We start from the raw sequence: 114,651 nt of genomic DNA, 5'->3' as shown, positions 1-114,651 counted from the left end.
GCACGCTGGAGGAGCTGGCCGAGGGGATGACCCCGGTCGTGTACGGCCCTGCGGGCGTCAGCCCGGTCGTCGGGGGACTGGACGAGCTGGCCACCGCCCGCAGGCTCGCCGAGATCGCCATGCGCACGTGCTCGGGGTGCGGTCCGGAGATCGCCCGGCTCGACCGCCGGCTGCCGGCCGCCCTGGTGGTCTGCGAGCCCGAGCTGTCCGGCCGCCTGACCACCGAGGTCCTCGGGACGCTGCTCGCCCTCGACCCGGCCGATCGGGACGTGCTGCTGGCCACCCTCTCGGCGTGGCTGCGATGCGAGGGTTCGGCCGCGCGCGCCGCCGGGCAGCTTTACTGCCACCGCAACACGGTCTTCAACCGCATCCGGCGCGTCGAGCAGCTCACCGGGCGCTCCGTGTCCCGGCCCCGCGACATCGTCGAGCTGGCCCTCGCGCTCGAGGCCGTACGCCTGCTCACCACGGCACAGTGACCGACGCCGGAAGGTAAGCGCCGGGCTGACCTCGCGCTAAGCGTCCCCTGACCGGGCCGCCTCTACCGTGGTAGGAGCCGGCCCGCCCCATCCCAAGGTGTTCCGGTGAGAATCCACGGAAACCAGATCGGAACCTCGCCCGTGATCAGAAGAACCCTCGACGCGCTCGGCCTTCCCATCCTGCTCTTCCTGCTCGCGGGCGCCCTCGGCCTCGCCGCCAGGACAGGTGGCTGGACGAGCGCCGACCTCCGCCTGGACGAAGCGGTGCGGGGCGCGCGCACGGGCTGGCTCACGGCGGTCGCGCAGGTGCTGAACGTCGGCTTCGGGCCGCCCGCGGGGCTGGCGATCGTCGCGCTGCTCGCGGCCGGGCTCCTGCTGGCCGGGCGCACGCGCGCGGCGACGGTCACGACCCTGCTGATCGCCGTGGGCTGGACGGTCAGCTCGGTGTACAAGGTGCTCATCGCCCGTCCGAGGCCCCCGGCCGCGTACCAGCTCATCCCCGAACCCGGCCACGACAGCTTCCCCAGCGGCCACGTGGCGCTGACCATGTCGGTCGCGGTCGCCGTGGCCTTCCTCGCCTACGGCACCCGCTACTTCCGCCCGGCCGTCGTCGTGGGCGTCCTCGTCGTCGCCGCGCAGGCGCTGGCGCGCATGTACCTTGGGGTCCACTATCCCTCCGACGTGGTCGGCTCGATCCTCGCGAGCACGGCGGGGACGGGGGCGGTCCTGCGGCTCAGCGGCTTCTCGCCGGGGCGGCGTGAACCCCTCGGCGGCGTGGCCCGTGAAAAGGTGCGGAACACCCGGGCCGGCGTGTGGAATGGGACATAGGTTCGTTTGAGAAGGCACCACGCCTGGACCCGATCGAGGTGAGAGGAGTCCGCATGGACGAGGTGTGCCTGAAGATCGACGCACCCCCCAGAAAGGTATGGGACCTGGTCACCGACGTCACCCGCTACGGCGAGTGGAGCCCTGAGAGCGCAGGTGGGCACTGGCTCGCGGGCGTGGGCGGGCGGCTGGGCGCCTCCTTCCGCGGGCGCAACCGCCGCGGCCCGTTCCGCTGGGCAACGACGTGCACGGTGGTCGAGTGGGAGCGGCCCCGCCGGTTCACCTTCGAGGTGGAGCTGTCGCGGATGCGCTGGGGCTACCGCCTGACCCCCGACGGCGAGGGCACGCTTCTCTGCGAGTGGCGCGAGCACATCGGCTCACCGGTCGCGCCGGTGCGCGCGCTGCTCGCCCTCGGCTTCCTCGGCAGAGACCGCGAGGCCCTCATGGTGGAGGGGATGCGCACCACCCTGCGGAGGATCAAGGCGGTCGCCGAGAGGCCCTAGCGGTCCGCGCCCGGGTCGTCCATCCGGGCCACGGCGGCCAGCGACGCGGCCACGTCCGCGTCGATGGTGAAGGCCGCGTCCAGGTGGGTGAGCGTGAACAGGCGCCGCAGGAAGCCGTTCACCCCGGCGAGCCGCACCCACCCGCCGGCCCGCTCCGCCCGGCGGTGGACGTCCAGCAGGGTCCAGAGGCCGCCGGAGTCGCAGAACCCGAGCTCGGTGACGTCCACGATGATCCGGTGGCGCCCCTCGGCGAGGAGCCCGCCCAGCTGTTCCCTGGCGGTCGAGCCCGTGGTCGCGTCCAGGTCGCCGATGATCCCCACCAGCGTGCAATCAGGGTCACGATGACTGCTGATCGCCAGTTTCAGACCCATCCGGCCGCTCCCTCTGCCGAGCGTCGAAGACGGAGGCGTCAACTCGCGTGATCATTGCGGTCCAATGCTCGCACCGCGCCATCAGGCTAGGGCTATTTTCGCTTGCTATGTACTTCGATCGAGACCTCCCGCCGCCACTACTTCGTTGACGCGGGTCCGAAACGGCCCGCCGGGTCCGCGGGGGGCAGCAGGATGGGCACCATGCGACGTCGTTCCCGCAGCGGGCTGTCCAGCGTTCTCGCCGCCGTGGCCGCTTGTGCCCTGACCGCCGCGTGCGGCGGCACGGCGGCCGACGGCCCGTCCCAGGGCCCCTCCGACGGCCCGTCCTCTGGCGCGTCCGGCCGGGTGACGGCTAACGGGACGCCGCCGGGGCGGGCCACTTCCGAGCCGGCCCCGCGCGGGGCGGCCGATCCGGTGGTCGTCGCGGCAGGGGACATCTCGGCCCGCTGCAAGACGGACGGGTGCGGGGCGCGGGCCACGTCCGACCTGGTGCTCCGCCTTCACCCGACGGCCGTCCTGGCGCTCGGCGACCTGCAGTACCCTGCGGGGGCGCTCTCGGACTTCCGCTCCTACTACGACGCCACGTGGGGCCGGTTCAAGGACAGGACCAAGCCCGCGCCGGGCAACCACGAGTACATCACCCCGGGCGCAGAGGGGTACTTCCGTTACTTCGGCGCCGCAGCCCGGCCCGAGGGGAAGAGCTACTACAGCTTCGACCTCGGCGAGTGGCACCTCGTCTCGCTCGACTCCATGGCCGGCCACGGACCCGGCTCCGCGCAGGTCGCCTGGCTGACGGCCGACCTCGCGGCGAACCGCCGGCCGTGCGTGCTGGCCTTCTGGCACCACCCGAGATTCTCCTCCGGCAAGGCCCACGGGGGCGACCCGAGCGTGGCCCCGTTCTGGAAGGCCCTGTACAAGGCCAGGGCGGACGTCGTGCTCGCCGGGCACGAGCACAACTACGAGCGGTTCGCGCCGCTGAGGCCGGACGGCGAGCCCGCCGGGGACGGCATCCGGGCCTTCGTGGTCGGCAGCGGCGGGGCGAGCCACTACGCCTTCGGCCCGCCCGTCCCGGGGAGCGCGTTCCGCGACAACACCGACTTCGGCGTGCTGCGGCTGGTGCTCCACCGAGGCGGCTACGACTGGCGGTTCGTCGACACCAAGGGGGAGGCGCTCGACTCCGGCACCGCCCGGTGTCACTGAGCAGCTGACCGGCACATTTGTATGAAAAAATGGCGATATGGAGCCCTCGGAAGTTCTCTATCCTCAGGCCGCCGAATCGAGCGAACTGCTCGACCGCACCCCCGGACTCTGGGTCGATTCCAGTGACGACGACGACCCGGTCCTGCTGTACGCCGACGGGCGCGTGGTCGACACCTGGCGAGAGCACTACCCCTACAGCGAACGGATGTCACGCTCCGAGTACGAGCAGACCAAGCGGCTGCTCCAGATCGAGCTGCTCAAGCTGCAGTACTGGATCAAGGACACCGGGGGGCGCCTGGTGATCCTTTTCGAGGGCCGCGACGCCGCGGGCAAGGGCGGTACGATCAAGCGCTTCATGGAGCATCTCAACCCCCGTGGCGCGACCGTGGTCGCCCTGGAGAAGCCCAGCGAGCGCGAGCGCACCCAGTGGTACTTCCAGCGGTACGTCGCGTACCTTCCCGCCGCCGGGGAGATCGCCCTGTTCGACCGGTCCTGGTACAACCGCGCCGGGGTCGAGTGGGTCATGGGGTTCTGCACGCCGGAGGAGTACCAGGAGTTCATGATCCAGGCGCCGCTCTTCGAGAGGATGCTGGTGCGCGACGGCATCCATCTGATCAAGCTGTGGTTCTCGGTGTCCCACCGCGAGCAGCGCACCCGGTTCATCATCCGCCAGGTCGACCCGGTGCGTCAGTGGAAGCTGTCGCCGATGGACCTCGCCTCCTTGGACAAGTGGAACGAATACACCAGGGCGAAGGAGGACATGTTCCTCAACACCGACACCGAGGACGCCCCCTGGACCGTCATCAAGAGCAACGACAAGAAGCGCGGACGCATCGAGGCCATGCGCCACGTGCTCAGCCAGTTCGAGTACACCAACAAGGACCACGGCGTCGTGGGCTCCCCGGATCCGCAGATCGTGCGGTCGGCCGCGGACATCGTGGACGAGGACCACACGGCCCCGCCGTCGGACTCCGCCGCGTCCGGCGACGGCCGCCCGGACCGGGCCGGAGCCGGGGAGCCCTCCACGCAGGCCATATAGACCCACCCGGTAGGGACCAAGTTCCTACCTTTTGGCGACATCTCTAAAGATGACCCCGGCGTCCTTAACAGGGTGCGAGCAGATCACCAACCGGGGGGTCGCATGACTTCATCAGGGTACGGCAGGGCGGATTCGGACAGTGATCGCGTTCTGCACCTCGCCGGTGATCCCGACGCGGTGGCACGGGCCAGGCGGCTGGTGTCCTCCGCGCTCGGGACCGGGCATCCGCTCCACGACGACTGCGTCCTTCTGACGAGCGAGATCGCCACCAACGCGGTGGTGCACTCCGACTCGGGGGACGGCGGCACCTTCACGCTCAGCGTGTCCTACGCGGCCGACTGGGTGCGCATAGCGTGCCAGGACGCCGGCTCCCTCGACCCCCCTTTCGGATGGCGCCCCTCCTCCCCGCTGGACACCGGGGGGGCGGGGCCTGCTCCTGCTGGAGGCGCTCGCCCACCGCTGGGGCTTCATCCGCGAGGCCGGGACCAACAACGTGTGGTTCGAGATGCACGTCGACCTGCTGAACCCCTCACCCGTCACCCCCCAGGGAGCCCTGCGGGTCGCCCGCTGAGCCCCCGGGGGGATCACGGCAGGTCGAGGCGGCAGAGGCCCTCGGCAAGGACCTTGGTGGTCAGGCGCGTGCGGCTGTCGCAGCCGAGCTTGGCGAAGATGTGCTCCAGGTGGGTGGTCACCGTGCGGACGCTCAGCACCAGCACCGCCGCGATCTGCGGGTTGGAGTCGCCCAGGGCCACCCTGGTGAGCACCTCGATCTCCCTGGCCGTCAGGTCGTACGGCAGGGCGCAGGGCCGCTCGGCGATCACCGCGCCCTGGATGGCGCCGTGGAAGCCCACCCCGGCGCGATGGACGCGCACCTCGCGCCACTGGCCGGAGGAGTCGAGCCACAGCCCGCGCCGCGACAGCTCGCGCGAGTCGATGAAGTCCCTGGCCAGCTCGGCCATGATCGGCTCCCGCTCGATGGCCTCCGAGGTGGGCCATCCGGCCACCGCGCGGCGCCGCCCGCCGCGCTCGAAGGCCACCGCGTGGAAGCCGGGAGGCAGGCCGAGCGGGTCGATCACGCACCGGGTCAGGTCGGTGACGTGGGCCAGGGCGCTGGAGACCGCGCTGATCACCGTGGTGGTCTCGGGCGGGAGCGCCTCGCGGGAGTTGACGTGCAGCAGGCCGGTGTACCGTCCCTCGGTCACGAACAGCGGCGCGGTCAGCCCCGAGCGCCAGCCGTACGGCTCAAGGTGCCTGCGGTAGTAGAGCTCGGTGCCGGGGGAGCCCATGGGCAGCGGCACGCGGGTGGCCATGGCGCGCCGGTAGGGGTCGAGGCGGGCGTACTCCTCGGCGGCGTCGGCGTCGACCCTGGCGTATCCGGACGACACCAGGCTGCGGTGACACCCCGTCGCCGGGTCGAACGCGACGAACTCGTACGCCTCCACCGGGATGATCTTCCGCAGCGCCGTCATCGCGCCGTGGGCCCCGGAACCGCCTGCCACCTGGAATCCTACTTCCGTGAACGCGTGGAGGTGGCGTGCGCTCAGGGTGATCTGATCCATCGGTCCTCCACTCTCAGCTTGCCCGAGACAGATCTTTCCAGGGAATACGTAAATTTGCCGATGCAGACACTTGCCACGCTATTTAGCCTCTCCGGCATCACGCCGGTGCGACGGAGAGGCAGAGGAATAGTGACGGTCCTGAAGAAGGCGCGAGGTGCCGCCGTCCTCCTCGCGGCGGCGCTCACGTTGAGCGCCTGTGGGGGTTCCAGCGGGGAATCCAGCGGTGACCAGGGCAAACAGGGGGCCGGCCAGTTCTCCGTCGCGCTCAACGAGCCCGATCACCTGACGCCTGGCAACACCTCGAGCAGCTACTCGATCACGGTGCTGCAGGCGCTGTTCGACACGCTGGTCGTGATCGACTCCAAGGGCCAGACGCAGATGCGCGCCGCCGAGTCGGTGACGAGCGACGACCAGAAGACCTGGACCATCAAGATCAAGCCGGGTCAGAAGTTCCACAACGACGAGCCCGTCACCGCCGAGAGCTTCGCCGACGCGTGGAACGCCGCCGCCTATGGCCCGAACGCGTGGACCAACAACTACTACTTCGCCAACATCGAGGGCTACGACAAGCTCAACCCCGAGGCCGAGGGCGCCAAGCCCGACACGGACAAGCTGAGCGGGCTCAAGGTCGTCGACCCGAACACCCTTGAGGTGACCCTCACGGCGCCGTTCAGCCAGTTCCCGATCACGCTGGCCTACACGGGCTTCGCACCCATGCCGAAGGCGGCCTTCACCGACCTCAAGGCCTACGACCAGGCGCCGATCGGCAACGGCCCGTTCGCCCTCGACGGTGCCTGGGAGCACAACAAGCAGATCAAGCTGAAGAAGTTCGGCGGGTACGCGGGTGCGCGGCCGGCCAAGTCCGACTCCGTCCTCGTCAAGATCTACGCCAGCCGCGACACCGCGTACACCGACCTGCGGGCCAACAAGGTCGACCTGCTGCAGACCATCCCCCCGGCGAGCGCGACCGAGGCCAAGAAGCTGCTCGGCGACCGGTTCGTGCCGACGGCCAGCGGCACCATGGACTACCTCGGCTTCCCGGCGTTCGACAAGAGGTTCCAGAGCGCCGACCTGCGCAAGGCGATCTCGATGGCGATCGACAGGCAGGGCATCGTCGACGCGGTCTACAACGGCACCTTCAAGCCGATGGCCTCGCTGGTGGCGCCGCTCGTGCCGGGCTACCGCGAGAACGCCTGCGGCGAGTCGTGCGCGTACGACCCGGCGAAGGCCAAGGCGCTGTTCGACAAGGCCGGAGGGTTCTCGGGCACGCTGAACCTCTACTTCTCCAACGCCGACCCGAGCTACGAGCAGTGGATGCAGGCCGTCGCCAACCAGCTCAAGCAGAACCTCGGCATCGCGGACATCCAGTTCCGCAAGATCCCCGCCGCCGACTACCTCTCGACGCTGCGCGAGAAGAAGGAGGACGGTCCGTTCCGCAACAACTGGGTCATGGACTACCCGAGCCCCCAGAACTACCTCGAGTCGATGTGGGGCGCGGGCAACCGGATGGGCTGGGACAACAAGCAGTTCAACGACCTGATCGCCAAGGCCAACTCGGCGTCCACCATGGACGCGAGCATCCCGCTCTACCAGCAGGCCGAGGACGTGGCACTCGCCGAAATGCCGATGATCCCGCTGTGGAACTGGCAGGATCAGGCGGGCTACTCCAACAAGATCACCGGCGTTCAGATCGACCCGTACAGCCCGAACCTCGACACCATCACGGTCAAGTAAGGATGCACGCGATGGGGACTCCGCGCACGGCCCCCGGCCAGCCGGGGTCCCCCCGTGCCACCATCGGCCGCTCGGGGTCGCGGGGCCGCCGCGGCGGTGAGGCGGGCGCACGGCCGTGAGGTACGCAGTCCACCGCCTGCTCCAGGCCGTCCCGGTCTTCGTGGCGACCACCTTCCTGATCTACGCCATGGTGTTCTCCCTGCCCGGCGATCCGATTCTGGCGCTCGCCGGCGACAAACCGCTTCCGGAGGCCGTGCTCCAGACGCTGCGCGAGCACTACCACCTGAACGACCCGCTGATCGTGCAGTACGGCCTCTACATGGCGGGGGTCTTCCTGCGCGGCGACCTGGGGGAGACCTTCACCGGGCAGCCGGTCAGCGAGCTGCTCCAGGACCGCTGGGCGGTGACGGCGCAGCTCGCGCTCACCGCGTGGATCTTCGAGCTGGTCGTCGGCATCGGCCTCGGCGTGATCGCGGGGCTGCGCCGGGGAAAGCTCGCCGACACGGCGGTGCTGGCGGGTACGACGTTCGTGATCGCCGTCCCGGTCTTCGTCGTCGGGTACACCGCCCAGATCGTGCTCGGGCTCAACCTCGGCCTGTTCCCGACCGCGGGCACCGACGACGGGTGGCCGACGAGCTACCTCCTGCCGGGCATGGTCCTCGGCTCGTTCGGCCTGGCGTACGTCGCCCGGCTGACCCGCACGAGCGTGGTGGAGAACCTCCGGGCCGACTACGTCCGCACGGCCGCGGCGAAGGGCCTGCGGCGGTCCAGGATCATCGGCAGGCACACCCTTCGCAACTCGCTCATCCCCGTCGTCACCTACCTCGGGGTCGACTTCGGCAACCTCATGGCGGGCGCCGTGGTGACCGAGGGCATCTTCAACCTGCCCGGCATCGGCCAGCAGGTCTTCCAGTCGATCCAGCTCCAGGAGGGCCCGGTCGTCGTCGGCGTCACCACCCTGCTGGTGATGATCTTCATCGTGGCCAACCTGCTCGTCGACCTGCTGTACGGCGTGCTCGACCCGAGGATCCGCCGTGGTTGATCTGAAGGCCTCCGCCGAGGCGGCCGCGCCAGGCCGAAAGCCCGAGCGCGACATCAGGGGCTCGCTCTGGTACGACGCGTGGCTCGAACTGCGCGGACGGGTCGTCTTCTGGCTCTCGGTGGTCATCCTCGCCGTCGCCTGCGCGATGGCCGCCTTCCCCTCGCTGTTCGCCAGGCTCGGGCCGAACGAGCAGTGCAACCTGCGGATGTCCAAGAAGGGGCCGGGCGGCGGCGCGATCTTCGGGTACGACCTCCAGGGCTGCGACTACTGGTCACAGATCGTGCACGGCACCCGCGCCTCCGTGCTCATCGGCATCGCGGTGACGGTCTTCGCGCTGCTCATCGCCATCCTGCTCGGCCTGCTCGGCGGCTACTACGGCGGCGTGCTGGACGCGATCATCTCCCGGGTGACGGACGTGTTCTTCGGCATCCCGTTCGTCCTCGGGGCCACGGTCGTGCTGGTCGCCTTCCCCGGGCACGGCATCTGGGCCATGACGATCGTCCTGGTCCTGCTCGGATGGACGACCATGACGCGCCTGATGCGCGGCCAGGTGATCGCCATCAGGGACACCGACTACGTGCAGGCCGCCAGGGCGCTCGGCGCGAGCGACCGGCGGATCATGATCAAGCACATCCTGCCGAACGCCATCGCCCCGGTCTTCGTGGTCGCCATGCTGAACGTCGGCAACGTCATCTCGGGGGAGGCCACCCTCGACTACCTCGGCGTCGGCCTGCAGTACCCGGACGTGTCGTGGGGTCTCCAGCTCAACGTGGCCCAGGTGTTCTTCGCGGAGCACCCGCACCTGCTCGTCTTCCCCGCGATGTTCCTCACCGCCACGGTCCTGAGCTTCCTCCTCCTCGGCGACGTCGTCCGCGACGCACTCGACCCCAAACTCCGCTGACCCCAGGAGCCGCCAGGTCTACATTGGAGGGATGGGGAGCGAGAAAGTCCACCTGACCAGGGAGAAGGAGACCCTCCTCGCCACCCTGTACGGCAGGGCCGTGCACAGCCGTACCGAGAATCCCGTCCTTCGCGACCCGCTCGCCGAGCAGGCCGTCGAGCGCATCGACTACGACTTCCACCGGCTCAAGATGAGCTCCACCGACGCGCTCGGCGTGGCCATCCGCGTCAAGACCTTCGACACCCTCACCGCCGACCACCTCGCCCGCGCGCCGGACACGACGGTGATCCACCTGGCCTGCGGCCTCGACACCCGCGTCTACCGCCTCGACCCGCCCGAGACCGTCCGCTGGTTCGACGTCGACTACCCGGACATTATCGCGCTGCGTGAGCGCCTCTTCCCGCCCCGCCCCGGCTACACGATGATCGGGCTGCCCGCCACCGACCCCGGATGGCTGGAGCAGGTGCCGGCCGACCGCCCGGTGCTCGTCGTCGCCGAGGGCCTGATGATGTACCTCACCACCGAGGAGGTCCACACCCTCCTGCGCGGCATCACCGGGCGCTTCCCCGCCGGGGACATCCTGTTCGACGCGCTGAGCAGCCTGGCCGTCAAGCTCAGCCGCTTCCAGCCGCAGATCAGGGCCACCGGCGCCACCCTCCGCTGGGGCCTTGACGACCCAGCCGAGCCGACCGCCGGCAACCCCGCCCTGCACCTCGCCTCCGAGCTGTTCTTCTCCGATGTCCCCGAAGTGGCCCGCTTCCCCACCGGCTACCGCGCCGCCCTCGCCGTCATGAACCGCTTCTACTTCCTCAGAAAGATCGGCCGCATCCTCCACTACCGCTTCTGACGACCGCGACCTCCAAGGGGCCTCCGGTGTGTCACGGCCTGGGTCGGTCTACCAGGTGGCGCCGTCGCGGAGGAAGCGCCAGAGGCGGTCGGTGCTGTTCTGGTCGCGGTCGAGGTAGAGAGTGTCCCAGCTACCGGAGCCCTGGTAGGTCTGGAGCGTGATCGCCAGCGCCGGGCTCGCCTTGGGGCGGAGGCTGAACCAGGCGGTGACGCCGGTGTTGCCGTCGGTCTGCTCCCACCGGTAGGTCCAGTTCTGCGCGGCCGAGCCGTCGCACGTCCTGACCACCAGGCCGTCTCCGGCCTTCGGGGCGGCCGTGGCCGGCTGGAGGCACTTGCCGGCGGCGACGTTCCTGATGACCATGCTGCCGTCGGGGTTGTAGGTGTTGGTCCACTTCACCGTCTTGTACTGCCAGCTCGGCGCCCGCAGCGTGATCGCCTGGGCGCCCTCGCCCGTGCCGTCGGACAGCAGGGCGAGGCGGCTGCCGTCCATCCGGTTGATGAGCTGGCGTTCCTCGGGGGCGGCCGTGTCGGCGTACGAGCCCGGCGCGCACACCCCGAGGACGGCGGCGGCCGTCACGGCCGAGGTGAGCGTCAGCGCGGAACGTCGCGTCATGGAAGGCATGGGGATGAAACCCTTCTCTCTCGGTAGGCGGCGGCCTCCGCCCGCCGGAGCCCGCATCTCCTGCCTCATCCCCGGCCGTCACTCTGCGTAGTCACATGGACGGTCATGAATTGATCATGGAGCGGCCGGGAGCCTCAGATCCCGGCCGCCGCGAGGAGATACGCCTCGCGGAGCCCGTTGACCAGCATGCGGGAGTCGTAGCCCACAGCGGTGTCCGAAGCTCGTTCCGCCCACTTCGCGCGCACGTCCTCGTCCTCCAGGCACCGGATCAGCGCGACGAACTCCGCGACCGTCTCGCCGTGCAGGTAGGCGTCCTTCAGCCATTCCCGGTAGCAGGGAAGATCGGTGAGGACCAGGGGCAGCCCGGCGGTGGCGGCCTCCAGCGTGGCGAGCCCGAAGGTCTCGTGCTTGGACGGCAGGAAGAACACGTCCGCCGCCGCACAGTATTCGAATACCTTGTCGCGAGGGACCAGGCCGGTGAACGTCACGTTCGGGGGCGCGCTCGCGCGCAGGCGCGTCAGGTCGTGGCGCGCGTCGGACAGCATGCCGAACTGAATTCCGCCCACCCAGACGAATCTCAGATGGGGCAGGCTCCTGGCGCAGGAGACGAATTCCTCGACGCCTTTTCTCGGCTGCACCTGACCCACCCCGAGAACGACCGGCCGGTCGTCCCATTCGAACTCGCGGCGCAGCTCGTCGCGCCGGCCGGAAAGCGGCCTGATGCGCTGCTCGTCGATCGCGTTGCTCGTCGGGATGATCGTGCCGCGCACGCCGAGCTCCTTGAGCTCCAGCGTCGTCGCCTCGCTGACCGACAATATGAGGGTGGCGAGGTCGAAGACCTTCCTCATGTACCAGCGGACGAAGCCGATGGTCAGGTAGGTGCCCCGGATGCTGCCGACGAGCGTCTCGGGGGTGACGTGGGCGCTGATCAGCCTCGGGCCGCGGTGGGCCAGCATCCGCATGACCGCGAACGGGCCCATCGTGTGCACGTGGAGGACCACGCGTTTTCCGTACGCACGCATTCCGGTTACGCGCTCGAAATCGGGCATTTGCTTTATCGCCCGGACGCTCTCCTCGAATACGCTGTGCACGCCGTGACCTCGTACGGTGAAAGTCGATTCCGACATCACGCTCACCCGTACAGGAGGCCGCCCGGTCTTCATCTGGTGCGGGAGTTCTCGTTCATTCCGGCGCTTGCGAACGCCGCGGCGTCGCTCACGTATCGTGACCACGACGCCAATGCTAGGGCAAGAAAACCGAAAAGGCTATAGAGCGATAAACATATAGAAATAGGTAAATATCCATATTGCGGCAAAGAGAATGTGCGCCGGTATTAACCCGGGGCGGATAGGCCGGGTATGACCAGGGGCGTGAGCGATGAGGCGTACGCGTGGATGTGCCGGTTCCATCTGGGCGACGAGACGGTCAGCGGCATCGGGGTGCTGGAGGTCCTGCGCGGCCCGGGGCCGCTCGGCAGGCTGGCGTGCGCCGTGCTCGGGTTTCCCCGTACGTGCACGGCGGTTCCCGCCCGGGTCACCGTCCGCCGTTCTCCAGGCGAGGGGCAGGGCCGGGTCGTCGAGAGGTGGGAGCGCACGATCGGGGCGCGCAGGCTGGTCAGCGTCCAGAGCCGCGAGGGCGAGCGCGGATGGGAGCGGCACGGGCCGCTGGAGATCCGCACGCGCACGGTGGCCTCTCCGGGCGAGGTGGACGTCGTGCAGGTCGGCGCCGTGCTGCGCATGGGCGGGCGGGAGATCCCGCTGCCCGAGCCGCTCGCGCCCCGCGTCTTCGCGCACGCGTGGGTGGAGGCCGGCGACCGCGACCGCAGGCCGCCGCGCTTCCACGTCGCGGTCAGGGTCACCGTGCCGGTGGTCGGCGTGCTGATCTCCTACCGGGGCCACCTGCGGGAGGAACGGCCGGAGCGGCGGCACGCCGGAGGCCCGGGTGCCGCCGCCCGGGAGGTCAGGGAGCCCAGGGAGGGGCGATGACCCAGGTCGTGTCCTCGTCGTAGTGGGACGAGGCGTCGAAGGCGTGGGAACCGCCGGAGGAGGCCACGTAGACCTCCTCCGCGTAGTGCCGGACGTTCCCGGTGATGTTGGACGCGGCGAGGCCGACCCCGGAGGCGCCGAAACGGGGCGGCTGGGCGCAGAAGGTCGCGTCCTGGTCGAACAGCGTGGTGCCGTCCCTCGGGTCCTTGCGCACCCGGAAGTCCTGGTGCCGCAGGTAGTGGCCGGCGAAGTTGCGCGACTCGAAGGAGTAGCAGCTCCCGTCGGCGAGGCCCCGGCGCACGTAGAAGGTGGCGTCCTGCTTGAGGGTGTCAGGGCTGGCGGAGGTGACCACGTCGGTGCGGGCCAGCGACGCGCTGTGGCGCAGGTAGCGGTCGGTGAAGCCCGGGGTCGCCACGCGCAGCGACAGGGCCGAGCCGACGGTCAGGGAGGCGCCGCTGCGCCACCAGGGGGCGCTGACCTGCCAGGTCGCGTCGTCGGCGAAGGACGCGGATCCGTCCCAGGGGTTCGGGCCCCCGCTGCGCGCGATGTAGACGGCCTCGGCGTAGTGGCGCAGGAAGTAACCCGGCAGGTTGAGGGACTCGAACGTCGTGCCGTTGCCCGTGCGGCCGTCGCGCAGGCAGAAGGTGGCGTCCTGGTCGAACAGCGTGGTGCCGTCCCTCGGGTCCTTGCGCACCCGGAAGTCCTGGTGCCGCAGGTAGTGGCCGGCGAAGTTGCGCGACTCGAAGGAGTAGCAGCTCGCGTCGGCGAGGCCCCGGCGCACGTAGAAGGTGGCGTCCTGCTTGAGGGTGTCAGGGCTGGCGGAGGTGACCACGTCGGTGCGGGCCAGCGACGCGCTGTGGCGCAGGTAGCGGTCGGTGTAGCCGGGGGTGGTCACCCGCAGCGAGACCAGCCCGTCGAGGAGCAGCCCGCCGGCCGACTCGATCACCGAGCGGTTGACCGCGCGGACCCGGTCGGCGTCCATCTTGCGCACCTTGCGGTCGTAGGTCCAGATGCCGTTGACCTCGTTCTCCACGTCGGTGGGCTGGGTGTAGATGGAGGCCGACAGCCCTCCGCCGGTGATCAGTGGCTTGAGCTGCTCGTTGATCTGCACGTACCGGTTGGTGAGCGTGGTGGCGTCCGGCGTCATCTCGTACGCGAAGCCCGTGCCCGGCCACTCGTGGCCGGGGCTGCGCAGGCCGAGGCCGCCGAACTCGCCGAGGACGGCCACCCGGTCGGCGGTGGGCCGGTGCGGGGCGCCGGGTCCGACGTAGATGTGGTCGTCGATGACGTCCCCGTTGCCGCCGTCGAAGCCGCAGCAGTTGGAGCCGGAGTTGTTGGTGACCAGCCGGGTGGGGTCCCAGCTCTTGACCAGGTCGGCGATGCGGGCCGGGTCGTACTCGCCCCATCCCTCGTTGAACGGGATCCACTGCACGATCGAGGTGGTGCCGCGCAGGCTGTCGACCACGCGGCGCAGCTCGCTCTCGAAGTTCGCGCGGTCGCTCGTGGCGGGGGAGACCCCGGTGCGCATGGCGGGCATGTCCTGCCATACCAGCAGTCCCAGCCGGTCCGCCCAGTAGTACCAGCGGGCCGGCTCGACCTTCACGTGCTTGCGGACGAGGTTGAAGCCGAGCGCCTTCTGCTGTTCGAGGTCGAAGCGCAGTGCCTCGTCGGTGGGCGCGGTGGAGATGCCGTCCGGCCAGTAGCCCTGGTCGAGGGTGCCCATCTGGAACAGGAACCTGCCGTTGAGGGTCGGCCGCAGCACGCCGCCGACCATCGCCTTGCCGACCGACCGCATCCCGAAGTAGCCGGTCACGGCGTCCCCGCCGCCGGTTCCAGTGAGGGTCACCCGCAGGTCGTACAGGAACGGGTCGTCCGGCGACCACAGCCGGGCGTTCGGGACCGGGACCCGCAGGTGCGCGCCGACCGCGCCGGTGACGCTGCCGACCACCTGCCCGCCGGTGAGCGCCTCGGCCCGCACGCCCTGCCCCGAGATGCCCGCTCCCTGGACGACCAGGTCGAGTACCCCGGCAGCGACGTCCGGAGTGGTGTCCAGCCGGGTGACGGCGGCGGCGTTGACCGGCTCCAGCCAGACGGTCTGCCAGATGCCGGAGTGCGCGGTGTAGAAGATGCCTCCCGGCGAGCGCCGCTGCTTGCCGATGGGGATGCCGGCGGCGTCGACCGGCGACCACACCCCGATGATGACCTCGTTGGACCCGGCGCGCAGGGCCGAGGTGATGTCGGCGCCGAACGGGTCGTAGCCGCCGGTGTGGGTCGCGACGGCGGTGCCGTTGACCCAGACCCGCGCCTCCCAGTTCACCGCGCCGAAGTTGAGCCGTACGTGCCGCCCCGACCAGGTGGAGGGGACGGTGAACGTGCGGCGGTACCACATGCGGTCCTCGTGGCGCTGGACGCGCGAGAGCCCGGACTCGATGGGATAGGGGACCAGGACCTGCTCGGCGAGGTTCTGGCCGACGGGCGGGCTGTCGATCGACCCGGTGCCGGCGAACTGCCACAGGCCGTTGAGGTTCTGCCACTCGGAGCGGACCATCTGCGGCCTGGGGTACTCCGGCAGGGCGTTGCCCGGGCCCACCTGGGCGGTCCAGGGCGTGGTGAGCGGTGGTGCCGCCTGCGCGGCGGGGGGTGAGAGCTGAGCCTGCCCAGTCAGGGTGGCGGCGGAGAGCACGAGCACCGCGATCACCCGGCGGGCCCAGCCGGAGGGTCTGACCATCTCACTCCTTGGCGGAACGAAGGGATCCCCCGAGACCGAAGAAGACCGAACTTGATTAGTTTCGATCGTCAATCGACCATACATCGCCCAAGTGCGGGCGAAAATAGCTAATTTCCTGACTGGATGCGATCGGTGGGCCCGTGCGGGGTGGCATGCCTGGCCAGCCCGTCCGTACGTCCCGGCGCGACCGTCTGACTCGGCTGCCGGGCCGGTGCGGAGGAGGGTTGTCCAGTCACTATCGGTCGGATTCCGTCAGGGGCCGGACAGCGTCCGGCCGCCCGTGCCGGTGACCACGGCTCGCCCGAACCTTGGCCCACTCCTGACGGGGTGGCGGTTTCGTCCGAGGTGAACGGTTCACATGGTGGACGTTTTGTCGCATGCCATCCTGCGCATGGGTGGCGGCCGCAGGCGCTCGGCGATAATGGGAGGGTCGTCGTGTGCGGGGACGTGCGTGAACGCCCCTGGGCATGGCCGGCTTGAACGAGCGGGGGCCGCTGTGCACCGGCCTTCTCGCAAGGGCCGCTGTCGCGTGGGTTCGCGGTTGACCGAGGGTCCCGCGGACGGACGGGCCGGGCGGCGCCCGCCGCCCGTCACGGGCATGGAGGCCCGGGGACCCTTCCAGCGACCAGTCGGACAGCAAGGTGACCGCCCTTCAAAAGCACAAAAGGGGACAGGCACATGAACACTCGTCTTCTCGCCCTTCCGGTCGTGGCGGCCCTGTCGCTCACGGCCGCCTACGGCACCACGGCAGGCGCCACCACTCACGACAGCGGGAGGAGCGCCTTCACCGGGACGCCAAGGACCGCCAGCACGTCGACACCCACGGCCTCACCGTCAGGCTCCCCCTCGGGTTCACCCACGGCATCTCCGGTCGGCCGGGGCTGCAAGTCCCTGCCGAGCTCCGGGCCCGGCAGCCCGTCGGAGATGTCCAAAGAGCCGGTGGCGACCGCCGCCGAGCACATCCCCGAACTGTCGACCTTTGCCGACATCGTGAAGAAGGCGGGCCTGGTGGACACGCTGAACTCCGCCTCGGACATCACCGTCTTCGCACCGAACAACGACGCCTTCAAGAAGATCCCGAAGGCGGACCTCGACAGGCTGACGGGCAGCAAGAACGAGCTCACCAAGCTGCTCACCTACCACGTCGTCCAGGGACGCAAGACCCCCGCCGACCTGGAGAAGGGGCAGTTCACCACCCTGGAGGGCGGCAAGCTCACCACCAGCCGGTCCGGTGACACCTTCAAGGTGGGCAACGCCGAGGTGGTCTGCGGCAACCTGCAGACCAGCAACGCCACCGTCTACATCATCGACTCCGTCCTCAAGCCCGGGGGCTGAGCCCGCCCCGGCGGATCGCCCGCGCGCGACGGCCGGGGCGAGCGGTGTACGCGCCGCTCGCCCCGGCCGGCACGGCCCCCGCCTGTACGGCCGCCGCCGGCGCGGTGACCGCGCACAGCCGGAGGCGCACCCTGTCCCCGGCCTCAGGTCGCGCGGGACGTCAGCAGGCGGTCCAGGACGCGGACGCCGAACTCCAGGCCGGCGACCGGCACCCGCTCGTCCACGCCGTGGAACATCCCGAAGTAGTCCAGCCCCGGGTCGAGCATCAGCGGCGCGAAGCCGTACCCCCTGATGCCGAGCGTGGCGAACGACTTGGCGTCGGTGCCGCCGGTCATGACGTACGGCACGGGGCGCCCCGCGGGGTCCTCGGCCACCAGCGCCGAGCACAGATCGTCGAAGAGCCCCTCGGTGGGAGAGGCCACGCCGTCGCCGAAGCTGACGAACTCCCGGCTGATCTTCGGCCCGAGCAGCTTGTCGATCGTCTCCAGGAACTCCTCGCGGAACCCGGGCAGGAACCTGCCGTCCACGTGCGCCTCGGCCGTGCCCGGGATGACGTTGACCTTGTAGCCCGCGTCGAGCATGGTCGGGTTGGCGGAGTTGCGGATCACGCCCTTGAACAGCGTGCCGACCTTGCCCAGGCGCTCGACCTCCTCGTCGAGCCGGTCGAGGTCGATGGTCGTCCCGAGGGCCCTGCCGAGGCCGTCGATGAGGGTGGCCACGGCGGGCGTGAGCCGTACGGGCCACCGGTGGTCGGCCAGGCGCGCCAGGGCCCGGCAGAGCTCCGCCACCGGGTTGTCCACCGGCGGCTTGGACCCGTGCCCGGCCACGCCGTGCGCGGTGACCTTCATCCACGCCGTGCCGCGCTCGCCCACGGCCACCGGATAGACGCGCAGGTCATCGGTGGCGAGGCCGTCCCGAGGGCCGGTCACGCCGCGAGGGACGGTCACGCTGAACCCGCCCGACTCGCTGATGGCCTCGGTGCAGCCCTCGAACAGGTCGCGGTGCCGGGTGACGGCGTAGCCCGCACCGTACTCCCCGGTGGCCTCCTCGTCGGCGAGGAACGCCAGCACGATGTCGCGCTTGGGACGCAGGCCCTTGCGGGCCCACTCGCCGACGAGCGCCAGCGTCATGGACAGCGTGCCCTTCATGTCCACCGCGCCGCGCCCGTTCACGCACCCGTCGGCGATCTCGCCGGAGAAGGGGTGGAGCTTCCACTCCGCCGGGTCGGCGGGGACGACGTCCAGGTGGCCGTGGATCAGCAGGGCTTCGGGGCTGTCCCCCGGGATGCGGGCCACCACGCTCGTGCGGCGGGGCGCGGACTCGAACACCGTGGGCTCGATGCCCATGCCGGAGAGCAGCCCCGCGACGTACTCGGCGGCCAGACGCTCTCCCGAGCCGTCCGGTGTGCCGTCGTTGGTAGTGTCGATCTTGAGCAGGTCCGAGCAGATGCTTGCGACCTCTGTCACGTTCTTCCTTTCAGCGTCAGCGGCGGCACTTCGGGAGTGGGGAAGCCGAAGATGAGCCCGTAGAACGCGAGCTCGGCCTCTAGTGCCGCGACGATCGTTTCCTCTCTTCTCCAGCCATGCTGTTCCCCGGGAAAGGTGAGGTAGGCCCACCGGCCGCCGTGCTCGTCCAGCGCGGCGACGAAACGCTCGGCCTGGCCGGGGTCGACGATGGCGTCCTCCAGGCCGTGCATGAGCAGGGCGGGCCCGGACGCCCGCGCCGCGTGCAGGGTCGGGGAGCGGTCCAGGTAGCGCTGCCTGGTCTCGGGGAGCGGGCCGATGAGGCCGTCGAGGTACCTGGACTCGAAGTCGTGGGTCTCCCTGGCCCAGCCCTCCGGGTCGGTGATCGCGTAGTGGGCGACCGCGCCGCGGAAGACGTCGCTGTGCACGAGCGCCGCCACCGACGTCCAGCCGCCCGCGCTCCCGCCCCGGATGGCTATGCGCTCGGGGTCGGCGAGCCCGGCCGCCGCCAGCCCGCGCGCGACGGTCTCGCTGTCGCGCACGTCGACGACGCCCCAGTTGTGGCGGAGCCGCTCGCGGTAGGCCCTGCCGTATCCGGTCGAGCCCCCGTAGTTGACCTCGGCGACGCCGATGCCCCTGCTGGTGAAGTAGGCGATCTCCAGGTCGAAGACCATCGGGCTGGAGCCGGTCGGCCCCCCGTGCACGAACATCACGTACGGCGCGGGGGTGCCCGCCTCGGCGCCCTTGGGCGGGTACACGTGGGCGTGCACGCCGTCGAAGAGCATCGCCTCGGGCACCGGCAGCACCGCCGGGTCGGGGAGTTCCTTGGCCGGAGAGAGCACCTCCTGCGCGCCGGTCGCGAGGTCGACGCGCACGACCTCGAAGGGCTTGTGCGGCGAGCCGCCCACGCCGACCACGCTCGACCCGTCGGGCGAGGCGGAGACGGTGGGCGCCCAGTAGGTGTACGACCCGCCGACGTCGGTGATCTCACCGGTGGCGGGGTCGAGCACGCCCAGCCGCTTGCCGTCGGCGGTGCCGTACATCGTCACGAGGCGGTCGCCCGCGAGCGCGAACCACTGGTAGCCGAGCTTCCATGCGGCGTCGCCGAACTCCTGCGGCGAGGGGGTGAGGTTGCGCGGGGGGCCGCCGTCCAGCGGGACCAGGTGGATGTTCCACCAGCCGGTCGGGTCGGTCACGGCGTACAGCGCGCCGTCGTCGCGCCACTCGGCCTGGGCCACCGCCTCCTGCGGCCCGCCCGCCACGACGCGGTACGGCCCGGCGGTGCCGTCGTCCCGCAGCGGGGCCACGCAGAGCGAGGTGCCGTCCCAGGGCATGGCGGGGTGGTCGTAGCCGATCCAGGCGACGTGGCCGCCGCCGGGGGAGACCCGGGGGTTCATGATGAAGTGCTGAGCCTTGACGACCACGCGGAGGGGCCCACCGCCGAGCGGCACCGCGACCAGGTCGCGCTCGTCGTCGGTCTCGCGTACGCACCAGACCTCGTCGCCGTGGATCACCAGGTCGGCGTAGCGGGACGATCCCGGCGGGGTGAGCGGCACCGGGTCGCCTCCCGGCGCGCACCGGTACAGCCGCTGGTCCTCCCAGTTGGTGAACACCAGCCCGCCGTCCGGCAGCGGACGCCAGGAGCGGCCGCCGTACTCGATCACCCGGCTGCGGGCGTTCCACCCCGGGGGCAGGACGTCCCGCACGCTTCCGCCGGGCGCCCGCCGCACGACACAGCGCCGCCCGCCCTCGGCCGGGCGCGGCTCGTCCCACCACACCTCCTCGCCGGCGGGAGCGGGCACGATCTCCACCCAGAACGGGCGGTCATCCACGCGTGCGACGTCGACGGCAGTGATAGGAGAGTCGATCACCAGTTGCCCTCTGAAGGTGGGAGTGGGATGTCGTGCGGGTGGATGACATGGACGATTCCCCCGCTGCTGGTGGTGCGTAACCAGACGTTCTCGAATGCGGCCCTGGGATAGGTTCTTTTGACCGTCTCGTCGGACGGCGCCGCCGGATCGTTGGCGATGACGTCACCGCTCGCGGTGAACCCCGTGACGACCATGAGGTGGCCGCGCGTGGAGTAGCCCGAGCCGGGAAGCTCGTGCTCCTTGAACGACTGCGAGGTGATCACCGGGATGCCGGCGCGGATGAACCGTTCCACCTCGGCCAGCGAGCGCATGCGGGTGACGAATCCGTTCAGCCCGTACCGCCCGGCGTAGGCGACCCCGAACGGCCAGTTGCCCGTGCCCTGGTAGCTGTGGTCGTACATGTCGCGGGCCGCGTGGTCCACGGCGGGGCACGGGTCGGCGGGGTCGACGAAGGTGAGGTCGCCCGGCGCGGGACCGCGCCCCCAGTACTGCAGGACCATCGTCATCGAGGCAGGGCTGCACCAGGAGTCGCCGCCGCCGCCCCATTCGGGGTGGTGGCCCGCGTGGGTCTTCTGCGAGCGCGGCGGGACGGCCAGCTCGACCAGGGGACCGTCGTTCGCCGGGCTGACCGGCACGGTGGCGCGCGTGGGCACCGCCGAGGCCATCACCCCGACCGTGCGCACCACCGCCTCGGCGCCGTGGAGCGTGACCCGCAGCCGGTACGCCGAGACCGGCCGGGTGGCGACGAAGGTGTCGACCGCGACGTCGCCGTCCTCGTCGCCCTGGCCGGGCAGCGAGGTGCGGTGGATGTCGCCGCCGCCCTCCGCCCAGCGGCCCATGTCGTACCACTTGGTCCATCTGGTCGCGCCGCCCGTGACGGTGCGCGCCCGCAGCTCCACCCGGATCCAGGACCCCTTGGGGGCGCCGGCGGTCCAGGAGGGGACCAGCTCGGTGGCGGGGAAGCCGATCTCGCGCTCTTCTGAGGTCCAGCGGGTGTAGGGCCAGGCTGTGGTCTCGCCGCCGAAGGGATCGAGGTAGCCGGTCACGCCGCTCTCGGTGGGGACCACGGCGGTCCAGCGGTGGAGGACGACACGGCTCTGATCGGCGGGCGACGGATTGACCACCTGGCCGATTGTGGTTTTGGGCCTTGCGCGGCACATCGGATGGTTTACGTATCCGTAATCAGGCCGCGCCGCGCCGGGACCGCCGCCATGGGGCCGTCTCGGCATCGACCCAGGTCACGCTGGGTATCGTCAGTCTCATGCACGATCTCGCAGACGTGCGGACGTTCGTCTACCGGCGGTTCGCCGAGCGGGGCGATCCGCCGCGCCCGGAGGATGTGGCGGCCGAGTTCGGGATCGAGCCCTCCGGCGCGCTGGCGGCGCTCAGGGCGCTGCACGACGCCCACCTTCTCGTGCTCGACGACGACAGGCGCTTGATCCTCATGGCCCACCCGTGGTCGGCCGTGCCGCTCGGGTTCGTGGTCGCCAGCGACAAGGTGAAGTGGTGGGGCGGCTGCGCCTGGGACTCGTTCGCGATCCCCGCGCTGGTCGGCGAGGACTGCATGGTCGCGACCCACTGTCCCGGCTGCGGCAGGGCGCTGGCGCTCGACGTGTGCCCGGACGAGCCGCCGACGGCCGAGCTGGTGGCGCACTTCCTGGTGCCCATCCCGCGCATGTGGGACGACGTGATGTTCGCCTGCGGGCACCAGTCGCTGTTCTGCTCGGAGGAGCACGTGGGGCGATGGCTGCGCCAGACCCGCAACCCCCGGGGCGTGATCCTCGACATGCGGACGCTGTGGCTGCTCGCCACCCGGTGGTACGCCGGGCGGCTCACCAGGGAGTACCGAAGGCGCACCCCCGACGAGGCCCGCGCGCTCTTCCACGAGCTCGGCCTGGCCGGCCCGTTCTGGGGGAACGGTTGACCTCCCCCCGGCGGGCCGGAGGGAGGCACTGTGTCACGACCGCCCGGACAGAGGCCGGGGGAAGGCGCCCGGTGGCGACCGCCCGGTCAGAGGTACAGGCCGGTGGCCTCGGCGGGCGCGGCCGGGCCCGCGGGCGCCCGCCCGGAGCGCAGGGCGAACAGCTCCGCCAGCGTCGCCCCCGACGGGCCGGCGCCCTCGGAGGACCCCAGCCACGCGGCGGCCTCCTGGGCGGAGAGGCGGCCCGCCTCGATCTGCGACAGGCAGCGTCCCGGTCGCACGACGGCAGGGTGCAGCCGGGCGAGGTCCTCGTTGGTGGTCACGGCCACCAGGACGTCCCTGCCCTGGCCGAGCAGGCCGTCGGTCAGGTTGAGCAGGCGGGACAGCCCCTGGCCCGTGGCGTCCTTGGCCTCGGCGCGGATCAGCTCGTCGCAGTCCTCCAGCACCAGCAGCCGCCAGCGGTGTTTCTCGTCGTCGGAGTCGTACCCGACGGCGACCTCCATCAGGTAGCCCGGGTCGGAGAACAGCCGCTCGGGGTCGAGCACGCAGTCGACCTGGCACCATTCGGCCCACTCCCTGGCCAGGGCGCGCAGGGCCGTGGTCTTCCCGGTTCCCGGAGGACCGTGCAGCAGGATCAGCCGCCCGTTGACGTCGGAGGGGGTCACCGCCATGAGGCTCTGGAGCGCCTCGCCCGCGACCCGGGAGTAGTTCGCCCTGATCGCCGGCCAGCGCGGCGCGGTGATCGGCCGCTGGGTACGGCGGGGCCCGTGGGCGCCCGTCCACCAGAAACCCATGTCGACGTGGTCGGCCTCCTGGGGAGGCGGCTCGACCGCGTCCTTGACGGACTCCTCCAGCACCGAGCGCGCGAGCTCGTCGCTCACCGCCGTCACGGTGAGCACGGCCGAGCGGTTGCGGAACCGCACCACCCTGAGGGTCCAGCCGTCCCCGCACGCCAGGCGCGAGTCGCGGCCGTCGTCCTCCCTCGCGGCGCGGGTCAGCCGGGCACGCGCCGGCATCAGCGGGGCGTCGGGACGCACCCGCTCCAGGTTGGTGGAACGTGCCCAGGGCTGGTTCCCGGTGGCGAACGGGGACAGCGCGAGGGCGTCGATGACATCGATCGGCGAGTCGCCGTCGTCGAGCCACACCTTCATGGGCAGGGCTTCGGCGGCGGGGAAACGAACCTCCTCCACAACGGACATATATTCATGATTCAGGCCCATGGCGTGTGGAGTCCACGTATTTCCCGGGAAGCCCGTTAAATCAATGTGATGTGCTAAAGAGACATCGGCAAACCCGTCATGTGGTCATGTGTCCATGGTTAGGGTTGGTCGCGCGGATCGGTCCACTGCGAGCCGCAAAGGGCTGGTTTGGCCGCCCTGTGGGAGGACAGTGGTCCATCAGTCCTGAATGTCGTTCCCCCTGGGAGAAGTTCGTGGCCATCGACCTCGTGACGCGTAAAGACTGGGGGGCCCGCGCCCCGCGTGGCTCCTATACGACGCTGACCTCCACAAAGGGCGTCAAGGTCCACTACACCGGTGGCCGCGTCGAACCCTCGATCGTGGACGACCACGCCAAGTGCGTCGCCATGGTGAAATCCATCCAGAGCTTTCACATGGACGGGAACGGCTGGCTCGACATCGGCTACAGCATGGTCGCCTGCCCGCACCGCAAGGTCTTCGTCGGCCGGGGCCCCGGGCACCTGCCGGCCGCCAACGGGCCCGGCCTGAACACCGGCCACTACGCCGTCCTCGGCCTCGTCGGCAACTCCGGCCTCACGCAGCCGCCCGACGGCATGCTCCACGGCATCCTCGACGCCATCGACTACCTGCGCGAGAAGGGCGGCGCGGGCAAGGAGATCAAGGGCCACCGCGACGGCTACTCCACCGACTGCCCCGGCACGGCGCTGTACGCGTGGGTCAAGAAGGGCGCCCCGCGCCCCGGCGGCTCGACCGGCCCCACCGACCCGGGCCCCGCCGAGCACCCGAAGTTCCCCGGCAGGCTGCTGAAGTACCCGCCGGTCATGCGCGGTGAGGACGTGCGCACCTGGCAGGCCCAGATGGAGAAGCGCGGCTTCACCCTCGACGTGGACGGCGCGTACGGGCTGGCGTCCCGGGACCTGTGCCGCCGGTTCCAGCGGGAGCAGCACCTGGACGTCGACGGCGTGGTCGGCAAGGACACCTGGGACGCCGCCTGGGAGGCCCCGATCGCCTGAGATCCGCCAGAGGGGTCCCCGAAGTGTGGTCACGGATCGTCAGCGCCTACGATCCGTGACATGACGGTGCAGCCTGAGGAACTCCATCCGGCCGCAGGGTTCCCGCCGGGCACGCGGGAGGACTGGCGGCGACTCGCCCTGGGCGTGCTGCGCAGGTCCGGTGCCGAGGCCGGCTCCCCCGAGGAGGCGCTGGCGTTCACGACCTACGACGGCGTGACCCTCCAGCCTCTGTACGACGCGGCCGACCTGCCCGGCGACTCCGGAGTGCCGGGCTTCGCCCCCTACACGCGGGGCACCCGCCCGGCCGGCGGAGCGGTGTCCGGCTGGGACGTGCGCCAGCGCCACGCCCACCCCGACCCGGCGGTCGCCCGCGAGGCCGTGCTGACCGACCTGGAGAACGGCGTCACCTCGGTCTGGCTGGTGCTCGGCGACGGCGGGCTCGACCCGGCCGCGCTGCCCCGCGTCCTGGACGGCGTCTACCTCGACCTCGCCCCCGTCGTGCTCGACGCGGGAGCCCGCACGGGCGAGGCCGCCGAGATCTTCCTGCGGCTCGCGGCCGAGCGCGGCATCGCCCCCGCGGGCGGCAACCTCGGCGCCGACCCCCTCGGCCTGCGGGCCAGGACGGGCGCGCCCGCCGACATGGCCGTGGCCGTCGAGCTCGCCCGGCGCGCCCGCGAGGTGCCCTCCCTGCGGGCGATCACCGTCGACGCCACCCCGTACCACGACGCGGGCGGGTCCGACGCCGAGGAGCTCGGCTGCTCGATCGCCACCGGGGTCGCCTACCTGCGCGCGCTGACCGGCGCCGGCCTGCCGGTGGAGGAGGCGTTCGGGCAGATCGAGTTCCGGTACGCCGCCACGGCCGACCAGTTCCTCACGATCGCGAAGTTCCGGGCCGCGCGCACCCTCTGGTCGCGCGTCGCCGAGGCCTGTGGCGTCCCCGCGCACGGCGGCCAGGCGCAGCACGCGGTCACCTCCTCGGCGATGATGACCGGCCGCGACCCGTGGGTGAACATGCTCCGCACCACGCTCGCCTGCTTCGGCGCCGGCATCGGCGGCGCCGGCGCCGTCACCGTGCAGCCCTTCGACGTCCGCCTCGGCCTGCCCGACGCCTTCGCCCGCCGCATCGCGCGCAACACCCAGTCGCTGCTGGTCGAGGAGGCCAACGTCGCCAGGGTCGTCGACCCGGCCGGCGGCTCCTGGTACGCCGAGCGGCTCACCGCCGACCTCGCGGGCAGGGCCTGGGAGTGGTTCCAGGAGATCGAGCGCGCGGGCGGCGCGGAGGCGGCCCTCGACCGGCTGATCCCCGAGCGGCTCGCCGCCACCTGGGCGCGCCGCTCCGCGGGCATCGCCCGCCGCCGCGACCCGATCACCGGCGTCAGCGAGTTCCCGGACCTCGCCGAGCGGCGCCCCTCCCGGCAGCCCGCTCCGGAGCCCCCGGGCGGCGGCCTGCCCCGGGTGCACTACGCGCAGGGCTTCGAGGAGCTGCGCGACGCCGCCGACCGGGCCGAGGCCAGGCCCGAGGTCTTCCTGGCGACGATCGGCCCGGTGGCCGCGCACACCGCGCGGGCCTCGTTCGCGGCGAACCTCTTCCAGGCCGGCGGCATCGCCACCGTCCTGAGCGGCACGGGCACTGACCCCGCCGAGATCGCCGGGGCCTTCCGGCGCAGCGGCGCGACGGTCGCGTGCCTGTGCTCCAGCGACGCGCTGTACGCCGAGCACGCGGCGGCGGTCGCGGCCGAGCTGAGGCGGGCGGGCGCGAGAAGGATCTGGCTGGCGGGGAAGGGCGACCACGAGGGCGTGGACGCCGTACTCCACGCCGGCTGCGACGTGCTCGAAGTGCTCCGCACCACGTTCGACGATCTGGGAGTGACCCCATGATTCCCGACTTCTCAGGGATCCCCCTGAACCAGGGGACTCCAGACGGAGACCCCGGCCTCGACCGCTGGGCGCGGGCCGTGCAGGAGCAGGTCGGCAAGAGTCCGTCCGACCTGACGTGGGACACCCCCGAGGGCATCGGCGTCAAAACGCTCTACACCGCCGAGGACCTCGACGGGCTGGACTTCCTGTCGACCTATCCGGGCATCGCGCCGTTCCTGCGCGGCCCGTACCCGACGATGTACGTCAACCAGCCGTGGACGATCCGGCAGTACGCCGGGTTCTCCACCGCCGAGCAGTCGAACGCCTTCTACCGGCGCAACCTGGCCGCCGGGCAGAAGGGCCTTTCCGTCGCCTTCGACCTCGCCACCCACCGGGGCTACGACTCCGACCACCCGCGCGTGGCGGGCGACGTCGGCATGGCGGGCGTGGCGATCGACTCGATCTACGACATGCGGCAGCTCTTCGACGGCATCCCGCTCGACCGCATGAGCGTGTCGATGACCATGAACGGCGCGGTGCTCCCGGTGCTGGCGCTCTACATCGTGGCCGCCGAGGAGCAGGGGGTGGCGCCCGAGCAGCTCGCGGGGACCATCCAGAACGACATCCTCAAGGAGTTCATGGTCCGCAACACCTACATCTACCCGCCTGAGCCGTCCATGCGGATCATCTCGGACATCTTCTCGTACACCTCCGAGCGGATGCCGAAGTTCAACTCCATCTCGATCTCCGGCTACCACATCCAGGAGGCCGGGGCCACGTGCGACCTGGAGCTGGCCTACACGCTGGCCGACGGGGTCGAGTACCTCCGGGCGGGGGTCGGGGCCGGGCTCGGCGTCGACGCGTTCGCGCCACGCCTGTCGTTCTTCTGGTGCATCGGCATGAACTTCTTCATGGAGGTCGCCAAGCTCAGGGCCGCCCGGCTGCTGTGGGCCAAGCTCGTCAAGGGCTTCGGCGCGGAGAACCCCAAGTCGCTGTCGCTGCGCACCCACTGCCAGACCTCCGGATGGTCGCTGACCGCGCAGGACGTCTTCAACAACGTCGTGCGCACCTGCGTGGAGGCGATGGCGGCGACGCAGGGGCACACACAGTCCCTGCACACCAACGCCCTGGACGAGGCGCTGGCGCTGCCCACCGACTTCTCCGCCCGCATCGCCCGCAACACCCAGCTCCTGCTCCAGCAGGAGTCGGGCACCTGCCGGGTGATCGACCCGTGGGGCGGCAGCGCGTACGTCGAGCGGCTCACCTACGAGCTGGCGCGGCAGGCGTGGGGGCACATCCAGGAGGTCGAACAGGCGGGCGGCATGGCCAAGGCCATCGACGCGGGCCTGCCCAAGCTGCGCATCGAGGAGGCCGCCGCCCGCACCCAGGCGCGCATCGACTCCGGCAGGCAGCCGGTGATCGGCGTCAACAAGTACCGCGCCGGGTCCGACGAGGACATCGAGGTGCTCAAGGTCGACAACACCTCGGTGCGCGCCCAGCAGATCGAGAAGCTCCGCCGCCTCAGGGAGGAGCGCGACGACCAGGCCTGCCGGGACGCCCTCGCGGCCCTCACCCGCGGCGCGGCGGGCGACGGCAACCTCCTGGCCCTGGCCGTCGACGCCGCCCGTGCCAAGGCCACGGTCGGCGAGATCTCCGACGCGCTGGAGGAGGTCTTCGGGCGGCACGCCGGCCAGATCCGTACCATTTCCGGGGTGTACCGCGAGGAGGCGGGCGACGCCGCCGGCATCGAGAAGGTCAGGGGCACCTGCGCCGCGTTCGAGCGCGAGGAGGGCCGCAGGCCGCGCATCCTGGTCGCCAAGATCGGCCAGGACGGGCACGACCGTGGCCAGAAGGTCATCGCCACCGCCTTCGCCGACCTCGGCTTCGACGTGGACGTGGGCCCGCTGTTCCAGACCCCGGCCGAGGTGGCGCGCCAGGCCGTCGAGGCCGACGTGCACGTGGTCGGCGTCTCCTCGCTGGCGGCCGGCCACCTCGCGCTCGTGCCCGAGTTGCGCGACCGGCTCGCCGCGCTCGGCCGCGACGACATCATGATCGTCGTGGGCGGGGTGATCCCTCCGGGCGACTTCGACGCGCTGCGCGAGGCCGGCGCCGCCGCGATCTTCCCGCCCGGCACGGTCATCGCCGACGCCGCCCTCGACCTGCTGCGCGACCTGTCCGGCCGGTTGGGCCATGCCACGGCTTGAGGACTACGTCCAGGGCGTCAGGGAGGGCTCCGTCGGGTGGATCGCTCGGGCGATCACGCTGGTGGAGTCCTCGCGGGCCGACCACCGCGAGCTGGCCCAGCGGCTGCTCGTCGAGCTGACCCCCCTGTCGGGCAAGGCCAGGAGGGTCGGCGTCACCGGCGTGCCGGGGGTCGGCAAGTCGACGTTCATCGACGCGCTCGGCGTCCACCTGACCGGCGAGGGGCACCGGGTCGCCGTGCTGGCCGTCGACCCGTCCTCGACCCGCACCGGCGGCAGCATCCTCGGGGACAAGACCCGCATGGGAAGGCTCTCGGCCGACCCGAACGCCTACATCCGCCCCTCGCCCACCTCCGGCACCCTGGGCGGGGTCACCAAGGCCACCCGCGAGGCCATGGTGGTCGTCGAGGCGGCGGGGTTCGACACCGTCCTGGTCGAGACCGTGGGAGTCGGGCAGTCCGAGACCGCAGTGGCCGAGATGGTGGACACCTTCCTGCTCCTCACCCTGGCCAGGACCGGCGACCAGCTTCAGGGCATCAAGAAGGGCGTGCTGGAGTTGGCCGACGTGATCGCGGTCAACAAGGCCGACGGCTCCCACGAGATGGACGCGCGCAAGGCCGCGAGGGAGCTCGCGGGCGCGCTGCGGCTGCTGCGGGCGGGCGGCGGCACGTGGAACACCCCCGTGCTGACCTGCAGCGGGCAGGAGGGCACCGGCCTCTCCGAGCTGTGGCGGCACATCGTCCGCCACCAGGACCTTCTGGAGTCCTCCGGCGAGCTGGCCGCCAAGCGCCGCCGTCAGCAGGTCGGGTGGACCTGGACCCTCGTGCGCGACCGGTTGCTCGCCAGGCTCAAGGAGAACCCCGAGGTGGCGGCGATCACGGCCGAGGTCGAGCGCGAGGTGCTGGAGGGCACCCTCACCCCCGCCCTCGCCGCCGACCGCCTGCTCGCCGCCTTCGGCCGCGACGGCCGGTAGCCGCCCGCCCGCGCGCGCGGGCCGGGGTCAGTCCGGCCGGGTGATCTCGAACATGTAGCAGCCGTAGGAGACGTTGCGGCTGTGGATGCGCGCGACGCCGGGCTCGGCGAGCATCTCGGCGATCACCGCCTCCGGGTTCCGGCCGTCGTGGACCCGGGTCGCGTCGTGGATCCAGCCCCGGTCGTCGTAGGCCCGCAGCACCTGCGGGCGGCCGTACCAGTCCCCGGGGTAGCTCTCGGCGGTCGCCGGGCCCGCGCAGGCGCGCGCGTGCGCGAGCACCGCGCCGATCTCGCGGTACGGGCTGGGCGGGATCTCCGGCTCGTAGCCGAAGAGCACCAGCTCCTCGCCCGGCCGCGCGTCGCGCAGGCAGCAGCGCAGCGGCTCCCCGCCCTCGGCCGGGAGGCGCTCGGCCGGGCGGCCCGAAGCGTCGCCCGCCCCCGCCCGAACCTTCTCCAGCACTTCAGATGAGATGACGTGAATACGGAACCCGGTGGTCGTGGTGGTGGTCATGTGACCACCCTGCCCGTGCGCGCGCGAGGGCGCTGGCGGCTATCGGTCCTCGCGTTCCCCGCTCGGGCGCGCCGCGGGGCGCGCCGGGGGCTCGATGCGGCGGACAGTGCGGCGACGCCGAGGAGCCCTCGTCCCTGGAGACCCTGCCAGGTGCTTCATCCGGCTATGTACAGAGGCGATCCAGGGTGGGAAGAAACCTCACCCGGCTCCACGCCGCCACGCGCCGGACTCTCCCGCCGGTGTGACCATTGCCGCACAACGGGGCGATACGGGAGGACCACAATGACCGACGATCCGATGCTGCCCGACGTCGTGGCCAGGGCGCTGGGGGAGTACCGCGAGGCGCTGGCCGAGCACGGGATGAGCTGGGGCGAGCCCCCGATCGCGTACGTCAGGTCGATGAGCCCGTCGCGGTTCGTCGACGAGGAGACGTTCTTCCGCGCCGCCTCCGAGCGGGTACGCGCAGAGCATCCGGACGCCACCGCCGCCGAGCACGAGGAGCGGGTGCGCGAGCTGGACTTCGACATCGTGCTGAGGGACGCGCTCGCCGAGGGGCCCGCCGGGGATCCGCCCGAGGGCCTCGCGGTGCTGCGGCTCACGCCCGGCGGGCACCGGCTGGACGTCCGCCCGCGCACCGTACTCGAACCGGACGGCCGGACGTCCGCCTCCGGGCAAGACGCCCGGACGCCCGCCGGGCACGGCGGGCCGCCGGTGCCGGTGGCGCTGCTGATCGACAACGGCCGCGAGACGGAGGCGGAGGTCCGCGCGGGCGGGCGGGCGTACCGCGTCGCCCCCGGCGGGGCGCGGCTGGTCGAGCTGGACAGCGCGACCGAGGTGACCGCCGGAGGCGAGCGGGTCGGCCTGTGCGGGCGGATCCGCCTCGCCCCGAGGGCGCGGCTCCGGGTGCGCGCGGGGTTCCCGTGCCGGTGGAGCGTGTGGAGCGCCGACGGCCAGGGCTGGTACCCCGACGGCGCGCCCCCGAGACGCGACTACCACGGCCTGCCGTACTTCCACGGTGACGACCTCGTGCTCGACGTGCCCGCCGAGCCGCTCACCGTCCGGGTGGCGCGGGGGATGGAGTACGGCTTCGCCGAGACGGCCGTCACCCCCCGCGGCGAGACTCTGGTCGAGTCCGCCCCGGCGCGGCTGTACGACGCGGCGGCCAAGGGATGGTACGGCGGGGACCTGCACGTGCACCTGAACTTCGCCGGGGACGTCGTGGCCGCCCCGGCGACGGCGGCGGCCATGCAGTACGGCGAGGACCTGCACGTGCTCAACCTGCTCGCCGCCAACGTGTCAGGCCCGCGCGTCTTCGACCGGGAGGCGCTGGAACACTGGGCGGGCGAGGACCTGCCGTGGTCGGACGCCACCCACGTCGCCCGCATGGGCGTCGAGTACCGCAACGACCTGCTCGGGCACCTGCACGCCTTCGGGCTGACCGCCCCGCCCGGCCGCTACCACAGCGGGTTCGCCGGCACGCCCGACTGGCCGCCCACGAGCGCGGCGTGCGAGGAGCTCCGGGGCCTCGGCGCGATCGTCGGCTACGCCCACGCCTTCCACTCGCCCGTCGAGACCCCCGAAGACGTCATCGGCACCGGCCGGCCGGCGTGCACGGCGCGGACGGCGGTGGTCGACGCCGCGCTCGGCCTCGTCGACACCATGGAGGTGCTGCACTTCTCCTCGGCCGAGGGGTCGTCCGCGGTGTACCGGCGGCTGCTCGGCGCGGGCAACCGCCTGGCCGCCGTCGCGGGCACCGACTCGATGCTGTCGTTCACCCGCCAGCGGATGGAGATGGTCGCGAGCCCGCCCGGCTGGGAGCGCACGTACGCCAGGGTCGAGGGGCCGCTGACCGCCGCCTCCTACGCCGAGGCGGTGCGGCGCGGGCGCACGTTCGCGACCACGGGGCCGTTCGTCGAGCTCACCGTGGACGGCCACGGGCCGGGGGACACCATCGACCGCGCCCCCGGCGACCGGGTGCGGGTCATGGTGCGGGTCATCGGCCCTGAGGTGGAGCGGCTGTCGATCCGCACGGCGGACGGCGTGCTGGCCGAGGGGCCGCCCGGCGAGCTCACGGCGGAACTCGCCGTCGGCGCGCCGACCTACGTCGTCGCCCTCGCCGAGGGCGGCCCCCACCCGCGGTCGCTGTTCACCGGGGTGTTCGCGCACACCAGCCCGGTGTACGTGGACGTGCGCGGCCGGCGGGTCGCCCGCGCCGAGGACATCCACTGGTGCCTCGAATGGCTCGAACTGCTGGAACGGCTGATCAGGGACCGGGCGCGGCTCGACACCAAGGAACAGCTCGACGACCACCTGCGCCTGATCGACGAGGCCAGGCGCGTCCACCGGACCCGCCTGCCCACCTGACTCCGCCCCCCGCCCGTCACACTGAGGAGTCCCTCGCCGGCCATATCGCGATCGGCCGCCGAAAGCCCTGCGGCGCCGGGCCTGGGCGTCCCGGGGCCTGCGAGCTGACGACTTACTCCTCTGCGTACGGGCATGATCCGCGGTAGAAGAAATCTCTCCCTCCCGGAGGCTTACGGCCTCCGGGCAGGCCCATCGATGTCACCATGGCGACACACTCGGTTACGGGAGGTGGGCGTGAGCAGTGATCCGGTGCTTTCTGAGACCGTGGCCCGAGCGCTCGGGGAGCACTCCACGCCACCGGCCGAGCACGACCCGGTGCCGGGCGCGGGTTCGGGTTCGGGTTCGGGTTCGGGTTCGGGGGAGGCTCCGCTTCTGTACGCCAAGGTGATTGGGCTATGCCGCCTTGTGGGGGAGGAGAGGTTCTTCGGCGCCGCGTTCAGCCAGGTGCGGGCCGAGCGGGCGGGCGCCCCGGCACGACGGCCGCACGCCTACGGGGGGCTGGACGCGTGGGTGCTGGAGCTCGACGTCGACGAGGTGCTCCGCGACGCCCTCGGCGGTGACGCGCCCGGCCCCGGCGGGGGATAGCGTTCCGGTTGTGGACAGGACCTTCACGGTGGACGAGGCGCGGAGCCTCATGCCGCTCGTACGGGAAAAGGTCGGGGAGGTCGTCGCCATCCGCGCCGATCTGGCCGAGCTCAGCCACGACCTGCGAAGCTCCGGGCACTCCGCGCTCGGCGGCATCCCCGAGGCCAAGGGCTTCGAGGCGCGCGTCGCCGACCTCCTGAGCTGGTTCGAGGAGCAGGGCATCGAGATCAAGGGCATCGCGCCGGTGCTCGTGGACTTCCCCTCCTTCCTCGGCGGAGTGTCGGTCCGCCTGTGCTGGATCGAGGGCGAGACCGGGCTCGGCTGGTACCACCGGAGCGATCTCGGCTTCCCCGGCCGCCGCCCTCTCCCCTGACGCGCGGACGATCCGTACGTACGGCGGATGACGGGCCCGACCCCCGGCGACATGCGCGAACGTGCCCGGCCGATCTCTACGGGCGGTGACTGTCCGCGATTTCCCTGGGCACTAACGAAGGCATGCGGAACGCCACTGACGACATCATGAGGATCAAGAAGCGGCTCGGCGAGCTCGACCGGCGCCTGTTCAGGTCGGTGGCCGCCGCGCACCTGCCCGGGTTCGACCACGTGATACCCCGCCTGTCGCGGGCCGCCGACAACTCCCTGCTCTGGGCCGCCCTCGCGGGTGGCCTCGCGTTCACCGGCCGCAGGCAGATGCGCCGCGCCGCCACGCGCGGGCTCCTCGCGATCAGCCTGGCGAGCCCCGTGGTCAACCTGCTCGGCAAGCAGGCGTTCGCCCGGGCGCGGCCGTCCATCGTGGACTTCCCGCTGGCGCGCCTCGGCAGGATCCCGTCCTCCCATTCGTTCCCGTCGGGTCACTCCGCGTCCGCGGCGGCGTTCGCCACCGCCGTGGCGATGGAAGCTCCGGTCAGGGTGGCCGTGCCCGTCGCCGTGACCGCGGGGGCCGTCTGCTTCTCCCGCGTCTACACCGGCGTCCACTACCCCGGGGACGTGCTCGCAGGGATGGCGCTCGGTGTGACGGCGGCGCTGGTGACCAAGCGCCTCTGGCCGGGCCAGACCGTCATCGGGGAGGCGCGCGTCGCCACGACCGCGCCGCTGGGCGACCTCGACCCCGACGGCGAGGGCGTGGTGGCCGTGGTCAACAACGCGGCGGGACGCGACCCCAGCACGGCCGCCGCCGTGCGCAAGGCGCTGCCCAAGGCCGAGGTCGTCGAGGCCGAGCCGGGCGACGACCTGATGAAGGCGCTCCAGGACGCCGCGGGGCGCGCCAAGGTGCTCGCCGTCGCGGGCGGCGACGGGACGATGAACTGCGGGGCACAGGCGGCGCTGGAGCACGGGGTGCCGCTGCTGCCCATCCCCGCCGGCACGCTCGACCACTTCGCCCGCACGCTCGGTCTGGAGACCATCCAGGAGGCCGCCGCCGCGTACCGCTCGGGGCACGTGGTCGCGGTGGACGTCGGCGAGGTCGCGGGGCGGGTCTTCCTCAACACCGCGAGCCTCGGCATCTACCCCCTGGTCGTCGACCGCCGCGAGGACTGGGAGGGCAAGGTCGGCAAGTGGCCCGCCCTGGTGCTGGCGATGGCCGACGTGCTCATGCACAACCGCCGTCCCGGAGAGCTGGTCGTCGACGGCGTGCGCCGCAAGGTCTGGCTGCTGTTCGCGGGCAACTGCGCGTACGAGTCGCGTGGCGTGGCGCCGACCCGCAGGGACAGGCTGGAGGACGGCGTGCTGGACATCCGGCTGCTGACGGCGGCCTCGCGGCTGCCCCGCCTGCGGGCCATGGCGAGCACGATCCTCGGCGGGGTGGGGCTGTCGCGCCACTACCTGCAGTGGCGCGCGGACACCGTGCGGGTCGCCTCCCCGCCGGGCGCGGAGGCGGAGGTGCGGCTGGCCAGGGACGGCGAGACCTTCACCGCCCCGGGAGCGGTGGTCCTGCGCAAACGCCCCCGATCCCTGCTCGTCTTCCGCCCGGTCGAATAGCCGGTCGAATAGCCGGTCGAGTAGCCAGCTCCACCGGACAGTGGGATCAGGCGGGGAAGCTGTCGGGGTCGACCTCGCTGGTCTTGGCCTTGCCGCCCACGACCGGCTGCAGCGTGATCGTCCAGGTGCTGTACTGGATCACGGTGGCGCTGCGTATCGTCCGGAACTTCAGCGTGTCCTCGAACCGCTCGAACGAGCAGTTGCGCGTGAACGACCGCGTCGCCCTGTCCCAGTCGGCGCCCCCGGTGAAGAACACCTTGTACGCACCGTCGGGCACGCCGGTGACGGTGGCCTTGCGGCCCTTGCGGACGTAGAAGCTCGTCAGCCTGGTCTTGCCGCGCACCAGGGTGAGGACGGCGTCGGACTTGCCGCCGTTGTCCACGGTCAGGCGGCCGTTCCCGTTGCGGCTGCCCGCACGGAGGAACGAGCCGTTGGCGGGGCGGCGGTTGAGCTCCTTGGGTGTCTTCAGCTTCACGACGTCCGCGGGGTAGTCGCCCTTGGCCGCCAGGTCGCCACCCGCCGACTTGGTGGCGCCGAACCCCTCGGCCTTGCCGAGCCGGGCGAGGACGGCCGATGACGTGCACAGCTTCCGGCCGCCGACCGAGTCGCGCAGGCCGCCGAGGTCGCCCTCCAGCCCGCGTAGCGCGGCGACGTAGTCCGCGTGCTCGGCCGCGATCTCTGAGGGTGGCGTCACCGTGCCGAGCCGCTCCACCGCGTCGGCGACCGCGCTCTCGGCGCGTTGGAGCCGTTGGTTCAGCGACTTCAGGGAGCGGGACTTGGCCAGCCCGCCAAGGGAGGACCCGACCGGCCCGGCCGCGGCCGCGAGCGCCGCGCGGTACTCCTCGGGGGACGTGCCGGCCGAGGCCGACGGCGTACCCTCGGCCGAATCTCCGCCCGTGGAGGCGCCCGGCGACGGTCGCGAGGAATCGCCACCGGGGCTGCACGCGGCGAGGACGAAGGTCATGGCAAGCGCTGCTGGTAACCACCGGGGGGCGCTCATCTGGTCGATGATCGAGGAGACCCGCGACGGTGTCAAGGCGACCGGAACCGCAGCGCCGTGGACAAATGGCCTGATTAACCGCATACCAGGCGCACCACATCGTGAACGAGCTTGGTGGGTGACCGGTCGGGGAAGACCGGTCACCCCGACCCCGATCGGGGACTTCGCGCTGAGGCTGGAGGCCTAGCTGGAGAAGAGCATGCCGACCCAGCTGCGCTGTTGGTGGCCTCGGTGGCCGCCGTGGTGCGGCGCGCCCCAGGCCGGCCCGCCGTGCTGCGGGGGCGGCGGAGGAGCGGAGTACTGCTGCTGGGCCCACTGGCTCTCGACCCGGGACAGGGTCTCGAGCTCTCCGTAGTCCAGGAAGATGCCGCGGCAGTTGTCGCACTGCTCAATGTGGACACCGTTGCGGTCGTAGGTCCGCATGGAACCCTGGCACTTCGGGCAACGCATCGAGTCGGTCTCCTTCGAGTGGCCTGAGGTGACCTTACTGCGGCGCGGCGGCGCGGATTATCCTCCCGCAGGAGGAGACGAGGTCGTGCTCCACATCGTCCAGAGGACGGCCCTCGGTGCGCGCCGCCGCCACCGCGGTGGCCGCCAACTGGACCGTCAACGCGCGGGCCGGCACATCGAGTTCCCGCCACGGATCCCCGTGTGGCACGGCGGATCCTCCCGCGCCGAGGTAGGCGGACAGGAACCGCCGCCACAGATCGGGGGACAGGAATCCCGTCGCGAACCAGGCGGCGGGACGGGCTAGATCCCACGACGGTGTGCCGGCGCCCAGGTCGTCGACGTCGATGAGGAGCCACTCGCCCTGATAACGGATGATCTGGCCGAGATGCCAGTCGCCGTGCGTCGGCATCCCGGCGCCGGGCCCGGTGTCCGTCACGCCGGAGGGCAGGGACAGGAACGCCTCCCGGATGACGCCCGCCGCCGCCGCGTACCTGGCGGGCTCGCCGGAGGGGGCCGTGCCGTCCAGGAGGTCGCCGAGGCGGGTGACGGCCTCCAGCAGCCTGGCCGGTCCACCGGCGGGCGGCAGGGCGAGGCCGTCGGCCGGCACGGCGTGCAGCCGGGCGAGCAGCCCGGCGGCGGCCTCCCAGGGGGCGGCGTCAGGGTCGGCGGGGTCCACCGGCTCGCCCGCCGGCCACACCGTCACCAGGCGGTCTCCCACGCGCCGCACCCGCTCGTCCAGCGGCGGCAGCAGCACCCCCGGAAGCGCGGCGGCCACGCGGAGGCGGGCCGCCAGGGCCGCCTCGTCGGTGCCCGGGGGATGGGCCTTCACCACGACGTCGCCGGCGCGGACCACCGTCACGCGGGTGTCCTTCAGCATTCTCGAATCCCCGGCTCCGGCCGCCCGGGCCCCGCCGCGCGCCGAGGCGCGCGCGATCTCGGCCAGCCGCTCGCTCAGGGGGATCGCCGACACTTCTCCGCACCGAACGGTCACCGGTCCAATCTACGGCCGTGGTCATAGGGTGGACGTCATGAAGATTGGCTTCGGGGTGCCCGTCTCGGGTTCGTGGGCGACGCCCGCGAACATGCTCCTGGTCGCGCGGCGCGCGGAGGAGCTCGGCTACGACTCGCTCTGGACCTTCCAGCGCCTGCTGTACCCCGTGGGCAACCCGATGGGGCCGGTCTACCGCAGCGTGCAGGACCCCATCGTGACGCTGTCGTTCCTCGCGGGCGTGACCAGCAGGGTCAGGCTCGGGCTCGCCGTGGTCAACATGCCGTTCTACTCCCCGGCCCTGCTGGCCAAGCAGCTCGCCTCCCTGCAGGACGTCTCCGGCGGGCGGCTGGACGCGGGCCTCGGCCTCGGCTGGCTTCCGGAGGAGTTCGTCGCCTCGGGCGTGCCCATGGAGGGCAGGGGGCGCCGGGCGGTGGAGTACCTCCAGGTGCTGCGGCGGCTCTGGACCGAGGAGATCATCTCCCACAAGGGGGAGTTCTACGAGATCCCGCCGTCCTACCAGGACCCGAAGCCCCGGCCCGCGCCGCCGCCCGTGCTGCTCGGGGGCACCGCCGAGGTGGCGCTGCGGCGCGCCGGGCAGCTCGCCGACGGCTGGATCAGCTCCAGCCGGGCGGACCTGACGAGCATCCGCGACCAGATCTACATTGTAAAGGACGCCGCCCGCGCGGCCGGGCGCGATCCCGGCGCGCTGCGGTTCATCGTCCGGGGGGTCACCAGGCTGCGCGAGGCCGGCCTGCCCGACCGGCGGCCGCTGACCGGGTCCCCGGAGGAGATCAGGTCGGACGTCGAGGCGCTGGCGGCCGCGGGGGTGACCGAGGTGTTCCACGACCTCAACTTCGACCCGGACATCAGCTCCCCGGACGCCGACCCCGCCGCGTCCCTGCGCCGCGCGGAGGAGGCGCTGGACGCGCTGGCGCCCGGGGAGTAGGCGATCAGATCAGGTCCCAGGCGGTGGGTGGCCACCCCCGTCTCGGCCGGCCCTCGCTCGACCAGCATCATGGTGATCCCGCGCGGCATCGGGAGAACGTCGGGCTCGATAATCTAGCAAGCGTTTGGTTGGATGACGGCATGACCTCCATGACGGAAATCGCCGATCGGCTGGAGATCGCCGACGTGCTCGCCCGTTACGCGTACGCGGTGGACAGCGGTGACTGGGACCGGCTCGACAGCGTGTTCACCGAGGACGCGCTGATCGACTACACGTCGGCCGGAGGCGTCAGGGGGCCGAGGGAGGAGGCCAAGGCGTGGCTCGCGGACGTGCTGCGCCACTGGCCCGGACGCCTGCACCTCATCGGCGCCATGTCGATCCGGTTCGAGGGCGGTGACGAGGCCGTCGTGGCGGCGTCCTTCGCCGACACGCTCTCGCCCTCGCGCGAGGCCGTCGCCGCCGACACCTCCGGCGTGATCCAGGGCGGCGGCTGGTACCACCACCGCATGGTCCGCACGCCCTCCGGCTGGCGGAGCAGGGAGCTGGTCGAGGAGCAGACCTGGCGCACGATGAGGTGAGCGGGGCCACCGAGCCGTCGCCCTGAGATCTGACGGAGCCGGCGGTGGCGGGGTGGCGGCGTGTGAAATGTCAGCCGCATACCTGTCATCCTGGTTTCGTAAGCCAAGGAGTCGAACGCGGGGGAACGGTGAACGAGCGCAAGCCGATCGAGTGCTGGCTGTCCGACATGGACGGTGTCCTCGTCCACGAGGGAAGCCCCGTGCCCGGAGCCGACGAGTTCATCCGCAGGCTTCGTGACACGGGCAAGCGGTTCCTCGTGCTGACCAACAACTCCATCTACACGCCCCGCGACCTGTCCGTGCGGCTGCGCGGCGCCGGGCTCGAGGTGCCCCCCGAGGCGATCTGGACCTCGGCGCTGGCCACGGCCAGGTTCCTCGACGACCAGCGGCCGGGTGGCTCGGCGTACGTCATCGGCGAGGCCGGGCTGACCACGGCCCTGCACGAGTCGGGATACATCCTGACCGACACCAGCCCCGACTACGTCGTGCTGGGCGAGACCCGTACCTACAGCTTCACGGCGATCACGCGCGCGATCCGGCTCATCGACGCCGGGAGCCGTTTCATCGCGACCAACCCCGACGCGGTGGGCCCGTCCAACGAGGGCTCCCTGCCCGCCTGCGGGGCGGTCGCCGCGATGATCACCAAGGCCACGGGCGTCGAGCCGTACTTCGTGGGCAAGCCGAACCCGATGATGATGCGCAGCGCGCTGAACGCCATCGACGGCCACAGCGAGAGCACCGCGATGATCGGGGACCGGATGGACACCGACATCGTGTCCGGTATGGAGGCCGGCCTGCACACGATCCTCGTGCTCACCGGGGTCACCACCAAGGACCAGATCGACCGTTACCCCTTCCGGCCCTCCAGCGTGGTGCAGTCCGTGGCGGATCTCATCGATCTCATCGAATAGCTGCCGCGTTCTGTCAGGTTTATTGGGGAGTATGCCGATATGACCGACATATATCTGGAAATCGGGCCCAAGAGGATCTTCGCCTGCGCGTACGACTGGCCGGGGTGGTGCCGCGTCGCCAAAGGGGAGGAGGGCGCGATGGAGGCACTCTCGGAGTACGTGCCCCGCTACCGCGTGATCGCCGAGCGGGCCGGCCTGCCCTTCGAGCCGGACGCGTTCACCGTGGTGGAGCGGGCGCCCGGTGACTCGACCACCGACTTCGGCGCCCCCTCGGCGATCCCCGCCGTCGACGCGCAGGCGGTGGACGCGGCGGTCGCCGAGCGCGACACCGCGCTGGTGCGGGCCGCCTGGGAGGTGTTCGACGAGGTGGCGGCCGTCTCGCCCGAGGAACTGCGCAAGGGCCCGCGCGGCGGCGGCAGGGACCGCGACAAGATGGTCGCGCACGTGGTGGAGGCCGAGCGGGCGTACGCGCGCAAGATCGGGGTGCGGCACCGGCGGTTCCCCCTCGGCGACCACGGGGCCCGGGCCGAGATGCGCGACGACATCGCCGCGGTGCTGAGCAAGCCCTCCGACGGCTCGCCGCTCGTGCCCGGCGGGTGGCCCGCCCGGTACGCCGCGCGGCGCATCGCCTGGCACGTGATCGACCACATCTGGGAGATGGAGGACCGCCGCGTCTGACGGCGGCGCTCAGCTCTCGTCGCCTCGGCGCAGGCGCTTGACGTCGGAGCGGTGCTTCTTGGCCGTGAGGCGTCTCTCGACCGCCCGGCGGGAGGGCTTGGTGGCCCGCCGCTTCTTCGGCGGGGGAGCGATCGCCTGGTCGATCAGGTGCGTCAGCCGGGCCTTGGCGGCCTCGCGGTTGCGGAGCTGGGAGCGGTACTCCGAGGCGGTGATGGTGATCACCCCGTCGACGAGCCGGGAGCCCAGCCGCTCCAGCGCGCGGTCCTTCAGCGGCTGCGGCAGAGCGGTGGTGGCAAGCAGGTCGAAGCTCAGCTCGACGCGGCTGTCGGTGGTGTTCACGCCCTGGCCGCCCGGCCCGGAGGAACGCGAGAAACGCCAGCTGAGCTCGGCCTCCGGAATGGCGACCGAGCCGCGGACGTGAAGCGGACCAGGCATTCCCCCAGGGTATCCGCAAGGTCCCGCCACCGATCAACCTATTTGTTCGGCTCAGGTGGTCTCGCGGGCTTGTGAACGGGTTCCTTGCTGACAGGCGACTGTCTTGTGCCCTGCTCGTGCGCGTCCTTGTGGTGATCGTCGGGCTCGGGCAAAGTGTCCATGTCCTCGAGTGCTCAACCGCTCTCGACCGTTCTCGCGTTCGAGAGCAACCCTGGGAGGCCGTGCGGTGGCGAGGATCGTGGGGGTTCACGGCATCGGCAAGTACCGCTACTTCCAGGCCGCGGGCTCGGCCGAGGGGGCGGCGGACGCCATGCGGGCCAAGTGGGACCGCTACCTGCACGCCGGGCTGACCGGCGGCGCGCCCTACACCGGCCAGTCCTACGTCAGCGAGGTGGCGTACTACGCCCACCTGCTCCGTAAGGAGACGCCCCCGGCGACCAGACGCGACCTGCGGAAGATGGACTCCGCCTCGCAGCTCGTCCTGGCCGACTGGATGAAGCAGATGGGCGGCGCGGGGAACTTCGCGGGCGAGACACTGACGGGCCTGATCCACCGCCTCGCCGAATGGCTGCTGCTGAGGCTCGGGCCGCGCGCCAAGAGCTTCGCCGAGGACTTCTGCCCTGAGGTGGCGGCCTACTTCGCCAGTGCCGACGCCGCGGCGAGGGTGCGGTCGCGGGACGCGGTCGCCGACGCCATCCGCCGCAACCGCCCCAAGGTGGTCATCGCCCACTCGCTGGGCAGCGTGGTGGCGTACGAGGCACTGTGGGCGCATCCCGACCTGTCGGTCGAGCTGCTCATCACGCTCGGCAGCCCGCTGGCGATGGGCGGGGTCGTCTTCGAGCGGCTGCAGCCACTGCCGCGGTCGGGGCGCGGCAGGTGCCCCCACGGGGTGGGCCGCTGGGTGAACATCGCCGACAAGGACGACATCGCCGCCATCCCCGGGGCGCTGAAGAGCCGCTTCGACGGGGTGACCCTGGACGAGAAGGTCAACATCGACTGGGCCGACTTCCACACGGTGCGCAACTATCTGGGCTGCGGGGCCGTGAACGAGCATGTCGAGCCGTTCCTCAAGGCATGACGTCGGGTAATATCGCGATCATGAAATGGGTGCTGTTCGACTACGGGGAAGTGCTCTCCCACGCCCAGCCGGAGGTCGACCGCGTCCGCCTGGTGGAGGCCGCCGGCATCGACTCCGGCGGCTTCTGGCAGGGCTACTGGCAGCACCGGCTCGATTTCGACCGCGGCACGCTGACGCCCGGGGCGTACTGGTCGGAGGTGCTCGGCAGGCGGGCGAGCGGGGCCGAGGTCGAGCGCCTGGTCACCCTCGACGTCGAGAGCTGGACCCACGCCAACGAGGGCACCGTCGCGATCCTCTCGGAGCTCAGAGCCTCCGGCTGCCCGGTGGCGCTGCTGTCCAACGCCCCGGTCTGCGTGGCCGACGGCATCGAGCGGCTGCCCTGGATCCAGACCATGAACGCCCGTTTCTACAGCGGCCACCTGGGCCTGGTGAAGCCGGACGCGGAGATCTACCTGAGGGTCGCCGCGGGGCTCGGCGCCCGGCCAGGGGACTTCGTGTTCGTCGACGACCGCCTGGTGAACGTCAACGGCGCCGAGTCGGCCGGAATGTCCGCCGTTCACTTCCGCGACGCGGAGACGCTGCGCGCCGACCTGAAGACGGCACTGGCCGGGTCCTGACGAACCGGCACATCAAGGGCACTAGCGAAAGCCTCATATACGAAATTTCATGCGTCTGACCTGCGCCGACGTATCGATCGCCTCTCTCGTGGGAATACGGATGACAACCGAATAACGGAGGGTGAAGATGCAAGTCACCGGCATTATCAGCGCGATCATCGTCGGTCTGGTGATCGGCGTGCTCGCGCGCCTCCTCATCCCCGGGCGGCAGAACATCCCGATCTGGCTGACCATCGTGATCGGTATCATCGCCGCCCTCATCGGCACGGCGATCGCCGGCGGTCTCGGGGTCGCCAACACCAGGGGCATCGACTGGATCGAGCTCATCATCCAGATCGTCCTCGCCATCATCGGCGTCCTGCTCGCCTCCTCCCTGTACGGCAAGCGAAGAGTGGGCTGAACCGCCGGAGACATCCCCCCCGCCCGCGAACTTCGCCTGGCATGCCGCAAGAGGTCGCCTCGGCGTCGGCGGGTGTTCAACCACGGTGGGTAGTCCGCCTGCCTGTCCCGCAGCTGTTCACACGGGCGACATCACGCCCTCGCCCGCAGGTCAGGCAGGTCGCCTGCACTTGAACCGTGGAGCAGAACCCCTCACGCAGAGTGTTCATGATCGCCGCCGCCGCGGGAGCCGGGAGCCTGATCCTGCCCGCTTCCGCCGGGGCGTCCACCCCTGCCCCGTGGACCACCTCCGCGCGCGCGGGCCGCGCCGCGCCGGATCCGTTCACGCTGGGAATCGCCTCCGGCGACCCGGCGGCGGACGGGTTCGTGCTGTGGACCCGCCTCGCGCCCGACCCCCTCGCCGAGGACGGCCACGGCGGCGTGCCCGCCCGGGACGTCGAGGTGGGCTGGCAGATCGCGGCCGACGAGCGGTTCCGCCAGGTGGTGCGCACGGGCACGGCGACCGCCCGCCCCGGGTCCGCGCACTCGGTCCACGTGGAGGTCGAGGGCCTCCAGCCGGGGCGGGAGTACTTCTACCGCTTCCGGGCCAACGGCCATCTCTCCGAGGTGGGACGCACCCTTACCGCCCCCACCACGGCGAGCTCCCTCAGCTTCGCGGCCGTGTCGTGCGCCCAGTACGAGCACGGCTACTACACGGCCTACCGCCGGATGGCGGAGCAGCACCCCGACCTGGTCGTCCACCTGGGCGACTACATCTACGAGTACTCCGGCGGCGTCTACACGGCGGCGGACGGCAACGTGCGGCGCCACGCGGGCGGCAAGCTCCAGACGCTGGCGGACTACCGGGTGCGGCACGCGCAGTACAAGACCGACCCCGACCTGCGGTTCGCCCACAGGCAGAGCCCGTGGGTGGTCATCTTCGACGACCACGAGGTCGAGAACAACTGGGCCGGGGACAACCCCGGCACGCTCGTCCCGGACTTCGCGGTCCGCAAGGCGGCCGGGTTCCAGGCGTACTACGAGAACATGCCGCTGCGCAGGTCCGCCGTCGCGCGAGGCCTGCACATCAAGATCAACCGTAGGATCGAGTGGGGGTCGCTGGCGACCTTCCACATGCTCGACACCCGGCAGTTCCGCGACGACCAGCCCTGTGACGACGGGATGCGGTCGGGCTGCGACGAGCGTCTCGGCCAGGAGCGGGTCATGCTCGGGGATGACCAGCTCAAGTGGCTGGCCGGGGGGCTGCGCTCCTCGTCCGGCACCTGGGACCTCATCGCCCAGCAGATCATCGTGGGCCAGCGCGACTACCACCTCGGCCCCGGCAGGGAGCTGAACGTCGACGCCTGGGACGGGTACCCGGCCGAGCGCGACCGGCTGCTCGCCGCGCTCTCCTCCTCGGGCGCGGGCAACCCGGTCGTGCTGACGGGCGACGCCCACGTGGCCTCCGCCGCCGACCTCGTGACCGACTTCGACGACCCCGACGCCGAACGGGTCGGGGTCGAACTGGTGAGCACGTCCATCTCCAGCGACGGGGACGGCTACCACGACCCGGCCAGGGACGCGGCGCTGCTCGCCGAGAACCCGCAGCTGAGGTTCGTCAACGAGCGCCGGGGCTACATCATGTGCACGGCCACCCCGCAGGAGCTGAAGGCGGACTTCAGGACGCTGGACTACATCAGCCGCAGGGGCGCCCCGGCGAAGACCGCCGCCACCTTCACCGTCCCCGCGGGCGAGCGCGTCCTGACCTGACCGGTCACGCCCGCGCGAAGCTCACGAAGACACGGCGAAGCCGAAGAGGCCGCCGGGCTCTCCCGTCAGCAGGCGGGCGCTCCCCGGGCGCAGTCCGGTGTAGGACCCCTTCCGCGCACCGGAGGGGATCAGCGTGACGCGCCCCGCGCCGGGGGCCCCGACGACGAGCCCGGAGCCGGTGATCGCGACCGACGAGCCGTACAGGTCGCCGGGGTGGCCCTTCCTCCCCTTGAGGATCACGTGGTGCCGCGCCGTCAGCCCGCCCGTGCGGGTGCCGGCCAGCTCGAGCACCATGCCCGCGCCGGGGAGGCCGATGGCCAGCTCCGCGTCGCCGTCCCCGTTGAGGTCCCCGGCGGCGAGCGCCGAGCCGAGCCGGTCGGTGCTGAGGCTCCTGCCCCCGATGCCCTTGGTCCTGAGCGACCAGAACTCGCTGCCGACGGCGGTGAGCCCGCGGCCCGTCCCGTACATGACGTGCACGCCGCCGTTGCCGTACATCGGCCCGTCCTGGAAGGCGTCCAGGCCCTCCCCGGGGACGCCGATGGCCAGGTCGTCCCGGCCGTCGTGGTTGAAGTCCCCGGCCGCGAGCGTCGACCCGAAGGCGTCGTACTTCTCGGCCTCGCCCGCCACGCCGGGGCTGTTCTGCGTGTAGACGCCCGCCTGCCTGGCCTGGAGGTCGACGATCGTCACCGAGCCGCCGCCCGCGGTGGTGCCGACGGTGTCGCCGGGCGCTCCCACCGCCAGCTCGGCCTTCCCGTCGCCGTCGAAGTCGCCGACCGCGACGGCGGCCCCGAACTGGTCGGTCTCGGCGTGGTCCTGCGCCACCCATGACGTCGCCTGCGTGATGAGCGTCCCCTTGCCGTACGGCTTGCGCCCCTTCAGGCCGAAGATCCCGGCTCCGCCGCCCTCGGCCATGCCGGGGATGCCCACCACCAGCTCGTCGTCCCCGTCGCCGTCGAGGTCCCCGGCGGCCAGCGCCGCGCCGAACCGGTCGGTGTCCCTGTCCCTGCCGAGCCGGGTCACGTCGAGCGTCCCCGCGGACTCCAGCCCGTGGGCGGTGCCGTACAGCAGGTGGACGATGCCGTTGCCGTCGGCGCCGTCCGGCACCGGCGTTCCCGCGAACTCCTCGGACGCCCCGATCGCGAGGTCGGCGCAGCCGTCCCCGTTGAAGTCGCCCCAGACCACCGCGGACCCGAACGAGTCGCCGCGCTCGGGCGTGTCCGTGACGCCCGCGGTGCCCTGGGAGAGCACGGTCTTCTTCGACGTCCCCTGGAACAGCGTGACCGTCCCCGCGCGCGTCTGGCCGTCCACGGTGTCGTACGGCGCGGCGACCGCCAGGCCGGGCGTGCCGCACGCGAGGGCGCGGGCCGGCGGGGTGGCGGCGGCATAGGCGGGCGAGGCGTGGGTGGGCGAGGCGTGGACGGCGGAGACGATCACCAGGGTCGCGGTGGCGAGCAGGCTGGACGCGCGCGAGGCACTCATACTCCGGATCGTCCCTCTCGATCCGGACATCCGGCCCACAGCAGCGTGAAGTTCCCGCGTCGGCGACCTGAACGGACCTCGCGGGTGACGTCCCAGGTCGCGAAGGCGTTCACCGGCGTTGTCAGGACGGAGCAAACCGTCGAGAATGATCATCGCGATGTTCCCCGCGATGTCATCGGCACGTCATGGCGGGGCGCCAAGATCGGGTCGTTCGGACGTTTCGTCGTTGGAGGTGCGATGCGCAGGTTCGCGCGCGCGTTGGCCGTGGCGCTCGTCGTCGCGGTCCCCGGGGTCGCCCAGGGGACGGCACGGGCGGAGCACGCGCCAGGCCCGGAGGGTTCCGCGCATGCCACCGGGTGGCCCGGCTACCAGACGGCGGTCCCCGGCCTGTCGGTCGAGGCCGACCGCGCCGACCGGACGATCGCCCCGGGCGTCGTGCTGACGAGCTTCGACACCTTCGGGCGTGAGGGGTGGACCCGGGCCCACGTGCTCAACGCCGACCTGTCGAACTCCGCGGTGGACGTCGGCCTGGTGGGCGGCAAGCTGACGGAGACCCGGCCGCTCTCGCGGTCGGCGGACGCGCGGGCCGCCGTGGCGGCCGTCAACGGCGACTACTACGACATCAACGACACCAACGCCGTCGTCGGGCCCGAGGTCAGGGAGGGCGAGCTGCGCAAGGCGACCACCGACCCGCGCACGGTCGCCGCCGTCGGCGAGGACAAGGTCGCGCGGCTCGCGAGCGCCCTGCTGGAGGGCACGGTCACGGTCGCCGGCACCGCCCACCCGGTGGCGGCGCTGAACTCCGCGTCCCTTCCCGCGAACGCGATCGCCGTCTTCACCGACCAGTGGGGCCCCGGCTCGCGTGTCCTGATCCCGCACTCAGGGCCTCTCACCGAGCTGGTGGTGACGGGAGGCACGGTCAGCGCCGTGAACGGCACGGTCACGACGGCCCCGGTGCCCGACGGCGGCCTGGTGGTCGTGGCCCAGGGGAGCGCCGCCTCCGTCCTGGCCGCCGCCAGGCCCGGCGACCCGGTCACGCTGGACGTCGGCCTGCGCACGGACTCACCGGCGAAGCTGCGGACGGCGCTCGGCAGCGGCGAGGTGCTCGTCCGGGACGGCGAGCCCGTCGACTTCCCCCCGTCGACCGGCAACGACGCGCTGAAGCCCCGCACCGCGATCGGCTGGGGCGAGGGTGGCAGGCGGCTCCTGCTCGTCACGGTCGACGGGTCGGCGAACTTCTCGGCCGGGCTGAGCTTCGACGAGACGGCCAGGCTGCTCGTGCGGCTCGGCGCGCGCGAGGCGTTCATGCTGGACGGCGGCGGCTCGTCCGACCTGGTGGCCCGCCTCCCCGGCGACGGCCGGGTCAGCGTGGTCAACACCCCATCCGACGGCGGCGAGCGGCCGATCCCGAGCGGCGTCGGCCTGTTCGCGGCCAAGGGGTCCGGCACGCTGAAGGGCTTCGCGGTGCGCACGGGGGCGGACCGGGTGTTCCCCGGCCTCACTCTGGGCGTCTCCGCCGCCGGGTACGACGAGACGTACGCGCCGGTGGACCTCGGCGGGAGCCGGGTGCGGTGGGACGCGGGCCGGCTCGGCGAGGTGCGCGACGGCGTCCTGCGCGCCTCGCGATCCGGGAAGGGCGAGCTGACCGCCCGGGCGGGGCGGGCAAGCGGCGCGGCGGGCCTGCGCGTGCTGGGCGCCCTCGCCACCGCGCGGTTCGGCGCGGCGAGCCTGACCCTGGAGGCCGGCGACTCCGCCGTGGTCCGCGTCACCGGGTACGACGCCGACGGGTTCGGCGCGCCGGTCGCCGCGCGCGACGTCCGCCTGTCGTACGACCCCGCCGTGGTGAAGGTCGAGGAGCGGCCCGACGGGGCGCTCACGGTCACCGGGCTGGAGGCGGCGAGCGGAGCCGGCACCGTGGTCACCGCGACGGTCCAGGGCAAGGTCGCGCGCCTGCCCGTCGCCGTCGGCCTGGCGCGCCGGTCGCTCGCGGAGTTCGAGGCGTCCGAGAGCTGGGGCGTGTCCACCGCCAAGGCCACCGCGTCGGTCGCGTCCGTGAGCGGGGCCGACCGGCCCGGCGCCCCGGCGGGCAACCAGGCGCTCGCGCTCACCTACGACTTCGGCGGCACCTCGGGCACCTCCGCCGCGTACGCCGTGGCGAAGCCCGCGCCGCTCGTCCTGCCGCACGGCACCAGGCGGCTCGGCGCGTGGGTGCACGGAGACGGCCGCAAGCACTGGCTGCGGGCCACCCTGCGCTCGCAGGGGACGACGAACGTGCCGTTCACCTTCGCCGACGTCGTCGACTGGACGGGGTGGAAGTGGGTCGAGGGCACACTGCCCGCCGGATTCTCCGAGCCGATCACGCTGACCAACCTCTACGTCGTCGAGACCTCCAACCTCGCCAAGGACGCGGGCGAGCTGAGGTTCGACGCGCTGACCGCGCTGGTCGGGCAGGAGGTGCCGGTCGAGACGGAGGTCGCCCCCGACCCGTTCGTCCTCGCCCAGGAGAGCCTCGCGCCGGGTCGCTGGCGCTTCGCGGTCATGTCCGACCTGCACGTGAGCGGGGCCGCGGGGCCGTCCTCGTTCGCGGCGCTGCAGGCTGCGTCCGCGCTGAGGCAGGCGGTCGCCGCCAAGCCCGACTTCATCGTGATAAATGGCGATTTTGTGGATAACTCGGCGCCGGCCGACTTCGCGCTAGCCGAGCAGATCCTGAAGGAGAACGTTCCCCCGGGCATCCCCGTCCATTGGACGCCGGGCAACCACGAGTCCGGGGCCACCGCGACCGGGACCCTGGACGCCTTCCTCGCCACCGGGCGGCCGGCCCACCAGGTCTTCGACCACAGGGGCACGCGGTTCATCCTGATGAACACCACTCTGGGCGGCCTGCGGGCCTCCGACTGGTCGCAGGTCCCCGAGCTCCAGAGGGAGCTGGCCAAGGCGGCCGGCGACCGTTCGGTGAGGTCGGTGGTGGTGGCCTTCCACCACCCGCTGCGCGACCCGTCGGGCGCGGGCAGCTCGCAGTTCGCCGACCAGCTCGAAGCCGGCCTGGTCGAGAAGTGGCTGTCCGGCTTCCGCGAGAGCGCGGGCAAGCCGGTCGCGCTGTTCACCGGCCACGCCCACACCGCGTACGCGGGCAGGGCGGACGGCGTCCTTGAGGTCACCACCCCGGCGGTGGGCAAGACCCCCTACAGCTCGCCGGACAAGGGCGGGTTCTTCGGATGGATGCTCGTCGGCGTGGACCCGGCTCCCGGCAGGGTGGAGGCGGGCGTGCCGAGCCCGGGCACCCGCGACTGGCTGACCGCGCGCGTGAACCCGCTGTTCGACAAGCTCTCGCTGTCGGCGCCCGGGACGCTCGCCGTGGGAGGGGCCGAGGCGGTCTCCGCCACGGGAACCACGACGGCGTTCGGGCTGACGTTCCCCCTGCGGTACCCCGCGAGCGTCACCTTTCGCGGTGACCGGGCACTCGCCGTCGCCGCGACGGCGGGGGAGGCGAAGGCGGCGTCGCGGCGGCACGGCGTGGTCGCGGTGCTCGACCTCGCCGCCGGCACGCTGACGGGTGTGCGCCCTGGGCAGGCCACGCTCACCGTCTCCTCGGGCGACCGGTCGGCCTCGGCGACCGTCACCGTGACCGCCTCGGGGTGAGCCTCACTTCCCCCCGCACGAAGCAGTCGGCAGGGCGAAGGCGACGGCCTTTCCCGCCGTGCCGCCCACCGACATCGTGGTCGGGTACGCGTAGCAGTGGCCCCCGGACAGCGCGTGGGCCAGGAACAGCCCGCGCCCGCTCTCGGCGAACGGGCCGAGGTCGACCTCCTCGGCCGTGTGCAGGTAGGCGAGCATGGCGGGGATCTCGCCCAGGTCCTGCCCGCCGTCCACCATCTCGCACCACATCGGGATGCCGCTGAGGCAGTGGATGCGCAGCTCGTACGGCCCGCACGCGTGCTTCTCGGCGTTGGCGGCCAGCTCCGCCACGATGATCTCGGCGTCGCCGATCCCGTCCGCGGCGACCCCCGCCCTCGCCAGCGCTCCGCGTACGGCCGCGCGGGCGCCGCGCGAGGCGGACCCCGCGCGCAGCCTCGTGACGAGCACGCGGAAGGTGTCCTGGCAGGGGATCCGCGGCCGGCCGGCCGGTGGACGGTCTTCGGCGAGGACCCCGGTGTGGTGGAGAGCCTCCTTAGGGACGGGTTGCTCGGCGCGCATGAGCTGATCACTCCTTGTGCTTCTCGACCGACGAACAATCGGAGGAAGCGCGCGGTGATCCCCCCGGGATGTGGATTCCAGGGTGAGGGAACTTTGCGCCGGGTGGTAAGACGTGCCACCGATACCCATCCCCGGTCTACCGGCGATCTGCCAAACCGATCTGCCCGGGTGATAGGTGCGACCGTTATCCCCTCGGGGACCCTCTGGGACCTGGGTTAATTGAGAGGTCAGCGGACTTGACGGTCGGAAGGTCAGCATGAACGTCACGCATGTGAGCGAGCAGGCGATCAGCTTCGCCATCTGGGAGCGACCCCAGATGCGCCAGGCTCTCGCCGTGCGCGACATCGCCACGGTCTACATGCTCCTCCAGCGCGTCGGGGTGTCCCAGCGAAGGATCGCGGCGCTCACCGGGCAGTCACAGTCCGAGATCTCCGAGATCCTCAACGGGCGCCAGGTCATGGCGTACGACGTGCTCGTGCGCATCGCCGACGGCCTCGGCGTCCCGCGCGGGTACATGGGGCTCGCCTACGACGACGTGTCGCAGGGCCTCGGGGGCCCGGCCGCCGGCTATCAGGACGACGCCGACGAGGACGAGCAGGTACGCCGGTTGCTGGCCCACGCGGCGCAGGTCACCATCGGCGCCGCGGTGGCGACGGTCGACGAGTGGCGCCAGCCGCTCGCGCGCGTCGACACGCCCGTTCCCGCCAACATCGGCGACGCGGAGGTCGAGCAGGTCGAGACCGTCACCCAGTCGCTCCGAGCGCTCGACTACCGCTACGGCGGCGGCGTCTGCCGGGACGCGGTGGTGGCCCAGCTCGCCTGGTCCCAGCGCCTCCTGCGGGCGACGTGCACCGAGCAGGTCGGGCTTCGCCTCCACCGCGCGCTCGCCGACCAGCACAACCTGGCGGGGTGGACGTCCTTCGACGTCGGCCTCTACGGCGCGGCGCGCAGGCATCTCGCCCGCGCGCTGGAACAGGCGAAACACGCCAAGGACCCGTCGCTGGCGGCCAACATCCTCTACCGGATGGGGCGTGTGCACCTGCACCTGAACCGGGTGGAGGACGCGTTGCGGTTCTTCCAGCTCGGCCAGATCTGCGCGCAGGACGCGAGCTGCGAGCTCACCGTCGCCATGCTGTGCGCGAACGAGGCCTGGGCGTACGCCCTGCTGGGAGACGAGCGGCTCGCCCTGAAGTCCATCAGCCGGGCTCGCGACGAGTACGCCCGGGCCGACCGCGACGCGGCACCGGCCTGGGTGCGGTTCTTCGGGGACGCCGACATAGAGGCCGCGCGCGGCATGACGCACGCGAGCCTCGCCAGAACACATCCGGGCCACCTCTCGAAGGCGGCCGAACTTCTTTCCAACAGCGTACGGAACCGAGATCAGAACATGGCACGAAGCAAGGTGTTCGAGTTGATAGGACTGGCGACCGTGCAGCTCCGGCTGGGCGAGGTCGAGGAGGGACTGGAGAACGGGCACGAGGCAGTGAGGCTGGTGGCCCAGATCAGGTCGGTGAGGACGATCGACCGTCTGGACCCGCTGATGGACGCGGCGGCCGAGCGGCCGCAGGACTCGGGCGCGCGGGAGCTATGCCGGCGGATCAAGGACTTGCAGATCGTATGAGCATCGCGACCGTAGACACCTCGGGCGGGCTCACCCGCGAGAACCTCCGCTCACTTCTCGCCGCGGTGTGCGCCGAGACAGGCCTGGATCCCACCCGGGCCGAGCTGATCAAATTCACCAACAACGCCGTGTTCCGGCTGCGCGCCTCTCCGGTGGTCGTGCGCATCGCCGGATCCACCGCCGCCCGCGAGCGGGCGGAGACCGTGGTGCGGGTCGCCCGGTGGCTGGCGGGCCACGGCTTCCCGGCGGTGCGGCTCCTGCCGGGCGTGGAGCAGCCCATCCGGCTGCACGGGCAGGTGATCACCCTGTGGGAGCACATCCCCGAGACGGGCCTCCGGCCGGACGGCGCCGACCTGGCCATCCTGCTCAAGCGCCTGCACAGGCTCCCCGGCCCGCCCGCCGACCTGCCGAGCTGGCATCCGATGGACGAGGTCCGACAGCGCCTGGCAGAGCCAGAGGACCTCGACGCCGGCGACCACGCGTTCCTGCTGGGGGAGTGCGACGAGGTCGAGGAGCAGCTCGCGGGGCTCCGCTTCGTGCTTCCGCAGGGGGTGATCCACGGGGACGCGTTCATCGGCAACCTCATCGCGGGGCCTCGCGGCCCGGTGCTGTGCGACTTCGACGGCACGACCATCGGGCCGCGCGAGTGGGACCTCGCCCCCGTCGCGGTCGGGCGGCTCCGGCTCGACTACGCGACCGATGACCACGCGATGCTGACCAAGCATTACGGCGTGGACGTCACCGAGTGGGACGGGTTCCCGGTGCTGCGCCGCCTGCGGGAGCTGAAGCTGGTCACCAGCGTGCTGCCCATCCTGCGCAGCAACCCCGGCATCCGCCCGCAGTGGGAGCACCGCATGCGAACCTTCAGAGCCCGCGACCTCAGCACCCGGTGGCAACCGTACCGCTGAGACGGGCTCGGCCAAGGCCCGGGCGGGGGCGGTGAGGGCCGTGCCAGGATGAGACCGTGACGACGGCCATCGAGACGGGCATCGACCTGGCGGATCTGGCGTTCTGGCGCAGGCCGCCCCACGAGCGCGACCACGACTTCGCGCGGCTCAGGAAGCTGGACCACCCGGTGTTCTTCGCGGAGCGCCGGGTGCCCCTGCTCCGCTCGGGCAAGGGGTTTCACGCCCTGGTGCGGCACGCCGACGTGGTGGAGGCCAGCCGCAACGCCAAGGTCTTCTCCAGCGAGCCCGCCGTGACCAACCCCGAGCCGCCCGGCTGGGTGAAGCACGTGTTCGGCGACTCGATGGTCAACCTCGACGACCCGCGCCACGCCCGCCTCCGCCGCATCGTGTCCCGTGCGTTCTCGCCGAAAATGCTCGGCAAGCTCGACGACGACATCGTGCGGGCCGCCGGGCGCATCGTCGACGACGTGGTCAAGGAGGGGCCGCGTGACTTCGTCGCGCAGGTAGCCGCCCGGCTGCCCATCCACGTCATCTGCGACATGGTGGGCGTTCCCGACGACATCCGGGCAAAGGTGCACCAGCATGTCGACGTCTCCACCGCGTACACCGGGGTGCGCATGAGCCTCCCGCGCACGGTGGCGATGGCGGGCCGCAACATGGCGGCGCTGCTCGCCCTGCAACGCCTGGTCATCAAGCTGGGCCGCGAGCGCGAGAAGAACCCCTCGGACGACCTGGTCTCCGCACTGGTCAACGCCAACGTCGACGGCGAGCGGCTGACCCCGAGGGAGCTCGGCTCGTTCTTCACCCTGCTGCTGGTCGCGGGCAACGAGACCGCCCGCAACACGATGGCCCACGGGCTCAAGCTGCTCACCGACAACCCCGGCCAGCGCGAGCGGCTGGCCGGCGACTTCGAGGGCCACATCGGCGGCGCGATCGAGGAGACCGTCCGCTTCGTCTCGCCGATCATGCAGTTCCGGCGCACCGTCACCGAGGAGTACGAGATGCGCGGGGTGCGGCTCGCGCCGGGCGACAAGGTGGTGCTGTTCTACGGTTCGGCCAACCGCGACGAGGACGTCTTCGACGACCCCGACCGCTACGACATCACCCGCAGACCGAATCCCCATGTCGGCTTCGGCGGCCCCGGGCCGCACTTCTGCCTGGGCGCCAACCTCGCCCGCCAGGAGATCAAGATCATGTACCGCGAGCTGTTCACCCGCCTCCCCGGCATCCGCGCCGTCGGCGAGCCCGAGCTGCTGCTCTCCAACTTCGACAACAGCGTCCGCACCCAGGCCTTCACCTTCTAGAAGCGCTCCCCTGGGGAAGGCGGGCGGGAGGCCTGCGGCGGTGGCTGACCGGTTAATGTCCGGGTTGTGGATATTGACGACTTCAGCCTGGACCCGTCGATCACGCACCTGAACCACGGGTCCTTCGGGGCGGTGCCGCATCAGGTGAGAGAACGGCAGGACGAGCTCCGCCGGGAAGTGGAGCTCAACCCCGATGTCTTCTTCGCCACGGTCCTGGACCGCATCGCCAAGGCCAGGAACGAGGTGGCGGCGTTCCTCGGGTGCGAGCCCGACGGCATGGCGTTCGTCTCGAACGTGACCGAGGGCGTCGCGGTCGCGCTGAACAGCGTGCCGCTCGCACCCGGTGACGAGATCCTGATCGGCGACCACGTCTACGGCGCCGTCGAGATCGCCGTGCGGCGCGGCGCGGAGCGTGCCGGGGCGCAGGTGGTCAAGCTGGCCCTGCCCGGGCGGGAGGACGGGGAGTGGTCGGGCGAGCAGGCCGCTGAGGCCTTCCTCGGCGCGGTCACGCCGCGCACGAAGGTGGCCGTCTTCGACCACGTCACCTCGGCCACCGCGCGCCTGCTGCCGGTGGCCCGCCTGGTGGAGGGGTTCCGCGCGCTCGGCGTGGTCACGATCGTGGACGGGGCGCACGCGCCGGGCATGCTGGAGGTCGACCTGGGCGAGCTGGGCGCCGACTTCTGGACCGGGAACCTGCACAAGTGGGCGTTCGCGCCGAGGCCGTCCGGCGTGCTGGCCGTGGCCCCGGCGTGGCGCGAGCGGGTCGAGCCGCTGATCGCCTCGTTCTACCAGGGGGACGGCTTCCCGAGGAGCGTCGAGTTCCAGGGCACCCGTGACTACACCGCCTGGCTCGCCGCGCCGTACGGGCCGCGCCTGCTCGGCGACCTCGGCGCGCACGCCGTACGGGCTCGCAACGCCGCGCTCGTCGCGCGCGGGCAGGAGATCGTCGCGGAGGTGACGGGGCTGGCGCCCTGGCGGGCCGATCCCGAGCTGTCCATGCGCATCCTGCGGCTGCCCGGCGGCATGGGGGAGACCCACGCGCGGGCCGAGGCGCTGTCCGCCGAGATCTTCCGCAGGACGGGCTGCCGGGCGGCCGTGCGGGCGTGGCCGGGCACCGGCCTCCTGCGCCTCTCGGCCCAGGTCTACAACCGCGAGGAAGACTACGAACGCCTCGCGACCGGCCTTCGCGCCATGTTCGCCTAACGCCGCCGCCCGCCCGTACGGGGCCCGCCGGATGAAACCGCGCGAGGGATCACCCTCCTGGAAGGGACCGGCTCCGATATGTGCCGGGAGGGATTACCCTCCCGAAAAGGGGCGGCTCCGATATGTTTTGTAAACACGGTTCATACGCGGCGTAAACACGACCGACATCGGCCGTATATATCCCGATTCCGTGCCCTTCGCCGCCGGGTTTCGGTCTCCGCTCCCAGGCTGATTCGCCGTCAGCCTGGCGGATGACGACCGATGCCTCCCGCCGGGCATGCAATGGCCCTGTCATCGAATGACACGCAGGTCCGTTCGGCAGGAGGCACGTTCGTGCGGAACACAAGAGCAGGGGCCGAGGGTGGGGCGACCGTGGCGGAGTTCCTTCTGGAACAGCTGGACGCCATGGGGGTCGACGCGGTTTTCGGCATTCCCGGGGGCAACATTTCCGCTTTCATCCAGGCTTTACGGAATCACCCGAGGATCAGGTTCATCATCGCCTCCCATGAAGGCGGAGCGGCCTTCATGGCGGACGGATACGCGCGGGCGACGGGGAGGCTGGGCGTCTGTCTCGTGACCGCGGGGCCCGGCGCCCTCAACGCGCTCACCGGAGTCGCCTCCGCGCACCGCGACCAGGTCCCGCTGCTCCTGGTGGGCGGCCAGGTCGGGACCGACCGGTTCGGCCTCGGGGCCATCCAGGACAGCAGCGATCTGGGCGTCGACACGGCCGCGATGTACTCGCACGTGACCGGACTCTCCACCGGCCTGAGCGACCCCGGCTCGTTCCCGCGCGTCCTCGCCCGGGCGATCAACGTCGCCACCGGCCCGCGCCCCTGCGCCACGTACCTCGCCGTCCCCGCCGACCTCGCGCGGATGCCGGTCGGCGACGTGAAGGCCGCGCTCGCCCCGAGACGTACTTCCACGTCGACCTCGACCCCGCGGCGTTCGGCCGGTTCCTCAAGGGCGGCGACCATATCCTCGCCGACGCGGAGACGTTCCTGCGCGCCCTGTACCGGGAGCTGCCCGGCTCGGCCCCGGTGACGGTGCCCTCCATACCGCCGCCCCGGCGGGCGCCCGGGCCGGTCCCCATGGCCGGCGGGCCCGGCGTGTCGCCCGCGGCGGTGATGCTCGCCCTCAACGACCTGCTCACCGCCGAGGACGACCTCTACGTCGACATGGGCAACTGCACCGCGTGGGCCACGCACTACCTGGTGATAGACCCTCCTGCCCGCATCTTCTACCCGTGCGGCCTGTCCTCCATGGGCTGGTCGTGCGGCGCGGTCGTCGGCGGCCGGGTCGGCGACCCGGGCCGTACGGCGGTGGCCCTGCTCGGCGACGGCTCGTTCCTGATGAACGGCAACGAGGTGCGGACCGCGGCGAAGAACCGGGTCGGCGCCGTCTTCGTCGTCCTCGACGACGGCTACCTCGGGATGGTGAACCACGGCGAGCACGCGCAGAGCGGCGGGGCCGTCCCGCTGGACGACGACTACTACGGCCTCGGGCCGGTCGACTCGCGCGGTTCTCCCGCGCGCTCGGCGCGGACGCCTTCCCCGTCGAGGACGTCGTGGGGTTCCGCGCGGCGATGCGCGAGGCCAGGGCCGCCTCGGCCGCGCGGTCACGCCCGCAGGTCGTCGTCGTCAAAACCGACCACCGGGTGAGCCCTCCCTACGGGGAGAGGTTCGCCATGGTCGCGGGGGACGCGCGATGACACGGAAGCCCCATGCCGGCATCGGCGTCGCCGGGCTCGGATCGGCCCTGCCGGAGGCGGCCGTGGCGGCCGGGTCCACGGCGGCCGTGCCCTCGGCCGAGAGCGAGCTGTTCAGCGGGGCCCGCACGCGCCGGGTCCTCGCGCCGGGGGAGGCGATCGAGGACCTGACGGTGTCGGCGTGCCGCAGGGCCCTGGAGAGCGCGGGCGTGCCCGCAGGCGAGGTCGACGCCCTGTACGGGTACGTCACCGTCCCCGAGTTCGTCAGCCCCAACGGGCTGTTCCGCGTGCACCGCGACCTCGGTCTCGGACGCCACGCGCTCGTGGTGCCGCTCAACTGCGAGTTCGGCACCTTCGTCCTCGGGCTCGCCCTCGCCTGGGAGGCCGTGCGCGCCGGACGTCTCACCAGGGCGCTCGTGGCCGTGGGGTCGAACTGGAGCCGCCACGTGGACGGGCGGAACCCGCACGCGGGGACGATAGGCGACGGCGCGGGCGCGGCCGTCCTCGGCCCGTCCCCGCGCATGGTGCTCGCCGACTGGATCTCCGACACGCACAGCGCCGAGTACGGCGCGATGACCATGGCGAGCCGCCCGGAGCCCGGCGGCACCACCCGGCCCACCTACCGGATCGAGCCCGGCCCGGGCGTGGACGCCTTCCGGTCCTCCGGGATGGACGGGCCGCCCGAGCTGATCGCGAGGCTCCTCGACCGCAACGGGATCGCCGCGGCGGACGTCACGGTGATCGGCCACCAGGCCTCCGACGTCCTGATCGACCACTGGAAGGAGCGCCTTCATCCCGCTCGCTACCACGACACGCTGGCCCGTTACGGCAACCTCACCGTTGCGTCCGCCGCGGTGACCCTCGACACCGTGGCGGACCTCGTCGACACGCGTACCTGGTCATGTTCGGCGTCGGTATCGGCTCCTACCAGATCGCGCTGCTGATCAGGCGGTGAGACGCGGCTAGTGGCGGGGCGTGGTGACCGAGACGGTGCGGGACTTCGGGCTGAGGTTGCCCGCGCCGTCCCGCGCCCGTACCCAGAACGTGTACCGCCTGCCGGGTGACAGCCCGTCGACGGTGAGCGTGGTGGCGGTGGTCGAGATCTTGGTGGTCCCCGCCGAGCTCTGCTGCCCGACCTCGTACCCCGTGACGGCGACGTTGTCGGTGGCGGGCGGCCAGGTCAGCGTGACGGAGTGCGGGGCCGGGCGGCCGGCGGTCAGGCCGGCGGGCGCGCGGGGCGGCACCGTGTCGGCGACGACCAGCTCGGTGATCGAGTTCGCCGGGTACGTGGCGGACACCACCGTCGCGGACGTGCCGTGCGACGACGCGGCGGGGACGGGCCGCAGCGGCAGGTCCGTGTCGCGGACGATGGCGGCCAGGTCCGCGCCGCTGTAGCGGTAGACCTGGGCGGTGCCGCCCGGCGCCCTGCCGGTGACGGTGAGCGGGCTGGTCAGGTCGGAGCCGGTCTTGTTGACGACCATCAGCGTGAGCGCGCCGTCGCTTCGCCGCGTCGCGCCGTACACGGCGAGCCGGGACTGGTCGGTGCTGGTGGAGGCGACCGACGTGTCGCCGAACCGGCCCCCCTTGCCGTCGTAGTTCAGGTACATCCTGAAGGCGTACGCGCCGGGGTCGGCGGGCGCGGGCGGGCTCCACAGGGTGGCCAGGTCCGCGCCCTCACGCCCGAAGATGCCGAGTGCGTCCGCCTCGGCGAGCGCGCCGTTGAGCGACCCGATCGCGCCGAAGCTGTACTCCGTGAGGGCGACCTTGGTTCCCGGGTAGTTCCGGGCGACCATGTCCTTCATCCGGGGGATGAGGTACACCGGCTGGTTGATCCAGCTCTCGTCGGTGTAGGTGCGGTCCCACAGCGTGCGGGTCTGCCGCAGCCGCAGCGCCTGCGTGGCCGCGTCACCGGGGTCGCCGGAGAACACACCGCCGCCCTGCGGGTACCAGTGGTTGTCGTAGTAGTCCAGGATGCGCACGCCGTGGCTCTGCTCGTACGCCCTCATCTGCGCCAGGTACCACTCGCCGAACGGCACGCCGCCGTGCGCGGCCTGGTCCGGCGGGTTGCCCCAGCAGCCCTCGATGGCGCATCTCTGCTGGTCAGAGCCGGAAAGGGTCAGTGAGGACCAGCCCCAGCCGGCCGGCCCGAGGGTGGCGGCGCCCGGGTCGGCCGCCTTGACCGCGGCGGCGACGCCGTAGGTGCTGTCGCGCATCTCGTCGTAGGTGGGCCCGGCGGGGTGGACGTCGCGATGGGTGGAGAACCAGATGTCCGGCTCGTTGTCCAGGTTGTAGAACCGCACGCCGCCGTGGGCCGCGTCGCCGTACCGCGCGCGGAGGTGGTCCAGCCAGCCGGTGACGTACTCGGGGCCGATCTCCACGCTCGTGTCGTGCGGGTCGTTCCCGGTGATCTGGCTGCCGTCGGGCCTGACGCCGTTGCCGCAGTCCGGGGCCCAGGGGTCGGTCGACTGCTGCGGCCCGTACTTCGCCACGCTGAACCCGCAGGCCTTCGCCCGCTCCTTGGGCGCCCAGCCGATCAGGGGCACGGTCAGGATCGTGTCGGTGCCGGTGCGCATGTCCTGGTCGGTGAACCGGTCGGTCTCCGAGCCGTCAGGGAGCTCGCCGGGGTCGGGGTTGTCGCCCGGGATGTTCTCGAAGTACCAGTCGCTCGCCCGGTTCGTGGTGTCCGTCCGGTAGTCGTACCGGGTGGTGGCGTTGCCGCCCCACCGGCGTACCGGCAGGCGCAGTTCCTTCGCCAGCGCCTCGTCGGCGAAGTTCATCCCGTACACGTACGGGCTGATCGGGTGCGTCGGTGCTGTGAGGTCGACCGAAAGGCTCAGCTCGGCGGCTCGTGCGGTACCGGTGGCTGCGCCGGTCGTGACCAGCAGGGCCGTGGCGAGCAGGGCGGCCCAGGTGCGAGTTCGTGGCATGGCGTGGCGCCTCCTTCGGGGCGATCGTGCTGCCCCGAAGGAGGCGTGGTCCAGGGCCGCGCCTCCGGACGGAGGGGGAAGCGCTGGTCAGCGGGTGCCGCGAGCTGAAATTTTCACCTGCTCACCCTGCTCACCCTGCTTCCCCCCGGCCGCTCTGCTTCGCCTGGCCACTGTGCTTCGCCTGCTCACCCGGCCAGTTCGCGTACGCCCTTCAGCAGCCTGTCCACGTCGGACTCGTCGGTGTAGGGCGCCATCCCGGCGCGCACGGCCCCCGCGTCGCCGAGTCCCAGCCGGTGGCTGCACTCCAGCGCGTAGAAGTTGCCGGCCGGAGCGTTGACGCCGCGCGCCGCCAGGAACTCGTACACCTCGGCCGGCGGGACGCGGCCGACGGAGAACAGCGTGGTCGGGGTGCGCCTGCGCCGGGGCGAGCCGTGCAGGGTGACCCCGGCGATCTCGGCGAGCCCGGAGTCGAGGCGTTCGAGCATGAGCTCCTCGTGGCGCTCCAGCGCGGCCATCGACCCGGCCAGGCGTTCGCGCCGGGTTCCCTCGCCCGGGACGAGGCCGGCGAGGAAGCCGACCGCCGCCGTCGTCCCCGCGAGCACCTCGTACGGGAGCGTGCCCAGCTCGAACCGCTCCGGCACCACGTCGGTGGCGGGGAGCAGCTTGTCGGGGTGCACGGTTTCGAGCAGCCCCGGGTCGGCGGCGAGGACGCCCAGGTGCGGGCCGAGGAACTTGTACGGCGAGCAGGCGAAGAAGTCGGCGCCCAGTTGCCCGACGTCCACCAGGGTGTGCGGTGTGAGATGGACGCCGTCGACGTACAGCAGCGCCCCGGCCGCGTGCACCGCCTCGGCGATCGCCGGGATGTCAGGCCGGGTGCCCAGCAGGTTCGACGCGGCGGTGACGGCCACGAGCCTGGTGCGTCCGGTGAGCAGGCCGGCGACCGCGGCGGTGTCCAGCTCGCCGGTCTCGGGGTCGAACTCGGCCCAGCGCACCGTGACCCCGCGCGACTCGGCGGCGTGCACCCAGGGACGGATGTTCGCGTCGTGGTCGAGCCTGCTGACGACGACCTCGTCTCCGGGGTTCCACTGCTTCGCGAGGGCGCGCGCCATGTCGTAGGTGAGCTGGGTCATGCTCCGGCCCAGCACGATGCCGGACGGCGTGCCGCCGAGCAGGTCGGCCATCGCCTGGCGCGCCTCGACCACGATCGCGTCGGCCCGGCGCTCGGCCGCGGTGCGTACGCCGCGGTTGGCGATCGCGGAGCGGAGGGTGCCCGCCACGGCGTCCGCCACCACGTCGGGGACCTGCGACCCGCCCGGCCCGTCGAAGTGCGCCGCGCCCTTGTCCAGCGCGGGGAACCGAGCCCGCACAGCCGCCACGTCGTAACCCACAGACCCTCCCAGACCCTGCCGACCCACACCCGACGACACGACGATATGCCCCACCGGGCGAACGACTCCACAGTCCACCTGGCACGATCCGGGCATTCCACACGGCCACCCGGTCGGGTGGGGCGGTCCGGTACGGGCGCCGGGGTCAGCGTCGCAGGGACAGGACCAGGTCCCGGGTCTGCTCCCGGCGGTCCCAGGCGATCAGCGCGAACACCACGCCCAGCCGACCGGCAGCGGCGAGCTCGACGGCGCCGGTCACGTACCGGAACCACTGGCCCCAGCACGCGAAATCGACACCGGATAAACCCTTTGCGCGGCGGTGGGAACGGCGGCCACACTCTCGGGGTGGTTGAAAGCCTGCGCCCGGACGGACGTGCTGGAATCGACGCGTCGCTGGTGAGACGACTGATCGCGGACCAGTTCCCGCAATGGAGCCACCTGCCCGTGACGCCGGTCGAGGTCGATGGATGGGACAACCGCACCTACCGCCTCGGTGAGGACATGACGGTGCGTCTCCCGACCGCCGCCGGCTACGCGCCGGCGGTGGACAAGGAACATCGATGGCTGCCGATCCTCGCGCCGTCGTTACCGGTCGCCGTTCCCGAGCCCTGGCGAAGGGGGCTCCAGGGGAGGGATATCCGTTCAACTGGTCGATCCGCCGGTGGCTGGAGGGCGAGACCGCCACCCCTGACCGCATCGACGACCTTTCCGCTTTCGCGGCCTCGGTGGCCGGCTTCCTCCTCTCCCTTCAGCGCATAGACGCGGCGGACGGGCCGAGGGCGGGTCCGCACAGCGCCTACCGGGGTGCGCCGCCGGCGCACTACGACGACGAGACGCGCCGCGCCCTCGCCGCGCTGGACGGCCACATCGACACCGGCCGGGCATCGGCTGTCTGGGACGCCGCCCTCGAGACCGCCTGGTCCGGGCCGCCCGCGTGGTTCCACGGCGACATCGCGAGCGGCAACCTGCTGGTCAGGGAGGGAAGGCTGGCCGCCGTCATCGACTTCGGAACGTCGGGTGTCGGCGATCCCGCGTGCGACCTGGTGATCGCGTGGACGATGTTCTCCGGCGACAGCCGGGCGACGTTCCGCAGTGCCGTCGGTCAGGATCCCGCCACATGGGCGCGGGCCCGAGGCTGGGCGTTGTGGAAGGCGCTGATCGTCCTGGCCAGGGAGATCGACGGGAACGAGGAGGAGGCCGCCACCCAGCGCCGTGTGATCGACGAACTCCTGACCCGTCACGAGGACCTCGACTGAGAAACGCGAGTCGGTTCTCGCGGTACACGAGCTCCGAAGCCTCCACCGGCCGGCACCGTCTGCCTGTCCGGCCGGTAACCGGGCCAGTTCACGCACCGGGGGCGCTCGTTTCCAGCAGGCGTCCCTCCGACAGCCGCAGCCAGCGGTCGACGCCGATCTCGGCGAGGAACCGCTCGTCGTGGCTGACCACCACGAACGCGCCCTCGTACGACTGCAGGGCGCCTTCCAGTTGGGCGACGCTGACCAGGTCGAGGTTGTTGGTCGGCTCGTCGAGCAGCAGCAGCCGCGGTGCCGGCTCGGCGTACAGGACGCAGGCCAGGGTGGCGCGCAGCCGCTCGCCGCCGGACAGCACCCCGGCCGGGAGGTGGATGCGCGAGCCCCGGAACAGGAAGCGGGCGAGCAGGTGCATTCGCTGCGCCTCCGGCATCCCAGGGGCGGACGCGGCGAGGTTCTCCGCCACGGTGCGGTCGAGGTCCAGCAGGTCGAGCCGCTGGGACAGGTAGGCGACCCGCCCGTCGGCCCGCCTGATCTCGCCGCCCGAGGGTTCGAGGTCGCCGCTGACCACCCGGAGCAGGGTGGACTTGCCGGTGCCGTTGGGGCCGGTCAGAGCGATCCGCTCGGGCCCCCTGATCGCCAGGTCGGCGCCCTCCCCGGCGAACAGGGCCCGCTCGCCGTAGCGGACCTGCATCCGCTCGCCGAGAAAGACCGTGCGCCCGGCCGGGACGTTGGTCGCGGGCAGTTCCAGCGTGATCTTCTGCTCGTCGCGCAGGGCGCGGCCCGCCTCGTCCAGCCGTGCCTTCGCGTCGCCGAGCCGCGCCGCGTGCGTCTCGTTCGCCTTCCCCGCCGACTCCTGGGCGCGCCGCTTCAGCCCTCCGGCGACGATCTTCGGCAGGCCGGCGTCCTTGAGGTTGCGGGCGGCGTTGCCGGCCCGGCGCGCGGCGCGCTCGCGGGCCTGCTGCATCTCCCGCTTCTCCCGCCTGACCTCCTGCTCGGCGTTGCGGACGTTCTTCTCGGCGACCTCCCGCGCGGCGCGCACGGCCTCCTCGTACTCGGTGAAGTTCCCGCCGTACGAGCGGACCTCACCCCGGTCGAGCTCGGCGATGCGGTCCATGCGGTCGAGCAGTGCCCGGTCGTGGCTGACCAGCAGCAGGCAGCCGTTCCAGTCCTCGAGCACGCCGTAGAGCTTGTGACGCGCGTCGAGGTCGAGGTTGTTGGTCGGTTCGTCGAGCAGCAGCACGTCGGGCCGCTTCAGCAGCTGTGCCGCCAGGCCGAGGGAGACGACCTGGCCGCCGCTGAGGGTGCGCAGACGCCGGGTGAGGGAGAGGTCTTCGAGACCGAGCCGGTCGAGCTGGGCACGGGTGCGCTCCTCGATGTCCCAGTCGTTGCCGATGGTGGTGAAGTGCTTCTCGCTCGCGTCTCCGGACTCGATGGCGTCCAGTGCCCTGATCACCGGGGCGATCCCCAGGACCTCGGCCACGGTCAGGTCGCCGGCCAGCGGCAACGTCTGGGGCAGGTAGCCCGCCACCCCCTGCGTGAGGACCGAGCCGGCGGACGGGCGGAGCTCCCCGGCGATCAGCCTGAGCAGCGTGCTCTTGCCGGCGCCGTTGGGCGCCACCAGGCCGGTGTGCCCGGCTGGGACGGTGAACGAGAGGTTCTCGAACACCGGGGTGTCGTCGGGCCAGGAAAAGGACAGGTCGGAGACCACGATGAGGGCGTCGGACATCGAATCGCTTCCGCGTTCGGCCGGCACGGCGAGGGCCGCCCGGCGAAATGGTCAGGGTACGAGGACATCGCCAACCGGCGGTCACGCGATGGGCGCGTCACCGATGGCCATGGGATCCGGGATCACCCGGAGATGTCGTCGTCGCCTGCCATGTCATGCTCCGTTCCTGCCACTACCGTCAGCCACGGTACCAGCCCAGCGCCCCGCGTTCATTCTCCGATGTGCCGGGGGCCGCCACCTTCTACTCACGCTATTCACGGAAGGTGAGCTGGAACCAGACGGCCCTCCGTGTGTGCCGTCAGGTTAGGTGCCCCAGCGTCCTGCTTCCGCACGAGTGGGGCTGCCTTCTGGACGGTGTCTCGAAGGGGGAGTTCCCCGCCTGATCCGGCGTATGGCTTTCAGTACCTCGCTTCGGTTGCGGGCGGACTTCAGCCAGGTTGGGAGGCGTTCCACCATGCTCATCGAGCCGGGGCGCGCGCCCCGCTCGCGATGCCGTGCGGTGACGTAGTCCTCCAGCAGGTCCAGGTGGCGCCGGCCGTACGCCCAGAGGAGGTTCCCTCCGCAGCGGGTCTGGAGCCACAGGGGGAGGCCGAAGTACGGGTCACGGGCGTCGGAGTGGCGGATGATCGTCTTTCCCGGCCAGTCGCGGGCCAGCAAGCAGGCGGAGCAGACCAGGCGCCGGGGCGCGAAGGCACCGAGGTACGACGGTTCGGCGGTCTGGGTGTCGTACCTGGGGTGGACGGCCACCACGGCGCAGCCCTGGCAGTCCGGGCACCGGACGAGGATCTCCTCGTCCAGGAAGCTCATCCAGGTGCCACGCGGATCGCGGAAGCGCTCGTTCACTGATCCAGGTTATGGGCGGATCTGCTGATGAAGCCGCCTGATCCGATCCGCCCGGATAATGGCGTCGGCGCGCAAGAGCACGTGGTTCCTCACGTGAGGCCGGGCCGAGGGCCAGTGGGTGCGAGCGCCTGCAGGTGACACGGGGGACCGCATCTGGAGACAGCCCACTGAGGCCGGCGACCCTACTGAGCCCGTTCGACCTACTGGGCAGGGCGGCGGCGCGAGCGCACGTACGTACGGGACTGCTGGCACGGCGGATTATCTGGTTCGGGACGGGCGACCTCACTGAGTCCGGTCTCCCGTATCGGTGAGTCATCCCTAGTGAGTTCACCAGAGATGACCTTCGAGCCAAGGGCACTCTGAACATAATTCCTATATTGGTGCGCAAAACAGGAATGATAAATACTTTCGCCATTTTCGCCCGCAACGAAACATGCCGGGGATTCGGCCAGGGCCCCGGCAACCGTCTACCCAGTAATGCGATCGGAGATGGGGCAAGGGTGCGGTGGCTGTCGTGGCTGTGGCGGCATATCCGGTCTGCCATAGGGCTCCGATTGTCAGATCGTGGAATGCGTTCATGGCGCGGGATCTGCCGGAACAGGTTGAGTGTCGTGCCTGGTGTCGGCGAGGCCGCGAACATGAATAGGTGCCGTTCCCGATTCCCCGGTGACGAGGCGGACATAGGACGGCGACTTGTTCGGGTCAGGCGATTTCGGCGGGCGACCGGTGCTGCCGTAGGCCATGTCTTCGCTGGTAGATCTGCTGCCGAGGGGGTCCAGGTGGCGCGGTGTCCGAAAGCTGTGGAGGGCGGTGCCGTGCGCGGTTGTGACGCCGGGTGGTTGCCTTGTTCAGTGCGGTCATGGCCCTGGTCGGCCGGAGGCGACCCAGCCAGATGCCACCAATTGGGGCAATTGTTTCTTTCGTATAGATCGTGGATTTTTGTCTCATCTCGCGTATTTAATCGTTGGCGGGAATCGGGTTGCGAGTGGCTCTGGAGTGTGAAAACATTCGTACAGGCTTTCGAATTCATGGGGGGTGATCGGGGTGGCGGATTTCTCCAGGCTCAGCCGATCGCACCCGGGCTCGGGCTCGGGCTCGGGCTCGGGGGGTGGGGGTGTGCTTGGCCCTGGGTGGTGGGCGGAGGTGGTGGCGCGCTCCTCGCGCTGGTCGTGCGATGGTTCCGCCGCGCAGCACGTCGACTCGCTGAGCGACCCGGACCACCGGGACCCGGATGACCTGAGCGCGGACGACCAGGACCCGGACGACCTGAGCTCGCTTCACCAAGGCTTGGATCATCGGGGCCTGGGTGATCGGGCCTGGCGTGGTGCTGCCGGTGCGGGGGCCGAAGGTGGTGATGGCGGCTCTACCCGTACCGGTGGCCAGCGGGATGCGGGTGACCGGGCGGATGGGCGGGGCGGTGGTCGGGCCTCGTGGGTGTTGGTGGGGCGGGTGCGGGAGGCCGCTGTGGCGTTGGCGGGCGCGCCGGTGCCGGAGTCGGCGGCGGTCTGCGCTGCTGAGGTGGAGGATTTGGTGTTCGCGCGAGATCGGCTGGTCTCGGCGATCGCGGCGAGGGTTGGCCGGGTGCATGCGGTGGGTGAAGCCAGGAGTCTGGGGCATGCATCGACGAAGACGTGGCTGCGGTCGAGGTGTGGGATGAGCATGCCCGCGGCGGGGCATCTGGTGGGGTTGGCGGTGGGGTTGGCGCGGTTGCCGGTGGTGCGAGCCCGGTTCGAGTCGGGAACGTTGGCCGAGGGGATGGTGTCGGCGATTTGTGCGGCCACCGCGCATCTGACCGATGAGCAGGCGGGGTCGGTCGAGCCGATCTTGGTCGGGTTGGCTGAGGCGGCGTCCCCGGCGGAGGTCGCCAAGGCGGGTCGTTACCTGCGTGAGGTGCTCATCCCCGATGGAACCGCCGGCGAGGCAGAGGCGGACTACGCGGCGCGGTTTTTGCTGGTGCGTCCGAGCGCGGGTGGTGGGGTTGAGGGGGAGTTCCGGTTGCCGCGTGAGGCCGGTGCCCGGTTGAAGACCCTTTTGGATGCCTACGCCAGGCCGCGGGCGGAGGGTGATGATCGCCCGTTGCGGGTGCGGAACGCTGATGCGTTCATCGCATTTCTCGATCAGAAGATCACCACCGAATTGCTGGTGCTGGTCAACGCCGGATCCCTGCCCGACGATCACCCCGGCGCCGCATCCACCGGCCACAACGCCCCCGCAGACAGCGACAACCGGCCCACCGAAACCAAACCACCGGGATCAGCCGGGTCGGCCGGGTCGGCCGGGTCGGCCGAACCCGCCAGGCGTGCCGGATCTGTCGAACCCGTTGAGCACGCTGGACGTGGCGGGTCTGCGAAACCTGCTGGGCGTACTGGGCGTGCTGGAGGTCAGGGGTTAAGGGAACGTGCTGAGTGTGCTGGAGGTGTCGGGTCCGCGGAATCTGCTGGGTGTGGCGGGTCTGGGGAACGTGGTGGGTGTGCAGAGCCTGAAGGAGCTGCTCCAGGGGTTGCCGGGGCGGCTGATGAGGTGTGCGGAAGGTGTGGGCAGCGGGCCGAGCGCGGGCTTCCCGCCATGCTGCCGGCCACCGGGCAGTTGCTGCCGGTGGGTGACATCCACCGGATGGCCCGTACGTCCGCCCTGGTACGGATCGTGATGGACGCCGACGGGCAGGTGCTGGACATGGGTCGCAAAGTACGCCTGGCCACTCCCGCGCAGCGGCGGGCGGTGATCGCCCGGTATGCGACCTGCTGGGTGGACGGCTGCCCGCTGCCGGCCACCATGTGCCAGATCGACCACGCCGACGGCTGGGCGGATGGCGGGCCGACCGACCTCGCCAACCTCGGACCGGCCTGCCAGTTCCACAACCGCGACCGCTACCGCCACCCCGACCGCTACCAACGCCACCGCACCGGAAAAGACCGCTGGACCTACACCTACATCGGACGCCACCCCAGCCAGCAGCCCCGCCCACACCCCCGCACATGAAGCCTCAAGAGAATCTCGTGCATTACGTGCATTAGGCGGCTCAGGTGCCGGGCCAGGCGAAGCGGTGGGTGTGGATGCCGAAGTAGGTGAAGGACTCGGCGCGGGTGACGCCGGGGACGCGCCTGATGTGATCGTTGAGGATGGCGAGCAGCTCGGCGGGCTCCTTGCACACGACCTCGACGAACAGGTCGAACGCGCCCGAGGTGAGCACGACGTAGATCACGCCGGGCAGCTCGCTGATGCGGTCGGCGACGGTGTGCACGTCGCTGTCGACGCGCACACCGATCAGCGCCATGACGGGCAGGCCGAGCGCCATCGGGTCGGTGACCCCGACGATCTGGACGACGTTCTCGTCCCGCAGCCGCTGCACCCGCTGCCGTACGGCGGGGGCCGAGAGCCCGGTGACCTCGGCCAGCGCGGCGTAGGAGATCCGGCCGTCCCGCTGCAGCTCGTGCAGCAGGATCCGGTCGATCTCGTCGAGGCTCACCGGCCCGGCGTCCGGCCGTTCGCGCCCGAGGCCCCCGGGTGCGATGTGCCTTCCGTGGCCGTCGGCCGCTCGGCTCATCCTGCCAGCTCGGCGACGGCCGCCGCGAAGACCTCGTGGTGGCGGTCCACGTCGGCCTCGGTGGTGGCCGGGCACATCAGCGCCATGTTGTGGAACGGGGTGAGCAGCACGCCGCGGTTGGCCAGGTAGACGTGCAGGTAGTCGTCCAGGTCGGGGTCGCCCGCGGCGTTGGACTCCCCGCCGTCGCGCGGCGCCGGGTTGGTGAAACGGTACTCCGCCCGCGCCCCGAGCTGGGTGACCGACCAGGGCAGCCCGTGCTCGTCGATGACCGCCTGGACGCCCTTGGTGAAGCGGGTCGCCAGCTCGGTCATGCCGGTGAACGCGTCGTCGGTCAGCACGTGTTCGAGCGTGGCGCGCATGGCCGCGACCGAGAGCGCGTTGCCGGCGAGCGTGCCGCCGACGCCGCCCATGTCCACCAGGTCGAGACCGCTCATCGCCTCAAGGCGCGCCGCCACCTCGGCGGACAGGCCGTACCCGCCGCTCGGGATGCCGCCGCCGATGGCCTTGCCGATCGTCACGATGTCGGGTTCGAGGCCCCATGCCTGAGTGCAGCCGCCCGGGCCCGCGGAGAACGTGTGCGTCTCGTCGTTGATGAGCAGCGTGCCGTACCGCCGGGTCAGCTCGCGCACCCCGTCGAGGTAGCCGGGCTCGGGCAGGACGATGCCGATGTTGGTGAGGGCCGGCTCCATCAGGACGGCGGCGACGTCGCCGTGCGCCAGCTCGCGCTCCAGGGACGGCAGGTCGTTGAACTCCACGACCCGGGAGGTGACGGTGGGGTCGACGGGGGCGCCGACGTTGCCCTCGCGGGACACCTGCTCGCCGTCCGGGCCGACCACGAGGAGCACCTCGTCCACGCTGCCGTGGTAGCAGTAGCTGTTGACCAGGATCTTCGGACGCCCGGTCAGCGCCCGCGCCAGGCGGATGGCCCAGCGGTTGGCGTCGGTGGCGGTGAGCGAGAAGCTCCACAACGGCACGCCGAAGCGCCGGGCCAGCTCGGCCCCGACCCAGGACGCGTCCTCGGTGGGCATCATCACGGTCGCGCCGCCCCGCACGGCGAAGCGCTCGGCGACCGCGTCGGCGGTGGCCTGCGGCGAGTGCCCCGCCATGGCGCCGGTGTCGCCCAGGCAGAGGTCGACGTACTCGTGGCCGTCCACGTCGGTGACCCGGGCGCCCCGGGCTTCGGCCAAGTAGAGGGGGAACCCGGCGGCGGTCTTGTTCATCCACGTCATCGGCACGCCGCCGAACAGGTGAGCTCGTGCCTGCTCGTACGCGGCGGCCGAGCGGGGGTTGCGGTCACGGAACGCGCGGCGCTCGCGGTCGAGCAGGCCGGCCAGATGAGTACGGTCGATCATCGCCACTACCTCAGAAAGCATTGCGTACTTCCGTCCACATGACGGAATCTAATGCAAAAGTACACCAAAACCTCAGATCCATGGATAGATGAGCCTCGCGGCCTTCGATCCATCGCCCGCCGCGATCGGAGCCGACCGCCGTGACGGGGCGTCAGGTCGCGTCGAGTTCCAGCTCGTCGCCCACGCGGACGCGGCCCGGCCGGATCACGTCCGCGTAGACGCCGAAGTTGACGCCTCGGCCGAACACGCTCTCGCCGAGACCCCGGTAATCCTTGATCAGTCGCAGCACCCTGAGGTCCGCCGCGCCGCCCGAGGGGTTGCGTGTGACGGTCCCGCAGCGCTTCACCGGTCCCTCGACGCGCACCAGCGCCTCGCCGACGCCCAGCGAGCGGCCCTCCCACGTGTCCTCCGTGTGCGGCGCGCCGCCGGAGAACCCGATGAGCATCCGGAACCGCCGGGGGTCGACGTCCACACCCGCCCGCCGGGCCAGCTCGGCGACCGACTCGTCACCCAGCAGCGTCGCCGGCCGGACGTCGACCCCGCCGTTCTCCCCGTCGGCGAGTACCAGTCGGACCGCCCGGTTCGCCAGGGTGGAAAACAAGTCCGACCACGGCCCCTCGACAACCCGTCCCGACGCGGAGCGGTAGCCGTAGAAGTCGGCCAGCACGGGCTCGCTGGGCTTCACCTCCTCCGACAGCAGCGTGCCGCCGGGGGAGCCGACCGTGAGCCTTCCGGCTGCCCGGTCGTACTCGGCGGTGAGCCCGAGCCACGCCCCGGTACGCGTGACCGAGATGAGCGCGTCGTTCTCGTCCACCAGGAAGAAGGCGCGGTCACCGCTCGCGCCCGTGGGCGTCAACTCGATCTCGCGAGGATGGACGACCCCGAGGCCCTTGATCGCGCTGACGGTGAGCAGGCTGACGCGCGCCGGGGGAAGAGCGGGCACTTTCATCCCCTTTCAGGGAAAACGAGCACTTCAACCGCTTCATCCTCCTCAAGCTACGCCAGGCGACCGACACCGGGCCGCCCGCGTGCTGCGACTGGGGCGAGATCTCGAGTGCGAACAGCACGCTGTAGCCCCTTCGCCGTGTGGGGGGCGGAGCGGGGGGATGTCCCCGGATGAAGCGATGGATCGCTCGGTGAGGACCGGCTGGTGCGCAGGGTCTGGGGCACGTGGAGGGAGCCGTACTACAAGAGCGACAACTCCAAGGTGTACGTCGTGGACGCCCGCCTGACCGGCTGGGGCGCCAGGATCGTCATCACGCCTCCGCCCGCCGACGAAGTGATCACGCCCGACGAGCTGGCGGCCGGCCGGTACGAGGCCCCCGTTCTCCCCGAACCGAGCATCGGGTAGCGATCAAGGCGCCGCACGTGCGGCCGGAGGGCCGTCATCCCGCCAGGGCGCTCAGGGTGTGACGTAAGCCCTCGATCATCGCTCGCAGGCCGACCTCGAAGGAGAGGTCGGCGGGTGGGCGCCCGAGTGAGGCGGCGGTGGTGTCGCGGGCCCGTACGGTCGCCGCGAAGGCGGGCACCTCCGCCGCGAGCGGGCCCGAGTCGAACATGTCGGGCGGGGCGACCACGTCGAGGGCGGACCCGAGGATGAACGACTCGACCGCGACCATGACCGGGATGACCGTCTCGCGCGGCCAGCCGCCACGCTCCAGCCCGGTCACGACCTGCTCGTACATGCGCAGCGTCCGCAGCGCGCCGAAGACCGGCAGCGTCGCCAGCAGCGAGATGGCGGGCGGGTGGGCGGCGAAGGCCGCACGATAGCCGTGGGCCCACAGCGTCATGGCCTCGTCCCACGGCAGCTCGGCGAACATCGAGGCGTCGATCGAGTCGGAGACGAGCTCGCGGACCGCCGCCAGGATGTCGTCCCTGCCGGCGACGTGGTTGTAGAGCGAGGAAGGCCGGACGCCGAGCCGCTGGGCCAGCGCGGAGAGGGAGAACCCCTCGGCCCCGGCGTCGTCGATGAGCCCGAGTGCGGCGCGTGCGATGACCTCCCTGCTCAGCACCGGCGCGGCGGGCCGGCCCACGCGCCTCTTCACTTTGCTTCCCCACCTCTTCCGCTTTGCCTCTGGACAACTTATCCTTCCGCACAAAACGAACGACATTCTTTTTGGACGCCGATGACACGCACGCTCTTCCGCAACGGCACCGTCTGGACCGGCACCGGCACCACCGCCGCCGCCCTCACCACGCGGGACGGCCGGATCGAGGCCATCGGGGCGCAGGCCCTGGCAACCCCCGCCGACGAGATCGTCGATCTCCGGGGCGGCCTCCTGATGCCGGCCTTCGGCGACGGGCACTGCCATCCCGACCACGCGGGGTTCGAGGCGGCGGGCCCGCTGATCAGGGGCTGTGGCAGCGTGGAGGAGATCGTCGAGGAGGTCCGCCGGTACGCCGCCGAGCATCCCGAGGCGGACTGGATCATCGGGGCGAGCTACGACGCGACCCTGGCGCCCGGCGGCATGTTCGACGCACGCTGGCTGGACGCGGCCGTACCCGACAGGCCCGTCGTCCTGCGTGCCTGGGACTACCACACGGTGTGGTGCAACACCGAGGCCATGAGGCGCGCGGGCGTGGACGCCGCGACCCCCGACCCGCCGCGCGGCACCTTCGCCCGCCGCGCGGACGGCGAGCCGCTCGGGATGATGTTCGAGTGGGACGCGGTGGACGCGGTGCTCGGCGCCGCCCCCGCCCGCACCACCGAGGACCTCGTACGGGCGCTGCGCCTCGCCACCGAGGCCTACGCACAGGCCGGGGTCACCTGGATCCAGGACGCCTGGGTGGAGCACCGTTCCGTCGAGGGATACCTGGAGGCGGCCAGGCGCGGCCTGCTCGCCACGCGGGTGAACCTCGGCCTGCGCGCCGATCCCGCTCGCTGGCGCGACCAGCTCACCGAGTTCGCCGCCGACAGGGAGGCGGTGCGGGCGCTGGGCGACGACCGGCTGACGGCCAACACGGTGAAGTTCTTCGTGGACGGCATCCTGGAGAACCGCACGGCGTCGCTGCTCGCCCCCTACAGCGACGATCCGTGCACGCGCGGCATGCCGATCTGGCCGTACGAGGAGCTGCTCGCGGCCTTCGCGGCCGTGGACGCGATGGGGCTGCAGGCGCACCTGCACGCCATCGGCGACGCCGGGGTGCGCACCGCGCTGGACGCCGTCGAGCACGTCACCAGGGTCAACGGCCCCCGCGACCGGCGGCCGGTCATCGCCCACGTGCAGGTGCTCCAGGAACGGGACCTGCCGCGCTTCGCCGAGCTCGGCGTGGTCGCGAACCTCCAGCCGCTGTGGGCGCGCACCGACGCGGCCATGACCGAGCTGACCATTCCCCGTATCGGGCCCGAGCGCGCCGGGCGGCAGTACCTCATCGGCTCGCTGCTCGCCGCCGGGGTCCGCGTGGCCTTCGGGAGCGACTGGCCGGTGACCGACCACCGCCCCCTGTCCGGGCTGCCGGTCGCGGTGACGCGCGAGAACGCCGAGCGCGAACCGGCCGGCGGCTGGCTGCCCGGGGAACGCATCACGCTGGACGCCGCCCTGTCCGCGTACACGGCGGCGGTGGCCTACCAGGCCTTCGCCGAGCGGGAGCGCGGTGTCCTCGCGCCCGGGATGGCCGCCGACCTGGTCTGGCTGGATGGCGACATCCGCGCCATGGACCCCCACGACATCGCACGCCGCTCGGCCGTCCTCGGGACGTGGATGGCCGGAACGAGAACCTTCCCCCCTCCCGACAGGAGTCATGACATATGAGCGAGTCCGCCCCCGGCCCAGGACTGAAGCGGGTCCTCGGAGTACCGGGACTGACGTTGTTCGGGCTGACCTACCTCGCCCCCGTGGCCGTCTTCACCACCTACGGCGCCGTCGCGCAGGTCACCGGAGGGCACCTCCCGGCGGCCTACGTGGTCGCACTGGTGGTCATGCTGTTCACGGCGTTCAGCTACGGACGGATGGCCAAGGCGTTCCCCACCGCCGGATCGGCCTACACCTACACCCAGCAGACCTTCGGGCGGCATGTCGGCTTCATGACCGGCTGGACGCTGATGCTCGACTACCTGTTCCTGCCGATGATCAACTTCCTGCTCATCGGGATCTACCTGAACAGCCAGTTTCCCGGCGTGCCCCAGTGGGTCTTCACCCTTGCCGCCCTGCTGCTGGTGTTCGCGCTGAACATCCTCGGCATCACCGTGATGAGCCGGGTGAACGCCCTGGTCGTCGGGGTCTCCGTGGTGCTGATCGTCGTCTTCGTCGCGCTGGCGCTGAAGCACCTGGCGGGCCACCCCTCTCCCTCGCCGTTCGCCGCGTTCACCCCCGGTACGGGCGTGTTCGCGGGCGCGGCGATCCTGGCGCTGAGCTTCCTCGGGTTCGACGCGGTCTCCACCCTGTCGGAGGAGGCGAAGGACCCGCGCCGCACCATCCCGCGGGCGATCGTGCTGACCACGCTCATCGGGGGCCTGCTGTTCATCCTCGTCGCCTGGATGGGTGGCCTGGTGCACCCCGGCTACGACGACTTCGCCAACCCCGACACCGCGGGCGTGGACATCATGGCGGCGCTGGGCGGCGCCGCGTTCCAGACCATCTTCGTGGCGATCTACGTGATCGGCGCCTTCGGCTCGGCGATGACCACCCAGGCGAGCGTCTCGCGCATCCTGTACTCGATGGGGCGCGACGGCGTGCTGCCCAGGCGCGTGTTCGGCGCGCTGAGCTCGCGGTTCAAGACGCCCGTCTTCGCCGTCGCCGCGGTGTCGGCGGTCTCGCTCGTCGCGCTGTTCATCAGCCTCGGCAACGCGGTGGTGATGATCAACTTCGGCGCGCTGATCGCCTTCTCGATGGTGAACCTGACCGTGGTCAAGCACTACCTGGTGGACGGGCGCAGGCGGTCGGCGGGCGACCTGCTGCTGTACGGGGCGCTGCCGCTGGTGGGCTTCGGCCTGACGGTCTGGCTGTGGACCAGCCTGTCGGGCGTGACGTTCACCGTGGGGCTCATCTGGATGGCCGTCGGCTTTGTCTACCTCCTCGGCCTGACCCGCATGTTCACGCGCAGGCCCCCGGCGATGAGCTTCTCCGAGGCCGAGCCCGCTGCCGCGTGACCCTTTGTGGTCAGGCGGCCGGAGTGCGGGGGGCCAGGAGGTCTTCGAGGCTGATGCGGTTCAGGAACTCGGCGCGGATGCGGTCGGCCACCTCGCTGACCTCCTCCGCGCCGTCACCCGCCGGGTCGATGTGGACCCGGAACGGACGGGTGCCGTGGGGGGCGCCGACCACGCGGACGACGGCCTCGGCGACCGAGGATACGTCGGCGTCGGCGGGCGCGAGGGCCGCCAGCCGCTCCGAGACCTGCTCCATGAGGCCGGCGTATCGCTCCTCGTACGCCTCGACCGTGGCGGTGTCGGCGGGACGCCCGCTGCGGGCGAAGTGGTTGGTGCCGTGGGTGAACGAGCCGGGGACGATGATCGTCGTCTCGATGCCGAACCTGGCCACCTCGGCGGCGTAGCTGACGGCGAGCGAGTCCATGGCGGCCTTGGCGGCGAAGTACGGAGCGAGGTAGGGCGGGGTGCCGCCGCGGGTGCTGGTGGAGCCGATCCACAGCAGCAGGCCCCCGCCCTGGGCCCGCAGGTGGGGCAGAGCGGCGCGGTTGACCCGCTGGGTGCCGAGCACGTTGGTGTCGTACACGCGGGCGAGCTCCTCGGGGGTGAACGCCTCGGCCGGGCCGGTGACCATGTGCCCGGCGTTGTGGACCACGACGCCGAGGGTCTTGTTCTCGCCCAGGACCGTGGCCACCGCGGTGTCGGCCGACTCCTGCGAGAGCACGTCGAGCTCCACGGTGCGCAGGTCGACCGCGTGCCGGCGGGCGTACTCGGCGGCCTCGGCGACGCCGGGGGCGTTACGGCCGGCGGTGTCGCGCATGCTGGCGTACACGGTGTGGCCGGCGTCCGCGAGCGCGCGGGCGCTCAGGGCGCCGAAACCGCTGGACGCGCCGGTGACGAGGATGACGGACATGGGGGCTCCTTCTCGGTGGGTGAGGCGGGTCGTCTTGGTGGGCGAGCGGGGTCAGCCGAACGTGATGACGGAGCGCCCGCCGCCGTGGCCCGCGGCCATGGCGTCCAAGGCGGCCGGGGCCTGGTCGAGGGAGATCGGGGTGACCTCGGGCAGGATGCCGTGGACGGCGGAGAAGGCGAGCGTGTCGCGCAGGTCGTGCGGTGAGCCGGACGGCGAGGCCATCACGCGTAGCCGGTTGAGCACCATGGGCTGGGTGGGCAGGACCAGCGGGTCCTGGCCGTAGCCGCACAGCACCAGGGTGCCGTCGGGTGCCAGGCCGCCGAGCGTCGCCGCCGCGGCGGCGCTGGAGGGGGCGGCGTTCAGCACGAGGTTCGCGCCGCCGTCCCACGCCTTGAGCGCGGCGGCGGGGTCGGTCTCGCCGCCGGCCACGAACAGCTCGGCGCCGAGCTCCTTCGCGCGCTCCTCGCCGTCGCCGGAGCGGCCGACCACCGCGACGCGCGCGCCCATGGCCACCGCGTAGCGGATCGCCAGGGCGCCGATGCCGCCGGCGCCGATGACCGCGACCCGCGAACCGGCCGTCGCGCCGCCCTGGCGCAGCCCGTTGAAGGCGGTGATGCCCGCGCACATCAGCGGCGCGGCGGTGACCGGGTCGAGCCCGGCGGGCAGCGGGGTGACGAAGCCCGCCTTGAACACGGCGTACTCCTCGTAGCCCCCGTCGGCGACGACGCCGGTGATGCGCTTGCGGGGGCACAGGATCTGCTCGCCGCGTGCGCAGTGGTCGCAGTGGCCGCAGGAGTCGTACAGGAACTGCGCGCCGACCCGGGTGCCCACCTCGGGCCAGGTGACGCCCGGCCCCACGGCGGTTACGGTGCCGGTGATCTCGTGGCCGGGGACCACGGGGAACCGGGCGAAGGGGTAGTGGCCGCGCAGCAGGTTGAGGTCCGAGAAGCACACCCCGCAGGCGGTGATCTTGACGAGGACCTCGCCCGGGCCGGGCTCGGGCACCTCGCGCTCGGTGAGGGAGAGCGGCGCGTCGACGGCGGTCGCGATGGCAGCACGCATGGATGTCCACTTCCTGGATGATCGTCTCGCGCCGGAGGCATGGGCCGGCGTTCCGGATTATGTGTACACTGTGTTTATATCATGGAAATGAACACAGTGGCCATATATCTCTGGAGGTAGCCATGACCCGGCCCGCCGAACCCGTGCGCAGGGGGCGCGGACGCCGCCCGGCCGACGAGGTGCGCCGCGAGGTCCTGCGGGCGGCGGGGAAGCTCCTGCTCGACGAGGGGATGGCCGCGTTCACCATCGAGAAGGTCGCGGCGCTCTCGGGCGCGAGCAGGGTGACGCTGCACAAGTGGTGGCCGTCCAAGGGGGCGCTGGCGCTCGACGGCTACTTCAGCGTGGTGGCCCCCATCCCGGCCTTCCCCGACACCGGCGACATCGCCACCGACCTCACCACGCAGCTCAAGGCCTGGATCCGGCTGATGGATGGCACGCGCGCCGGGCGCGTACTGCTGGAGCTCCTCGGCCAGGCCCAGACCGATCCCGAGTTGATGGCCGCCTACCGCGAGCGCAACTCGGGGCCGCGCAGGAGAATGGCCGTGGAGGCCCTGGAGCGGGCCAGGCACCGTGGCCAGCTCAGGGGGGACGTCGACTGCGAGGTCGTCGTCGACCAGCTCTGGGGCGCCTGCTACCACAGGCTGCTGATCCCCGACCTGCCGCTGACCGACGAGTTCGCCGAGGCCCTGGTGGCCAACCTGCTGGCCGGCGTCGGCCCCTGAGGTCGCTAGCTCGGTCTTGAGGTGGGGTGGCCCTCCGGCGTCCCCGAGCCGGTCTCCTCGCCCGGCTCGCAGGGCTGCAGCGGCGGGGCGCCCAGCTCGCAGGCCGCCTTGCGCTCGGGCTCGCGGAGCGCGTTCGTCCTGATCGTGGCGAACGTCAGGGCCGCGGCGCAGACCATCATGGCGGCGCTGACCAGCATGGCCGCGCGGAAGCCCGAGGTGAACGCGACCGGCGAGGTGTAGGCGGCGCCGGTCAGGCCGACGAGCGGGGGGATCGCGGCGACGGCGAGCAGGCTCCCCGTCCGCGCGACCGCGTTGTTGACGCCGCTGGCGACCCCCGCGTAGCGCTCCTCGGCGGTGGCCAGCACGGTCGCGGTCAGCGGGGCGACGGCGGCGGAGAGCCCGAGGCCGAAGAGCGTCACGGCCGGGAGCACGTCCAGCAGGTACGACGAGCCGGGCCCGACCCTGCTCATCAGCAGCAGGCCGCCCGCGCAGACCAGGATACCGAAGGTCATCGGCAGGCGCGGCCCGATGCGCCGCCCGAGGTCGCCCGCGCGGGGCGACAGCAGCAGCATCAGCAGCATGACAGGGAGCATCGAGCACCCCGCCGCGACGGGCGAGAAGCCCGCGGCGACCTGGAGCTCCACGACGAGCAGGAAGAACACCACGCCCATCGCCGCGTACATGATCAGCGTCACGACGTTGACGGCGGTGAACTCCCGCGAGGCGAACACGCGCACGGGGACCAGCGGGGACACCGGCCCGCCGCGCGAGCGGCGCGCCTCCAGCACCACGAACGCCGCTCCGAGCGCCACGCCGGCCACCGCGGCGACCACCGGGACCGGTGAGCCGCGCTCGATGAGCCCGTACGTCACCCCGGCCAGCGCGAGAGCGGCGAGCGCCGCGCCCAGCACGTCGAACCGGCCGGTGGTCGTCTCGTCGCGGGTCTCGGGCACGTGCCGCACGGCCGTCGCGATCACCAGGGCCGCGATGGGCAGGTTGATCAGGAAGACCCAGCGCCAGCCCGCCGTCTCCACGAGCCAGCCGCCGAGCAGGGGGCCGATCGCGCCGGCCACACCGCCGAGGCCCGACCAGGCGCCGACGGCCCGGGGACGGTCCTCCCGGACGAAGGACGACTGGATGATCGCGAGGGAGCCCGGTGTGAGGAGCGCTCCGCCGATGCCCTGCAGCGCGCGGGCGAGGACGAGCGTCTCGATGTTGGGGGCGAGCCCGCACAGGGCCGAGGCGACGGCGAACCACGCGACGCCGATGACGAAGATCCTTCGCCTGCCGTACCGGTCGCCGAGGGACCCGCCGAGCAGGATCAGGCCGGCCAGCGTGAGGGTGTAGGCGTTCACCGTCCACTGGAGCCCGGACATCGAGGCGCCGAGGTCCTCACCCAGCTTGGGGAGCGCCACGTTGACGACCGTGCTGTCCAGGAAGGCCATCCCCGAGCCGAGCACGGTGGTGAACAAGATCCACCGGCCGCTGGGGGAGTTCACACGGATGCCGCCTTTGTCCATGCTGCCCATAATGCTGGATACGCGACATGCTCAGAACGTACGGTCCCGGTCTGTCGGTGCTCTCTGATAGGAAGATCTCGCCGTTTCCGCCCCCCCTTCCTACTGGAGACCCGCATGGACTACGCCGAGTTCACCGACGAGGTCAGCGACCTCAGCGACGGTGTGTACGCCGGCCTGCCCATCGCCCCGGCGCCCGACGACGACGATGACGACGGCGACGCGCTGCCGGGCGCGGGGGAGGTGGCGTGGCGGCTCTGGACGAACGAGCACTACGACTCCGACGAGACGTTCGAGCGGCAGTTCGCCCGGTTCATGAGCGTCGTGGACTCCACCGAGGTCAAGGCGATCGTGATCGGATGCTGGGACAGCCCGTGGGAGGTCGGCGCCGAGCTGCCGATCCGCCTGCTGGCCGCCAACGCCGGCCGGTTTCCGGCGCTGCGCTCGATCTTCCTCGGCGCGATCACGTCGGAGGAGTGCGAGATCTCGTGGATCAAGCAGGGCGACATCACCCCGCTCCTGCGCGCCTTCCCCCGGCTCGAGCGGCTGGAGGTGCGCGGCGGCGACGGGCTCGAGCTCAGCCCGGTGCGCCACGAAGCGCTGAAGGTCCTGCGCTTCGAGTCCGGCGGCCTGCCCGCGAGCGTCGTCCGCGCCGTGGGCGACAGCGATCTCCCCGCCCTCGAATACCTCGAGATCTGGCTCGGCACCAGTGACTACGGCGGCGACGCCACCGTGGCCGACATGGCCTCCATCCTGTCCGGCGAGCGGCTGCCCTCCCTCGGCCATCTCGGCCTGCAGGATTCCGAGATCCAGGACCAGGTGGCCGAGGCGGTGGCCTCCGCGCCCGTCGTCGCCCGGCTGTCCTCGCTCAGCCTGGCCATGGGAGTCTTCACCGACGCGGGAGCCGAGGCCCTGCTCAGCGGTCAGCCGCTCACCCACCTGCGCAGGCTCGACCTGCACCACCACTATCTCGGCGACGACATGATCGGTCGGGTCGTGAAGGCCCTGCCGGGAGTCGAGGTCGACCTGTCCGAGCAGGAGAAGCCGGACGACGACTGGCGCTATATCGCGGTCGCCGAATGACCATCGCCTTCACCGTGGTGGGCACGCCGGGTGACAGGCGGGTGACGATGTTCGCCGAGGCCGCGCGACGACGCGGGCTGCCCGATCCGGCCGTCCTGCCCTGGACGGCCGTGCTCTCCGGCGGTGAGATCCGGCTGGAGCCCGGCACGCTGGTACGCGTCGACTCGCCGGGCGAGGACGCCGAGGCCGACGCCCTGCTTCGCGGCTCCGGCGATCCGGCCAGGGCGGGTGGCGGCGCCGCCTGGTACGCCTCGTTCGTCCGTGGGCTCGACCGCGTCCACCAGGCGGCCTGGCGCGCGCCGGGAGCCGAGCTGATCGGCGACGTCGGCGAGATCGCGGTGATGTTCGACAAGCGCCGCTGCCACGCGCTGCTGTCCGCGGCGGGGGTGGCCGTGCCGCAGGCCCTGCCGGGCCCGGTTCGCTCCTACGCCGAGCTCCGCGAACGCATGGCGGAGGCCGGCTGGGCCCGGGTCTTCGTCAAGCCGGCGCACGGCTCGTCGGCGTCGGGCGTGGTGGCGCTGCACGCGACTGGAACACGCGCCAGGGCCACGACGTCGGCCGTTCCGGCTTTCCCCCGCGATTCCCCGGCCCCCGGCGCCCCGGCGGTCACAGACGGTCACACCGTCCAGGCGGTCACAGACGGCCGCACCGTCCAGGCCGGGCCGCGCGGCGCCGAGTCCGCGCTGCGCAACTCGCTCCGCGTCCGCACCTACGAAGGCGAGAGGGACGTCGCCGCGATCGTCGACGCGCTCGCACCGGACGGCCTGCACGTGGAGCGGTGGTTCCCCAAGGCGTCGATCGGCGGGCGGGTGATCGATCTCAGGGTCGTCGTCGTGGCCGGCACGCCGACACACGCCGTGGTGCGCGCCAGCCGCACGCCGATGACGAACCTCCACCTCGGCGGGGTGCGCGGCGATCTGGAGGCGGTGCGTGAGGCGCTCGGCCCGCGCGGGTGGCAGCGGGCGCTCGACGTGTGCGCCCAGGCGGCGGCCTGCTTCCCCGGCAGCCTGGCGGTCGGCGTCGACCTGCTGATCGGCGTCGGCCGGAGCACGTTCGCGGTCGCCGAGGTGAACGCCTTCGGCGACCTGCTGCCCCGGCTGACCGGCCTGCCGGGCAGCGGCGCCGAAGGCCTTTCCACCTACGAGGCCCAGATCGAGGCGGTGCTCGCCGGCAGGCGGAGTGCGGCGTGCACGACATGAACGCGATCGTGGGCGGGCACGACATCCTGCTCGTCACGCTCGACACGCTCCGGTACGACGTGGCCGCCGAGCTCCTTGAGGCGGGGCGGCTGCCGAACCTCGCCAGGGCGCTGCCCGGCGGCCGGTGGGAGCGCCGGCACAGCCCGGGAAGCTTCACCTACGCCGCGCACGCCGCCATCCTCGCGGGCTTCCTGCCTACCCCGGCCGAGCCGGGCCGGCACCCCCGGCCGTTCGCGGCGAGGTTCCCCGGCAGCGAGACGACGGCGGGCGGCACGTGGGTGTTCGACGCCCCCGACCTGCCGGGCGGGCTGGCGATGGCGGGCTACCGCACCATCTGCGTCGGCGGCGTCGGCTTCTTCACCAAGCTGACCCCGCTCGGCTCGACGTTTCCCGGCATGTTCGCCGAGAGCCATTGGGAGCCCGCGTTCGGCGTCACCTCGCCGACGTCGTTCGAGGAACAGATCACCTGGGCCGAGCAGGCCATCCGGTCCGAGGGCGTGGCCGGGGGCGGCGGCCGGCCGGTGTTCCTGTTCGTCAACGTGTCCGCCCTGCACCAGCCCAACTGGTTCTTCCTGCCGCGCGGCACCCGGGAGCACGGCGACGGCCGCGAGAGCCACGCCGCCGCGCTGGAGTACGTCGACCGGCACATCGGGCGGCTGTTCGCCCTGATGACCGAGCGGCGGCCGTGTTTCGCCATCGTCTGTTCCGACCACGGCACCGCCTACGGAGAAGACGGATATGTCGGGCACAGGATCGGTCACGACGTCGTATGGACCATCCCCTACGGGGAGTTCGTCATGGAAGCGGGGGAGTGGCCGTGACAGTCGACCTGCCTGACGTGGAGCCGTGGCCAGGCACGACGGCCGAGCCACGGAGTTCCCGCGAGGCCACCGAGAGCCCGTACCAGGGGTACGTCTACGCCTATCCCCACAAGACGGCGTACCGGCCGCTGGATCCGCGCCCGTCATTGCGTGAGGTGTGGGCGGGGGAGCGCACGGACCACCTCTTCCTCTACCTGCACATCCCCTTCTGCGAGATGCGCTGCGGCTTCTGCAACCTGTTCACCCGCACGGGGGCGCCCGAGGAGCTCGTCGCCGCCTATCTCGACGCCCTCGAACGCCAGGCGCCAGCCGTACGGGAAGCCCTCACCGAGCCGGCCTTCGCCGTCGCGGCGATCGGCGGCGGCACCCCTACCTACCTCACGGCGGGCGAGCTGACCCGGCTGTTCGACATCGCCGAGCGCACGATGGGCGCTGATCTGCGCTCGGTCCCGCTGTCGGTCGAGACCTCGCCGGCCACCGCCACGTCCGACCGGCTGGAGGTGCTGGCCGAGCGGGGGGCCACCCGGTTGTCGATCGGCGTGCAGAGTTTCGTCGACGCCGAGGCCCGCGCCGCCGTACGCCCGCAGAAACGCTCGGAGGTCGAGGCGGCGCTCGGCCGGATCCGCGAGGTGGGCTTCCCGGCGCTGAACATCGACCTGATCTACGGTATCGACGGCCAGACGGCACGGTCGTGGCGCTACTCTCTCGACGCCGCCCTGGCCTGGCGGCCGGAGGAGATCTACCTGTACCCGCTGTACGTGCGGCCGCTCACCGGCCTCGGCCGCCGGGCCCGCGACTGGGACGACCACCGGCTGACCCTCTACCGCGAGGGGCGCGACCACCTGCTGGCGGCCGGCTACGAGCAGGTGTCGATGCGCATGTTCCGCGTGCCGGGGTCCGGCGAGCCGGTGGGCGGGGCGGCGGAGTACTGCTGCCAGTCCGACGGCATGGTCGGGCTCGGCTGCGGTGCCCGCTCGTACACCGGCCGGCTGCACTACTCCTTCGAGTACGCGGTCGGTGCCGGTAACGTGCGGGCGATCATCGAGGAGTACGTACGGCTCCCGCGCGAGGCCTTCACGCTCGCCAACGTGGGTTTCCGGCTCGATGACGACGAGCGCCGGCGCCGGCACCTGATCCAGTCGCTGCTCCAGGCCGGCGGGCTCGACCGTGAGGAGTACCGCCGTAGGTTCGGCACCGACGTGCTGGCCGACTTCGCCCCCGACCTCGGCGACCTGGCGGACCGCGGCTGGCTGGCGGACCGCGGCCGGCTCGCGGGCGGCACCGGGCTCCCGGGCGGCACCGGGCTCCCGGGCGGCACCGGGCTCGCGGGCGGCAGCCGGCTGGCCCAAGGCGCCGGGCCCGACGCCGGCGCTCTGCGGCTCAGCGCCGAGGGACTCGCACACTCGGACGCGATCGGCCCGTCCCTTTTCTCCCGTCGAGTCCGCGACCTGATGACCCACTACGAGAACCACTGACCACGCCCCCCATGCCGACCGTGCAGCCCATGGCGTCCATGCCGTCCCGTGGCGACGGTGGCGATCGTGCTGACCGTGCGACGAGGGCGGCGAGCGTGCCCGGTGCCCGGTATACGGCGATGATGGACCGATGTGAGGAGCGCTGATCGAGTGAAGACCGTCTGGAGCGACGAACCGGCGGAGGAGGCCGGGCACCTGTCGATCCTCTACCGAGGGCCGCTGGCGAGCTGCGACTACGACTGCCCGTACTGCCCCTTCGCCAAGCGGCGTGACTCACCGGCGCGGCTCAGAGAGGACCGGGCAGCGCTGGAGCGGTTCACCGAGTGGGTCGAGGCTCAGGATCACCCGGTGTCGGTCCTGTTCACGCCGTGGGGAGAAGGTCTGGTCCGCTCCTGGTACCGGCACGCCATGGTGCGGCTCAGTCACCTGTCACACGTGCGCCGCGTCGCTATCCAGACCAACCTGAGCTGCCGGCTCGACTGGCTGGAAGAGGCCGATCGTGACCGGCTGGGCCTCTGGGCGACTTTCCACCCGGGCCAGGTGACCTACGACCGGTTCCTCGGCAGGTGTCGCGACCTGGCCGAACGAGGCGTGCGGCACAGCGTGGGCATCGTCGGCCTTCCAGAGCACCTCGACCACGCGCGCCGGCTCCGCGCCGATCTTCCCGCGGGGACCTACCTGTGGGTCAACGCCGCCGAAGGTCACCTCTACAGCGACGGCGAGGCGGCTGACTGGGAGGCGATCGACCCGTTGTTCGCCTACAGCCGCGACCCGCACCCCAGCGCCGGACTGCCCTGCCGTACGGGCGAGAGCGTGATCTCGGTGGCGGGGGACGGCACCGTACGGCGGTGCCACTTCGTGCCGTCGGTGATCGGCAACCTCTACGACGGTTCGTTCCGCGAGGCGTTGCGGCCCAGGACATGCCCGCTGGCGATGTGCGACTGCCACATCGGATACGTGCACCTGGAACCGCTAGGCCTCTACGACGTCTACGCCGGCGGGGTCCTGGAGCGCGTACCGCACACCTGGCCGAACATCCCGCCTGACCAGATCACGCGCTCCACCCGACGGCCGCCCCCGCTCCTGCGAAACATCCAGCCGACCCTGTGAGGAGCCGGCGGGGCCTGTTCAGGTTTCCCGTTAGGGCCGGTGGTTGTCCACGCTGGTGGGGGAGGTCCAGTCGACCCTGTGAGGAGCCGGCGGGGCCTGTTCAGGTTTCGCTTCGGGTTGCTGGTCCTTTTCGCTGGTGGGGAGGTCCGGGGCATTCTGTTACGGGTGGGCGGGTCTGGACAGGTCTCGGGTTCGGGTCGGTGGTCGTCTTCGGTCGGTCTGGTCAGGTTTCGCGTTCGGGGTGGTAGTCGTCTTCGCTCATGCCGAAGGTCCAGGCGACGCCCTGGCGGGCCGTCCGGACGTATGGCGGGACGCGCAGCCAGTATCTGCGACGGCTGCCGTCGGGCTCCGGTGTGGAATTGATCACCTCGACCGTGACGATCGGCTCGTCGTCGGGCAGATCGATGCGCCAGAGCATGCCGGTCTCGTCGCTGTGGACCGGCGTGGCGCCCGACTCGGCGAGGTAACGCTCGTAGCCGAAGTGCTCCAGCATGACCCGGCGCAGTTCGGCGTTCTCCTCGGTGCGCACTCGTTCGACGGTGAGCTGCCCTAGTGCCCGGCCGAAGCCTTCGGGAACCGGCATGCCGTGCCAGGCGTGCAGCGCGAAGCCGTCCGGCCACGACATGGCGGGCCCCTCGCCCCGGTGCAGGCGGCCGATCTCGTCGCGGTGCAGCTCGGATGGGCGCTCGCAAAGGATGGCGACCCGTTCGAACGGCCACCACCAGCCGGCATGGCGGGCCACGCGGGCCAGCCCGCCGGTCTCCGGCCGGCCGAGGGCCTCGAACAGCGACAGCCAGGGGGCATCGTGCTGGCCGAGCACCGCGTCGAGCGTGACGCCCCGCAACAGGATCTCGGCGGCGCCGCGCTCGGTGTCGTCCGTGGCGCCGCGCTCGGTGGCGTGCGCAGTGTTGTGCGCGTGCGTGGTGTCGTGCGCGTGCGTGGTGTCGTGCGCGTGCGTGGTGTCGTGCGCGGCGCCGCGCACGGTGTCGTGCGTGGTGTCCGTTGCGGTGTCGGGCAGCTCGCCGATGCCTCGGCGGATGCGGGCGACCAGGGAGTTCACCGGGGTCCACAGCCGCCCCCCGGTGCGAGCCCAGGCGAGCGGCCAGCCTGCGGGGCCGAGCGTCGCCTGCACGTCGGCGCGCGCCCGTTCCCAGGGGACGGTGCGAACGGCCTCGCGGACGGGCTGCCCGGCGCCGGTGCCCACCTCGGCCATGACCTCCTCGGCGAGTGCCGCTAGCCCGGTGGCCCGTAGGGCGGTCGCGTGCCCGCCGAGCACGGCGGCGGCGACGGCTCCGCGCGCGGGGGAGGGGAGCCAGACGACACGCTCGGGCTCGGCGAGGCCTGCCGCGTAGTAGGCCTGCCGCACCCCTTCCTCGGCTGCGGCGCGGTCGGGTGGCCCGGTGAGGAACGCGAGCTCCTGCCATAGCCCGGCGGCGGTGGCCAGAGCCTCCTCGGCGGAGGCGGGCAAGGCCGGCGGGCTCGTGGTGATTGTCATTCGGAGGACTCCTGATCAGTCACGTCAGTCGGCGACGACACGGTAGGCACCGGGCATGTATTCGCGTTGGCGCTGCACGCGGTGCCAGCCCTTGGGCAGCGAGATGGCGGCGTGTTCCTCGTGGACGACCCGTCCTCCGGAGGGCAGGTGCAGATAGTCGGGGTCCATCTGCCCGGAGCCGCGCACCAGCGTGCCGGGGCCGACGACGGCGTGGGCATGACCGGTCGCCTCCCCGAGGGCCAGCACCAGCCGCCCGCGCGCGTCACGAGGCGCCGAGGGCGCGCGCCGCACGGCGGCGGGCACGGACTCCTCGGCCACAGGCATGATCAGGATGTCTCCCTGGCGATACACGACGGTCCTCTCCTCGGGGGCTGACCAAGAAAATATCGGCGGCCACCGACAATTCCCGGCCGTCCCTTCAGGCCCCGGCAGGTGAGGCGCCGCCCAGGTCCCGGCGGGTGACGCGCCGCCCTGACGCCGGCCGGTTCCGGCGCGAGACGAGCAGTTCTACGGCGCTCCGTCGCGGGGGGTGGCGAGTAGTCCCAACGCCGCTCGGTCCCGAGCCCCTACGCCTTTCGGTTCCGGCGCGAGACGAGTAGTACCCACGGTGCTCGGTCCCGGCAGGCGACGAGCAGACCTACGGCGGTCGGTTCCGGCGGGTGGGGAGCCGTCCTATGCCGCTCGGTTGTGGTGGGTGGCGAGTGGTCCCTATGCCGCTCGGTTGCGGCGGGAGGTGAGTGGTCCCGGCGCCGCTCGGGTACCGCGTGAGAGGCGGGCGAGGAGTATGCATGTCAGGACGACCAGTGCTGCTGGGACCGGCAGCCAGGACATCCGCTGGAGCAGCCAGGTGGCCGAGTCGGGCGGTGCCAGCAGGCCCGGGGCGGCGGTGCCGAAGGGCAGGGTGGCGAGCATCACCACTGTGAGCGCCGTCTGGTGCCACAGGAAGATCGTCATCGCCGAGAGGTTCGCCAGGACGACCCCGGCCCACAGGCGGGGGCGCCGCATCAGCGCGGTGAGCGGCCGGTGCAGCAGCAGGGCCAGTCCCACTTGGGCGACGGAGAAGCAGACGGCGGCGAGGGTCGGCGGGCTGAGGTTGGAGACCCGCGCGCCGGTGACGCCGATCATGCTCGCGGGGTATCCGAAGGCGGTGACCAGCACCGCGGTTCCCGCCGCTCCAACGGCCAGCATGGCGAACGCGACCCGCTTGCCGGGCGGCATGGCGAAGGTGGCCTGCTTGCCGGGCGGCGTGGCGGAGGCGGCCTGCTTGTCGGGTGGCGTGGCGGAGGCGGCCTGCTTGCCGGACAGCGTCCCGCGTGCCCAGGCGAGGCCGAGGACGTACGGCACCATCCACCCGGCGACCACGTTGGCCCACCCGAGCCATCCGGGGCCGCCGAGCCCGAAGCGGACCACGTCGACCACCAGCACCACTGCCACCAACGTGCAGACCAGCACGCCGTACCGCATCCTGACCAGCAGGGGTGTGGCGGCCGTGAGCAGGCCGAACACGCCGAGGAACCACAGCGGCCCCAGTGCGGGCATGGCGATCGAGCGCAGCGAGCCCACCGGGACTCCGGTGACGGCCAGCAGGGCGAGCAGGGCGGCCCAGACCAGGAGCAGCGGCCTGACCGGCGCCAGCAGACGGACCATCCGTCGCCGTAGCCACGCTCGGACGTCCCGCGTTCGGGCGAGGCTGCCGCCGGCCGCGTAGCCGCCCACGAAGAAGAAGACGGCGAGCGTCTGGAGCAGCCACGAGACCGGCGTGAAGCCCGGCATGTAGGCGAGCGGGCTGCTGACGCGGATGTTCCCCCCTCCGTCGATCACCCACGCGGTGACCAGCCAGTGCCCGATGATGACCCCGAGGATGGCGAGGGCGCGCAGGGCGTCCGCGCCGCGGTCGCGCGTCTCCGGGGTCGCGGCCTCGGTCCGGTCCGCGAACCCCGTCCATACCCTCCAGATCCCGGGTGCTCCGGAGCCGGCGGGCCGGCGCGGGCGGGCGCCCGTGTCAGGGGAATCGCCGGTGGTGTCGCGGGTGCCGGTGCTGTCGCTCGTATCGCTCGTGTCGGTGGTGTCGGTGGTGTCGGTGGTGTCGGTGGTGTCGGTGGAGTCGGTAACGCCGGTAGTGCTGGTGACGTGCGGGGCGTCGATGGTGCGGATGGCGCCGGTGGTGGCTATGGTCCCGCTGGTGTGAGCGGTGCTGCCAGTGCCGGTGGTGCTGGTGGGACGGTTTGGCTGCCGGTGGGTGCGGTCGTTCATTTCGCGACCTCCACTTCGGAGGTACGGCCCAGCGTGATCAGGGTCAGGTTGCGCAGTGAGAGGCTTCCCGGCTGGAAGTAGTCGCTGTGCCCGCCCGGCCCGGCCGCGAAGACGCGGGCGCCGAACGACGGGTGCACGGGATCGGCGCCGAAGCCGAGGGGCCCGAGTTTCACGGACGGGACGAACCTCATCCAGTCTTTCGCACCCCGCCCCGCCCACAGACGCGCGGTGGAGCCGAGGGCGCTCGCGTCGGAGACCCCGAGGCCGGGGCTGCCGAAGACCACCACGTCGTCCACCGGCAGGCCGGGCATGGCCTTGGCGCAGACGACCGACCCGTAGCTGTGGCACAGGAGGGTCACGGAGGCGCGGGTACGCGTCCTGATCTCCGCGACGGTACGGCGTAACGCCTCGGCGCCGTCGGTGGCGGCATCGTCCGTGGCCACCGCCAGGCTGATAGGGGGCGGGCTGTCGTACCCGAGCCACGCGACCACCGCCGTCCTGCTCTTCGGGTCGATCGCCCGGGCCTCGGCCGTCAGCGCCCGGGCCGCCCCCGCCGGCGTGCTGTACGGCTTGCGCCTGCCGCCGTCGAATGTGGCCCGTGTGACGTCCGAGCCGGGGACGATGACGGCGACGCGATCGGCCGTGGCTAGGTCGCCGAAGACCTCGGTCATCCGGTAGCCGGAGCCGGGAGCGAGCAGCGCCAGCCCGCCGCCGGCGACGCCGGCGAGCGAGAGCGCCGCCAGAACGGTCCGGGCCATGATGGAGCCTCCTGTCTGGTAGCCGCGAGGTGCCGCGGGCCAGACGAAAGCTATGAATCAAGATCTGTAACGGACGTCCCCTCGTAGGGTGGTTCCTGAGGATCACTCCTCGGTATGACCCGGTCGGGTGTTGTGGTGTCCGGGGTGGTGAGGGTGGTCGCGATGGGTGATGTCGGGGGTTCTTGCGAGGGGGCTCCCGGGAGGGGGTTACTCGCTGGGGCGGACCAGGCCGGTCTCGTAGGCGAAGACGATGGCCTGGGCGCGGTCGCGCAGGCCGAGCTTCATCAGGATGCGGCCGACGTGGGTCTTCACCGTCTGCTCCGAGACGACGAGCTGCCCGGCGATCTCGCCGTTGGACAGGCCTTGGGCGATCAGGGCGAGCACCTCGGTCTCGCGTTCGGTCAGGTCGGAGAGACGCTTGACGGTCGGGGCGCGCGGCCCGCCGAGGCGGGCGAACTCGGAGATGAGCCGCTTGGTGACCGAAGGAGCGAGCAGGGCCTCCCCGGCCGCGACGACCCTGACGGCCTCGACGAGCTGCTGGGCGGAGGCGTCCTTGAGCAGGAAGCCGCTCGCCCCGGCCCGCAGCGCCTCGTAGACGTAGTCGTCGAGGTCGAAGGTGGTCAGGATGAGAATCTTGGTGGGGATGCCGGGGAGGATGCGGCGGGTCGCCTCCAGCCCGTCCATCACGGGCATGCGGACGTCCATCAGCACCACGTCGGGCTTGAGCCGGGCCGCCTGGGCGACGGCCTCCGCACCGTTGACGGCCTCTCCGACGACCTCGATGTCGGGCTGCGTGCTCAGGAAGGCGGTGAAGCCCGTGCGCACCATGCCCTGGTCGTCGGCGATCAGGACACGGATCATGGTTCCTCCAGGATGGGCAGGGTCGCCGTCACCGTGAAGCCGCCGTCCCGGATGGGCGCGGTGTCGAGGGTGCCGCCCAGCAAGGTAGCCCGTTCGCGCATGCCGATGATCCCCTGCCCCCCTCCCGGAGAAGGCCGCGCGCCCGGTCTCCGGCCTCCCGTGACGGGCCTCAGCGCCGGGCGGCCGGGGCCGTTCGCCACCCGCAGCCGCAGCTCCGCGGCCGTACGGGAGATCTCGATGGACACGGACGAGCCCGGGGCGTGCCGCATGGCGTTGCTCAGCGACTCCTGGAGGATCCGGTAGGCGGACAGCCCGATCGCCGTCGGCAGCTCCAGCGAGCCCGCGACCTCGACCCGGACGGCGAGCCCGGCGGCGCGGGCGTTGCCGGTCAGGTCGTCGAGCCGGCCGAGACCCGGCTGGGGAGCGGTGCCGGGGCCGCCGTCCTCGCCTCGTAGGGCCCCGAGGACCTGGCGCATCTCTGTGAGCGCGGTGAGCGACAGGACACGGATCTCCGCGAGCCCCGTCTCCAGCTTCTCGCGGTCGCCCGCCGCCTGGATCGGGGTGGCCTCGGCCTGGATCGCGATCACCGACATGTGGTGGGCGACGACGTCGTGCAGCTCGCGGGCGATGCGAGCCCGTTCCTCCAGTACGGCCCGCGCGGACCGCTGCTCATCGGCTCGGCGCTTCTCTTCGGCCAGGCGGCCGGTCACCCTCCGCCGAGCCTGGACGTTGTACCCGAACAGGACGGCCACCGTCACCAGGATGACGACCACGAACATCGAGTTCGGATTGATGATCCACGCGCCCAGCACCGAGACGATCCACACGCCGATCGTGATCTCCCTACTGGAGCGCACGGACACGGAGTAGGCGCAGAGCAGGTAGGTGATCGCCTCGGCCGCGACGTAGGGAAGCACCGTGCCGGCGGACCGCTCGGCCATGGACACGCCGAGTACGCGCAGGTTGAAGCCGGCCCCGAAGGCCGCCGACAGCGCGGCGACCCGCCAGGCGGCGACCGGCCACCGGTCGCGCAGCGCCACCGGCAGGGAGTAGGCGGCGGCGAAGAGGTACATCTCCGGGCCCTCGCGCATCCCGGAGATCACGCCTACGCCTATGAAGAAGGACATGGTGGTGGCGAACAGGATGTATGCCAGCAGCAGGTCGGCCACCACGACCAGGTCGACGGTGCGGAAGAGCAGCAGGCGGAGCACCCTGGGCACGCGGAACCGCAGGACCCCTGACCTGGGGCGAGGCGGGTACGCCGTGCCGGTCACCACGGCCGCGATCAGCGGGCGCGCCGTGCCGGTCACCACCGCCGCGATCAGCGGGCGCGCCGGCCGCAGAAGGCCGGCCCAGGCACGGGGGATCACCTGCCCAGATTACGGTCCCTTGACCTGGGCCGCGTCCCACCGGTGAGGGATCTCCGGGGGTCACACCTCAGAGTGAGATTACAGAATTACGATCGCTGGCAGCGAACAAGCGCAGACATGGGAACAATCGTGGGCTCTCATTAATTGAGTGCATGTAACTCAACCTTTGGAGTTCGCATGAGTCAGAGCTTGATCCTCCCGGTGCTGCCGCTCGACGACGAGGTCGTCCTCCCCGGCATGGTCGTTCCTCTCGACCTGTCGGACACCGAGGTGCGCGCCGCCATCGACGCCGCCAGGGCCTCCTCGAAGCAGAGCAAGCCCCGGGTGCTGCTTGTTCCACGCATCGACGGCAAGTACGGCGCGGTGGGCGTCGCCGCCGTCGTCGAGCAGGTCGGAAGGCTTCCCGGAGGCGAGCCCGCCGCCGTCCTGCGCGGTGTCGAGCGGGTGCGCATCGGCTCCGGCACCACCGGCCCCGGCGCGGCCCTGTGGGTCGAGGCGGCCACGATGGAGGTCATCCCCGCCGACGAGCGCGCCGAGGAGCTGGCCAAGCAGTACAAGGCCCTGGCGACCACGGTGATGCAGAAGCGCGGCGCCTGGCAGATCGTCGACGCCATCAACCAGATCGAGGACGCCTCGGTGCTCGCCGACAGCTCCGGCTACGCGCCGTGGCTGACCACGGCCCAGAAGTTCGAGCTCCTGGAGAACCCCGACCCCGCCGAGCGCCTCGCCCTGCTGGTCGACTGGGCCCGCGAGCACCTGGCCGAGCTGGACGTCGCGGAGACGATCCGCAAGGACGTCCAGGAGGGCATGGAGAAGCAGCAGCGCGAGTTCCTGCTCCGCCAGCAGCTCGCGGCCGTACGCAAGGAGCTGGCCGAGCTGAACGGCGAGGCCGCTTCCGAGGAGGAGGACTACCGCGCCCGCGTCGAGGCCGCCGACCTGCCGGAGAAGGTCAGGGAGGCGGCGCTCAAGGAGGTCGACAAGCTCGAGCGCACCTCCGACCAGTCGCCCGAGAGCGGCTGGATCCGCACCTGGCTCGACACGGTGCTCGACATCCCGTGGAACGAGCGCACCGAGGACTCCTACGACATCGCCGCCGCCCGGGCCGTGCTCGACGCCGACCACACCGGCCTGGACGATGTCAAGGACCGCATCGTGGAGTACCTGGCGGTGCGCAAGCGCCGCGCCGACCAGGGGCTCGGCGTGGTGGGCGGGCGCCGCAGCGGCGCCGTCCTCGCGCTGGCCGGGCCTCCCGGGGTCGGCAAGACCTCGCTCGGCGAGTCGGTCGCCCGCGCCATGGGCAGGAAGTTCGTCCGGGTCGCCCTCGGGGGCGTCCGCGACGAGGCCGAGATCCGCGGCCACCGGCGCACCTACGTCGGCGCGCTCCCCGGCCGCATCGTGCGCGCCATCCGCGAGGCCGGCAGCATGAACCCCGTCGTCCTGCTGGACGAGGTCGACAAGGTGGGCGCCGACTACCGCGGCGACCCGACGGCGGCGCTGCTGGAGGTCCTCGACCCCGCGCAGAACCACACCTTCCGCGACCACTACCTGGAGGTGGAGCTCGACCTGTCGGACGTGCTCTTCCTGGCGACCGCCAACGTCCTGGAGGCCGTCCCCGGCCCGCTGCTCGACCGCATGGAGATCGTGACGCTCGACGGCTACACCGAGGACGAGAAGGTCGCGATCGCCCGTGACCACCTGCTGCCCCGCCAGCTCGACAAGGCCGGCCTGACCTCCTCCGACGTCACGGTGGAGGAGGAGGCGCTGCGCAGGCTCGCCGGCGAGTACACCCGCGAGGCGGGAGTGCGCTCGCTGGAGCGGTCGATCGCGCGGGTGCTCCGCAAGGTCACCGCGCAGGCCGCCCTCGACCAGGCCGCGCTCCCCGTGCACGTCGGGGCGGGCGACCTGGTGGGCTACCTCGGCAGGCCGAGGAACGTCCCCGAGTCCTCGCTGCCCGAGTCGGCGCAGCGCACTGCGGTGGCGGGCGTGGCCACCGGGCTCGCGGTCACCGGCGCGGGGGGTGACGTCCTGTACGTCGAGGCGTCGCTGGCCGACCCGGAGACCGGTTCCACCGCCGTCACGCTCACCGGGCAGCTCGGCGAGGTGATGAAGGAGTCGGCGCAGATCGCGCTCTCCTACCTGCGCTCGCGCGGGGCCGAGCTGGAGCTGCCGGTCGGGTCCCTCAAGGACCGCTCCGTGCACATCCACGTCCCGGCGGGCGCCATCCCGAAGGACGGCCCCTCGGCAGGCGTCACGATGACCACCGCCCTGGCCTCGCTGCTGTCCGGCCGCCCGGTGCGGTCCGACGTGGCGATGACCGGCGAGGTCTCGCTCACCGGGCGGGTCCTGCCGATCGGCGGGGTCAAGCAGAAGCTGCTCGCCGCCCACCGGGCGGGCATCACCACGGTGCTCATCCCGGCGCGCAACGAGCCCGACCTCGACGACGTGCCCGAGGCCGTGCGCCGGGAGCTCACCGTCCACGCGGTGAGCGATGTGCGCGAGGTGCTCGCCATCGCGCTGACCCCGGCGATGGTGGCGGAGACCGCCGCCGCCTGACACGGCCCGGCGCCGCAAGGCCCGCGCCGACAAATATGGACGAATCATCCTGTCGCTTGACATGATGATTCGTCCATGCTGTCATGACGGCATGCTGTACGGGACACCTGAGCTGGACCCTGCCGACAAGGCCGTTCTCGGCGAGATCGAGGACATGCGCCGCGATCTGAAGTACCGCCTCGCGGAGTCCCACCGGTGGGACGGCCAGCTCAGGCGCCAGCTCCAGGCGCGGGCGATCCAGGGCTCCAACACCATCGAGGGATACCGCGCGAGCGTGGAGGACATCGAGTCGATCATGCTCGGCGAGGATCCGCTGGAGACCACCCCGGCGGTGGCCGGCGAGATCGCCGGCTACCAGCAGGCGCTCACCTACATCCGGCACCTCTCCCTGGCCCGGTCGTTCCGCTTCGACACTGGCATGTTGCACGCGCTGAACTTCATGATGATCGGCCATCACCACGACAAGACCCCGGGGACGCCGCGCCCGGGCGGCATCTACGTCCGCAACTCGGCGACCGGGGAGGTCGTCTACGAGGGGCCCGACGCGGAGGCCGTCCCGGCGCTGCTGGATGAGCTGACGGAGTGGCTCAATGGCGGAGATCTGGACGTACCGGGCTACGTCCGGGCGGCCATGGCCCATCTCAACCTGGTGAAGATCCATCCTTGGCGAGACGGGAACGGCCGGATGTCCCGTGCACTGCAGACTTTGGTGCTCGGCCGCGACCAGATCACCCTGCCGGAGTTCTCGTCAATCGAGGAATGGCTGGGCGAGGGCCGCACGACGTACGACTACTACGACGTGCTGGGTGAGATCGGTCGCAAGCGGTGGAGCCCGCATGACGAGACGCTGCCTTGGGTGCGGTTCTGCCTGCGGGCGCATCACATGCAGGCGCAGCGGGTGCGCCGTCGCCTCGCCGAGGCGGGGGAGGTGTGGCTCCTGCTGGAGGAGCAGGTCGACAAGGAGCGGCTCCACCCCCGGTGCGTCTCCGCGCTCTACCAGGTCTTCGTGAGCAGGCGGCTGCGGCGCGGCACCTACCAGGCGGACGAGTCGCTGAGCCAGGGCCAGGCGGCCCGCGACCTGCGTGAGCTGGCCGCACGCGACTGGCTCACCCCGTACGGCGAGACCAAGGGCCGGTTCTACGCCCCCGGCCCGAAGATGGAGCGGGTGAAGGGGGAGTTCGCCGCGCGCGTCGAGCCGCTCCGCGACCCCTACCGGCCGGGTTCCGGCCGTACGCCCTGACGGGCCTGGCGGGATCCTTTCCACCGGACGGCTAACCGAGTAGCGTTCGGTTTTATGCATCCCGGAGCGGTCGCAGCGCAGACGCCCGACAAACCCGCCGTCATCATGGCGGGCTCCGGGCGCGTGATCACCTATCGTGAGCTGGACGAGGAGTCCAACCGCCTCGCCCGGGTCTTCCGCTCCGCGGGACTGCGGCCGGGGGACCACGTCGCCTTCATGCTGGAGAACCACCCGCTGTTCCTGGTGGTCGCCTGGGCGGCACACCGCTCAGGGCTGTACTACACGGCGATCAGCTCCCGCCTGCGGTCCGACGAGCTCGCCTACATCGTCGACAACTGCGAGGCGAAGGTCTTCATCTCCTCGGCGGCGCTCGCCGAGGTGGCGACCTCGGTCACGGCGCACACCCCGAAGGTGCGGCTCAGGCTCATGATGGACGGCGTCGCGCCGGGCTTCGAGCCCTACGAGGCGGCGGTGGCCGCGCGGCCCGCGACCCCCGTCGAGGACGAATGCCAGGGGGCCGACATGCTCTACTCCTCCGGCACCACCGGGCGGCCGAAGGGGGTCAAGCCCCGGCTGAGCGGGGCGCCGCTGGAGACGCCGGGCGCGCTGCTGCAACTCGTGCGGTTCCTGTTCGCGCCGTCGGCGGACTCGGTGTACCTCTCACCGGCCCCGCTGTACCACGCCGCGCCGCTGCGCTACTGCATGACCTTCCAGCGCGTCGGCGCGACGATCGTGGTGATGGAGCGGTTCGACCCCGAGCAGGCGCTCGCGCTGGTCGAGAAGTACGGCGTGACGCACTCGCAGTGGGTGCCGACGATGTTCATCAAGATGCTCAGGCTTCCCGAGGCCGTGCGGAGCAAGTACGACCTGTCCTCGCTGGCCTGCGCGATCCACGCCGCCGCGCCTTGCCCGGTGCCGGTCAAGGAGCGGATGATCGCCTGGTGGGGCCCGATCATCCACGAGTACTACGCCGGCACCGAGGGCAACTGCTTCCTGTACGTCGGCTCGGAGGAGTGGCTGGCCCACAAGGGCACCGTCGGCCGTCCGCTGCTCGGCGTCACACACGTGTGCGACGAGAACGGCGAAGAGCTCCCGCCCGGCGAGCACGGCACGGTCTACTTCTCCGACGGCCCGAGGTTCGAGTACCACGGCGACCCCGAGAAGACCCGCGCGTCCCAGGATCCCCTCGGCAGGGGCTGGACCACGCTCGGGGACATCGGCTACCTGGACCAGGACGGTTTCCTGTACCTCACCGACCGCCGCTCGCACATGATCATCTCAGGTGGGGTGAACATCTACCCGCAGGAGGCGGAGAACGTCCTGTCGGTGCATCCGAAGGTCGCGGACGTGGCGGTCTTCGGGGTGCCGGACGAGGAGATGGGCGAGGCGGTCAAGGCGGTGGTGCAGCCCGCCGACCCCGCGGACGCGGGCCCCGCGCTCGCGGCCGAGCTGATCGAGTACTGCCGGGCGCGGCTCGCCGCGTACAAGTGCCCGAGATCGGTGGACTTCCGGGACGAGCTGCCCCGGCATCCCACGGGGAAGCTCTACAAGCGCCTGCTGAAGGACGAGTACTGGCCCGCCGGGTCGTGAGGCGGCGGTTCACGGGCAGCCGTAAAGGGCCCGGACGGCGTCCAGGTCGGCCGGGCTGAAACCGATTCGCTGGCCTATCTTGACGGGCACCGAGGGCACCAGGGTGTCCTTGCCGTTGCTGCTGAAGAAATTCCTCCCGTAGAGCATGACCGAGCCGTAGTCGAGCGGGCTGAAAAGGCGGTTCTGCGGAGGGGCGAGTTTCTGGAACTGGGACTCGTACCCCTTCGCGACGTTCTCCAGGTGAACGGTGAGCGCGGAGTCGCGGTCGGAACGGGAGTGCTCGTGGAAGAAACCTATCGCGTGCAGCAACTCGTGAATGGCGACGCCCTTCCGCTCGCACCCCTTTCCGATTGAGACGTCCTGTTCCTCGGGGCCGATCCGTCCCACATACGAGTAACAGCCGTTGCCCGGAAATATGTTGAGAAACCCGGCCTCATCGGTACGGGGGATGAAACGCACGCAGGTGCTGTCGTGGAAGTCCCGCATCGCCTGGCCGATCGCCTCACGGGCGGTCGTGGAGAGCTCGGGGTCGAGGACGTAGGGCACCTTGCCGTCCGGCCACAGGGCGCGGGCCTGCGTCGTGGCGGCGCCTTCCGGCACCCGGCAGTCTCCCGGGCGTGCCGGAGGGTCCAGGGTCGGCGTTTCGAGGCGGGGCGCAGTGCTAGAGGTGACCTTGGGAAATATGCCGGGCATCTCGATCTTCCCCGAGGCCGCGTCGAGGGATGTTCCGATGACGATGTCACCCTCCGTCACGGCGTGCCCGTCGATGTCGACGTACTCGATCGTGTGTGGCTGCCCGGTTATGTCCGGAGTGGTAATTGAAAAGGACGGACGTCCCGTCTGCTGCTCCCATAGCGTATCGAACGGGTCCTCTTCGGCGGCGGCCGGTGACACCCCCATCGCCAGCGCGACGAGCGTGACCGCCAATACCGCGATATGTCTCATATTAGGACTCCCGGAAGTATCATTTACGGCCAGTCATCGGTGAAAAGTACCCCGGCGGCAAACCTGGCACTCCAGGAATGGCGCGGGTTTGCTGCCGATATCTTGTGTGCATACTCGTGCTCGGTCCGAGAATTCCGAGAATCTCCGCTTTATTCGTACTTTAGGTATTCAGTGCTAGGGGCGGCCTCCTGTCATGCCGGGCAGGTCTCCGGCGGCCCCCGGGAGCGCGCGCCGAGGGCGGGGCCCGCCGCCTGCCGGACGTTCAGCTGACGTCCAGTTAGGGCTTAGGCAGTTCTTATCGCCCGTTTGTCATCATTGATTTACCGGTCCTAAGCCGGCCGCCGCCAAATGGCGGCGAGTGCGGATGACCCTGGGGGAAGAGATGAGCACCGAAGACCCGCGTGAGCAGACCAGTGACACCACTCCGGCCGAGGCGCCGGGTTCGCGTGGATGGACCCAGTTCGGTCAGACCCCGCCGGAGGCAGGCGCCTACCAGCCCCGCTGGGGTGGCCCTGAGAGGTTCGCCGGAGACACCGAGATCTTGCCCTCCCAGGCCGCCGGCACGGCGGCCCCGTGGTGGACGACCGGCCGCAAGGCCGTCGCCGGGCTCGCCCTCGCGGCCGTGGCCGTGGGAGGCGGGGTCGCGGGGGCCTTCGTCGCGACCGCGGCCGTCGGGAACCAGACCGTGATCTCCAGCCCGATCGTCAGGCCCGCGTCCGACGCCAGCGTGACCACGGTGGCCGACGTGGCCAGGGCCGTACAGCCGTCGGTGGTCTCCATCACGGTGAGCAGCCAGGCCGGTCAGGCCGAGGGCTCCGGCGTGGTGCTGTCGGCGGACGGCCTGATCCTCACCAACAACCACGTGGTCGCCGGCGTCGGGCAGGACGCCAAGGTCCAGGTGAAGTTCAGCGACGGCAAGAGCGCGACGGCGACCATCGTCGGCACCGACCCCGCCACCGACCTCGCGGTCGTGCGGGCGGAGAACGTCTCCGGGCTGACCAAGGCGACGCTCGGCGACAGCGACAAGCTCAGGGTCGGCGACGCCGTCCTCGCCATCGGCAGCCCGCTCGGGCTCGAAGGCTCGGTGACCGCCGGCATCGTGAGCGCGCTCGACCGCACGCTGACCGTCGGTGACCAGTCCCAGCAGCAACAGCAGCTGCCGCCGGGCTGGGGCCGGGGCGGCCTCGGGCAGCCGGAGCCGCAGCAGCAGAGTGGGGGCACCACGATCGGCGGCGCGATCCAGACCGACGCGGCGATCAACCCCGGCAACTCCGGCGGCGCGCTCGTCGACGCGTCCGGCCAGGTGGTCGGCATCAACAGCGCCATCGCGACCAACGGCGGCGACGGCAACATCGGCGTCGGCTTCGCGATCCCCATCAACACCGCCCACCAGGTGGCCGACCAGCTCATCAAGTCGGGCAAGGCCACGCACGCCTTCCTCGGGGTCAACCTCGCCGACGCCACCGGCGACGCCCAGGGCGCGGTCATCGGCTCGGTGCAGACCGGCAGCCCGGCCGAGCAGGCGGGGCTCAAGGCGGGCGACCTGATCACCAAGATCGACGGCAAGCCCGTGGCAGGGGCGGACACCGTGGTGGGCGCCGTGCGCGGCTACCAGCCGGGCACCAAGGTCGCCCTCACGTACGTCCGCAACGGCTCGACCTCCACGGTCACCGTCACCCTCACGGAGAAGACGGTCACGAGCTGAGCATCGGAGCTGGATTCGCCGCCGGGAACGCTGCGGGCCCGGCGGCGGATTCATGCCCGGGTCCCCGGCGGGCCGGGGACCCGGGAAGGCGTTCAGGAGAACCTGCGGCCCTCGTCCCTGCGGTAGGCCCAGGCGGCGAGCACGCCGGCCACGGCCGTCCACACGGCCAGGCTGACCAGCGAGGTCACCCGCGGCGTGAAGCCGCCCGTGGCCGCCCAGACCAGCTCGACCGAGCCGCGGGTGGGCAGGAACGGCGCGATCGCCTCGATGAAGCCCGGAGCCTGCCCGGGAGCGGTCAGCAGCCCACCGCCGAACGCGAGCGGGAAGAACAAGATCTGCGCGACGGCGAGCGCGGCCTTCGAGGGCAGGGCGTACCCGATGAGCAGGCCGAGGAAGGTGAACGGGAGCGCGGCCACGACCAGCGCGCCGAGGCCGAGCAGCAGGCCGAGGGGGCTGACGGTCGCCTCGGTCAGCAGCGCCGCGATCAGGACGACCGGCACCAGGGCCATGCCCATGAACGCCAGGCCCGTGAGCATCCGGCCGGCGAACCTCGGCCAGGGTCCCGCGGGCAGCGTGCGGAGGTAGGGGTCCCAGGGTTGCGCCCGGTCCTCCGAGACGCCGACGCCGTAGGTGAACAGGCAGCTCGACATCACCGCGAAGGTCGCCATCGAGCCGGTCGCGAACGTCGCGGCCACCGGGTCGTCACCGGCGAACGGGACCACGAAGAACAGCATCGCGGCGGCGGGGAAGAAGGCGTTGCCGACCACCGCGACGGGGATGCGGATCGTCTCCAGGAACTGGAACTTCACGTGCGTGAGAACGAGGGACATCGGCGCTCCTGCGGGCTTCGTCGTGGGCTGGGGGAACGCGACCCGGCGGGCACGCGCGACGTGCCCTCGGCCGGATCCGTGGTGGTGGGGGAAGGGAGGACCTCAGACCGCCGCCGTGGGCCTGAGGTCCTCCCCGGTGATGGCGATGAACGCCTCTTCCAGGGTGGTCGGCCGGACCTCCAGGCCCGAGAACGGGACGTCGGCCCTGACCAGCTCGCGGACCAGCCGGTCCGCGTCCGTGGTGAGCAGGTGAGTGCGCTCCCCGTCGGTCTCGACGCCGACCACCCCCGGCAGCTCCGGCAGGTGTCCGGCGGTCAGCGTGACGCGGCGGACCCCGACCATGCCGCGCACCGACTCCATGGTGTCGTCCGCGAGCACGCGGCCCCCGCCGAGCACGACCACGCGTTCGGCGAGCGCCTCGATCTCCTCCAGGTAGTGGCTGGTCAGCAGCACCGTGCCGCCGCGCGCGTGGAAGTCGCGGACGCAGTCCCACAGGGCGCGGCGGGCCTCGACGTCCAGGCCGGTCGTCGGCTCGTCGAGCAGCACGAGCTTCGGGTCGCCGGCGAACGCCAGGGCGACCGCGATCCGCCTCTTCTGCCCGCCCGACAGGCCGCCGATCTGCCGGTCGCGCAGGTCCGAGAGCCCGAACCGGCCGAGCAGCTCGTCCCGGTCCACCGGCGAGGGGAAGTGGGCGGCGACGAAGTCGACGCACTCGCGCACCCGCAGCGTGGGGGGCAGCCCGGTCTCCTGCGGGGTCATGCCCAGCGAGCGCCGGTTGGCCGGGTCGCCGGGGGACCCTCCGAACAGGCTGATCGAGCCGGAGGTGGGCCGCCGCAGGCCGCAGAGCAGGTTGACCAGGGTGGACTTGCCCGCGCCGTTCGGGCCCAGCAGGCCGATCAGCTCCCCGGCGCGGATGTCCAGGGAGGTGGTGTCCAGGGCCACCACGTCGCCGTACCGGCGGGTGACCTCGATGGCTTGGACGAGTGTCTCGGTCATGGGATCTGCCTTGTTTCTTCCGGTCTCGTACCGGACTTCGGTGGGGGATCGTTCGTATGGCCGCCCGACGGGGAGGCGGCGGGTCCTGAGCCCGCGCTGTCGAGCAGGGCCCGCAGTGCGGTCGTGTAGTCGTCGAAGGCCAGCCGCCCCCGCCGGGTGAGCGCCACGTAGGTCACCGGGGTGCGGCCCCGGTGGGTCTTGCTGATCTCGACGTATCCGGCGGTCTCCAGCTTGCTGAGGTGGACCGACAGGTTGCCCGCCGTCATGCCGAGGATGTCCTTGAGCGCGGGGAAGCCGAGCCGGTCGCCCTCGGGCAGTGTCGACAGCGCGGTGACGACCCGCAGGCGCGCCTGGGCGTGGATCACCGGGTCGAGCTCGGGGAGCCCGCCGGTGGGGCTCATGCCTTCCCCAGCCGGAAGCGCAGGACCGTGCCGAAGACGATGAAGCCCCCGCCCACCAGCACCGACACGAGCAGCGCGTGCCACCCCGGCCCCGCCGCCACGCCGACCATGTTGACGGCGGCGACCCAGACGCCGACGAAGAACATCGGCGGCTCGTTCCAGACCGCGGCCCCGGCCATGAACAGGATGCTGACCACGAACACCGACAGGCACGACCAGAGCAGGCTCGCCTCCGCCTCCGGGAGGAGCTTCCCGAAGTGGCCGCCGATCAGCCCGAGCGCGAAGAACCCGAAGAACCACGACAGGCCGTACATCGTGCCCCGGGCCTGCGAGACTCCCCGTACCTGGCTGCTCTGCTTCCACCCGGCGTACGAGGTGACCACCAGGGCCAGCGACAGCGAGACGAACAGGATCGTCATCGCCAGGCCCGCGGAGATGGGCAGGTACTGGTGGCCGGACAGGCCGAAGCGCAGGAAGAACGCGCCGAACCCGATCAGCCAGGCCAGCCCCCACGAGCCGTAGAACAGCAGCGGGTCGCCGCCGAGGTGCCGCTCGGTCTCGGCCCGCTGGCTCTCGATGAGCCGGAGTGTCTCCTCCGGGCTGAGCGCCCTCTCGTCCTCGTCGTCGGACCGCATGGAAGTCTCCTCGTCGGTGCTGCAAACTGGTTTGAACTATAAACCACACAGGTTTGAAATGTAAACCAGATTGCGTTTCCAACTAGAGGACCGGCGCAACGGAGGTGAGCCGGTGCGGACGTCAGCCGGGGGTGGAGGTCAGCCGGGGGTGGCGGTCAGGGCCTCCGACCGCCACAGGTCCCGGTAGTAACCGGGCACGGCCACGAGCTCGTCGTGGTGGCCGCGCTGCGTCACCCGGCCGCCCTCGAGGACGATGATCTCGTCGACGCCTTCGAGGCCGTGCAGGCGGTGGGTGACCAGCAGGGTCGTACGGCCGTGGGTGGCGTCGAGGAGGTCGGCCATGAGCGCGTCGGCCGTGGCACCGTCCAGGGCCTCGGCGGGCTCGTCCAGCAGCAGCACCTCGGGGTCGTGGAGCAGCGCGCGGGCCAGGGCGAGCCGCTGGAGCTGGCCGCCCGACACCGTGCGCCCGTCCTCGCCCAGGGTCGTGTCCCAGCCGGTGCGCTCGACCCACGCGTCCAGGCGGGCCCTGCGCACGGCGAGGGCCAGCTCCTCCTCGCCGGCCTCCGGGCCCGCGAGCCTGAGGTTGTCGCGGACGGTGGCACGGAAGACGTACGGGTCCTGCGTCAGGCCGGTGATCACGGCCCGCACGTCGTCGGGGGACAGGTCGCGGACACCGGCGCCGTTGATCCGGATGTCCCCCGCTTCGAAGTCCGCGGTGCGCATCAGCGCGGACAGCAGCGTGCTCTTGCCCGCTCCGCTGGGCCCCACCACGGCCACGCGCCTGCCGGGGGTGAGGGTGAGCGAGACGCCGTCGAGCGCGGGCGCCCGGCCGGGGGCGTGCCGCACCACGAGGCTCTCCACCTGGACGGTCAGCGGGCCCTGCGGCGGGGGAGCGGGGGCGGCCGGCTCGGGGACGGCGGGCGGGGTGGACCTGATCTCCCTCAGCCTGCGCAGCGCCGCGGTGACCCCGGCGAACCGCTCGCCCGCGGCGGCCAGTGGCAGGATGGGCTCGAACGCCACCAGCGCCGTCAGGGCCAGCACGGCGGTGGTCACCTGGCCGGCCCCGGCGCGCTGGGCGACGAGCACGATCGCCGCCACCGTGAGGCCCTGGACCAGCGTGCCGAGCGCGAGGGCGGAGGCGTTCGCCCTGGACTGCCGCCGTTCGAGCGCCGCCAGCTTCGCGTCCGCCTCGGCCGAGGCCGCGAGGGCGTGCTCGCCGGCCCCGTAGGCGGCAAGGTCGGCGCTTCCGTGCACCAGGTCGGCCACCCGCGCCGCGAGGTCGGCCCGCGCGGGAGCGAGCCGGGCGGACCAGCGCCGCGCCGCGGCGGCCGTGCCCGCGGGTAGCAGCAGCCCGGCCACCAGCAGCCCCGCGAGCAGGACGAGCGCGGCGGCGGGCAGCAGGAAGGCTCCCAGCGTCACCGCGGCGACGGCGGTGACCGCGGCGGCCGCGGCGGGCAGCAGGCAGCGCACCAGCAGGTCCTGCACGGCGTCGGTGTCGTCGACCATCCGGCTCAGCAGGTCGGGGCCCCGGTGGCTGAGCGGCCCGGTCGGGATGAGGGCCTCGTACAGCCTCTCGCGCGTGGTCGCCTGGGCGCGCAGCGCGACGTCGTGCCCGGCGAGGCGCTCGCCGTACCGGAACAGGCCGCGGCTGGTCGCGAAGGCGCGGACGGCGACGATCGCCACGCTGAGGGCGGCGAGCGGCGGTTGCTCGGCGGCCCGGGTGATCAGCCAGGCCGCCGCCGCGATCAGCCCGAGCGCGGCCAGCTCGGCGGCGGCGCCGGCCGCCGCGGCGGTCAGCGATCTCCCGGTCATCCCTCGCGTGTTCATCGCACTCGCTCCGCCCATGCGTCGTGGTCCGGCGCTTCGGTGCCCGGGGCCGGTCCCGCGCGGGTGACCAGCCGGTCTGAGACGATCCTCCCCGCGTCGACGCGGACCACCCGGTCGGCCAGATCGATCATGGCGGGGCGGTGCGCGACGATGACGGCGGTGCGTCCCTCGGCGAGGGTCCTGGTCGCCTCGACGATCGCGGCCTCGCTCCTGCCGTCCAGGCGCGCGGTCGGCTCGTCGAGCAGCAGCATCTCGGCGCCCGGGCGGCAGAACGCCCTGGCCAGCGCGACGCGCTGCCGCTGGCCCGCCGAGAGGTTCGCCCCGCGCTCGCCGACGACCGTCGCGTACCCCTCGGGAAGTGCCTCCACGAACTCTGCGGCCCGCGCCGCGGCGGCGGCCGTGCGGACGTCCTCATCGGAGGCGGGCGAGCCGAGCCGGATGTTGTCGGCCACGGAGCTCGCGAACAGGTGGGGGCGCTGCGGCACGAACGCCAGCCTCCCGCGCCAGGCGTCCAGGTCGAGCGTCGTCAGGTCGACCCCGCCGATGAGGACCCTGCCCTCGGACGGGGTCACGAAGCCCAGCAGCAGGTGCAGCAGGGTGCTCTTGCCCGCGCCGCTCTCGCCCACCAGCGCCACGCGCTCGCCCGGCGGCACGACCAGCGACACGCCGTCGAGCGCGGCGTCCTCGCGGCCCGGGTAGCGGACCGTGACGTTCTCCAGCCGGATCTCCGGCACGCCCGGGGCCGGTGCGGCGGTGCCGCCGGTGCCGGGGATGGGCTCCTCGAGTACGGCGAAGGCCTGGTCGGCGGCGGCGACGCCCTCCATCGCGGCGTGGAACTTCGTGCCGACCGCGCGCAGCGGGATGTACGCCTCGGGGGCGAGCAGCAGGACCAGCAGGGCCGTTCGCAGGTCGAGCGAGCCCGACAGCAGCCGCAGCCCGACCGGCACGGCGACGAGCGCCAGAGACAGCGACGCGACCAGCTCCAGGACCAGCGAGGACAGGAACGCGACCCGCAGGGTGCGCATGGTGGCCGCCCGGTGGGCGTCGGCCACCTGCCGGATCACCGTCGCCTGGTAGCGAGCCCGCCCGAACGCGCGCAGCGTCGGCAGGCCCCTGACGACGTCGAGGAAGTGGCCGCCGAGCCGCGACAGGGCCCGCCACTGCCGCTCGGTGACCGCCTTGGTCTGCCACCCGACCAGCGCCCCGAACACCGGGATCAGCGGAAGCGTCAGCAGGACGATCACCGCGGTGCCGAGATCGGCCGCGAACAGCCGGACCAGCACGGCGACGGGCACCACGCCGGCCACGGCGACGGCGGGCAGGTAGCCGGTGATGTAGGGGTCCAGCGCGTCCAGGCCGCGCCCCGCCAGCGTGACCAGCTCGCCCGAACGGTGCGCCGTGAGCCGCGCGGGCCCGAGGTCGCGCAGCCGGGAGAGCAGCCGCGCCCGCAGCACGGACTTCAGCGCCGTGGCCGTACGGCCGCCCGCGACCCCGTTGAGCCGGCCGAGCAGCGCCCGCGCCACCACCACGCCGGCCAGCGGGAGCAGCGCCAGGGCGGTCAGGCCGCCCGACAGCACGCCGGACAGCAGCTCGGCCTGCGCGAGGACCAGCAGCCCCGCGAGCACGGCCGCCACCACGCACGTCAGCAGGTGACGGCGGACCGTCCGCTCCGTGCGCGCCAGCAGTACGAGATCCTTGTGCATCGGTTCCCTAGAAGAACGACGGTATGCGGGCGGCGGCGCCGGTGGACCTGGTCGGGCCGAAGGTGCGCCATACCCATACTTGCGCCCCGACCACGATGGGTGTGAACGGAAGGACCATGAGACTGAGCACATTCAGTGTCGCCGACGGCGCCACGTGGTCGAGCAGTGACGGGATGAGCGCGGCCAGTGGCACCGCCACGGGCAGGGCCGCCACGGCGGCCGAGAGCAGCAGGCGCCGTCCGGTGTGCCGCACCTCGCTGGAGGCCGACAGGCGCCACGCGACGAACGTCCGGCCGTGGAAGGCGAACGCGGCCGCGACCACGGCTCCGTACAGCAGGCCCAGCGGGTCGAACGGCTGGTCCGGCAGCCCACGCGCGATGGAGGCCAGGGCGATTCCCCAGGTCAGGGCGAGGCCCCACGAGGCGGCGCAGAGCACCAGGTCCCAGAACGCCCGCCAGGCGCGCCCGTCCAGCCGTCGCCGGAACCACAGGCCCGCGTCGCGCAGCACCCAGCACACCAGCAGGGCCACCACGAGGGGGTAGAGCCCGTTGAGCACCGTGCCTTCGAGGGCGGGGAACACCCCGAACAGCGTCCCGGCGACGGCGACCAGCCAGATCTCGTTGGCCAGCAGGAACGGGGCCATCGCGGCGACCAGGCGGTCACGGTGCGCCTGGCGGGTGCCCGGCTCCCCGGCGCGCTCGCCGGCCCGGCTGAGCACGGGAAGCATCATGCCGACGCCGATGTCGAACCCTTCCAGGGCGAAGTAACCGATCAGCAGCACGGCGAAGACCGCCAGCCAGATGATCTCCATGGGGGGAGCTCCTCAGGGGGTTGTCGGGGGTCACAGAACCAGGGCGGGCGTGGGACTGGGCTCGGCGGGCTCGGCCGCGCCGAGGTCGGCCCGGGCGGGGCCGCGCCGCACGGTCCGCGCGATCAGCAGGTAGTCGACGACGGCGAGCAGGCCGAGCACGCCGGCGAAGGCGACGAGCGAGAGGGTGACCATGCCCTTGGTGAGACCGGGTGACATGGCGTCGCCCACGCTGAGCTCGCCGTACACGAGCCACGGCTGGCGACCGACCTCGCGCGCGAGCCAGCCCATGATCGCCGCGATGAACGGCAGCGGGGTCATGATCATCAGTACGGGGTGCACCCACCGGAAGCGGGCGAGGAGGTTCCTGAACAGCAGGGGCAGCAGGACGAGCATCACGGCGAACTGCGTGAGCTGCCCGATGGTGATCATGGTGGCGAGCGCCGACCCTGGCACCGCGCCGTCGAACTTGCCCGGCTGGACGTCGCGGACGAAGCCGAACTGGGCGTAGCCGAAGCCGACCGCCAAGGTGGTGCCGATGAACGCCCACACCACGCCGGTGCGCAGTGACCTGCGGAAGAACTCCTGCTCGGGGGTCCGCCTGAACAGCTGGTAGGCGCTGCCTCCGATGATCAAGAAGCTGCCGGCGAAGAGCCCGGCGCCGATGACGTGCGGGAACGCCATGACGAGGCTCGGGTTGGTGAGCAGCGCCCCGAAGTCGGTCAGCACCAGGTGGTCGCCCTGCTGGACGGTGCCCACGGGGTGCTGGAGGAACGAGTTGGCGACCATGATCCAGAACGCGCTCGCGTAGGCGGTCAGCGTCACCAGCCAGATGCACGCCAGGTGCAGCTTCTTGGGCAGGCGGTTCCAGCCGAAGATCCACAGCCCGAGGAAGGTGGACTCCAGGAAGAACGCCACCAGCGTCTCGATCGCCAGAGGCGCCCCGAACACGGCGCCGGCGAAGTCCGACAGGCCACTCCAGCTCAGCCCGAACTGGAACTCCATCACCAGGCCGGTGAACACGCCGAGGGCGTAGTTGGTCACGTAGATCTGGCCCCAGAACCGGGTCATCCGCTCGAAGACCGGCTTGCCGCTGATGACGTGGCGGGTCTGCATGATCGCGACGAGGGGGGCCAGGCCCAGCGTCAGCACGACGAACAGGAAGTGCAGGCTTCCCGTCACCGCGAACTGCAGCCGGGCCAGGTCGAGCACGTCCATGGCTCCTCTTCCGTTTGGTGTGTCTGTCTACCTATAGGCAGCCTACATGTAGACTGTCTACGTGAGACATCTGGATAGGCTTTACCGGTGAACACCGACGCGCTCCGCGGCCACATGGACGCACTCCTGCTCTCCGTCCTGGAGCACGAGCCGCTTCACGGTTACGCGATCATCGAGGCGTTGCAGGAGCGCAGCGGAGGCGCGCTCAGCGTGCCGACCGGCACGGTCTATCCCGCGCTGCGCAGGCTGGAGCGGGTGGGATACCTGACGAGCGAGTGGGCGACGGTCGGCGGCCGCAAGCGCCGCACCTACCGGCTCACCAACTCCGGCCGCACGGCCCTGGCGGGCGAGCGATCGGCGTGGCAGGCCTTCACCAGCGCCATCGGCAGCGTCCTGACCCCCCGCTCCGACGCCGCGCCGGACGTCACCACCCGTTGACCGTCAGTGGAGGATTCCGGTCTCGCGGGCCCGCGCCGGGAGCGGGGTGGCCCGGGAGACGATCAGGCAGCGGGTGGCGGTGCACAGGAGCCAGCCCGCTATCAGGTAGCTGATGACCGAGGCCACCATGCCCGGAAAGTAGTCGTCGAAGCCCGCCAGGCCGGACTCGCCGCCGGCCGTCAGGGCGGCGGATATCAGGACGATCGCCGGCACCTGGATCCACAGCAGGATGCCCAGAGCCCTGGTGACGAGGTCGGGACGCCTGACCCGGCGAAGCCGACCGGCGAGGATGACCAGGGCCAGGCCGCCGAGGATGCCCATGCCGAACTGGAACAGGTCGAGGAAACGCGCGAGCGGGCCGAACCACGCGGGCTTGAGGGCCGAGGCTGCCGACGCGTCCTCAGGGAAGATCCTCCAGATGCCGCTCCACATGAGCGTCATCAGCGGCACCGTGATGAACAGCACTGCGGCGGTCCTGCGGCCCTGGTGCGCGGTGAGCTCTTCCTGGTAGCCGGGCGCGACCTCCGTCACCGTCCCGAACTCGGCGACCGCCGTCCGCTCGGCCTCGTCCTGGTCCATCCCCTGGGCGAGGTAGGCCTCGGCGGTGTCGGCCAGGCCGTCCCGCGCCTCGGCGACCAGGTCGCGCCTGACCCGGCGCGGGCCGCGCAGGCTGCGGCCGAGCGTGGTCACGTAGTCGTCGATGACGCCGGCGCTCGCCATGTTCTCCTCATGTCCCGCCCGTGATGTGCATTCAGTCCCCCATTGTGTCGTCCGGCGGGGGAGGGTCGGAATCCGGGGAATCCCTGACCTGCCCCTGGGGTGAGGCCGTGCGGGCGTACCCGGTGCGAATAGGTAGGCGGCTTCCTACGTATCATGCCTGACATGCGTATTCACCACATCGACCACCTGCCGGCGCCCGAGGGCCCGGTCGCGGGATGACCGACGTGTTCGCCGCCCTGGCCAGCCCGGCCAGGCGTGAGCTGCTGCGCCTCCTCCGCGACGAGGGCGCCCAGCCGGTGCGGCGGCTCGCCGACCGCTTCGCGATGGCGAGGCCCAGCGTCTCCGAGCACCTGAAGGTGCTGAAGCGGGCCGGGCTGGTCACCGAGCGCAGGAACGGGCGTGAACGCCTCTACAGCCTGGAGACCGCTCCGCTCGTCGAGGTCAGGGACTGGCTCACGCCGTACGAGCGCTTCTGGCGCGAGCGACTGACCGGCCTGCGCGACATTCTCAACAAGATCGAGGACGAATGACCCACAACCCGAGGTTTCCCGAGGACGGCCCGGCGGACGACCTCACGGCGGTCCACGTGGACGAGTTCCTGCCCCACCCCCCTGCGAAGGTCTGGCGGGCGCTCACCGAGCCCGACCTGATCGCCCGATGGCTGATGCCCAACGACTTCAAGCTGGAGATCGGGCACCGCTACACCATGCACACCATGCCGATGCCCGCCGTGCGGTTCAGCGGCGTGGTCGCCTGCGAGGTGCTGGAGTTCGAGGAGGGCAGGATGCTCAGGATCAGCTGGGCGGACGCCGGCAGGGAGAACGGCAGCGGCCTGGACTCCACCGTCACCTGGCGGCTGGAGCCGGAGGGCAGGGGCACCCGGCTGTTCCTCGACCACGAGGGCTTCGACCCCCGCGACCCCTCGCAGCGCCTCTCCCGGAGGATCATGGGCGGCGGCTGGAAGTCCCAGCTGTTCCGCAACCTGGACGCGGTGCTCGCCGACCTCCCCTGAACACGGCGCCCGCACGACCTCCCGAGGGGATCACCCCGCGCGGATGGCGGAGACGTGCGCGCTCGGGACCGGGCTGGGGGAGCGGTGGCCGACCGGGCGCCTGGCCGGGTGGGCGCCCGCCGACCAGAACACCGCCACGGCCGCTACGGCGGCCACGAGCGCGACCCAGCCGGCGGCGCGGCCCATGCGCAGGCCGTACCCGCAGGCCAGCCAGTAGGCCGACAGCGCGAGCCTGGCCCGTCCGCGGCTGCTCGCCAGGCGGCGCATCTCCATGGCGCCGAAGGCGAAGTCCGCCGAGGTCCTCTTGTCGTCGACGACGCGCCGCAGCCGCTCGTACAGGCCCGCGAGGCGCCCGGGGTCCAGGGGCTGCTCCGCCCTCGTGGACCAGCCGCGCCAGGCGTGCTCGTCGGCGAGCACGTGGCGGTTGGTCCACCACAGGACGGGCGGCCAGCGCAGGCCTAAGCGCACGCCGCGGGGCGTGGCGGCGAAGACGCAGTCCGACAGCCGCAGGGCCTCAGGCCGCCGGAGCTGGGCCAGCCGGCAACCGCTGAGGTCCGCCCCTGCCAGCGTGAGCGCCCCCGCGTCCAGGCGGTCGAGTGACACCACACGCAGCCGGCCCGCGCGCCGGGTGACGGCCGAGGGCCCGGTGAGGACGGCCTCCCGCAGGTCGATGTCGGCGTCCGACAGCCGGGCGGTGAACCTCCCTGCGATCCTCGCCGACCGCAGGTCGACCGCGCAGCCGTCGGTGTCGAGCTCCAGCGGCGCCGAGGCGTGGATGCCCGAGAGGGATAATCTGCGGCCGACGTGCACCTGGGTGAGGAAGGCGGAGTTGTGGAAGCGGGCCCCCTCGAACCCCGCCGTGCCCGCGAAGACCGCCTTGCGGTAGGAGACGGCGCGGTGGAAGCGGGCGCCGCGGAAGATCGCCTCGCCGTCGAACATGGCCCCGTCGAACGCCGCGAAGCCGTGGAACTCCGCTCCGAGGAAGGACGCGTCCTTCCCGAACCTGGCGTCGCCGAAGAGCGCGTCCCTGCCGATGCGGACGTGGTCGAAGGCCCCGTGCCCGCGTACGCGGGCCCCGTGCATGGAGAACTCGCGGGAGAAGCGGGTCTCGCGAAAGGACGCGTTCCTGGTGAAGCGCGTGCCGAAGAACGAGGCGAGCCGGTCGAACCGCGCGTGGTCGAAGGTCGCGTCGCCCGCGAAGACGACCTCGCCGAACCGCGCGGGTCCGGTGAAGCTCGCGTGGTCGAATCTGGCCCTGCCGAGGTGGCGCTCGGTGGCGTCCAGGATGCGGGTGAGCAGCTCCTCGTCGATGGTGGTGCCGCGCAGGTCCACGCCCTGGCCGGGGGCCAGCTCGCGAAGCGCCTCGTCCAGCTCGGCCGGCGTCAGGTGCGCCATGCAGCGGCCGAACGGCCTGCACGCGGTGCCGACGCACTCGGGGGAGACGTCGCACGTCTTCCAGCCGACGTCGAGCGACAGGATCTTTAACAGGGGCGTCATGTCAAAGTCATACCCAATGTCGGGTAACAGGTCGCTAAAGCGTGATGGAAAGCTGACACAGTGTGTCCAGGGCGACGGGGTTTCGCTAGATACAAGGACGCCAAGTCTGACGACTGCTACTCGACATGAAGTGTCAAATTTCCCTTATTTCATCTTCTATCTAGGTGTAGTACGAGATCACAGGGTTTTGCGGCCTTACGCTCCCGACCATGCGTGCACTGTCCCGGGCGTTCGCCGCCCTAGTGGCCACCGGCATCTCGGTCGCCGGTATCGCCATCGTTTCCTTGTCCCCGGCCTCCGCGGAGCCGGGGACCGTAGTGATCAGCCAGGTATACGGAGGGGGCGGCAACTCCGGCGCCCCGCTCACCAACGACTTCGTGGAGCTGTTCAACCGCAGCGGATCGGACGTCTCCCTCAGCGGCTGGTCGCTGCAGTACACCAGTGCCACCGGCACCGGTAACTTCTCCTCCAACAAGGTGGACCTGTCCGGCTCTCTCGCGCCGGGTCAGTACCACCTGATCCAGCTCGCCGCCGGCACCACCCCGAGCGGCGCGCTGCCCGCGCCCGACACCACGGGCGGCCTCAACCTGAGCGGTACGGCCGGCAAGGTGGCCCTGGTCCACTCGGCCGACGGCCTCGCCTGCAACGGCGGCTCCACCGTCTGCACCTCCGAGCAGCTCGCTCTCATCGCCGACCTGGTGGGATACGGCACCGCCAACTTCTCCGAGGGCTCGCCAGCCCCGGCCCTGACCAACTCCACCGCGGCGCTGCGCGCCGGCAACGGCTGCGTCGACACCGACGCCAACGCGGCGGACTTCACCACCGGGGCGCCCGCGCCTCGCAACTCGGCGACCGCGCTCGCCCCGTGCGCCCCGAGCCCGACCGACAGCCCTGGGCCGACGGACACGCCCACGGCGACCCCCACCGACACCCCGACCGCGACGCCGACCCCCACCCCCACGCCGACCCCGACGCCGACCCGTACGGGCCAGCCGTGCCAGATCCCGGCCACCCACCAGATCGCCCAGGTGCAGGGAAGCGGTGACACCACCCCGCTCGCCGGCCAGGAGGTACGCGTCGAGGGCATCGTGACCGGTGGCTTCCAGGGCACCGGCCAGCTCGGCGGCTTCTACATCCAGGACCCGACGCCGGACAACGACCCCGCCACCTCCGACGCGGTGTTCGTGTTCACCACCAAGCCCGCCGCCGTGGGCGACCGGGTGCTGGTCACCGGTACCGCCGTCGAGTTCAACGGCCTCACCGAGCTGACCTCGGTGTCCTACGTGGACATCTGCGGCACCGGCACGATCAAGCCGACCAAGGTGAAGCTGCCGCTGGCCGAGGGCGCGAGCCTGGAGCCGCTGGAGGGCATGCTGACCACGTTCCCGGGTGAGCTCACCGTCTCCGAGGTGTACAACCTCGGCCGCTTCGGCGAGATGACGCTCTCCTCGAACGGCCGCCTGTTCCAGCCCACCGACCGCCCGAACATCGACTCCGCCCTGAACCAGCGGCGGCGGATCCTGCTCGACGACGGCTCCAACGCGCAGAACCCCGCGGTCCTGCCGTACCACACCAACGGCTCCAACACCGTGCGCGTGGGTGACGTCACCACCGGCCTGACCGGCATCCTGACGTACGGCTTCAACCTCTACCGGCTCGAGCCGACCCAGCCGGTCGTCTTCACGGCCGAGAACCCGCGCCCGTCCAAGCCCGCAAAGGTGGGCGGCAACGTCAAGGTGGCCAGCCTCAACACGCTGAACTGGTTCACCACGCTGAACTCGCGCGGCGCCAACACCGTGGAGGAGAAGCAGCGCCAGCTCGCCAAGCTGGTCTCGACCCTGAAGGGCCTCGACCCCGACGTGGCCGGCCTCATGGAGGTCGAGAACAACGGCACCACGGCGCTGAACACGCTGATCGACGCCCTCAACGCCGAGGTCGGCGCGGGCACGTACAAGGGGATCGTCTCCCCGGTCCCGGGCACGGACGCCATCCAGGTCGCGGTCATCTACAAGCCCGCGGTCGTCAAGCCGGTGGGCTCGCCGCAGTCCTCGACCGACCCGGTGTTCCGCAGGCCGCCGCTGATCCAGGAGTTCAAGCGGGCCAAGGGCGACCCCATCCCGTTCACCATGATCGTCAACCACTTCAAGTCGAAGGGCTGCGACGGCGCGACCGGAGCGGACCTGGACCAGGGTGACGGCCAGAGCTGCTTCAACGCCGAGCGGATCCGGCAGGCCAACGCCGTGCTCGGTCTGATCGACACGCTCAACCTGACCAACCCGGTCGTGCTCGGCGACCTCAACGCCTACGGCGAGGAGGACCCGATCCACACGCTGGAGGCGGGCAAGCTGGCGAGCGTGAGCAAGAAGTTCATCGACAAGAAGGACCGCTACAGCTACCTCTTCGACAGCCTGTCGGGCGAGCTGGACCACGTG

At 71.6% G+C, this 114,651-nt stretch carries 98 protein-coding genes and 1 pseudogene (2 of these 99 cut by a window edge); 55 read left to right on the top strand and 44 right to left on the bottom strand.

Going from position 1 to position 114,651, the window contains the following annotated elements; translation table 11 throughout:
• The 3 genes from OG589_RS19540 to OG589_RS19530 all read left to right on the top strand — a co-directional run.
• Nucleotides 1-476 carry the 3' end of a PucR family transcriptional regulator gene (locus tag OG589_RS19540; protein ID WP_405151005.1) on the top strand. It extends 817 nt beyond the left edge of the window, so only the last 476 of its 1,293 coding nucleotides appear in the window; its start codon lies off the left edge, out of view; it ends in the stop codon at nucleotides 474-476.
• A gap of 105 nt (nucleotides 477-581) precedes the next feature.
• Nucleotides 582-1,304: a phosphatase PAP2 family protein gene (locus OG589_RS19535; protein ID WP_405151003.1), complete on the top strand. Its 723-nt coding sequence runs from the start codon at nucleotides 582-584 to the stop codon at nucleotides 1,302-1,304.
• Between the two features lie 53 nt (nucleotides 1,305-1,357).
• The gene (locus tag OG589_RS19530; protein ID WP_405151001.1) at nucleotides 1,358-1,804 is read left to right on the top strand and encodes an SRPBCC family protein; all 447 of its coding nucleotides are present in this window, start codon (nucleotides 1,358-1,360) and stop codon (nucleotides 1,802-1,804) included.
• Here OG589_RS19530 and OG589_RS19525 read toward each other — a convergent pair.
• Nucleotides 1,801-2,175: an STAS domain-containing protein gene (locus tag OG589_RS19525; protein ID WP_405150999.1), complete on the bottom strand. Its 375-nt coding sequence runs from the start codon at nucleotides 2,173-2,175 to the stop codon at nucleotides 1,801-1,803. The two genes, OG589_RS19530 and OG589_RS19525, sit on opposite strands and share 4 nt — an antisense overlap.
• A 201-nt stretch (nucleotides 2,176-2,376) precedes the next feature.
• On the opposite strand from OG589_RS19525, the gene OG589_RS19520 reads away from it, so the two are divergent.
• The gene (locus OG589_RS19520) at nucleotides 2,377-3,375 is read left to right on the top strand and encodes a metallophosphoesterase family protein (protein WP_405150997.1); all 999 of its coding nucleotides are present in this window, start codon (nucleotides 2,377-2,379) and stop codon (nucleotides 3,373-3,375) included.
• 37 nt (nucleotides 3,376-3,412) lie between these two features.
• Entirely contained in the window at nucleotides 3,413-4,414 is a 1,002-nt protein-coding gene (gene ppk2, locus OG589_RS19515; RefSeq protein WP_405150995.1) for a polyphosphate kinase 2, read from the top strand.
• Between the two features lie 584 nt (nucleotides 4,415-4,998).
• Here the strand turns inward: ppk2 and OG589_RS19510 are convergent.
• Entirely contained in the window at nucleotides 4,999-5,973 is a 975-nt protein-coding gene (locus tag OG589_RS19510) for a response regulator transcription factor (RefSeq protein WP_405150994.1), read from the bottom strand.
• A 129-nt stretch (nucleotides 5,974-6,102) separates the two neighbouring features.
• Between OG589_RS19510 and OG589_RS19505 the strand changes: the two genes are divergently transcribed.
• The 4 genes from OG589_RS19505 (at nucleotide 6,103) to OG589_RS19490 (ending at nucleotide 10,497) form a co-directional block, all read left to right on the top strand.
• On the top strand, nucleotides 6,103-7,707 hold the full coding sequence (locus tag OG589_RS19505) for an ABC transporter substrate-binding protein (RefSeq protein ID WP_405150992.1): 1,605 nt from the start codon (nucleotides 6,103-6,105) through the stop codon (nucleotides 7,705-7,707).
• 115 nt (nucleotides 7,708-7,822) lie between these two features.
• Nucleotides 7,823-8,749 carry an ABC transporter permease gene (locus OG589_RS19500; RefSeq protein ID WP_405150991.1) on the top strand — a complete coding sequence of 309 codons (927 nt, stop codon included), beginning with the start codon at nucleotides 7,823-7,825 and terminating at the stop codon, nucleotides 8,747-8,749.
• Nucleotides 8,742-9,650, top strand: a complete 909-nt coding sequence (locus OG589_RS19495; RefSeq protein ID WP_405150989.1) for an ABC transporter permease — start codon at nucleotides 8,742-8,744, stop codon at nucleotides 9,648-9,650. The genes OG589_RS19500 and OG589_RS19495 overlap by 8 nt, the downstream gene beginning before the upstream one ends.
• A gap of 31 nt (nucleotides 9,651-9,681) precedes the next feature.
• On the top strand, nucleotides 9,682-10,497 hold the full coding sequence (locus OG589_RS19490) for a class I SAM-dependent methyltransferase (protein ID WP_405150987.1): 816 nt from the start codon (nucleotides 9,682-9,684) through the stop codon (nucleotides 10,495-10,497).
• 48 nt (nucleotides 10,498-10,545) lie between these two features.
• Here OG589_RS19490 and OG589_RS19485 read toward each other — a convergent pair whose 3' ends face one another.
• Both OG589_RS19485 and OG589_RS19480 read right to left on the bottom strand, forming a co-directional pair.
• Nucleotides 10,546-11,109 carry an RICIN domain-containing protein gene (locus OG589_RS19485; RefSeq protein WP_405150985.1) on the bottom strand — a complete coding sequence of 188 codons (564 nt, stop codon included), beginning with the start codon at nucleotides 11,107-11,109 and terminating at the stop codon, nucleotides 10,546-10,548.
• 143 nt (nucleotides 11,110-11,252) lie between these two features.
• On the bottom strand, nucleotides 11,253-12,119 hold the full coding sequence (locus OG589_RS19480) for a glycosyltransferase (protein WP_405150983.1): 867 nt from the start codon (nucleotides 12,117-12,119) through the stop codon (nucleotides 11,253-11,255).
• A 369-nt stretch (nucleotides 12,120-12,488) separates the two neighbouring features.
• Here OG589_RS19480 and OG589_RS19475 point away from each other — a divergent pair, with 369 nt between their 5' ends.
• Nucleotides 12,489-13,103 carry a DUF4166 domain-containing protein gene (locus tag OG589_RS19475; RefSeq protein ID WP_405150981.1) on the top strand — a complete coding sequence of 205 codons (615 nt, stop codon included), beginning with the start codon at nucleotides 12,489-12,491 and terminating at the stop codon, nucleotides 13,101-13,103.
• Here OG589_RS19475 and OG589_RS19470 read toward each other — a convergent pair.
• A complete protein-coding gene (locus tag OG589_RS19470; RefSeq protein ID WP_405150979.1) occupies nucleotides 13,078-15,831 on the bottom strand; it encodes an AbfB domain-containing protein in 2,754 nt (917 codons plus the stop codon). The genes OG589_RS19475 and OG589_RS19470 overlap by 26 nt on opposite strands.
• A 678-nt stretch (nucleotides 15,832-16,509) precedes the next feature.
• Here OG589_RS19470 and OG589_RS19465 point away from each other — a divergent pair.
• Nucleotides 16,510-17,166 (top strand): fasciclin domain-containing protein, encoded by a 657-nt coding sequence (locus tag OG589_RS19465; RefSeq protein ID WP_405150977.1) that lies wholly within the window; start codon nucleotides 16,510-16,512, stop codon nucleotides 17,164-17,166.
• A gap of 143 nt (nucleotides 17,167-17,309) precedes the next feature.
• On the opposite strand, the gene OG589_RS19460 is transcribed toward OG589_RS19465, so the two are convergent.
• From OG589_RS19460 to OG589_RS19450, 3 genes are read right to left on the bottom strand one after another with little or no spacing between them, the layout of a single operon-like run.
• A complete protein-coding gene (locus OG589_RS19460; protein WP_405150976.1) occupies nucleotides 17,310-18,632 on the bottom strand; it encodes a M20/M25/M40 family metallo-hydrolase in 1,323 nt (440 codons plus the stop codon).
• Nucleotides 18,629-20,500 (bottom strand): prolyl oligopeptidase family serine peptidase, encoded by a 1,872-nt coding sequence (locus OG589_RS19455; RefSeq protein WP_405150974.1) that lies wholly within the window; start codon nucleotides 20,498-20,500, stop codon nucleotides 18,629-18,631. The genes OG589_RS19460 and OG589_RS19455 overlap by 4 nt, the downstream gene beginning before the upstream one ends.
• Nucleotides 20,497-21,624 carry a C39 family peptidase gene (locus OG589_RS19450; RefSeq protein ID WP_405150972.1) on the bottom strand — a complete coding sequence of 376 codons (1,128 nt, stop codon included), beginning with the start codon at nucleotides 21,622-21,624 and terminating at the stop codon, nucleotides 20,497-20,499. Before OG589_RS19450 ends, OG589_RS19455 begins: the two co-directional genes overlap by 4 nt.
• Before the next feature lie 137 nt (nucleotides 21,625-21,761).
• Here OG589_RS19450 and merB point away from each other — a divergent pair, with 137 nt between their 5' ends.
• Nucleotides 21,762-22,424, top strand: coding sequence for an organomercurial lyase (merB, locus tag OG589_RS19445; RefSeq protein WP_405150971.1), 663 nt, complete (start codon nucleotides 21,762-21,764; stop codon nucleotides 22,422-22,424).
• 86 nt (nucleotides 22,425-22,510) lie between these two features.
• On the opposite strand, the gene OG589_RS19440 is transcribed toward merB, so the two are convergent.
• On the bottom strand, nucleotides 22,511-23,620 hold the full coding sequence (locus OG589_RS19440) for a DUF5925 domain-containing protein (RefSeq protein WP_405150969.1): 1,110 nt from the start codon (nucleotides 23,618-23,620) through the stop codon (nucleotides 22,511-22,513).
• Nucleotides 23,621-23,853: 233 nt separating this feature from the next.
• Here OG589_RS19440 and OG589_RS19435 point away from each other — a divergent pair, with 233 nt between their 5' ends.
• The 4 genes from OG589_RS19435 to meaB are packed head-to-tail and all read left to right on the top strand — an operon-like array spanning nucleotide 23,854 to nucleotide 29,664.
• Nucleotides 23,854-24,633: an N-acetylmuramoyl-L-alanine amidase gene (locus OG589_RS19435; RefSeq protein ID WP_405150968.1), complete on the top strand. Its 780-nt coding sequence runs from the start codon at nucleotides 23,854-23,856 to the stop codon at nucleotides 24,631-24,633.
• 60 nt (nucleotides 24,634-24,693) lie between these two features.
• Nucleotides 24,694-26,511, top strand: a complete 1,818-nt coding sequence (locus OG589_RS19430; protein WP_405150967.1) for a methylmalonyl-CoA mutase family protein — start codon at nucleotides 24,694-24,696, stop codon at nucleotides 26,509-26,511.
• Entirely contained in the window at nucleotides 26,508-28,694 is a 2,187-nt protein-coding gene (gene scpA, locus OG589_RS19425) for a methylmalonyl-CoA mutase (protein ID WP_405150965.1), read from the top strand. Before OG589_RS19430 ends, scpA begins: the two co-directional genes overlap by 4 nt.
• Entirely contained in the window at nucleotides 28,681-29,664 is a 984-nt protein-coding gene (meaB, locus tag OG589_RS19420; RefSeq protein WP_405150963.1) for a methylmalonyl Co-A mutase-associated GTPase MeaB, read from the top strand. Before scpA ends, meaB begins: the two co-directional genes overlap by 14 nt.
• 27 nt (nucleotides 29,665-29,691) lie before the next feature.
• Here the strand turns inward: meaB and OG589_RS19415 are convergent, their stop codons facing one another.
• The gene (locus OG589_RS19415; protein ID WP_405150961.1) at nucleotides 29,692-30,174 is read right to left on the bottom strand and encodes a DUF1203 domain-containing protein; all 483 of its coding nucleotides are present in this window, start codon (nucleotides 30,172-30,174) and stop codon (nucleotides 29,692-29,694) included.
• Between the two features lie 282 nt (nucleotides 30,175-30,456).
• Here OG589_RS19415 and OG589_RS19410 point away from each other — a divergent pair, with 282 nt between their 5' ends.
• From OG589_RS19410 to OG589_RS19395, 4 genes are all read left to right on the top strand, one after another.
• Nucleotides 30,457-32,538, top strand: coding sequence for a CehA/McbA family metallohydrolase (locus OG589_RS19410; protein ID WP_405150959.1), 2,082 nt, complete (start codon nucleotides 30,457-30,459; stop codon nucleotides 32,536-32,538).
• 234 nt (nucleotides 32,539-32,772) lie between these two features.
• Nucleotides 32,773-33,123, top strand: a complete 351-nt coding sequence (locus OG589_RS19405; protein WP_405150958.1) for a hypothetical protein — start codon at nucleotides 32,773-32,775, stop codon at nucleotides 33,121-33,123.
• Between the two features lie 10 nt (nucleotides 33,124-33,133).
• A complete protein-coding gene (locus OG589_RS19400) occupies nucleotides 33,134-33,496 on the top strand; it encodes a DUF2203 domain-containing protein (protein WP_405150956.1) in 363 nt (120 codons plus the stop codon).
• Between the two features lie 122 nt (nucleotides 33,497-33,618).
• Entirely contained in the window at nucleotides 33,619-35,100 is a 1,482-nt protein-coding gene (locus OG589_RS19395; protein WP_405150954.1) for a phosphatase PAP2 family protein, read from the top strand.
• Nucleotides 35,101-35,146: 46 nt separating this feature from the next.
• On the opposite strand, the gene OG589_RS19390 is transcribed toward OG589_RS19395, so the two are convergent.
• From OG589_RS19390 to OG589_RS19380, 3 genes are all read right to left on the bottom strand, one after another.
• Nucleotides 35,147-36,100, bottom strand: coding sequence for a hypothetical protein (locus OG589_RS19390; RefSeq protein ID WP_405150952.1), 954 nt, complete (start codon nucleotides 36,098-36,100; stop codon nucleotides 35,147-35,149).
• A gap of 183 nt (nucleotides 36,101-36,283) precedes the next feature.
• The gene (locus OG589_RS19385; RefSeq protein ID WP_405150951.1) at nucleotides 36,284-36,550 is read right to left on the bottom strand and encodes a zf-TFIIB domain-containing protein; all 267 of its coding nucleotides are present in this window, start codon (nucleotides 36,548-36,550) and stop codon (nucleotides 36,284-36,286) included.
• A 34-nt stretch (nucleotides 36,551-36,584) separates the two neighbouring features.
• Nucleotides 36,585-37,541, bottom strand: a complete 957-nt coding sequence (locus OG589_RS19380; RefSeq protein WP_405150949.1) for an aminoglycoside phosphotransferase family protein — start codon at nucleotides 37,539-37,541, stop codon at nucleotides 36,585-36,587.
• Nucleotides 37,542-37,578: 37 nt separating this feature from the next.
• Between OG589_RS19380 and OG589_RS19375 the strand changes: the two genes are divergently transcribed.
• The 4 genes from OG589_RS19375 to OG589_RS19360 all read left to right on the top strand — a co-directional run bounded on the left by OG589_RS19375 (nucleotide 37,579) and on the right by OG589_RS19360 (nucleotide 40,654).
• Nucleotides 37,579-38,487, top strand: a complete 909-nt coding sequence (locus OG589_RS19375; protein WP_405150947.1) for a TIGR03619 family F420-dependent LLM class oxidoreductase — start codon at nucleotides 37,579-37,581, stop codon at nucleotides 38,485-38,487.
• Nucleotides 38,488-38,627: 140 nt separating this feature from the next.
• On the top strand, nucleotides 38,628-39,065 hold the full coding sequence (locus OG589_RS19370) for a nuclear transport factor 2 family protein (protein WP_405150945.1): 438 nt from the start codon (nucleotides 38,628-38,630) through the stop codon (nucleotides 39,063-39,065).
• Nucleotides 39,066-39,193: 128 nt separating this feature from the next.
• Nucleotides 39,194-39,976, top strand: coding sequence for an HAD-IIA family hydrolase (locus OG589_RS19365; protein ID WP_405150943.1), 783 nt, complete (start codon nucleotides 39,194-39,196; stop codon nucleotides 39,974-39,976).
• 39 nt (nucleotides 39,977-40,015) lie between these two features.
• Nucleotides 40,016-40,654: a hypothetical protein gene (locus tag OG589_RS19360; protein ID WP_405150941.1), complete on the top strand. Its 639-nt coding sequence runs from the start codon at nucleotides 40,016-40,018 to the stop codon at nucleotides 40,652-40,654.
• Nucleotides 40,655-40,663: 9 nt separating this feature from the next.
• On the opposite strand, the gene arfB is transcribed toward OG589_RS19360, so the two are convergent.
• Nucleotides 40,664-41,089 (bottom strand): alternative ribosome rescue aminoacyl-tRNA hydrolase ArfB, encoded by a 426-nt coding sequence (gene arfB, locus OG589_RS19355; RefSeq protein WP_405150939.1) that lies wholly within the window; start codon nucleotides 41,087-41,089, stop codon nucleotides 40,664-40,666.
• Between the two features lie 226 nt (nucleotides 41,090-41,315).
• On the opposite strand from arfB, the gene OG589_RS19350 reads away from it, so the two are divergent.
• From OG589_RS19350 to OG589_RS19335, 4 genes are all read left to right on the top strand, one after another.
• The gene (locus OG589_RS19350; protein ID WP_405150937.1) at nucleotides 41,316-42,167 is read left to right on the top strand and encodes a hypothetical protein; all 852 of its coding nucleotides are present in this window, start codon (nucleotides 41,316-41,318) and stop codon (nucleotides 42,165-42,167) included.
• A 20-nt stretch (nucleotides 42,168-42,187) separates the two neighbouring features.
• Complete coding sequence (locus tag OG589_RS19345) at nucleotides 42,188-42,784, top strand: HAD family hydrolase (RefSeq protein ID WP_405150935.1); 597 nt, start codon at nucleotides 42,188-42,190, stop codon at nucleotides 42,782-42,784.
• A 127-nt stretch (nucleotides 42,785-42,911) separates the two neighbouring features.
• Nucleotides 42,912-43,184: a GlsB/YeaQ/YmgE family stress response membrane protein gene (locus OG589_RS19340; RefSeq protein ID WP_405150934.1), complete on the top strand. Its 273-nt coding sequence runs from the start codon at nucleotides 42,912-42,914 to the stop codon at nucleotides 43,182-43,184.
• Between the two features lie 176 nt (nucleotides 43,185-43,360).
• On the top strand, nucleotides 43,361-44,932 hold the full coding sequence (locus OG589_RS19335) for an alkaline phosphatase D family protein (RefSeq protein WP_405150932.1): 1,572 nt from the start codon (nucleotides 43,361-43,363) through the stop codon (nucleotides 44,930-44,932).
• A gap of 21 nt (nucleotides 44,933-44,953) precedes the next feature.
• Here the strand turns inward: OG589_RS19335 and OG589_RS19330 are convergent, their stop codons facing one another.
• Nucleotides 44,954-46,411, bottom strand: a complete 1,458-nt coding sequence (locus OG589_RS19330) for an FG-GAP repeat protein (protein WP_405150930.1) — start codon at nucleotides 46,409-46,411, stop codon at nucleotides 44,954-44,956.
• Between the two features lie 237 nt (nucleotides 46,412-46,648).
• Here OG589_RS19330 and OG589_RS19325 point away from each other — a divergent pair, with 237 nt between their 5' ends.
• Nucleotides 46,649-50,050, top strand: coding sequence for a phosphodiester glycosidase family protein (locus tag OG589_RS19325; RefSeq protein ID WP_405150928.1), 3,402 nt, complete (start codon nucleotides 46,649-46,651; stop codon nucleotides 50,048-50,050).
• Between the two features lie 3 nt (nucleotides 50,051-50,053).
• Here OG589_RS19325 and OG589_RS19320 read toward each other — a convergent pair whose 3' ends face one another.
• Nucleotides 50,054-50,605, bottom strand: a complete 552-nt coding sequence (locus tag OG589_RS19320) for an ATP-binding protein (RefSeq protein WP_405150927.1) — start codon at nucleotides 50,603-50,605, stop codon at nucleotides 50,054-50,056.
• Between the two features lie 256 nt (nucleotides 50,606-50,861).
• Between OG589_RS19320 and OG589_RS19315 the strand changes: the two genes are divergently transcribed.
• From OG589_RS19315 to OG589_RS19285, 7 genes are all read left to right on the top strand, one after another.
• Nucleotides 50,862-52,226: a helix-turn-helix domain-containing protein gene (locus tag OG589_RS19315; RefSeq protein WP_405150925.1), complete on the top strand. Its 1,365-nt coding sequence runs from the start codon at nucleotides 50,862-50,864 to the stop codon at nucleotides 52,224-52,226.
• Complete coding sequence (locus OG589_RS19310; RefSeq protein WP_405150923.1) at nucleotides 52,223-53,134, top strand: phosphotransferase enzyme family protein; 912 nt, start codon at nucleotides 52,223-52,225, stop codon at nucleotides 53,132-53,134. The genes OG589_RS19315 and OG589_RS19310 overlap by 4 nt, the downstream gene beginning before the upstream one ends.
• Nucleotides 53,135-53,190: 56 nt before the next feature.
• Nucleotides 53,191-54,438: a cytochrome P450 gene (locus OG589_RS19305; RefSeq protein ID WP_405150921.1), complete on the top strand. Its 1,248-nt coding sequence runs from the start codon at nucleotides 53,191-53,193 to the stop codon at nucleotides 54,436-54,438.
• Between the two features lie 66 nt (nucleotides 54,439-54,504).
• Nucleotides 54,505-55,641 (top strand): aminotransferase class V-fold PLP-dependent enzyme, encoded by a 1,137-nt coding sequence (locus OG589_RS19300; RefSeq protein ID WP_405150919.1) that lies wholly within the window; start codon nucleotides 54,505-54,507, stop codon nucleotides 55,639-55,641.
• Between the two features lie 333 nt (nucleotides 55,642-55,974).
• Entirely contained in the window at nucleotides 55,975-56,682 is a 708-nt protein-coding gene (locus tag OG589_RS19295) for a thiamine pyrophosphate-binding protein (protein WP_405150917.1), read from the top strand.
• Nucleotides 56,679-57,299 carry a thiamine pyrophosphate-dependent enzyme gene (locus OG589_RS19290; protein ID WP_405150916.1) on the top strand — a complete coding sequence of 207 codons (621 nt, stop codon included), beginning with the start codon at nucleotides 56,679-56,681 and terminating at the stop codon, nucleotides 57,297-57,299. Before OG589_RS19295 ends, OG589_RS19290 begins: the two co-directional genes overlap by 4 nt.
• Nucleotides 57,300-57,345: 46 nt before the next feature.
• On the top strand, nucleotides 57,346-58,290 hold the full coding sequence (locus tag OG589_RS19285) for a 3-oxoacyl-ACP synthase III family protein (RefSeq protein ID WP_405150914.1): 945 nt from the start codon (nucleotides 57,346-57,348) through the stop codon (nucleotides 58,288-58,290).
• 18 nt (nucleotides 58,291-58,308) lie between these two features.
• On the opposite strand, the gene OG589_RS19280 is transcribed toward OG589_RS19285, so the two are convergent.
• On the bottom strand, nucleotides 58,309-60,273 hold the full coding sequence (locus tag OG589_RS19280; RefSeq protein WP_405150912.1) for a glycoside hydrolase family 44 protein: 1,965 nt from the start codon (nucleotides 60,271-60,273) through the stop codon (nucleotides 58,309-58,311).
• Between the two features lie 185 nt (nucleotides 60,274-60,458).
• Nucleotides 60,459-61,661: a cysteine desulfurase-like protein gene (locus tag OG589_RS19275; RefSeq protein WP_405150910.1), complete on the bottom strand. Its 1,203-nt coding sequence runs from the start codon at nucleotides 61,659-61,661 to the stop codon at nucleotides 60,459-60,461.
• Between the two features lie 501 nt (nucleotides 61,662-62,162).
• On the opposite strand from OG589_RS19275, the pseudogene OG589_RS19270 reads away from it, so the two are divergent.
• Nucleotides 62,163-62,917: pseudogene (locus tag OG589_RS19270) on the top strand (aminoglycoside phosphotransferase family protein).
• Between the two features lie 88 nt (nucleotides 62,918-63,005).
• On the opposite strand, the gene abc-f reads toward OG589_RS19270, so the two are convergent.
• Both abc-f and OG589_RS19260 read right to left on the bottom strand, forming a co-directional pair.
• Complete coding sequence (gene abc-f, locus OG589_RS19265; RefSeq protein WP_405150908.1) at nucleotides 63,006-64,640, bottom strand: ribosomal protection-like ABC-F family protein; 1,635 nt, start codon at nucleotides 64,638-64,640, stop codon at nucleotides 63,006-63,008.
• Between the two features lie 303 nt (nucleotides 64,641-64,943).
• Nucleotides 64,944-65,483, bottom strand: coding sequence for a hypothetical protein (locus OG589_RS19260; RefSeq protein WP_405150906.1), 540 nt, complete (start codon nucleotides 65,481-65,483; stop codon nucleotides 64,944-64,946).
• 1,035 nt (nucleotides 65,484-66,518) lie between these two features.
• On the opposite strand from OG589_RS19260, the gene OG589_RS19255 reads away from it, so the two are divergent.
• A complete protein-coding gene (locus OG589_RS19255; protein WP_405150905.1) occupies nucleotides 66,519-68,462 on the top strand; it encodes a DUF222 domain-containing protein in 1,944 nt (647 codons plus the stop codon).
• 40 nt (nucleotides 68,463-68,502) lie between these two features.
• Here the strand turns inward: OG589_RS19255 and OG589_RS19250 are convergent, their stop codons facing one another.
• The 3 genes from OG589_RS19250 to OG589_RS19240 all read right to left on the bottom strand — a co-directional run bounded on the left by OG589_RS19250 (nucleotide 68,503) and on the right by OG589_RS19240 (nucleotide 71,322).
• Nucleotides 68,503-69,027 carry an Lrp/AsnC family transcriptional regulator gene (locus tag OG589_RS19250; RefSeq protein WP_405150903.1) on the bottom strand — a complete coding sequence of 175 codons (525 nt, stop codon included), beginning with the start codon at nucleotides 69,025-69,027 and terminating at the stop codon, nucleotides 68,503-68,505.
• On the bottom strand, nucleotides 69,024-70,379 hold the full coding sequence (locus tag OG589_RS19245) for a transaminase (protein ID WP_405150901.1): 1,356 nt from the start codon (nucleotides 70,377-70,379) through the stop codon (nucleotides 69,024-69,026). Before OG589_RS19245 ends, OG589_RS19250 begins: the two co-directional genes overlap by 4 nt.
• A 151-nt stretch (nucleotides 70,380-70,530) precedes the next feature.
• A complete protein-coding gene (locus OG589_RS19240) occupies nucleotides 70,531-71,322 on the bottom strand; it encodes an MOSC domain-containing protein (protein ID WP_405150900.1) in 792 nt (263 codons plus the stop codon).
• A 207-nt stretch (nucleotides 71,323-71,529) separates the two neighbouring features.
• Between OG589_RS19240 and OG589_RS19235 the strand changes: the two genes are divergently transcribed.
• Nucleotides 71,530-71,730, top strand: a complete 201-nt coding sequence (locus tag OG589_RS19235) for a hypothetical protein (protein WP_405150898.1) — start codon at nucleotides 71,530-71,532, stop codon at nucleotides 71,728-71,730.
• 34 nt (nucleotides 71,731-71,764) lie between these two features.
• On the opposite strand, the gene OG589_RS19230 is transcribed toward OG589_RS19235, so the two are convergent.
• The gene (locus OG589_RS19230; protein ID WP_405150897.1) at nucleotides 71,765-72,424 is read right to left on the bottom strand and encodes a TetR/AcrR family transcriptional regulator; all 660 of its coding nucleotides are present in this window, start codon (nucleotides 72,422-72,424) and stop codon (nucleotides 71,765-71,767) included.
• Between the two features lie 81 nt (nucleotides 72,425-72,505).
• Between OG589_RS19230 and OG589_RS19225 the strand changes: the two genes are divergently transcribed.
• Nucleotides 72,506-74,131, top strand: coding sequence for an amidohydrolase (locus OG589_RS19225; protein WP_405150895.1), 1,626 nt, complete (start codon nucleotides 72,506-72,508; stop codon nucleotides 74,129-74,131).
• Nucleotides 74,128-75,468: an APC family permease gene (locus OG589_RS19220; protein WP_405150892.1), complete on the top strand. Its 1,341-nt coding sequence runs from the start codon at nucleotides 74,128-74,130 to the stop codon at nucleotides 75,466-75,468. Before OG589_RS19225 ends, OG589_RS19220 begins: the two co-directional genes overlap by 4 nt.
• Before the next feature lie 10 nt (nucleotides 75,469-75,478).
• On the opposite strand, the gene OG589_RS19215 is transcribed toward OG589_RS19220, so the two are convergent.
• A complete protein-coding gene (locus OG589_RS19215; RefSeq protein WP_405150890.1) occupies nucleotides 75,479-76,375 on the bottom strand; it encodes an SDR family oxidoreductase in 897 nt (298 codons plus the stop codon).
• Nucleotides 76,376-76,426: 51 nt separating this feature from the next.
• Nucleotides 76,427-77,437: an alcohol dehydrogenase catalytic domain-containing protein gene (locus OG589_RS19210; RefSeq protein ID WP_405150888.1), complete on the bottom strand. Its 1,011-nt coding sequence runs from the start codon at nucleotides 77,435-77,437 to the stop codon at nucleotides 76,427-76,429.
• A 122-nt stretch (nucleotides 77,438-77,559) separates the two neighbouring features.
• On the opposite strand from OG589_RS19210, the gene OG589_RS19205 reads away from it, so the two are divergent.
• On the top strand, nucleotides 77,560-78,159 hold the full coding sequence (locus tag OG589_RS19205; RefSeq protein ID WP_405150886.1) for a TetR-like C-terminal domain-containing protein: 600 nt from the start codon (nucleotides 77,560-77,562) through the stop codon (nucleotides 78,157-78,159).
• A 5-nt stretch (nucleotides 78,160-78,164) separates the two neighbouring features.
• Here the strand turns inward: OG589_RS19205 and OG589_RS19200 are convergent, their stop codons facing one another.
• Nucleotides 78,165-79,679: an MFS transporter gene (locus OG589_RS19200; RefSeq protein WP_405150885.1), complete on the bottom strand. Its 1,515-nt coding sequence runs from the start codon at nucleotides 79,677-79,679 to the stop codon at nucleotides 78,165-78,167.
• A 114-nt stretch (nucleotides 79,680-79,793) separates the two neighbouring features.
• Between OG589_RS19200 and OG589_RS19195 the strand changes: the two genes are divergently transcribed.
• The 5 genes from OG589_RS19195 (at nucleotide 79,794) to OG589_RS19175 (ending at nucleotide 85,364) form a co-directional block, all read left to right on the top strand.
• Entirely contained in the window at nucleotides 79,794-80,759 is a 966-nt protein-coding gene (locus tag OG589_RS19195) for an STM4015 family protein (RefSeq protein ID WP_405150883.1), read from the top strand.
• Nucleotides 80,756-81,958 (top strand): STM4014 family protein, encoded by a 1,203-nt coding sequence (locus OG589_RS19190; protein ID WP_405150881.1) that lies wholly within the window; start codon nucleotides 80,756-80,758, stop codon nucleotides 81,956-81,958. The genes OG589_RS19195 and OG589_RS19190 overlap by 4 nt, the downstream gene beginning before the upstream one ends.
• Nucleotides 81,955-82,779, top strand: coding sequence for an STM4013/SEN3800 family hydrolase (locus tag OG589_RS19185; protein WP_405152074.1), 825 nt, complete (start codon nucleotides 81,955-81,957; stop codon nucleotides 82,777-82,779). Before OG589_RS19190 ends, OG589_RS19185 begins: the two co-directional genes overlap by 4 nt.
• The gene (locus OG589_RS19180; RefSeq protein WP_405150880.1) at nucleotides 82,776-84,254 is read left to right on the top strand and encodes an STM4012 family radical SAM protein; all 1,479 of its coding nucleotides are present in this window, start codon (nucleotides 82,776-82,778) and stop codon (nucleotides 84,252-84,254) included. Before OG589_RS19185 ends, OG589_RS19180 begins: the two co-directional genes overlap by 4 nt.
• Before the next feature lie 150 nt (nucleotides 84,255-84,404).
• The gene (locus OG589_RS19175; protein ID WP_405150879.1) at nucleotides 84,405-85,364 is read left to right on the top strand and encodes an STM4011 family radical SAM protein; all 960 of its coding nucleotides are present in this window, start codon (nucleotides 84,405-84,407) and stop codon (nucleotides 85,362-85,364) included.
• Nucleotides 85,365-85,587: 223 nt separating this feature from the next.
• On the opposite strand, the gene OG589_RS19170 is transcribed toward OG589_RS19175, so the two are convergent.
• The 6 genes from OG589_RS19170 to OG589_RS19145 all read right to left on the bottom strand — a co-directional run bounded on the left by OG589_RS19170 (nucleotide 85,588) and on the right by OG589_RS19145 (nucleotide 92,101).
• Nucleotides 85,588-86,859, bottom strand: coding sequence for a DUF6745 domain-containing protein (locus OG589_RS19170; protein WP_405150877.1), 1,272 nt, complete (start codon nucleotides 86,857-86,859; stop codon nucleotides 85,588-85,590).
• 24 nt (nucleotides 86,860-86,883) lie between these two features.
• The gene (locus tag OG589_RS19165) at nucleotides 86,884-87,210 is read right to left on the bottom strand and encodes a hypothetical protein (protein ID WP_405150876.1); all 327 of its coding nucleotides are present in this window, start codon (nucleotides 87,208-87,210) and stop codon (nucleotides 86,884-86,886) included.
• A gap of 357 nt (nucleotides 87,211-87,567) precedes the next feature.
• Nucleotides 87,568-89,112, bottom strand: a complete 1,545-nt coding sequence (locus OG589_RS19160) for an acyltransferase (protein ID WP_405150874.1) — start codon at nucleotides 89,110-89,112, stop codon at nucleotides 87,568-87,570.
• The gene (locus OG589_RS19155) at nucleotides 89,109-89,870 is read right to left on the bottom strand and encodes an alpha/beta hydrolase (RefSeq protein WP_405150872.1); all 762 of its coding nucleotides are present in this window, start codon (nucleotides 89,868-89,870) and stop codon (nucleotides 89,109-89,111) included. The genes OG589_RS19160 and OG589_RS19155 overlap by 4 nt, the downstream gene beginning before the upstream one ends.
• A gap of 207 nt (nucleotides 89,871-90,077) precedes the next feature.
• Nucleotides 90,078-90,731, bottom strand: a complete 654-nt coding sequence (locus OG589_RS19150) for a response regulator (RefSeq protein WP_405150870.1) — start codon at nucleotides 90,729-90,731, stop codon at nucleotides 90,078-90,080.
• Nucleotides 90,728-92,101 carry a sensor histidine kinase gene (locus OG589_RS19145; protein ID WP_405150868.1) on the bottom strand — a complete coding sequence of 458 codons (1,374 nt, stop codon included), beginning with the start codon at nucleotides 92,099-92,101 and terminating at the stop codon, nucleotides 90,728-90,730. Before OG589_RS19145 ends, OG589_RS19150 begins: the two co-directional genes overlap by 4 nt.
• A gap of 177 nt (nucleotides 92,102-92,278) precedes the next feature.
• On the opposite strand from OG589_RS19145, the gene lon reads away from it, so the two are divergent.
• The 3 genes from lon (at nucleotide 92,279) to OG589_RS19130 (ending at nucleotide 97,484) form a co-directional block, all read left to right on the top strand.
• Complete coding sequence (lon, locus tag OG589_RS19140; protein ID WP_405150866.1) at nucleotides 92,279-94,654, top strand: endopeptidase La; 2,376 nt, start codon at nucleotides 92,279-92,281, stop codon at nucleotides 94,652-94,654.
• A 91-nt stretch (nucleotides 94,655-94,745) separates the two neighbouring features.
• Complete coding sequence (locus tag OG589_RS19135) at nucleotides 94,746-95,894, top strand: Fic family protein (RefSeq protein WP_405150864.1); 1,149 nt, start codon at nucleotides 94,746-94,748, stop codon at nucleotides 95,892-95,894.
• Nucleotides 95,895-95,948: 54 nt separating this feature from the next.
• Nucleotides 95,949-97,484: an AMP-binding protein gene (locus tag OG589_RS19130; protein ID WP_405150863.1), complete on the top strand. Its 1,536-nt coding sequence runs from the start codon at nucleotides 95,949-95,951 to the stop codon at nucleotides 97,482-97,484.
• 9 nt (nucleotides 97,485-97,493) lie between these two features.
• Here the strand turns inward: OG589_RS19130 and OG589_RS19125 are convergent, their stop codons facing one another.
• Nucleotides 97,494-98,429 (bottom strand): M12 family metallopeptidase, encoded by a 936-nt coding sequence (locus OG589_RS19125; protein WP_405150861.1) that lies wholly within the window; start codon nucleotides 98,427-98,429, stop codon nucleotides 97,494-97,496.
• A gap of 382 nt (nucleotides 98,430-98,811) precedes the next feature.
• Here OG589_RS19125 and OG589_RS19120 point away from each other — a divergent pair, with 382 nt between their 5' ends.
• Nucleotides 98,812-100,134 carry a S1C family serine protease gene (locus OG589_RS19120; protein ID WP_405150860.1) on the top strand — a complete coding sequence of 441 codons (1,323 nt, stop codon included), beginning with the start codon at nucleotides 98,812-98,814 and terminating at the stop codon, nucleotides 100,132-100,134.
• 92 nt (nucleotides 100,135-100,226) lie between these two features.
• Here OG589_RS19120 and OG589_RS19115 read toward each other — a convergent pair whose 3' ends face one another.
• From OG589_RS19115 to OG589_RS19080, 8 genes are all read right to left on the bottom strand, one after another.
• Nucleotides 100,227-100,964: an ABC transporter permease gene (locus OG589_RS19115; protein ID WP_405150858.1), complete on the bottom strand. Its 738-nt coding sequence runs from the start codon at nucleotides 100,962-100,964 to the stop codon at nucleotides 100,227-100,229.
• Between the two features lie 102 nt (nucleotides 100,965-101,066).
• Nucleotides 101,067-101,960 (bottom strand): ABC transporter ATP-binding protein, encoded by an 894-nt coding sequence (locus OG589_RS19110; protein WP_405150856.1) that lies wholly within the window; start codon nucleotides 101,958-101,960, stop codon nucleotides 101,067-101,069.
• Complete coding sequence (locus OG589_RS19105) at nucleotides 101,957-102,361, bottom strand: winged helix-turn-helix domain-containing protein (RefSeq protein WP_405150854.1); 405 nt, start codon at nucleotides 102,359-102,361, stop codon at nucleotides 101,957-101,959. Before OG589_RS19105 ends, OG589_RS19110 begins: the two co-directional genes overlap by 4 nt.
• Complete coding sequence (locus OG589_RS19100; protein WP_405150852.1) at nucleotides 102,358-102,996, bottom strand: hypothetical protein; 639 nt, start codon at nucleotides 102,994-102,996, stop codon at nucleotides 102,358-102,360. Before OG589_RS19100 ends, OG589_RS19105 begins: the two co-directional genes overlap by 4 nt.
• A gap of 138 nt (nucleotides 102,997-103,134) precedes the next feature.
• The gene (gene cydC, locus OG589_RS19095; RefSeq protein ID WP_405150850.1) at nucleotides 103,135-104,823 is read right to left on the bottom strand and encodes a thiol reductant ABC exporter subunit CydC; all 1,689 of its coding nucleotides are present in this window, start codon (nucleotides 104,821-104,823) and stop codon (nucleotides 103,135-103,137) included.
• Nucleotides 104,820-106,526: a thiol reductant ABC exporter subunit CydD gene (gene cydD, locus OG589_RS19090; protein ID WP_405150847.1), complete on the bottom strand. Its 1,707-nt coding sequence runs from the start codon at nucleotides 106,524-106,526 to the stop codon at nucleotides 104,820-104,822. Before cydD ends, cydC begins: the two co-directional genes overlap by 4 nt.
• Nucleotides 106,527-106,533: 7 nt before the next feature.
• Nucleotides 106,534-107,337, bottom strand: a complete 804-nt coding sequence (locus tag OG589_RS19085; RefSeq protein WP_405150845.1) for a cytochrome d ubiquinol oxidase subunit II — start codon at nucleotides 107,335-107,337, stop codon at nucleotides 106,534-106,536.
• A gap of 30 nt (nucleotides 107,338-107,367) precedes the next feature.
• Nucleotides 107,368-108,552: a cytochrome ubiquinol oxidase subunit I gene (locus OG589_RS19080; RefSeq protein ID WP_405150843.1), complete on the bottom strand. Its 1,185-nt coding sequence runs from the start codon at nucleotides 108,550-108,552 to the stop codon at nucleotides 107,368-107,370.
• Nucleotides 108,553-108,639: 87 nt separating this feature from the next.
• On the opposite strand from OG589_RS19080, the gene OG589_RS19075 reads away from it, so the two are divergent.
• Nucleotides 108,640-108,990 (top strand): PadR family transcriptional regulator, encoded by a 351-nt coding sequence (locus tag OG589_RS19075; protein ID WP_405150841.1) that lies wholly within the window; start codon nucleotides 108,640-108,642, stop codon nucleotides 108,988-108,990.
• Between the two features lie 3 nt (nucleotides 108,991-108,993).
• Here OG589_RS19075 and OG589_RS19070 read toward each other — a convergent pair whose 3' ends face one another.
• Entirely contained in the window at nucleotides 108,994-109,710 is a 717-nt protein-coding gene (locus OG589_RS19070) for a permease prefix domain 1-containing protein (RefSeq protein ID WP_405150839.1), read from the bottom strand.
• Nucleotides 109,711-109,925: 215 nt separating this feature from the next.
• Between OG589_RS19070 and OG589_RS19065 the strand changes: the two genes are divergently transcribed.
• Together OG589_RS19065 and OG589_RS19060 are read left to right on the top strand one after the other, a co-directional pair.
• Entirely contained in the window at nucleotides 109,926-110,240 is a 315-nt protein-coding gene (locus tag OG589_RS19065) for an ArsR/SmtB family transcription factor (protein ID WP_405150837.1), read from the top strand.
• The gene (locus OG589_RS19060) at nucleotides 110,237-110,722 is read left to right on the top strand and encodes an SRPBCC domain-containing protein (RefSeq protein ID WP_405150835.1); all 486 of its coding nucleotides are present in this window, start codon (nucleotides 110,237-110,239) and stop codon (nucleotides 110,720-110,722) included. The genes OG589_RS19065 and OG589_RS19060 overlap by 4 nt, the downstream gene beginning before the upstream one ends.
• 30 nt (nucleotides 110,723-110,752) lie before the next feature.
• Here OG589_RS19060 and OG589_RS19055 read toward each other — a convergent pair whose 3' ends face one another.
• A complete protein-coding gene (locus OG589_RS19055; protein ID WP_405150834.1) occupies nucleotides 110,753-112,219 on the bottom strand; it encodes a pentapeptide repeat-containing protein in 1,467 nt (488 codons plus the stop codon).
• A 209-nt stretch (nucleotides 112,220-112,428) separates the two neighbouring features.
• Between OG589_RS19055 and OG589_RS19050 the strand changes: the two genes are divergently transcribed.
• Nucleotides 112,429-114,651: the 5' portion of an ExeM/NucH family extracellular endonuclease gene (locus tag OG589_RS19050; protein ID WP_405150832.1), read on the top strand. 180 nt of this gene lie beyond the right edge of the window; 2,223 of the gene's 2,403 nt are visible here — the first part of the coding sequence; the start codon lies at nucleotides 112,429-112,431; the stop codon falls past the right edge of the window.

This window comes from Sphaerisporangium sp. NBC_01403 (assembly GCF_045040145.1).
Taxonomy (GTDB): Bacteria; Actinomycetota; Actinomycetes; order Streptosporangiales; family Streptosporangiaceae; genus Sphaerisporangium; species Sphaerisporangium viridialbum.
Note: the sequence above shows the minus strand (reverse complement) of the source record. Positions and strands in the feature narration are given on the sequence as shown.

Coding starts and splice junctions, on each gene's coding strand:
- OG589_RS19530 (WP_405151001.1), top strand. CDS start 1,358: ATGGACGAGGTGTGCCTGAAGATCGACGCACCCCCCAGAAAGGTATGG.
- OG589_RS19280 (WP_405150912.1), bottom strand. CDS start 60,273: ATGCCACGAACTCGCACCTGGGCCGCCCTGCTCGCCACGGCCCTGCTG.
- OG589_RS19370 (WP_405150945.1), top strand. CDS start 38,628: ATGACCTCCATGACGGAAATCGCCGATCGGCTGGAGATCGCCGACGTG.
- OG589_RS19340 (WP_405150934.1), top strand. CDS start 42,912: ATGCAAGTCACCGGCATTATCAGCGCGATCATCGTCGGTCTGGTGATC.
- OG589_RS19375 (WP_405150947.1), top strand. CDS start 37,579: ATGAAGATTGGCTTCGGGGTGCCCGTCTCGGGTTCGTGGGCGACGCCC.
- OG589_RS19470 (WP_405150979.1), bottom strand. CDS start 15,831: ATGGTCAGACCCTCCGGCTGGGCCCGCCGGGTGATCGCGGTGCTCGTG.
- OG589_RS19345 (WP_405150935.1), top strand. CDS start 42,188: ATGAAATGGGTGCTGTTCGACTACGGGGAAGTGCTCTCCCACGCCCAG.
- OG589_RS19395 (WP_405150954.1), top strand. CDS start 33,619: ATGCGGAACGCCACTGACGACATCATGAGGATCAAGAAGCGGCTCGGC.
- OG589_RS19115 (WP_405150858.1), bottom strand. CDS start 100,964: ATGTCCCTCGTTCTCACGCACGTGAAGTTCCAGTTCCTGGAGACGATC.
- OG589_RS19130 (WP_405150863.1), top strand. CDS start 95,949: ATGCATCCCGGAGCGGTCGCAGCGCAGACGCCCGACAAACCCGCCGTC.
- OG589_RS19205 (WP_405150886.1), top strand. CDS start 77,560: ATGACCCGGCCCGCCGAACCCGTGCGCAGGGGGCGCGGACGCCGCCCG.
- OG589_RS19190 (WP_405150881.1), top strand. CDS start 80,756: ATGACCATCGCCTTCACCGTGGTGGGCACGCCGGGTGACAGGCGGGTG.
- OG589_RS19285 (WP_405150914.1), top strand. CDS start 57,346: ATGACACGGAAGCCCCATGCCGGCATCGGCGTCGCCGGGCTCGGATCG.
- lon (WP_405150866.1), top strand. CDS start 92,279: ATGAGTCAGAGCTTGATCCTCCCGGTGCTGCCGCTCGACGACGAGGTC.
- OG589_RS19055 (WP_405150834.1), bottom strand. CDS start 112,219: ATGACGCCCCTGTTAAAGATCCTGTCGCTCGACGTCGGCTGGAAGACG.
- OG589_RS19155 (WP_405150872.1), bottom strand. CDS start 89,870: ATGGCCCGGACCGTTCTGGCGGCGCTCTCGCTCGCCGGCGTCGCCGGC.
- OG589_RS19215 (WP_405150890.1), bottom strand. CDS start 76,375: ATGTCCGTCATCCTCGTCACCGGCGCGTCCAGCGGTTTCGGCGCCCTG.
- OG589_RS19150 (WP_405150870.1), bottom strand. CDS start 90,731: ATGATCCGTGTCCTGATCGCCGACGACCAGGGCATGGTGCGCACGGGC.
- meaB (WP_405150963.1), top strand. CDS start 28,681: ATGCCACGGCTTGAGGACTACGTCCAGGGCGTCAGGGAGGGCTCCGTC.
- OG589_RS19390 (WP_405150952.1), bottom strand. CDS start 36,100: ATGAGCGCCCCCCGGTGGTTACCAGCAGCGCTTGCCATGACCTTCGTC.
- OG589_RS19325 (WP_405150928.1), top strand. CDS start 46,649: ATGCGCAGGTTCGCGCGCGCGTTGGCCGTGGCGCTCGTCGTCGCGGTC.
- OG589_RS19200 (WP_405150885.1), bottom strand. CDS start 79,679: ATGGACAAAGGCGGCATCCGTGTGAACTCCCCCAGCGGCCGGTGGATC.
- arfB (WP_405150939.1), bottom strand. CDS start 41,089: ATGCCTGGTCCGCTTCACGTCCGCGGCTCGGTCGCCATTCCGGAGGCC.
- ppk2 (WP_405150995.1), top strand. CDS start 3,413: ATGGAGCCCTCGGAAGTTCTCTATCCTCAGGCCGCCGAATCGAGCGAA.
- OG589_RS19250 (WP_405150903.1), bottom strand. CDS start 69,027: ATGAGCCGAGCGGCCGACGGCCACGGAAGGCACATCGCACCCGGGGGC.
- scpA (WP_405150965.1), top strand. CDS start 26,508: ATGATTCCCGACTTCTCAGGGATCCCCCTGAACCAGGGGACTCCAGAC.
- OG589_RS19105 (WP_405150854.1), bottom strand. CDS start 102,361: ATGAGCCCCACCGGCGGGCTCCCCGAGCTCGACCCGGTGATCCACGCC.
- OG589_RS19220 (WP_405150892.1), top strand. CDS start 74,128: ATGAGCGAGTCCGCCCCCGGCCCAGGACTGAAGCGGGTCCTCGGAGTA.
- OG589_RS19225 (WP_405150895.1), top strand. CDS start 72,506: ATGACACGCACGCTCTTCCGCAACGGCACCGTCTGGACCGGCACCGGC.
- OG589_RS19070 (WP_405150839.1), bottom strand. CDS start 109,710: ATGGCGAGCGCCGGCGTCATCGACGACTACGTGACCACGCTCGGCCGC.
- abc-f (WP_405150908.1), bottom strand. CDS start 64,640: ATGTCCGACGCCCTCATCGTGGTCTCCGACCTGTCCTTTTCCTGGCCC.
- OG589_RS19320 (WP_405150927.1), bottom strand. CDS start 50,605: ATGCGCGCCGAGCAACCCGTCCCTAAGGAGGCTCTCCACCACACCGGG.
- OG589_RS19160 (WP_405150874.1), bottom strand. CDS start 89,112: ATGAACGACCGCACCCACCGGCAGCCAAACCGTCCCACCAGCACCACC.
- OG589_RS19085 (WP_405150845.1), bottom strand. CDS start 107,337: ATGGAGATCATCTGGCTGGCGGTCTTCGCCGTGCTGCTGATCGGTTAC.
- OG589_RS19245 (WP_405150901.1), bottom strand. CDS start 70,379: ATGATCGACCGTACTCATCTGGCCGGCCTGCTCGACCGCGAGCGCCGC.
- OG589_RS19440 (WP_405150969.1), bottom strand. CDS start 23,620: ATGTCCGTTGTGGAGGAGGTTCGTTTCCCCGCCGCCGAAGCCCTGCCC.
- OG589_RS19330 (WP_405150930.1), bottom strand. CDS start 46,411: ATGAGTGCCTCGCGCGCGTCCAGCCTGCTCGCCACCGCGACCCTGGTG.
- OG589_RS19385 (WP_405150951.1), bottom strand. CDS start 36,550: ATGCGTTGCCCGAAGTGCCAGGGTTCCATGCGGACCTACGACCGCAAC.
- OG589_RS19410 (WP_405150959.1), top strand. CDS start 30,457: ATGACCGACGATCCGATGCTGCCCGACGTCGTGGCCAGGGCGCTGGGG.
- OG589_RS19520 (WP_405150997.1), top strand. CDS start 2,377: ATGCGACGTCGTTCCCGCAGCGGGCTGTCCAGCGTTCTCGCCGCCGTG.
- merB (WP_405150971.1), top strand. CDS start 21,762: ATGCACGATCTCGCAGACGTGCGGACGTTCGTCTACCGGCGGTTCGCC.
- OG589_RS19100 (WP_405150852.1), bottom strand. CDS start 102,996: ATGCGGTCCGACGACGAGGACGAGAGGGCGCTCAGCCCGGAGGAGACA.
- OG589_RS19485 (WP_405150985.1), bottom strand. CDS start 11,109: ATGACGCGACGTTCCGCGCTGACGCTCACCTCGGCCGTGACGGCCGCC.
- OG589_RS19080 (WP_405150843.1), bottom strand. CDS start 108,552: ATGGACGTGCTCGACCTGGCCCGGCTGCAGTTCGCGGTGACGGGAAGC.
- OG589_RS19310 (WP_405150923.1), top strand. CDS start 52,223: ATGAGCATCGCGACCGTAGACACCTCGGGCGGGCTCACCCGCGAGAAC.
- OG589_RS19360 (WP_405150941.1), top strand. CDS start 40,016: ATGACCGACATATATCTGGAAATCGGGCCCAAGAGGATCTTCGCCTGC.
- OG589_RS19210 (WP_405150888.1), bottom strand. CDS start 77,437: ATGCGTGCTGCCATCGCGACCGCCGTCGACGCGCCGCTCTCCCTCACC.
- OG589_RS19525 (WP_405150999.1), bottom strand. CDS start 2,175: ATGGGTCTGAAACTGGCGATCAGCAGTCATCGTGACCCTGATTGCACG.
- OG589_RS19135 (WP_405150864.1), top strand. CDS start 94,746: ATGCTGTACGGGACACCTGAGCTGGACCCTGCCGACAAGGCCGTTCTC.
- OG589_RS19465 (WP_405150977.1), top strand. CDS start 16,510: ATGAACACTCGTCTTCTCGCCCTTCCGGTCGTGGCGGCCCTGTCGCTC.
- OG589_RS19185 (WP_405152074.1), top strand. CDS start 81,955: ATGAACGCGATCGTGGGCGGGCACGACATCCTGCTCGTCACGCTCGAC.
- OG589_RS19065 (WP_405150837.1), top strand. CDS start 109,926: ATGACCGACGTGTTCGCCGCCCTGGCCAGCCCGGCCAGGCGTGAGCTG.
- OG589_RS19430 (WP_405150967.1), top strand. CDS start 24,694: ATGACGGTGCAGCCTGAGGAACTCCATCCGGCCGCAGGGTTCCCGCCG.
- cydC (WP_405150850.1), bottom strand. CDS start 104,823: ATGAACACGCGAGGGATGACCGGGAGATCGCTGACCGCCGCGGCGGCC.
- OG589_RS19415 (WP_405150961.1), bottom strand. CDS start 30,174: ATGACCACCACCACGACCACCGGGTTCCGTATTCACGTCATCTCATCT.
- OG589_RS19510 (WP_405150994.1), bottom strand. CDS start 5,973: ATGGATCAGATCACCCTGAGCGCACGCCACCTCCACGCGTTCACGGAA.
- OG589_RS19315 (WP_405150925.1), top strand. CDS start 50,862: ATGAACGTCACGCATGTGAGCGAGCAGGCGATCAGCTTCGCCATCTGG.
- OG589_RS19120 (WP_405150860.1), top strand. CDS start 98,812: ATGAGCACCGAAGACCCGCGTGAGCAGACCAGTGACACCACTCCGGCC.
- OG589_RS19195 (WP_405150883.1), top strand. CDS start 79,794: ATGGACTACGCCGAGTTCACCGACGAGGTCAGCGACCTCAGCGACGGT.
- OG589_RS19060 (WP_405150835.1), top strand. CDS start 110,237: ATGACCCACAACCCGAGGTTTCCCGAGGACGGCCCGGCGGACGACCTC.
- OG589_RS19490 (WP_405150987.1), top strand. CDS start 9,682: ATGGGGAGCGAGAAAGTCCACCTGACCAGGGAGAAGGAGACCCTCCTC.
- OG589_RS19125 (WP_405150861.1), bottom strand. CDS start 98,429: ATGAGACATATCGCGGTATTGGCGGTCACGCTCGTCGCGCTGGCGATG.
- OG589_RS19170 (WP_405150877.1), bottom strand. CDS start 86,859: ATGACAATCACCACGAGCCCGCCGGCCTTGCCCGCCTCCGCCGAGGAG.
- OG589_RS19110 (WP_405150856.1), bottom strand. CDS start 101,960: ATGACCGAGACACTCGTCCAAGCCATCGAGGTCACCCGCCGGTACGGC.
- cydD (WP_405150847.1), bottom strand. CDS start 106,526: ATGCACAAGGATCTCGTACTGCTGGCGCGCACGGAGCGGACGGTCCGC.